Annotated in this window: 101 protein-coding genes and 1 riboswitch (1 of these 102 cut by a window edge); of the genes, 72 read left to right on the forward strand and 29 right to left on the reverse strand. The window is 26.5% G+C overall.

Annotated elements, in window-relative coordinates; all coding sequences use genetic code 11:
* The first annotated feature begins 12 nt into the window (after nucleotides 1-12).
* From AACH12_RS06585 to udk, 5 genes are read left to right on the forward strand one after another with little or no spacing between them, the layout of a single operon-like run.
* Nucleotides 13-1,683 carry a ribonuclease J gene (locus AACH12_RS06585; RefSeq protein ID WP_338537263.1) on the forward strand — a complete coding sequence of 557 codons (1,671 nt, stop codon included), beginning with the start codon at nucleotides 13-15 and terminating at the stop codon, nucleotides 1,681-1,683.
* 21 nt (nucleotides 1,684-1,704) lie between these two features.
* A complete protein-coding gene (gene mltG, locus AACH12_RS06590) occupies nucleotides 1,705-2,724 on the forward strand; it encodes an endolytic transglycosylase MltG (RefSeq protein ID WP_338537264.1) in 1,020 nt (339 codons plus the stop codon).
* A complete protein-coding gene (locus AACH12_RS06595) occupies nucleotides 2,721-3,395 on the forward strand; it encodes an O-methyltransferase (protein WP_338537265.1) in 675 nt (224 codons plus the stop codon). Before mltG ends, AACH12_RS06595 begins: the two co-directional genes overlap by 4 nt.
* Nucleotides 3,388-4,629 carry a peptidase U32 family protein gene (locus AACH12_RS06600; RefSeq protein WP_338537266.1) on the forward strand — a complete coding sequence of 414 codons (1,242 nt, stop codon included), beginning with the start codon at nucleotides 3,388-3,390 and terminating at the stop codon, nucleotides 4,627-4,629. The genes AACH12_RS06595 and AACH12_RS06600 overlap by 8 nt, the downstream gene beginning before the upstream one ends.
* Nucleotides 4,619-5,251: a uridine kinase gene (gene udk / locus AACH12_RS06605; protein ID WP_338537267.1), complete on the forward strand. Its 633-nt coding sequence runs from the start codon at nucleotides 4,619-4,621 to the stop codon at nucleotides 5,249-5,251. Before AACH12_RS06600 ends, udk begins: the two co-directional genes overlap by 11 nt.
* A gap of 50 nt (nucleotides 5,252-5,301) precedes the next feature.
* On the opposite strand, the gene AACH12_RS06610 is transcribed toward udk, so the two are convergent.
* Nucleotides 5,302-6,471, reverse strand: a complete 1,170-nt coding sequence (locus AACH12_RS06610; RefSeq protein WP_338537268.1) for a hypothetical protein — start codon at nucleotides 6,469-6,471, stop codon at nucleotides 5,302-5,304.
* A gap of 149 nt (nucleotides 6,472-6,620) precedes the next feature.
* On the opposite strand from AACH12_RS06610, the gene aroE reads away from it, so the two are divergent.
* From aroE to carB, 37 genes are all read left to right on the forward strand, one after another.
* Nucleotides 6,621-7,466 (forward strand): shikimate dehydrogenase, encoded by an 846-nt coding sequence (aroE, locus tag AACH12_RS06615; RefSeq protein ID WP_338537269.1) that lies wholly within the window; start codon nucleotides 6,621-6,623, stop codon nucleotides 7,464-7,466.
* Nucleotides 7,456-7,538: riboswitch (cyclic di-GMP riboswitch) on the forward strand. Its footprint overlaps the gene before it by 11 nt.
* Nucleotides 7,539-7,679: 141 nt before the next feature.
* The gene (locus tag AACH12_RS06620) at nucleotides 7,680-9,377 is read left to right on the forward strand and encodes a GspE/PulE family protein (RefSeq protein WP_338537270.1); all 1,698 of its coding nucleotides are present in this window, start codon (nucleotides 7,680-7,682) and stop codon (nucleotides 9,375-9,377) included.
* 10 nt (nucleotides 9,378-9,387) lie between these two features.
* Complete coding sequence (locus AACH12_RS06625) at nucleotides 9,388-10,440, forward strand: type IV pilus twitching motility protein PilT (RefSeq protein ID WP_338537271.1); 1,053 nt, start codon at nucleotides 9,388-9,390, stop codon at nucleotides 10,438-10,440.
* Between the two features lie 31 nt (nucleotides 10,441-10,471).
* Nucleotides 10,472-11,686, forward strand: a complete 1,215-nt coding sequence (locus AACH12_RS06630; RefSeq protein ID WP_338537272.1) for a type II secretion system F family protein — start codon at nucleotides 10,472-10,474, stop codon at nucleotides 11,684-11,686.
* Between the two features lie 92 nt (nucleotides 11,687-11,778).
* Complete coding sequence (locus AACH12_RS06635; protein WP_338537273.1) at nucleotides 11,779-12,213, forward strand: type II secretion system protein; 435 nt, start codon at nucleotides 11,779-11,781, stop codon at nucleotides 12,211-12,213.
* Between the two features lie 18 nt (nucleotides 12,214-12,231).
* Nucleotides 12,232-12,702, forward strand: coding sequence for a prepilin-type N-terminal cleavage/methylation domain-containing protein (locus AACH12_RS06640; RefSeq protein ID WP_338537274.1), 471 nt, complete (start codon nucleotides 12,232-12,234; stop codon nucleotides 12,700-12,702).
* Nucleotides 12,703-12,709: 7 nt separating this feature from the next.
* A complete protein-coding gene (locus AACH12_RS06645; RefSeq protein ID WP_338537275.1) occupies nucleotides 12,710-13,450 on the forward strand; it encodes a prepilin peptidase in 741 nt (246 codons plus the stop codon).
* Nucleotides 13,451-13,457: 7 nt separating this feature from the next.
* On the forward strand, nucleotides 13,458-13,949 hold the full coding sequence (locus AACH12_RS06650; protein ID WP_338537276.1) for a prepilin-type N-terminal cleavage/methylation domain-containing protein: 492 nt from the start codon (nucleotides 13,458-13,460) through the stop codon (nucleotides 13,947-13,949).
* A gap of 1 nt (nucleotide 13,950) precedes the next feature.
* Nucleotides 13,951-15,177, forward strand: a complete 1,227-nt coding sequence (pilM, locus tag AACH12_RS06655; protein WP_338537277.1) for a pilus assembly protein PilM — start codon at nucleotides 13,951-13,953, stop codon at nucleotides 15,175-15,177.
* Complete coding sequence (locus tag AACH12_RS06660; protein WP_338537278.1) at nucleotides 15,178-15,843, forward strand: PilN domain-containing protein; 666 nt, start codon at nucleotides 15,178-15,180, stop codon at nucleotides 15,841-15,843. It abuts the gene before it with no gap.
* Nucleotides 15,827-17,143 (forward strand): hypothetical protein, encoded by a 1,317-nt coding sequence (locus AACH12_RS06665; RefSeq protein ID WP_338537279.1) that lies wholly within the window; start codon nucleotides 15,827-15,829, stop codon nucleotides 17,141-17,143. The genes AACH12_RS06660 and AACH12_RS06665 overlap by 17 nt, the downstream gene beginning before the upstream one ends.
* A gap of 8 nt (nucleotides 17,144-17,151) precedes the next feature.
* On the forward strand, nucleotides 17,152-17,985 hold the full coding sequence (locus AACH12_RS06670; RefSeq protein ID WP_338537280.1) for a prepilin-type N-terminal cleavage/methylation domain-containing protein: 834 nt from the start codon (nucleotides 17,152-17,154) through the stop codon (nucleotides 17,983-17,985).
* 13 nt (nucleotides 17,986-17,998) lie between these two features.
* On the forward strand, nucleotides 17,999-20,518 hold the full coding sequence (locus AACH12_RS06675) for a hypothetical protein (RefSeq protein WP_338537281.1): 2,520 nt from the start codon (nucleotides 17,999-18,001) through the stop codon (nucleotides 20,516-20,518).
* A 29-nt stretch (nucleotides 20,519-20,547) separates the two neighbouring features.
* Nucleotides 20,548-20,817: a late competence development ComFB family protein gene (locus tag AACH12_RS06680; protein WP_338537282.1), complete on the forward strand. Its 270-nt coding sequence runs from the start codon at nucleotides 20,548-20,550 to the stop codon at nucleotides 20,815-20,817.
* A complete protein-coding gene (locus AACH12_RS06685; RefSeq protein WP_338537283.1) occupies nucleotides 20,818-21,339 on the forward strand; it encodes a shikimate kinase in 522 nt (173 codons plus the stop codon).
* A gap of 40 nt (nucleotides 21,340-21,379) precedes the next feature.
* Complete coding sequence (aroQ, locus tag AACH12_RS06690; RefSeq protein ID WP_338537284.1) at nucleotides 21,380-21,832, forward strand: type II 3-dehydroquinate dehydratase; 453 nt, start codon at nucleotides 21,380-21,382, stop codon at nucleotides 21,830-21,832.
* 2 nt (nucleotides 21,833-21,834) lie between these two features.
* The gene (gene efp, locus AACH12_RS06695) at nucleotides 21,835-22,392 is read left to right on the forward strand and encodes an elongation factor P (protein WP_338537285.1); all 558 of its coding nucleotides are present in this window, start codon (nucleotides 21,835-21,837) and stop codon (nucleotides 22,390-22,392) included.
* Between the two features lie 24 nt (nucleotides 22,393-22,416).
* A complete protein-coding gene (locus tag AACH12_RS06700; RefSeq protein ID WP_338537286.1) occupies nucleotides 22,417-22,845 on the forward strand; it encodes a CD1247 N-terminal domain-containing protein in 429 nt (142 codons plus the stop codon).
* 111 nt (nucleotides 22,846-22,956) lie between these two features.
* A complete protein-coding gene (locus tag AACH12_RS06705; protein ID WP_338537287.1) occupies nucleotides 22,957-23,352 on the forward strand; it encodes an Asp23/Gls24 family envelope stress response protein in 396 nt (131 codons plus the stop codon).
* A gap of 11 nt (nucleotides 23,353-23,363) precedes the next feature.
* Nucleotides 23,364-23,762, forward strand: coding sequence for a transcription antitermination factor NusB (gene nusB, locus AACH12_RS06710; RefSeq protein WP_338537288.1), 399 nt, complete (start codon nucleotides 23,364-23,366; stop codon nucleotides 23,760-23,762).
* 12 nt (nucleotides 23,763-23,774) lie between these two features.
* Nucleotides 23,775-24,992: an exodeoxyribonuclease VII large subunit gene (gene xseA, locus AACH12_RS06715; RefSeq protein ID WP_338537289.1), complete on the forward strand. Its 1,218-nt coding sequence runs from the start codon at nucleotides 23,775-23,777 to the stop codon at nucleotides 24,990-24,992.
* The gene (locus AACH12_RS06720; RefSeq protein WP_338537290.1) at nucleotides 24,982-25,218 is read left to right on the forward strand and encodes an exodeoxyribonuclease VII small subunit; all 237 of its coding nucleotides are present in this window, start codon (nucleotides 24,982-24,984) and stop codon (nucleotides 25,216-25,218) included. Before xseA ends, AACH12_RS06720 begins: the two co-directional genes overlap by 11 nt.
* A complete protein-coding gene (locus AACH12_RS06725; protein WP_338537291.1) occupies nucleotides 25,211-26,107 on the forward strand; it encodes a polyprenyl synthetase family protein in 897 nt (298 codons plus the stop codon). The genes AACH12_RS06720 and AACH12_RS06725 overlap by 8 nt, the downstream gene beginning before the upstream one ends.
* 8 nt (nucleotides 26,108-26,115) lie before the next feature.
* A complete protein-coding gene (locus AACH12_RS06730) occupies nucleotides 26,116-26,559 on the forward strand; it encodes a divergent PAP2 family protein (RefSeq protein ID WP_338537292.1) in 444 nt (147 codons plus the stop codon).
* Between the two features lie 556 nt (nucleotides 26,560-27,115).
* Nucleotides 27,116-27,673, forward strand: coding sequence for a hypothetical protein (locus AACH12_RS06735; protein WP_338537293.1), 558 nt, complete (start codon nucleotides 27,116-27,118; stop codon nucleotides 27,671-27,673).
* A 29-nt stretch (nucleotides 27,674-27,702) separates the two neighbouring features.
* Nucleotides 27,703-29,577, forward strand: coding sequence for a 1-deoxy-D-xylulose-5-phosphate synthase (dxs, locus tag AACH12_RS06740; protein WP_338537294.1), 1,875 nt, complete (start codon nucleotides 27,703-27,705; stop codon nucleotides 29,575-29,577).
* A complete protein-coding gene (locus tag AACH12_RS06745; RefSeq protein WP_338537295.1) occupies nucleotides 29,564-30,382 on the forward strand; it encodes a TlyA family RNA methyltransferase in 819 nt (272 codons plus the stop codon). The genes dxs and AACH12_RS06745 overlap by 14 nt, the downstream gene beginning before the upstream one ends.
* A 107-nt stretch (nucleotides 30,383-30,489) precedes the next feature.
* Nucleotides 30,490-30,942 carry an arginine repressor gene (locus tag AACH12_RS06750; protein WP_338537296.1) on the forward strand — a complete coding sequence of 151 codons (453 nt, stop codon included), beginning with the start codon at nucleotides 30,490-30,492 and terminating at the stop codon, nucleotides 30,940-30,942.
* A gap of 4 nt (nucleotides 30,943-30,946) precedes the next feature.
* Nucleotides 30,947-32,620 (forward strand): DNA repair protein RecN, encoded by a 1,674-nt coding sequence (gene recN, locus AACH12_RS06755; protein WP_338537297.1) that lies wholly within the window; start codon nucleotides 30,947-30,949, stop codon nucleotides 32,618-32,620.
* Between the two features lie 11 nt (nucleotides 32,621-32,631).
* Nucleotides 32,632-33,459: a sporulation transcription factor Spo0A gene (gene spo0A, locus AACH12_RS06760; RefSeq protein WP_338537298.1), complete on the forward strand. Its 828-nt coding sequence runs from the start codon at nucleotides 32,632-32,634 to the stop codon at nucleotides 33,457-33,459.
* Nucleotides 33,460-34,001: 542 nt separating this feature from the next.
* Complete coding sequence (locus AACH12_RS06765) at nucleotides 34,002-34,742, forward strand: GGDEF domain-containing protein (RefSeq protein WP_338537299.1); 741 nt, start codon at nucleotides 34,002-34,004, stop codon at nucleotides 34,740-34,742.
* Between the two features lie 95 nt (nucleotides 34,743-34,837).
* A complete protein-coding gene (locus tag AACH12_RS06770) occupies nucleotides 34,838-35,725 on the forward strand; it encodes a tyrosine recombinase (RefSeq protein WP_338537300.1) in 888 nt (295 codons plus the stop codon).
* A 67-nt stretch (nucleotides 35,726-35,792) separates the two neighbouring features.
* A complete protein-coding gene (locus tag AACH12_RS06775) occupies nucleotides 35,793-36,965 on the forward strand; it encodes a phosphopentomutase (protein ID WP_338537301.1) in 1,173 nt (390 codons plus the stop codon).
* A gap of 36 nt (nucleotides 36,966-37,001) precedes the next feature.
* A complete protein-coding gene (locus AACH12_RS06780) occupies nucleotides 37,002-37,826 on the forward strand; it encodes a purine-nucleoside phosphorylase (protein ID WP_338537302.1) in 825 nt (274 codons plus the stop codon).
* Nucleotides 37,827-37,850: 24 nt separating this feature from the next.
* Nucleotides 37,851-39,176 (forward strand): pyrimidine-nucleoside phosphorylase, encoded by a 1,326-nt coding sequence (locus AACH12_RS06785; RefSeq protein WP_338537303.1) that lies wholly within the window; start codon nucleotides 37,851-37,853, stop codon nucleotides 39,174-39,176.
* A gap of 406 nt (nucleotides 39,177-39,582) precedes the next feature.
* A complete protein-coding gene (locus AACH12_RS06790; protein WP_338537304.1) occupies nucleotides 39,583-40,665 on the forward strand; it encodes a carbamoyl phosphate synthase small subunit in 1,083 nt (360 codons plus the stop codon).
* Nucleotides 40,666-43,866 carry a carbamoyl-phosphate synthase (glutamine-hydrolyzing) large subunit gene (gene carB, locus AACH12_RS06795; protein ID WP_338537305.1) on the forward strand — a complete coding sequence of 1,067 codons (3,201 nt, stop codon included), beginning with the start codon at nucleotides 40,666-40,668 and terminating at the stop codon, nucleotides 43,864-43,866.
* A 79-nt stretch (nucleotides 43,867-43,945) separates the two neighbouring features.
* On the opposite strand, the gene lexA is transcribed toward carB, so the two are convergent.
* The gene (gene lexA, locus AACH12_RS06800) at nucleotides 43,946-44,566 is read right to left on the reverse strand and encodes a transcriptional repressor LexA (RefSeq protein ID WP_338537306.1); all 621 of its coding nucleotides are present in this window, start codon (nucleotides 44,564-44,566) and stop codon (nucleotides 43,946-43,948) included.
* 170 nt (nucleotides 44,567-44,736) lie between these two features.
* Between lexA and yneA the strand changes: the two genes are divergently transcribed.
* A complete protein-coding gene (gene yneA / locus AACH12_RS06805; RefSeq protein WP_338537307.1) occupies nucleotides 44,737-45,093 on the forward strand; it encodes a cell division suppressor protein YneA in 357 nt (118 codons plus the stop codon).
* Nucleotides 45,094-45,221: 128 nt separating this feature from the next.
* Here yneA and AACH12_RS06810 read toward each other — a convergent pair whose 3' ends face one another.
* Nucleotides 45,222-47,087: an MORN repeat-containing protein gene (locus tag AACH12_RS06810; protein ID WP_338537308.1), complete on the reverse strand. Its 1,866-nt coding sequence runs from the start codon at nucleotides 47,085-47,087 to the stop codon at nucleotides 45,222-45,224.
* A 276-nt stretch (nucleotides 47,088-47,363) separates the two neighbouring features.
* Between AACH12_RS06810 and AACH12_RS06815 the strand changes: the two genes are divergently transcribed.
* The 27 genes from AACH12_RS06815 to AACH12_RS06945 all read left to right on the forward strand — a co-directional run bounded on the left by AACH12_RS06815 (nucleotide 47,364) and on the right by AACH12_RS06945 (nucleotide 87,663).
* On the forward strand, nucleotides 47,364-50,102 hold the full coding sequence (locus AACH12_RS06815) for a methyl-accepting chemotaxis protein (protein WP_338537309.1): 2,739 nt from the start codon (nucleotides 47,364-47,366) through the stop codon (nucleotides 50,100-50,102).
* 3 nt (nucleotides 50,103-50,105) lie between these two features.
* Nucleotides 50,106-50,825, forward strand: coding sequence for a hypothetical protein (locus AACH12_RS06820; protein WP_338537310.1), 720 nt, complete (start codon nucleotides 50,106-50,108; stop codon nucleotides 50,823-50,825).
* Between the two features lie 11 nt (nucleotides 50,826-50,836).
* The gene (locus AACH12_RS06825; RefSeq protein ID WP_338537311.1) at nucleotides 50,837-51,223 is read left to right on the forward strand and encodes a DUF4280 domain-containing protein; all 387 of its coding nucleotides are present in this window, start codon (nucleotides 50,837-50,839) and stop codon (nucleotides 51,221-51,223) included.
* Between the two features lie 17 nt (nucleotides 51,224-51,240).
* On the forward strand, nucleotides 51,241-53,553 hold the full coding sequence (locus AACH12_RS06830; protein ID WP_338537312.1) for a hypothetical protein: 2,313 nt from the start codon (nucleotides 51,241-51,243) through the stop codon (nucleotides 53,551-53,553).
* Between the two features lie 26 nt (nucleotides 53,554-53,579).
* Nucleotides 53,580-54,032 (forward strand): hypothetical protein, encoded by a 453-nt coding sequence (locus tag AACH12_RS06835; RefSeq protein WP_338537313.1) that lies wholly within the window; start codon nucleotides 53,580-53,582, stop codon nucleotides 54,030-54,032.
* Nucleotides 54,033-54,052: 20 nt separating this feature from the next.
* Nucleotides 54,053-55,804 carry a TolC family protein gene (locus tag AACH12_RS06840; protein ID WP_338537314.1) on the forward strand — a complete coding sequence of 584 codons (1,752 nt, stop codon included), beginning with the start codon at nucleotides 54,053-54,055 and terminating at the stop codon, nucleotides 55,802-55,804.
* 42 nt (nucleotides 55,805-55,846) lie between these two features.
* Nucleotides 55,847-59,239, forward strand: coding sequence for a ligand-binding sensor domain-containing protein (locus tag AACH12_RS06845; RefSeq protein WP_338537315.1), 3,393 nt, complete (start codon nucleotides 55,847-55,849; stop codon nucleotides 59,237-59,239).
* Nucleotides 59,240-59,370: 131 nt separating this feature from the next.
* On the forward strand, nucleotides 59,371-61,536 hold the full coding sequence (locus AACH12_RS06850; RefSeq protein ID WP_338537316.1) for an ATP-binding protein: 2,166 nt from the start codon (nucleotides 59,371-59,373) through the stop codon (nucleotides 61,534-61,536).
* 36 nt (nucleotides 61,537-61,572) lie between these two features.
* Complete coding sequence (locus tag AACH12_RS06855; RefSeq protein ID WP_338537317.1) at nucleotides 61,573-62,148, forward strand: Pvc16 family protein; 576 nt, start codon at nucleotides 61,573-61,575, stop codon at nucleotides 62,146-62,148.
* Nucleotides 62,145-62,918 carry a hypothetical protein gene (locus AACH12_RS06860; protein ID WP_338534694.1) on the forward strand — a complete coding sequence of 258 codons (774 nt, stop codon included), beginning with the start codon at nucleotides 62,145-62,147 and terminating at the stop codon, nucleotides 62,916-62,918. The genes AACH12_RS06855 and AACH12_RS06860 overlap by 4 nt, the downstream gene beginning before the upstream one ends.
* A 52-nt stretch (nucleotides 62,919-62,970) precedes the next feature.
* The gene (locus tag AACH12_RS06865) at nucleotides 62,971-64,695 is read left to right on the forward strand and encodes a phage tail sheath family protein (protein WP_338534695.1); all 1,725 of its coding nucleotides are present in this window, start codon (nucleotides 62,971-62,973) and stop codon (nucleotides 64,693-64,695) included.
* A gap of 16 nt (nucleotides 64,696-64,711) precedes the next feature.
* Nucleotides 64,712-65,140, forward strand: coding sequence for a phage tail protein (locus AACH12_RS06870; RefSeq protein ID WP_338534696.1), 429 nt, complete (start codon nucleotides 64,712-64,714; stop codon nucleotides 65,138-65,140).
* 99 nt (nucleotides 65,141-65,239) lie between these two features.
* Entirely contained in the window at nucleotides 65,240-65,617 is a 378-nt protein-coding gene (locus tag AACH12_RS06875; RefSeq protein WP_338534697.1) for a phage tail assembly protein, read from the forward strand.
* Nucleotides 65,611-65,799: a DUF6760 family protein gene (locus tag AACH12_RS06880; protein ID WP_338537353.1), complete on the forward strand. Its 189-nt coding sequence runs from the start codon at nucleotides 65,611-65,613 to the stop codon at nucleotides 65,797-65,799. Before AACH12_RS06875 ends, AACH12_RS06880 begins: the two co-directional genes overlap by 7 nt.
* Before the next feature lie 34 nt (nucleotides 65,800-65,833).
* Nucleotides 65,834-66,292: a phage tail protein gene (locus tag AACH12_RS06885; RefSeq protein WP_338534698.1), complete on the forward strand. Its 459-nt coding sequence runs from the start codon at nucleotides 65,834-65,836 to the stop codon at nucleotides 66,290-66,292.
* A gap of 20 nt (nucleotides 66,293-66,312) precedes the next feature.
* A complete protein-coding gene (locus AACH12_RS06890) occupies nucleotides 66,313-71,892 on the forward strand; it encodes an RNA polymerase beta'' subunit family protein (RefSeq protein ID WP_338534699.1) in 5,580 nt (1,859 codons plus the stop codon).
* Complete coding sequence (locus AACH12_RS06895) at nucleotides 71,893-72,558, forward strand: CIS tube protein (protein ID WP_338534700.1); 666 nt, start codon at nucleotides 71,893-71,895, stop codon at nucleotides 72,556-72,558.
* Nucleotides 72,559-72,562: 4 nt separating this feature from the next.
* Nucleotides 72,563-73,663: a phage late control D family protein gene (locus AACH12_RS06900; protein ID WP_338534701.1), complete on the forward strand. Its 1,101-nt coding sequence runs from the start codon at nucleotides 72,563-72,565 to the stop codon at nucleotides 73,661-73,663.
* Nucleotides 73,660-74,388 carry a phage baseplate assembly protein V gene (locus AACH12_RS06905; RefSeq protein WP_338534702.1) on the forward strand — a complete coding sequence of 243 codons (729 nt, stop codon included), beginning with the start codon at nucleotides 73,660-73,662 and terminating at the stop codon, nucleotides 74,386-74,388. The genes AACH12_RS06900 and AACH12_RS06905 overlap by 4 nt, the downstream gene beginning before the upstream one ends.
* A 17-nt stretch (nucleotides 74,389-74,405) precedes the next feature.
* The gene (locus tag AACH12_RS06910; protein WP_338534703.1) at nucleotides 74,406-74,813 is read left to right on the forward strand and encodes a GPW/gp25 family protein; all 408 of its coding nucleotides are present in this window, start codon (nucleotides 74,406-74,408) and stop codon (nucleotides 74,811-74,813) included.
* 9 nt (nucleotides 74,814-74,822) lie between these two features.
* Complete coding sequence (locus tag AACH12_RS06915) at nucleotides 74,823-77,672, forward strand: hypothetical protein (RefSeq protein WP_338534704.1); 2,850 nt, start codon at nucleotides 74,823-74,825, stop codon at nucleotides 77,670-77,672.
* A gap of 21 nt (nucleotides 77,673-77,693) precedes the next feature.
* A complete protein-coding gene (locus AACH12_RS06920) occupies nucleotides 77,694-79,757 on the forward strand; it encodes a baseplate J/gp47 family protein (RefSeq protein WP_338534705.1) in 2,064 nt (687 codons plus the stop codon).
* Between the two features lie 42 nt (nucleotides 79,758-79,799).
* A complete protein-coding gene (locus AACH12_RS06925) occupies nucleotides 79,800-81,470 on the forward strand; it encodes a hypothetical protein (RefSeq protein ID WP_338534706.1) in 1,671 nt (556 codons plus the stop codon).
* 37 nt (nucleotides 81,471-81,507) lie between these two features.
* On the forward strand, nucleotides 81,508-83,370 hold the full coding sequence (locus AACH12_RS06930; protein WP_338534707.1) for a hypothetical protein: 1,863 nt from the start codon (nucleotides 81,508-81,510) through the stop codon (nucleotides 83,368-83,370).
* Nucleotides 83,371-83,411: 41 nt separating this feature from the next.
* Nucleotides 83,412-84,551: an ABC transporter substrate-binding protein gene (locus AACH12_RS06935; protein ID WP_338534708.1), complete on the forward strand. Its 1,140-nt coding sequence runs from the start codon at nucleotides 83,412-83,414 to the stop codon at nucleotides 84,549-84,551.
* Between the two features lie 28 nt (nucleotides 84,552-84,579).
* Nucleotides 84,580-86,955, forward strand: coding sequence for an MFS transporter (locus AACH12_RS06940; RefSeq protein ID WP_338534709.1), 2,376 nt, complete (start codon nucleotides 84,580-84,582; stop codon nucleotides 86,953-86,955).
* Between the two features lie 24 nt (nucleotides 86,956-86,979).
* Nucleotides 86,980-87,663, forward strand: coding sequence for an N-acetyltransferase (locus AACH12_RS06945; protein WP_338534710.1), 684 nt, complete (start codon nucleotides 86,980-86,982; stop codon nucleotides 87,661-87,663).
* Between the two features lie 165 nt (nucleotides 87,664-87,828).
* Here AACH12_RS06945 and AACH12_RS06950 read toward each other — a convergent pair whose 3' ends face one another.
* The 18 genes from AACH12_RS06950 to argB all read right to left on the reverse strand — a co-directional run bounded on the left by AACH12_RS06950 (nucleotide 87,829) and on the right by argB (nucleotide 103,685).
* A complete protein-coding gene (locus tag AACH12_RS06950) occupies nucleotides 87,829-88,959 on the reverse strand; it encodes a tyrosine-type recombinase/integrase (RefSeq protein ID WP_338534711.1) in 1,131 nt (376 codons plus the stop codon).
* A 269-nt stretch (nucleotides 88,960-89,228) separates the two neighbouring features.
* Complete coding sequence (locus tag AACH12_RS06955; RefSeq protein ID WP_338534712.1) at nucleotides 89,229-90,005, reverse strand: CheR family methyltransferase; 777 nt, start codon at nucleotides 90,003-90,005, stop codon at nucleotides 89,229-89,231.
* A gap of 144 nt (nucleotides 90,006-90,149) precedes the next feature.
* Nucleotides 90,150-91,199 carry a 30S ribosomal protein S1 gene (rpsA, locus tag AACH12_RS06960; protein WP_338534713.1) on the reverse strand — a complete coding sequence of 350 codons (1,050 nt, stop codon included), beginning with the start codon at nucleotides 91,197-91,199 and terminating at the stop codon, nucleotides 90,150-90,152.
* A gap of 4 nt (nucleotides 91,200-91,203) precedes the next feature.
* The gene (gene ispH / locus AACH12_RS06965) at nucleotides 91,204-92,055 is read right to left on the reverse strand and encodes a 4-hydroxy-3-methylbut-2-enyl diphosphate reductase (protein ID WP_338534714.1); all 852 of its coding nucleotides are present in this window, start codon (nucleotides 92,053-92,055) and stop codon (nucleotides 91,204-91,206) included.
* A 10-nt stretch (nucleotides 92,056-92,065) separates the two neighbouring features.
* The gene (locus tag AACH12_RS06970) at nucleotides 92,066-92,653 is read right to left on the reverse strand and encodes a lysophospholipid acyltransferase family protein (RefSeq protein WP_338534715.1); all 588 of its coding nucleotides are present in this window, start codon (nucleotides 92,651-92,653) and stop codon (nucleotides 92,066-92,068) included.
* A 23-nt stretch (nucleotides 92,654-92,676) separates the two neighbouring features.
* The gene (cmk, locus tag AACH12_RS06975) at nucleotides 92,677-93,327 is read right to left on the reverse strand and encodes a (d)CMP kinase (protein ID WP_338534716.1); all 651 of its coding nucleotides are present in this window, start codon (nucleotides 93,325-93,327) and stop codon (nucleotides 92,677-92,679) included.
* Nucleotides 93,328-93,647: 320 nt separating this feature from the next.
* Nucleotides 93,648-94,511 carry a MurR/RpiR family transcriptional regulator gene (locus AACH12_RS06980; protein WP_338534717.1) on the reverse strand — a complete coding sequence of 288 codons (864 nt, stop codon included), beginning with the start codon at nucleotides 94,509-94,511 and terminating at the stop codon, nucleotides 93,648-93,650.
* 22 nt (nucleotides 94,512-94,533) lie between these two features.
* Entirely contained in the window at nucleotides 94,534-95,064 is a 531-nt protein-coding gene (locus tag AACH12_RS06985; RefSeq protein WP_338534718.1) for a 2-oxoacid:acceptor oxidoreductase family protein, read from the reverse strand.
* A 2-nt stretch (nucleotides 95,065-95,066) separates the two neighbouring features.
* The gene (locus tag AACH12_RS06990) at nucleotides 95,067-95,888 is read right to left on the reverse strand and encodes a 2-oxoacid:ferredoxin oxidoreductase subunit beta (RefSeq protein WP_338534719.1); all 822 of its coding nucleotides are present in this window, start codon (nucleotides 95,886-95,888) and stop codon (nucleotides 95,067-95,069) included.
* On the reverse strand, nucleotides 95,881-97,023 hold the full coding sequence (locus AACH12_RS06995; protein ID WP_338534720.1) for a 2-oxoacid:acceptor oxidoreductase subunit alpha: 1,143 nt from the start codon (nucleotides 97,021-97,023) through the stop codon (nucleotides 95,881-95,883). Before AACH12_RS06995 ends, AACH12_RS06990 begins: the two co-directional genes overlap by 8 nt.
* A complete protein-coding gene (locus tag AACH12_RS07000) occupies nucleotides 97,016-97,231 on the reverse strand; it encodes a 4Fe-4S binding protein (RefSeq protein WP_338534721.1) in 216 nt (71 codons plus the stop codon). Before AACH12_RS07000 ends, AACH12_RS06995 begins: the two co-directional genes overlap by 8 nt.
* A gap of 378 nt (nucleotides 97,232-97,609) precedes the next feature.
* Entirely contained in the window at nucleotides 97,610-98,068 is a 459-nt protein-coding gene (locus tag AACH12_RS07005) for a hypothetical protein (RefSeq protein ID WP_338534722.1), read from the reverse strand.
* A gap of 10 nt (nucleotides 98,069-98,078) precedes the next feature.
* On the reverse strand, nucleotides 98,079-98,798 hold the full coding sequence (locus AACH12_RS07010) for a pseudouridine synthase (RefSeq protein ID WP_338534723.1): 720 nt from the start codon (nucleotides 98,796-98,798) through the stop codon (nucleotides 98,079-98,081).
* Nucleotides 98,799-98,822: 24 nt separating this feature from the next.
* On the reverse strand, nucleotides 98,823-99,383 hold the full coding sequence (scpB, locus tag AACH12_RS07015) for an SMC-Scp complex subunit ScpB (protein ID WP_338534724.1): 561 nt from the start codon (nucleotides 99,381-99,383) through the stop codon (nucleotides 98,823-98,825).
* A gap of 14 nt (nucleotides 99,384-99,397) precedes the next feature.
* Complete coding sequence (locus AACH12_RS07020) at nucleotides 99,398-100,147, reverse strand: segregation and condensation protein A (RefSeq protein ID WP_338534725.1); 750 nt, start codon at nucleotides 100,145-100,147, stop codon at nucleotides 99,398-99,400.
* Between the two features lie 32 nt (nucleotides 100,148-100,179).
* Nucleotides 100,180-101,424: a tRNA nucleotidyltransferase/poly(A) polymerase family protein gene (locus AACH12_RS07025; RefSeq protein WP_338534726.1), complete on the reverse strand. Its 1,245-nt coding sequence runs from the start codon at nucleotides 101,422-101,424 to the stop codon at nucleotides 100,180-100,182.
* A 198-nt stretch (nucleotides 101,425-101,622) separates the two neighbouring features.
* Nucleotides 101,623-102,816 (reverse strand): acetylornithine/succinylornithine family transaminase, encoded by a 1,194-nt coding sequence (locus AACH12_RS07030; protein ID WP_338534727.1) that lies wholly within the window; start codon nucleotides 102,814-102,816, stop codon nucleotides 101,623-101,625.
* Nucleotides 102,817-102,827: 11 nt separating this feature from the next.
* On the reverse strand, nucleotides 102,828-103,685 hold the full coding sequence (argB, locus tag AACH12_RS07035; protein WP_338534728.1) for an acetylglutamate kinase: 858 nt from the start codon (nucleotides 103,683-103,685) through the stop codon (nucleotides 102,828-102,830).
* Between the two features lie 283 nt (nucleotides 103,686-103,968).
* Between argB and argC the strand changes: the two genes are divergently transcribed.
* Together argC and argJ are read left to right on the forward strand one after the other, a co-directional pair.
* A complete protein-coding gene (argC, locus tag AACH12_RS07040) occupies nucleotides 103,969-105,015 on the forward strand; it encodes an N-acetyl-gamma-glutamyl-phosphate reductase (RefSeq protein WP_338534729.1) in 1,047 nt (348 codons plus the stop codon).
* 13 nt (nucleotides 105,016-105,028) lie between these two features.
* Nucleotides 105,029-106,240: a bifunctional glutamate N-acetyltransferase/amino-acid acetyltransferase ArgJ gene (argJ, locus tag AACH12_RS07045; protein WP_338534730.1), complete on the forward strand. Its 1,212-nt coding sequence runs from the start codon at nucleotides 105,029-105,031 to the stop codon at nucleotides 106,238-106,240.
* 261 nt (nucleotides 106,241-106,501) lie between these two features.
* Here argJ and AACH12_RS07050 read toward each other — a convergent pair whose 3' ends face one another.
* The 8 genes from AACH12_RS07050 to mutS all read right to left on the reverse strand — a co-directional run.
* Nucleotides 106,502-107,737 (reverse strand): EAL domain-containing protein, encoded by a 1,236-nt coding sequence (locus AACH12_RS07050; RefSeq protein ID WP_338534731.1) that lies wholly within the window; start codon nucleotides 107,735-107,737, stop codon nucleotides 106,502-106,504.
* 38 nt (nucleotides 107,738-107,775) lie between these two features.
* A complete protein-coding gene (locus tag AACH12_RS07055) occupies nucleotides 107,776-108,459 on the reverse strand; it encodes a DUF2225 domain-containing protein (RefSeq protein ID WP_338534732.1) in 684 nt (227 codons plus the stop codon).
* A gap of 13 nt (nucleotides 108,460-108,472) precedes the next feature.
* Entirely contained in the window at nucleotides 108,473-108,910 is a 438-nt protein-coding gene (locus tag AACH12_RS07060; RefSeq protein ID WP_338534733.1) for an NUDIX hydrolase, read from the reverse strand.
* A 57-nt stretch (nucleotides 108,911-108,967) separates the two neighbouring features.
* The gene (locus tag AACH12_RS07065) at nucleotides 108,968-110,257 is read right to left on the reverse strand and encodes a methionine gamma-lyase family protein (protein ID WP_422388888.1); all 1,290 of its coding nucleotides are present in this window, start codon (nucleotides 110,255-110,257) and stop codon (nucleotides 108,968-108,970) included.
* 79 nt (nucleotides 110,258-110,336) lie between these two features.
* The gene (gene hfq, locus AACH12_RS07070; RefSeq protein WP_338534734.1) at nucleotides 110,337-110,573 is read right to left on the reverse strand and encodes an RNA chaperone Hfq; all 237 of its coding nucleotides are present in this window, start codon (nucleotides 110,571-110,573) and stop codon (nucleotides 110,337-110,339) included.
* A gap of 72 nt (nucleotides 110,574-110,645) precedes the next feature.
* The gene (miaA, locus tag AACH12_RS07075) at nucleotides 110,646-111,587 is read right to left on the reverse strand and encodes a tRNA (adenosine(37)-N6)-dimethylallyltransferase MiaA (RefSeq protein WP_338534735.1); all 942 of its coding nucleotides are present in this window, start codon (nucleotides 111,585-111,587) and stop codon (nucleotides 110,646-110,648) included.
* A 1-nt stretch (nucleotide 111,588) separates the two neighbouring features.
* On the reverse strand, nucleotides 111,589-113,550 hold the full coding sequence (gene mutL, locus AACH12_RS07080) for a DNA mismatch repair endonuclease MutL (protein ID WP_338534736.1): 1,962 nt from the start codon (nucleotides 113,548-113,550) through the stop codon (nucleotides 111,589-111,591).
* 4 nt (nucleotides 113,551-113,554) lie between these two features.
* Nucleotides 113,555-115,343: the 3' portion of a DNA mismatch repair protein MutS gene (gene mutS / locus AACH12_RS07085; protein ID WP_338534737.1), read on the reverse strand. It continues 887 nt past the right edge of the window; only the last 1,789 of its 2,676 coding nucleotides appear in the window; the start codon falls outside the window, past its right edge — the gene reads right to left on this strand; the stop codon is at nucleotides 113,555-113,557.

Consider the following 115,343-nt stretch of genomic DNA (forward strand, 5'->3'; position numbering starts at 1 on the left):
AAGAGGTGTAAAATGGGAAAAAAAATTAGTCACAAATTAAAGATAATCCCTTTAGGTGGATTAAATGAAATTGGAAAGAATATGACAGCATTTGAATATAACAATGAAATTCTTATTATTGATTGTGGTTTGTCATTTCCAAGCGAAGAAATGCTTGGAATTGATGTTGTTATACAAGATATAACTTATCTAAAGAAAAATGAAGAAAAGGTTAAAGGAATTGTATTTACACATGGTCATGAGGACCATATAGGTTCAGTGCCATATTTCCTAAAAGAAATTAATGTTCCACTTTATGGAACAAAGCTAACACTTGGCTTAATTAATGTAAAAATTAAAGATAAGAAAAATTTAGGAAAAGTTGAAATGATAGTTAAAGAACCTGGACAAGCATTTAAAGTTGGATGTTTTGGAGTTGAATTTATTAGAGTAAGTCATAGTATTCCTGATGCAGTATCGGTAGTTTTAACTACTCCTTTTGGTAAGATAGTATACACTGGAGACTTTAAAATTGATTATACTCCAATTGATGGACAAGCAATTGATTTGGGTAGATTTGCGGAGCTTGGAAACGAAGGCGTTACACTACTTATGGCAGAGAGTACTAATGTTGAAAGAGAAGGTTATACAATGAGCGAAAGCACTGTTGGTATAACATTTGATAATATATTTAGGGCATCAACTACTCGAATCATTGTTGCCTCGTTTGCATCAAATATTCATAGAGTTCAGCAAATTGTAAATGCTGCACAAATGAATGATAGAAAAGTCTGTTTTTCTGGAAGAAGTATGGTTAATGTTTCCGAAGTTGCAAAGGAACTTGGTTATTTAAAAATAAATGAGGATACTTTAATTGATATAAAAGATTTAGACAGGTATCCTGATAATGAAATTGTACTTGTTACTACTGGAACACAAGGTGAACCAATGGCAGCTCTTTCTAGAATGGCAAAAGGAGAGCATAGAAACGTTCAAATTAGAGAAGGTGATCTTGTAATCTTTTCCTCTTCACCAATTCCGGGCAATGAAAAAAGTATAAAAAATGTTATTAATTTGCTTTATCAAAAAGGTGCCGAAGTTATATATGAAGCTCTTGCAGATGTTCATGTTTCAGGCCATGCTTGTAAAGAAGAACTTAAACTTATACATGCTCTTGTAAAACCGAAATATTTTATTCCTATTCATGGCGAATATAGCCATCTTAAAACTCATAGTGAACTTGCTCATCAAATGGGAATACCGAATGAAAATATTTTTGTTCTTTCAAATGGTAACACTCTTGAAATAACACAAAACGGAGCAAAAATGGGTAAAAATGTACCAAGTGGAAAGCTTTTAATTGATGGTTTAGGTATTGGTGATGTTGGCAATATTGTACTTCGTGATAGAAAAATTTTATCTGAAGATGGTCTTATGGTAGTAGTTGTTAGTGTAAATAAATCAACAAATACCATTGTTTCGGGTCCTGATATTATTTCTAGAGGCTTTGTTTACGTAAGAGAATCAGAAGAACTTATGCTAGGGGCGAAAAAAGTAGTAAAAGAATCATTAACAAATTGTTTAGATAATAATATTAAAGATTGGGCATCACTCAAAAGTGCTATTAGAAATTCTTTAAGAGAATTTTTATATAGAACTACTAAGAGAAGTCCTATGATTCTTCCTGTTATAATGGAGGTTTAGTATTAATTTGTCGGAGGTGCTATGAAAAATATTAAATTTATAATTTTAGTATTAGTATTAAGTGTATCCCTATTAGGGTGTAATCCGCTTGACTCATTTAATAAAGCAGTTGATTCAAATGATAGTAAAACTCTTATAGTAATAGTTTCAAAAGGCGCAAGTACAAATAAAATTGCAAATATATTAAAAGAAAGGGATTTAATACAAAATGTTACTTCTTTTAAATTGCTTTCAAAAAAATTAAATGCAGACGGAAAAATGCAGGCTGGTAAGTATAAATTATCAAGAAGTATGGATTCTTCTGAGATTATTGAAAAAATGGTAAACGGTGATGTTTTTATAGAAACCGTTAGATTTACAATACCTGAAGGTTTTAACAATAAACAAATAATTCAGGAATTGGTTAAAGATAATCTTATTGATGAAGAAAGATTTATTGATGTATTAAAGAACTATGATTTTAAGTATAAGTTTTTAGAAGGCATAAATAGAAAATATATGTTAGAAGGATTTTTATTTCCTGATACTTATGAAGTGAAAGTAGGTGCATCAGAAGTAGAAATTATTAATATAATGCTTTCAAAATTTGATAAAGTTTTTAAAAAAGAATACTATAAGCAAATTGAAAAAAGAAATATGAGTGTTAATCAAATTGTTACATTAGCTTCTATTATTGAAAGAGAGGCTAAGTTAAATGAAGAAAAGAAAGAGATTTCTGGTATATTTTATAATCGTCTTAAAAAAGGAATGAAACTTCAGTCTTGCGCAACTATTCAATATGCGCTTGGAGAGGTAAAACCTGTATTATATGATAAAGATTTAGAAATCGACTCTCCCTTTAATACTTATAAAAATGTTGGTCTACCACCTTCTCCAATTGCTTCTGCGGGAGTTGATTCCATTGAAGCTGCGATTTATCCTTTGGATACAAAAAATTTATACTTTAATACGTCAAATTTAGGTGATGGATCACATTATTTTTCAAAAACATATAAAGAGCATTTAAAAAATATAAAGAAATCGAAGGTGAACAGTAATTGAGTTTAATTAAAAGCGAAATTGTAAATCCTGTTATTGAAGAATATGTTAGAAGTTTAATACCTAAAAGAAATGATTATTATGAAAATTTACATGTTTTCGCAAAAGAGAATGGTGTCCCAATAGTGCAGCCTGAAGTTGCTACTTTTTTAGAAGTGATAATTAAATCTTCGAATATTAAAAAAGTTCTTGAGATTGGAACAGCTATTGGCTACTCAACGTCTTTAATAGCCGATGCAATTGATGATTCTCATGGTAAAGTTGTTTCAATTGAAGTAAACGAAGAAACATATAAATTGGCAAAGAACAATATAGAAAATCAAGATTTTAATTGCCCTATTGAATTGAAATTTGGTGATGCTAGAGATGTTTTAAGTAAAATAGATGATAAATTCGATATGATATTTATTGATGCAGCTAAAGGACATTATAAACATTTTTTTGATTTATGTTATGATAAGCTAAAAAATAAGGGAATTGTTATATCTGATAATGTTCTTTATAAAGGAATGATAGCATCGGATAAATATGTTATAAGAAGAAAAAAAACAATTGTAAAAAGGATGAGGAATTATCTTGAATATATAACATCACAAAAGAACCTTAAAACAACTATTATGCCCTTTGGTGATGGTGTAGCAGTGACTTATAAAATGGAGGACGAAAATGAATAAAGTAGAACTTTTAGCTCCTGCTGGAGATTTACAGAAGCTAAAATTTGCATTAACATATGGTGCTGATGCTGTTTATATTGGCGGTCAAATTTTTGGTTTAAGATCAAGTGCTAAGAATTTTACTTTTGATGAGATGAGTCAAGGAATTGCGTTTGCGCATAATCTTGATAAAAAAGTTTATTTGGTACTTAATATTATTCCCCATAATGATGATTTTAAATTACTCGATGAATATCTAAATGAAATAAAAAAACTTGATATTGATGCATTAATTTTATCTGATCCCGGCACTCTTATGTATGTAAAAGAGTATTTACCGGAGAAAGAGATACATTTAAGTACTCAGGCTAACAACACTAATTATTTAAGTGCTAAGTTTTGGCATAATCAAGGTATAAAAAGAGTTATAATTGCTAGAGAACTTTCTTTTAATGAGATAAAAGAGATTAGAGATAATACACCTGATTCTTTAGAAATTGAAGCCTTTGTTCACGGGGCAATGTGTATTTCATATTCTGGTAGGTGTTTACTTAGTAACTACATGACTGGACGTGATGCAAATAAAGGTGAATGCGCACAAGCTTGTAGATGGAAATATAAACTTGTTGAAGAAAAGAGACCTGATGAATATTATCCAGTAGTTGAAGACGAAAGTGGAACATTCTTCTTTAATTCAAAAGATTTATGTATGATTGAACATATACCTGATTTAATCGAATCTGGTCTTTCAAGTCTAAAAATAGAAGGAAGAATGAAGAGTCTTTATTATGTTGCTAATATTATTAGAGTATATAGAGAAGCTATTGATAAATATTATAAAAGTAAAGAAAAATTTAAATATGACCAAAATTGGCTAGATGAAATAAAAAAAGCATCACATAGAAAATTTACTACAGGTTTTTACTTAAAAAAGCCTGATGAAAATGATCAACTTTATTCAAGTAGTTCTTATATAAGAGAATATGATTTTTGTGGTATAGTAAAAGATTATGACGTAAATAGTAAATACGCATTAGTCGAGCAAAGAAACAGAATGTTTATTGGGGATAAAATTGAAATAATAGGACCAAATTATTTTTATCACGAGCAATTAATTACAGAAATGTACGACAAAAATGATAAGCCTATAGAAGTTGCACCTCATGCACAAGAAATAATTAAAATTAAGATAGATGTTCCAGTGAATGAATTTTATATTTTAAGAAAGGAAAAGGTGGAAAACGTTGGAAAATAGGCCGATATTAATAGGAATTTGCGGCGGTACAGGTTCTGGTAAAACTACAGTTGCTAAATCAATATTCAAATCTTTACCTGAAAAAAATATTGCAATTATTGAACAAGATGCATATTATAGGGATCAAAGTTATTTAGAACTTGAAGAAAGAGTGAAAACTAACTACGATCATCCTCTTGCTTTTGACACGGATTTACTTATTGAACAATTAACTGATTTACTAAAGGGAAAAGAAATAGAAAAACCTAATTATAATTTTTCTACTCATACTAGAGAGACTGTAACTACAAATGTAAAACCGAAAGATATAATTATACTCGAAGGTATTATGATATTAGAAGATCAAAGACTAAGAGATTTGATGGATATTAAAATTTTTGTAGATACAGATGCTGATGTTAGAGTTATAAGGCGTATAACAAGAGATATCAAAGAGAGAGGAAGAACTCTTGAATCGGTAATAGGTCAGTATCTTAACACTGTAAAGCCGGCACACGAACTATTTATTGAGCCAACAAAAAAATTTGCAGATATAATTATACCAGAGGGTGGATATAATAAAGTTGCAATAGATATATTAACAGCTAAAGTTAAAAATGTAATTTCAGAAAAATATAAGTAATTAATAGAAAAGCTCTAATGTATAAAGGTTTGTATTAAAACTTTTAGATATTAGAGCTCTTTAGTTTCATAGCTTTTTAGTGTAAGAAATAAGCTTTTAAATCCCTTCCACCAGTTAGGATCCTCAGCATAGATACTATTTAGCCAAAGAAAAGGGTCGACCCCGTAAGGCCTAGTTTTTAACCTAGAATTTATGGTCTGACATGCTATTTTAGTAGAATCTTCAATATCTGTATTATACCTTTCCCAGCTAATGAAAACGTTGTAAGGATTATTTGCAATCCTTTTAGCATATTTATTTGTTTTTGGAACAAAACCTTGTTCTTGACCAGTTAAAGCAAACAAAAGGTATGGATTTATATTATAATCTTTTGATATATTAATAATTGTTGAAAAGTAAGGTTCATTTATTAGGTATGAATTTCTTTTTACTAAATATTTCTTTAGTGATGATTCATTGATTATTTGATATTTAAGAAAATTTGGTATTCCAGGTTTAATCTTAGAATATATAATATTTGATGAATCGACCACTTCTTTTTCATAAGTTTCTTTACTTATATTAAAAATAGAATTCAATTCTAAAAATGATATATCATATTTATTTGGATGCTTACTTATACTAGAAAAAATAAATATTGAAGCAAATAAAAATATAATTAAAAGCGTCGGTACTGATAGTTTATTGAATCTAATTTTGTTTATAATATAAAGTAGATTGAAATGGAAATTAAATTTTTTATTGAAATATTCATCATTTGTTTCATTGGTGATTCTATGAATATTACTATGTATATTTATATCAGAAGTATCACTAAAAATTTTCTCATTTTGTGAAGTTTGACTTATAAGTATTTTCTTAATTAATTCACTTGTAGGTACAATATTTGTACTTTTATTAAACCACTTAAGTATCATATTGATTTTTCTTTCTACTGGCAACTCTATATGTAAAAGATAGTTAAAAATAATGTATTGAGTGATTTCGTTATTCTTGTAGATAAATTCATTTAGAATGCTGTTTTTAATCTTATTCCTAAAAGAATAATCAATTCCAAATAAATTGTTATTTATTATTTTATTTAATTCGGTAGATAAAAGATTAATTTTATCATCTTTAGATGCAAAACTATATTGATATTCAATATTTTTCTTGATTTGACTAATTATAGTTTTAGATAAAATAACATTTTTCTTCAGTTCAATTAAAGCTTCATTCATTTTATCCTCCAATTTACTTTACTATTAACATTATATATGAAAATTAGAGAATTTAAAATATAATGAACATTAAAAATAAAAAATTACACATATAAATGTCTTGATTGAACTAGGTAAAATATGTTAATATATTATGAGGTGTTTTTTTTATGGATTCAAAAACGGAAATGATTTCACTACTTGGTCATCCAGTGTCACATAGTTTCTCGCCAATTATTCATAATAAAATTTTGGCTGAATACAGTATTAATGCTTTTTACAATGCACTTGATATATTACCATCTGATTTGAACGTAGCAATTATGGGTTTGAAAGCTTGCAATATTAAAGGAATGAATGTAACTATACCTCATAAGGAAAAAATCGTTAAATTATTAGATTGTGTTTCTGAGGAAGCAAGTAAAATTGGCTCAGTGAATACTATAGTGAATGAATCGGGTAAGCTTAAAGGATATAACACTGATTATATAGGTTTTATAAATTCTCTTATTATTAATAATATTGAATATAAAAAGAAAAAAGTTGCTCTTCTTGGTTACGGAGGAGCGGCAACTGCTATATTATATGCTTTAAACGAAAACTTATGTGATTGCCATATATTTGTTAGAAATATTGAAAAGACAAAATCTAAAATTGATCAATTAAAATATGAGTTGTTTACTGGTGTAAATATTAAGCCTTTAGAAGAATTCGATTTAACAGCATATTCTTATGATATTGTAATTAATTCTACTCCATTAGGTATGGGAGAGTTGATTGATATATCTCCAGTTTCATTAAAAAATGCTAATGTAAATTGTCAAGTTGTCGATATTATATATAATCCAAGTGAGACAAAATTTTTAAAAGAGGCTAAAAAATACAATTTGAAATATATTAATGGAATCGATATGCTAATAGAACAAGCGCTTGAATCTTTTTTTATGTGGACAGGTATTAGAGCAGATAGAAATGTTGTTATATTGGAATTAAAAAAATTAAATATTTTATTTTAGATCAAGTGATGTATTATTTTAAATGGACGCCTATATAATACTGATGAAGTGGCGTAACCGACTAATCGTAATTGATTAGTTTTTTTTGTTTTATTTTAATTAATTAATACATATAATATTTTGGTTAAACCTTATAGAAATGAAAATGCGGATTTTAAATATATTAAAATATATTTTAATTTAGCTTTATTATTAAATGAGAGTGGTGAAAGCATGGCTTTAAATAAAATTGCACATATTAGACTAGGCGATTTATTAGTTAAGGATGGGAAAATAACTTCCGAACAATTACAAGTAGCACTTCAGGTGCAAAAGGAAAAAAAATCTAAACTTGGTAATGTCCTTATAGAATTAAAATATGTAACTAATAATGATATTCTTGAAGTTCTTGAACTTCAACTTGGAATACCAAGGTTGGATTTAGAAAGATATATTGTGGACCCAGAAGTTCCTAAAATACTATCAGAGGATTTTGCAAGGAAAAATTTAGTTCTTCCAATTAAAACTGATGGTAATATACTTACAGTTGTTATGGCGGATCCGTTAAATATAATATTGATTAATGATATTGAAATTATAACAGGTTATAGGGTGGACCAAAAGGTCGCTCTTGATTCAGAAATTACAAATGCAATTGATAAGTACTTTAGTAAAAATAAAGCAGAAAAAGCAGTTGAAGAGTTTACTAAAGATTTAGAACTTGGGGATAATAATAGTATTGATAAAGAGATATTAAGGGAAGTAAATAAAGCTCCTGTTGTTAGATTAGTTAATACAATTATTCTTCAGGCAGCACAGCAAAATGCGAGTGATATTCATATTGAACCAGAGGAAGACTATTTGCGAATTAGGTTTAGGGTTGATGGTGATTTATCAGAAATTATGAGGCCGTCAAATCAGACGCATGGTGCTATTATAACTCGTATAAAAATAATGGCTAAGATGAATATTGCTGAAAGAAGAAAAGCTCAAGACGGAAGGATAGAAATGGTTGTAAATAACAGGGACTTAGATTTAAGAGTTTCTTCTATACCAACTATTTATGGAGAAAAAATTGTAATCAGAATTTTAGATAGAAGCACTTTTTTGCGTGATAAAACAGAACTGGGCTTACTAGAAAAGTCTTTTAAAAACTTTAATACATTATTAAAAAATAAAAATGGAATTATTTTAGTTACAGGTCCGACGGGTTCAGGTAAATCTACAACACTTTATTCAATGTTAAGTGAATTAAACAATGACTCGAAAAATATTCTTACTATTGAAGATCCTGTTGAGTACAGAATGAAAGGTATTATTCAATCTCAAGTTAATGCAAAAGCAGGTTTTGATTTTTCAAATGGTTTAAGATCTTTTTTAAGACAAGATCCAGATATTATTATGGTTGGTGAAATTAGAGATCATGATACCGCAGAAATTGCTATGAGAGCTGCCATAACAGGCCATTTGGTTATTAGTACTCTTCATACTAATAGTGCAGTTTCAACAATTTTTAGATTGATAAATATGGGTATAGAACCTTACCTTGTTGCATCTTCTATAAAAGGAATCATAGCACAACTATTAGTTAAAAAAACTTGCGAAGAATGTAAATTGCCTTACATCCCAGATGAAATTGAAAAAAAAGCATTGGGGATTAGGGATGATGAAAATATAGAATTATATAAAGGTATGGGTTGCAGTAAGTGCGGTGGAACTGGATTCAAAGGAAGAATTGCTATTTATGAAATAGTTATGATAGACCAGTATGCGAGGAAACTAATTATTAAAGGTGCTTCAATAGATGATTTGGAAGATTATGTTAGAAAAAGTGGCAATGATAGTATTCAAGATAATTGTAGACAACTAGTTCTTAATGGCGTTACGACTTTTGGAGAATTTATGAAAATTACTCATTCGTTTGAGGAATAAGGGTGGATATATGGATATTAAAGATTTATTAGGAGTTGCTTTGGAGTATAAGGCATCGGATATACATTTTACTGTTGGAATTCCTCCTGTATTTAGAATAGATGGAAAATTAATTAGACTAAAGGATATTGGTCGAATTATGCCTGACGACACAAAACAAATAGCTGATCAGTTATTCGATGATTATACTAGGAAGGTCTTTGAAGAAAATGGGGAAGTCGATTTTTCACATTCAATTATTGGAATAGGAAGATTTAGAGTTAATATATTTAAGCAAAGAGGGAGTATTAGTTTAGCTCTAAGAGCAGTTCCTCTTGAAGTTCCTACTACTGAAGATCTTAAACTCCCTGATATTATAAATAAATTAGCTGATAATAGAAGAGGATTGGTTTTAGTTACAGGACCAACAGGATCTGGTAAATCAACTACACTCGCTGCTATGCTAAATCATATTAATCAAACAAGAGGTGAACACATTCTAACACTTGAAGACCCTATTGAATATTTGCATAGACATGGGAAAAGTATTGTAAATCAAAGAGAAATACATCATGATTCAAAATCATATGCAAACGCTTTAAGAGCAGCTTTAAGACAAGATCCGGATGTTATTTTAATAGGTGAGATGAGAGACCTTGAAACTATTTCAATTGCAGTTACTGCAGCTGAAACAGGTCACTTAGTTTTTTCTTCACTTCATACAATTGGTGCGGTAAGTACGATTGACAGAATAATCGATGTTTTTCCACCAAACCAACAGCAACAGATTAAAGTTCAACTTGCTTCTGTTCTTCAAGGAGTTGTATCACAGCAACTTATAAAACGTTTAGATGAAAAAGGTAGGGTTGCAGCTATTGAAGTAATGATTGCAAATGCAGCTGTAAGAAATCATATTCGTGAAGGAAAAGCACATATGATAATGAATAGTATACAAACAGGAAGAAAAGATGGGATGATTTCTATGGATACTTATCTTTCAGAGTTATATAAAAAGAAGCAAATTTCTTACGATGAAGCACTTTCTCATAGCATTGATAAAGATATGCTAATGAGGTTAATATAGAAAAAAGTTATACAAATAAGCGGGTGATTTGTTGTCAAAATATCATTATTCAGGAAAAACTAAACAAGGTCAAAATGTTAAGGGAACAATGGATGCTGAGTCAAGTAGCGAGGTTGTTGTAGCTCTTAAAAGACAAGGTATATTTCCACTTAAAGTTGAGAAAAATATTACTGCAAAACGTGATATTTCAATAAAATTGTTTAAGAAAAAAATAAAAGTAAAAGATGTAGCTATATTTTGTAGACAGTTTCATACAATAGTTAGTTCAGGAATTTCTTTAATAGAATGCCTTGATATATTGAGAAAGCAAACTGAAAATAATCAATTTAAAGAAATTATCTCCGATATGTACGAGGATGTGCAAAAAGGAGTTTCCCTTTCTAAAGCGATGCAGTCCTTTAAAAATACTTTTCCTGATATTTTAATAAATATGGTACATTCAGGAGAAATATCTGGTCAACTTGATACAATAATGAAGAGAATGGCAGAGCATTTTGAAAAGGAAAATAAAATTAATAATAAAATTAAAGGAGCGATGGTTTATCCTATTATCCTAATTGTTATTTCTTTTATAGTTTCAGGTGTCTTACTAGTATTTGTACTGCCAGGCTTTATTGGTATGTTTGCAAGTTTTAATGTTGAACTTCCACTTCCTACAAGAATGCTTCTGGCTTTTGGTGAAATTATAAAAAAATATTGGTATATTATTTTAGGAGCTATTATAGGACTAATATTTTTCTTTAAAAGATTTATTGGAACTTATGAAGGAAGACTTAAATTTGATAAATTCAAACTTCATTTACCTGTTATAGGAAAAGTTAATAAAAAAATTGCAACTTCAAGGTTTGCAAGAACACTTTCAACAATGTTATTAAGTGGTATATCTATAATAGATGCACTGGAAATTGTTATTAAAGTTATGGGAAATGCTTCAGTTTCTGAGAAGATAACTGAATCACTTGAAGGTATAAAAAAAGGTGAGGGTGTTGCCCTACCGCTTAGTAAAACCAATATTTTCCCGCCTATGATGATATCAATGATTGAAATAGGTGAAGAAACAGGCTCTTTAGATGAACTACTTGAAATGAGCGCTGAGTTTTATGATGAAGAAGTTGAAATTGCAATTGAAGGTATGATTCAAATGATTAATCCAGTTATATTACTTTTTATGGCTGCTGTAGTTGGAACGATTGTAATGGCGATTGCACTTCCAATGTTTGATATGTACAATCATTTACAAATGTAAAAACTGTAAATTATATGGTTTTTATGGTATAATTAGTCTTTAAAAGGCTTTGCTTTTTAAAATAAATATTAAAAATATAAAGGAGAGGGATTATGTTAAAATTTTTCGGAAAGAGATTAAGAAACAAAAAAGGATTTACTTTGGTTGAATTACTTGTAGTTATTGCAGTACTAGGTATTATAGCAGGAATTGCTATACCAAAAATGACAGGTGTTACTACTATGTTTAAGGATAAGGCGGATGTTGCTACAGCTGAGAATATACTTAGACAAGCAGAAGTTATGGTTCAATCGGGTAATCTTACTGATACAGCAACAACTACTGAGAGACTAATGACTACAGGTGATGGTAGTGAATTTGGAGAAGCAATAACATCGACTCCTCAAAGTATTGCGGGTACTTTTATTATTACAGTTGTTGACAATGCAACTGCAGGATACGATATCGTTGTTTATAAATCTACTGATGGAACGATTGCAAAGGGTACTGAATTAGCTAAAAAAGAAGGAGTTACTGTAATTGACTAATATTTAGGAAGTGTTAGAGTGAATAAAAAACAAATTAATAAGAAAAAAGGATTCACTCTAATTGAACTTCTTTTAGTTCTTTTGGTTATGGCAGTGCTCTTTGGCATTGCCATACCTAAAATGATGGGTCTTACGGATATTTTTAGGTTAAAAACAGATAGAGAATCAGCTAGAAATATTGTTAGTAAAGTGAATACATTAGTTGAACTAGGAATTTACGATTTGTCAGAAATGACTGCTAATAAAACTAGTCTTGACTATATTACTCCAGGAAAAACTCCTAATGATTCAAGTGGTGAAAAGTTTTATCTAGGAGAAGAAAATTCTTTGTTTTTATCAAAGAGATATAAGGGTGATTCTTTTAATATTTCTCTTATAAGAGAAGGCACTAGTCCAAATTTTACTTATTTTATTGAAGTGAAATATAAGGATCCACTGCATACAGAAGTGCTTATAGAAAAGCAGAAGTTAGCAAATCCAGTAAAGTAGGTATAGTATGGAATATTTAATTATTTTTTTATTTGGTATATCATTTGGAAGTTTTTTTAATGTTTGTATTTATAGAATTCCAAAAAAAATATCAATTATAAAACCAAATAGTCATTGTTTTAACTGTAAAAAAGAACTTAGATTTAAAGATATGATTCCTGTAGTTGGTTATTTTTTAAATAAAGGAAAATGTAACTACTGCGGGGCTAAATACTCGATTAGATATTCATTAGTTGAATTACTTTCGGGCCTATTATTCGTCTTAGCTTTTATTAAATTTGCTTATACTTTAGAATTTTTCTTTGCTGTGACTATTATTTCCCTATTACTTATTATTACTTTTATTGATTTTGATCATATGGAAATACCTGATTCACTAAATATCATTATTTTTATAGTTGCAATAATTCATAATCTTATATATAAAGAATTTTCACCAATAGAACTTATTATTGCATTTTTAATTGGTGGTGGAATATTCTTAATTATAGCTTTAATTGGACCAATGGGTGGAGGAGATATTAAACTGATGGCTGCTCTTTCTATATTCTTTGGACCAATTTACATTGTACTACTAATGATACTTTCTTTTATAGTAGGTGGAATTATCAGTATTTTACTACTTATTACAAAAAAGAAAAACAGAAAAGATTACATACCTTTTGGACCTTTCATTGCTTTTTCAGCAATGTTACTTATTTTATATGGCCCAAAATTATTACAATATTACTTAAACATAATTGGTTAGGAGTAAAATGTTTTCTAAATTAATTAAAAAGAAGTTAAAAAAATTTAATATAAATACTTGTGGATACACTTTAATAGAATTAGTTATTGTAATTGCTTTAATTGGACTCGTAGCTGCTCCTATGATGATGTCTTTTACAACAGGATACAAACTTTTTCAAACTGAAAATAGTTCAAATGATAAAATTTCTGAACTTAGATCCTTTGTAAGTGAGTTTGATAGTATTATTAGAAAAGCTGATAGAAAAGATATTTTCGTAGTAGGAAATATAGTGACTATTAAAAACAATAAGTATTATTTGGAAAACGGAGATTTTATTCAAGAAAATACATTAAATAATGAAAAAAGAGTAATGACAACTTCTATTAAGAGTTTTAAAATTGATAACCAAGTGATTGATGAAAATGGGAATCTAGTTTCAGCAGATATTAGTATTTCTATAGATGATAAAGATAAAGATTTTGTTATAAATACATCTTTTTATATAAGGGGTGATTAATTTGGCTAAAGATATAATATGTTTAGATATTGGAACTAATCAAACAAAGATAATATATGGTAATTTAAAAAATAATTCAATTGAGATTAAGTCATATTCAATATATAAAAATTCTGAAAAATATATAAATCTTGATGGAAGTTTAAATATAAACGAAGTTGTACCTAAACTACTGAATCAATTAAAAAAAATGAAAATTAAAAATAAAAATCTAGCTTTAAATCTTCCAAATAATAAAGCTATAGTTAGAACTAGGGAACTTCCTAAAGTTAAAATAAAGGAATTAACTGAAATTGTTAAATTTGAAGCTGAACAGTTTTTGCCATATAATATTGATGAATTTATGGTTGATTATAAAGTTATTTCTGATTCTGATGAAGATGAATCTTTAATAAACGTGCTTATTATTGCTCTACCTAAAGAAATTGTAAACAACCATTTAGAGGTAGTTGAAAAGTCTAAAAACAAAATTTTTCTTTTTTCTCCTTATACGGATTCTATTTATAAATATGCAAAGCAAAATCTTGTATCAGAAAATAAAAATATTTTAATTGCTGATATTGGTGAAACTAACTTAAAAATGAATGTATTTCAAAGCGAAAAATATTTTGCAAGTATTAATGCAGACGTAGGAATAAAAGATCTTGTAGAAAACTTTTCGAATAATAACAATGTACCACTAGAAAAAGCCAGGGACATTTTATTTGGAAGGATTGAATTTGATATAGAAGAGATAAAGACTAATAATGATTTACCTATAGATAGAGATTCTAATGAACCAACTAATAAGATGGCTTCATTATCTGAAGCTTTAAAAAGAGTAAAGGGAGAAAATGCGGAAGAAAAAAATGAAGAAATAGTAAATAAAAATAAGATTGATTTTAGTAAACTTGAAGTTATTAGAAAACAATTTGAAAATATGGGAAGTATTAATGAAGTTTCAACTGAAAAAATCGAAAAGAAGTTTTCAATTAACGAGGTATACTACGATATTTATAAGGAAATAAATAGAATGGTTGATTTTTATAGGACGAGACGCTTTGGAACTTCTATAGATGAAATTATTTTATGTGGTGGTGGAGCAAATTTAGTTAATTTAAAAGGTTACTTGTATGAAAATTTTATGATTGATGTTAAAACAGTAGCAGAAGCTAGAATAAATAATACTAATATTAATAATTCTGATTTCAATTTACTTGTATCATCAATAGGGGCAGGGTTGGTATAGATGAATATTAATTTAAATAAAAACAAAAATTCTACTAGTAATATTTCTAATAATGATTATTTATCAAAAACTATTAATCTTTTGCCACATACTTATATTAAGAAAAAAAAGAATAACAGATACTACTTTGTGGTTGGTATATGCGTTTTAGCATTTACGCTTTTTTCAATTAATTACTTAAATCAATTGATTAAAATAACCAACTGGTATGACAAGGAGATTTATAGTACAAAAGCATCTGATAATTACTCAGGTTTAATAGAGAAAATAAATAACTTATCTGAAGAAAAAAAATCTCAAGATTTATTATTTGTACTTAAAAAACGAATTGATGCAAAAGTGAAACTTGTAACAGAAATTGAAAATACAAATAAGTCTATTGTTTACATTATTAATATAGTTGAAAAGGAAATACCAAAAAGTGTTATCTTTAAAAATATGAATGTAAATTCAACGAAAGACATTACTATTAGTGCTATTGCAGATACTAATGAACAAATTGCTGAATTTATATATAATTTGAAAAAATTAAACTATTTTGATGATGTTTTTGTTGATTCTATTAGTGACATTGCATATGTAGAAAGCGATGGAAAAAAAACAAGGAAACTAAGTTTCAATATTATTTGCAGTTATGGAGGTGAATCTATTGAAGCTAACAAATAGGGAAAAAATGTTACTAATTGTACTTGTGCTTGCTATTGTTGGATTTGGAATTTATAGATTCCTACTTACACCAATAGTTGACAAATATCATTCTACAAAAGATATTTATGAAAAAAAGATAGTTGAACTTCGTTCAATAGAGAGCAACATCATGAGAAAATCTGATATGGAAACGCTTATTTCTAATTTTAAAAATAAAGTTAGTGTTTTAGAAGAAGCTCTTCCACCTGTGATTCATCAAGAAGAAATCGTTGTTTATTTGGATAAGTTAGTTAATGATAATGATCTTTTAGTATCTACGATTTCTTTTGATAATGGAACAACAGATTTTAAAAAGACAAATGACGAAGAACCAATTGATAGTATTTTAAATGAGTATTCTAAATTTGTTGAATCGACGAATATTAATTCTAATATGAATAAATACAAAAACAAAACATACGATGAAAAAGTTAAAAGAGATTACAACGAATTTTCTGTAAATATAAGCATTGGCGGAAAATACGAAGATGTCAAATCTTTTTTACAAACAATTGAAAAAAATAATAAAAAAATTGTTATAGCAAATATTTCTTTAGTTAAAGATACGGAAGATGAAGCATCAGTATCAGGAAGTATTGAACTTTCATTCCCTTATTTTTATGATAATGAAATTTTAAAAGCAATAAATTGGCCTTATAATGGAGACTATGGAAACGATAATCCTTTTAAGTATAAGGTATATAAAGGAGCAACTCTAGGAAGTACAACTACTAATAATTCAAGCACTTCATTGATTACAGACATAGTAAATAATGCAAATACAGGTGCGAATTCTAATAATGCAGATACTACGACTGGAAGTTCATCTAATACTCCTTCATCTTATTACAGTAATTCGGATTTCTTTATAGATTTAAAACCAAGTTCTTCTGATTCTCCAACGCTTTCAATTGGGAAATCACCGCTTAGATACACTGCTTTGTTTGCAGACAACACTGGCACTGAAAATATTTATTTGAAACTAAAACAGGAAAATGGTAAATATTATTATCAATATGGAACATCACTTCAATCATACCCCTCTGGTGATGGATATGATTTACTTGAACCTTATAATATAAAAGATAAAGAGGTTGTAATTGAAATATCATCTCAACCGAGATTGCCTTTGAATGATAATTCAAGTGCACTTCTAGTTATTACAAATGAAACGGATTTAAAAATTTCTGCACATGTTTACAGCGATGATTTATTAAAACCTAGGATTCAAATTTATAGCAATCTTGGTGAATATAAGTTATACTCTCATAATCAGTAGGTGATAAATTGAAAAACAAAAAAGGATATTCTTTACTAGAACTTATTATAGCAATGGGGCTACTAGCATTATTAGTTGGCCCATTTTTATCAGTATTTATTGATTCATTAAATGTAAATAAAATGTCGGATAATACTGTAAAAGCTGATTATTTAGCGCAAAAATATATGGAAGATTTTAAAGAAAGTTCTCTTCCTAGCAATCCAATCACTCATTATACTGAAGATAAATATGATATTAGTGTAACTTACGAGCATAAGAACAGCGATTTAAAAGATGAAAATACAACTACAATAAATACTTTTGATAATTCAATACTTGAGACTGCAAATGATAGTTTTAATTATTTTGATGATAATGGTATTTTAAGAATTAATAATAATATTCTAACTCCAATAGCTAGTGGAACTGTGGACAATAATACTTATGTATTAACTTTAAATGATAGTAATGCATCGAATATATCGGAAATATTTACCTATAATTCAAATGCATCTATCGTAAATGTAAATGCAGGTGAATATACTATTACAAATAATAAATTTGTGCTTGAATTTGACCCGAATGAAAGTTTTGATTCGTTAAATTTGCCAACGAAGATCAATCTTCATATTGTAAATAATTCAAAATTCAATATTTTTGTTTATTCATATGATGATAATTATAGTTTAATGGATTTTACTTTTGAAAACAATTCTCCATCTACAGATATAAATTTTGTTGATAGCTTAACTAAAACACCAGTAGTGAATACTAATAATGATAATTTTTACCAAGTAATCATAGAAGTTTCTAAAAATAACTTTGTATATTCTAGATTAATTTCAGGCGTTAAAAAGTAAAAGAGGTGTTATTTTGAATAAAATTTTGAATGCTTTATCAAATAAAATAAATAATAATTATGGATCATCTTTGGTTTTTGTTATGATAATGATTTTTTTATTAATAATTTTAGGAACTGCAATGGTAGGTGCTACAGTTTTAAATTTTAAAGTTAGCAATTTATCACAAAGTTCAAATAAAGCCTTCTATGTCAATGATGGTGCAATTGAAGAATCTTTAGTTGAAATTAATGAAATGTGTCATGAGGCGGAAATAAAAGCTAGTGATCATATAAATGATATTGATTCTCCTAGTTCTTATACTAAAGAAGGTAAATGGCAAAATTTTCTTAACAAGATTGAAATTGATAAAATTAATGGAACTTTAAATGAAGAAGAAGCGAATTATGAACTTCAAAAAGCATATGACAGAGAATTTGAAAAAGAATATTACTTATCTCTTTTACATTATACTGGTAATAATGGATTTAATGATAATGATATTTTTTCAAAAGATTACATTTTACTTGATAATAGCAATAATTATGTTGATAAGAGTACTTTAGAGTTAAGAACAGATATTGATCTTCAAGATAATTATAGGACGTCAATTGAGAATGTTGCATTTAAGCCAGAAGACGTTGATCAATTTTCAACTGCTAGTCTTTCTAATATTACTTTGTCAACGGCTTATGATTTGGTTAATGGATTAACTTTAGATATAGTAACAGATGGAACTTATAATATTTATAGAAAATCATTAGAGATCAATATTAAAATAATTAAACCTCAATATAGCTATGTTATTTCAAATACAATTAAGAGTAAAGGTATAAAAGATAATACACTTTTACATAATAACCTTTCAGCATATGGAAATATTGTTGTGGTTGGTGGAAAAGTAACGACAGATACAGATGTGTACTCATACGGTACCTATAAGGAGACTAATGAATATAGATATGATGACTTAGGTGGATTATTAGTAGGACTCGATGAAAACGATACTAGTAAACTCGACTTAACTCCAAAGGGAATTTCAACTTCAGATATTATTAGTGCTAGTCTCAGTGGTAGTGGTGATATTGAAATTGGCGGTGATTTAAAAGTTAGATCTTCTATAAGACTTATGAAAAATAGTGCTAAAATAGATGTTAATGGTGATACTTATTCTAATTATTTATCAATTGATAAAACGGGGAATTCGGTAATAGCAAATTTTAAGAAAAATTTATATTTGATGGAGGATTTAAGAATTGAAGGCGATGATGCTTCAATTGATATAGGAAATAAAAACGATAATGCTACAGGTACATTATGGACAATTCTAGATGGAAATCCAAGTAATTCTTCTGAAAGGGACGATCTATCTGGTAGTCTTATAATTGCTACAAAATCTGCCAATACTTCTATTAGAGCTAATCATGTAATGATAGCTGGGATTGCATATCTCAATTATTATAGAGAGGAAAATTCTTCTAAATATTACTATCAAACAGGAGAATCGCTTATAACAAATAATAATTTAGATTACTATAACAATATTTTGCCAGGAGAATATGCTACTGCAAAATACGTTAACTACCAAGGACAAATTCTAGTAGAACCAATTGATGGAAGTGGAAACATAATTAAGAGTAGTGAGTTTAAAGCAAATCATTTTATTGAATATGCTAATGCGCCTACTAATTCACACACTATATCATCACGGGATAGAAATATTTTGGATTTAGAATCTGTAGATGCTACTACTAATGAAAGTGCTGCTACTACATATAGTTCTAATTATTCTCAAGGTGTTATTATGACTAAAGGTCAAGTTATAAGCCCTAAAAGATCAATGATTCCTTCGTCTTTTAACATTGCAAGAGGTTCAAAGTGTATTGAGATAGATTCTAAAATTAATATTTTAGGTGATAGAAATTATGAAACTCATTCTAATCAAAATAATAGAATTGATGATTTTTTAAAACTTAATGGAACTGTGGATATTCAAAAATCACTTGACCCAAATAATTTTATCTTTATTAACAGTGATCCTACAAAAGATATATATATCAATGTTCCGCAATCAATTATTTCTAATATAAATGATAATAATGCAGTAATAATAGCTGCTGATTCAAAATATAATGATATTAAAGGATTTATAGCAACTAAAGGTAGTGTATATATTTATTCAAGTGCAGGCAATACAATGAAATTTAATGGTCCGATTATTTCTAATAAGAATATTATAGTTTTTGGATCTGGAGAGAAGAAGTTTTTTAATAAACCTTCAAATTCTGAAGATTTATATGACTCATCACTAATTAATATTATTTCTAAAAACAATGAAGTTTATAGTGCAACTTATAGTGATATAGGTAAAGAGTTAATTACAAATAAATCTGATGGAAATACAACGAGAAGTATTGACGGAAATTTATCTATGAGTGTTTTTCCTAATGATATACCGGTTGCTAAGCAAAATAATTCAAGTGTTTTATTAGGAATAACAAAGACAAGTAAGATAAAATCATATATAATAAAGTCATGGCATGAAGTAAAATAGTTGTATTTAATTCAAAGGAGCTGCTTAATATGAAACTTGTAAATTATATGGAAGTATCAGTAGAGCATTTTTTACCAAACTTATTACTAGCTTTTCCGAATATTTGTAAATGCGAACTCTGTTTATTAGATATAAAAGCGATTGCATTAAATAATCTTAAACCACATTATGTTGTTACTGAAAAAGGTGAACTTTATACAAAACTTGATGAAATGAAAGTTCAATTTGAAACTGATATTCTTAAAGCATTAATTGAAGCAATTTCTGTAGTTTCAAAACATCCAAGGCATAAAGTATAAATGAAAGTATTTAATAATATATATTTAATTGGAATGATGGGTTCAGGTAAATCATCCATATCAAAGCTGCTTTCTCATGAAATTAATTTTAAAGTAAGAGAAATGGATGAAATGATTGAAGAAAAATTTGGAAAAACTATTAATGACATATTTAATGAATTTGGAGAAAGTGAATTTAGAATTGTTGAATCTTTAGTATTAAATTCATTAAATCAAGAAAAAATGTGTATAATTTCTACTGGTGGTGGAGTTATTTTAGAAAATGATTTTAATAAAATCAAGAAAAGTAATGCAGTTATTTATTTAAAATATAGTCCTAAATATTTATTTCTTAACCTTAATAAATCTATTTCTAATAGGCCTTTATTAGATGAAGAAAATCTGTTAAATAAAATTAATGATTTATATAAAAAGAGGAACTTATTATACAAAAGAGCATCAAATATTGTCATTGATTGTGATGGGAAAAATTTAGAAGATATAAAAATTGAAATACTTAATATTATTACTGTTCAAAAATAGTGAATTATGTTATTATATTACTGATATAGGAAGTGATTTTATGAGTAGAGTTCTAATTATTAATGGACCAAACCTAAATCTACTAGGAATTAGGAAAAAAGAGCATTATGGATCAGAAACTTTAGAAGATATTAATTTATTTATTAAGGAATACTTTGATAATACTGGTATTCTTTTTGATTTTTTTCAATCAAATTCTGAAGGTGAAATAATTGACAAAATTCATAAGTCCTTGGATACCAAAATAGATTATATTGTTATTAACCCTGGTGCTCTTACTCATTATAGTTATTCTATTAGAGATGCTATAGAAGCTGTAAGAATTCCAACGGTGGAAGTGCATTTATCAAATATTCATGCAAGAGAAAATTTTAGAGGCAAGTCAGTTATAGCACCAGTTTGTATAGGCCAAATATCTGGATTAAGAAAATTTGGTTATATATATGCAATAAATGCTTTAAAAGAAAAAAAAGATATTAATGGAGGTAAATAATAATGATTTCAGCAGGTGATTTTCGTAAAGGTGTAACATTTGAGATGAATGGTCATCCTTTTGTAGTAGTTGATTTCCAACATGTTAAGCCTGGTAAAGGGGCGGCATTTGTTAGAACTAAATATAAAAACCTTATCACAGGAGCTATAAGAGAAGAAGCTTTTAATCCTTCTGATAAATTTCCAAAGGCTCATATAGAAACTTTTGATATGCAGTATTTATATTCAGATGGTGAACTTTATTACTTTATGGATAATACAACTTATGAACAAATTCCTCTTCCTTACGAACAAGTTGAAGATGCGATTAAATTTATTAAAGAAAATGATACAGCAAAAGTTAAATTTTATAAGGGTAAATGCTTTTTAGTTGAAGCACCTACTTTTGTAATACTTGAAATAAAAGAAACTGAACCTGGTGTCAAAGGTGACACAGCGTCAAATGTTACAAAAAAAGCAACTCTTGAAACAGGAGCTGTAGTTAATGTTCCATTATTTGTCAATGAAGGTGACAAAGTAAAAATCGATACTCGAACAAGTGATTACTTGTCTAGAGCATAAAAATTAAAAATAGGAGGTATTTGAATGAGTTATTTATACGAAAAGGTATCATATTTAAAAGGACTAGCTGATGGAATGAACATCAAAGAAGATACAAACGAAGGTAAATTAATGATTAATATGATTGAGGTAATCGAAGAATTAGCATTAGCTGTTGAAGATGTTCAAGAAGATATTGAATACATTGATGAAACAATTGACCTAATTGATGAAGATTTAACTGAAATCGAAGATGCTATTTACGAAGACGAATTTTATGATGAATTTGAATGCCCAGAGTGTGGAGAGAAAATTTTTGTAAAAGAAGAAATGTTTGATGATGAATGTGAAGTTGAAGTTGAATGTCCAAGTTGCAAAGAAAAATTTATCGTTTACAATTTCGAATGTGATGAAGATGAATATGATTTAGAAGATTTTGAAGAAACTGAAGAAACAGACGAAGAAGAAAAGTAGCAAAAAAAAATGCCCGATTCTTAGAATCGGGCTATTTATTTGCTAATTTAATATAAAATTTGGTATAATATTTATAGTAATGTAGTTTATGTTTTATTAGGAGGAATTGTTATGGCTGAAAATACAAATATTGATTCTTTAGAATATGGAAATGTAAATATATCAGATGACGTAATTGGTATAATTACTTCTATTGCAGCATCAGAAATTAAAGGTGTAAGTGGTTTATATGGTGGTTTTACAGATAATTTAGGAGAAAAACTAGGTATAAAAAACCTTAAAAAAGGAATAAAAATTGATATTCAAGATGAAAAAGTGAATGTATTATTAAATATTGTAGTTGATTATGGTATAAAAATACCTGATATTTCATGGAAAATTCAGGAGAATGTTAAAAATGCGATTGAATCTATGACTGGTTTACTTGTTAACGAAGTAAATATACATGTACATGGTATAAACATCAGCAAAAAAACTGTTAAGGACACTTTGGAAGAAGAACTGTAATTGGAGGAAAAATGAGTAGAAAGTTAGCAAGAGAGTATGCTATGAATTCGTTGTTTCAAATGGAAATTAAGAATGAGTTTGAGTATGAATTAATTGAAAAATATATTAATAATGTTACAAATCAAAACAAAGAAAAATTGTATATTAAAAACGTTGTAAACTTCTTCTTAATCAATAAGGTAGATATTGATAAGACGATTACAGAAAATCTAAAAGATTGGGATATTGAAAGACTTCCTAAGGTAGATTTATCAATTCTTAGACTTGCGATAACAGAACTTTTTTATGCAGATGATATTCCAAATAAAGTCGCAATAAATGAAGCAATTGAATTATCAAAAAAATTTGGTGATGAAGAATCTTCAAATTTTGTGAATGGTGTTCTAGGATCTATTATTAAAACTATATAAAGTGGTGAACTTATGAAGATACGTGCACTTTCTGTAACGGAACTTAATAAATATATAAAAAGAACATTAGATATTGATCCTATACTTAGTTCACTTACTGTAATTGGTGAGGTTTCAAATTACAAATTACACAGTAGTGGCCATACCTACTTTACTTTGAAAGATGAAGACTCAAAAATCAATTGTGTTTTGTTTTCTCGTGACGCCTCACATAATACTTTGAATTTAGAAAATGGCCAAAGTGTTAAAGTCAAAGGCTATATTTCTGTATATCCAAGAGACGGAAAATATCAATTATATGTAAAAGAAATAGAAAGTAATGGAATTGGGACTTTATATGAAAAATTTGAGTTTCTTAAAAACGAACTTAAAAAAAGAGGTTATTTTGATAGTTCCCTTAAAAAAGAAATTCCTGAGTTTCCTAAAAAAATTGCTGTTATTACGTCTCCTACGGGTTCTGCAATTAGGGACATAATTAATGTAATAAAAAGACGAACTAAAAGAAGTGATATTTTAGTTATACCAGTACGTGTTCAGGGAAAAGAATCATCTGTCGAAATTGTAAATGCAATTAAAACTGCAAATAGTTTAAGTGATATTGACTTAATTATCTTGGCACGTGGTGGCGGTTCTATTGAGGAGTTATGGTCTTTTAATGAAGAAAATGTGGCTGTTGAAATATTTAAGTCGTCTATTCCAGTAATTTCAGGAGTAGGGCATGAAACTGACTTTACAATAGCTGATTTAGTATCTGATCTTAGAGCGCCAACACCTTCTGCAGCAGCAGAACTTGCTGTGAAAAATGAGATTATGCTTATAGATGAATTACATTCCTTATATTTATCTATTAAGAATCAAATTAAAAGAAATTTATATTCCAAAAGATCAGAAATTAAGTATTATAGTAAAGAGCAATTACTTAAAAATGTTTCTGAGAAAATAAATATTGCCTCATTAGAAATTGATAGTTATTACGACAAGGTCAAACTTATTAACACTTTTAAGTTAAATGATTATAGAAATACGCTCAATAGTGCTATTGCTCTTATGAACGCATTAAATCCATTAGAGTTACTTGGAAAAGGTTATGTTATTACCGAAAAAAATAATTTGCTTATTAATTCAGTAAAGATGCTTAAAAATAAAGATACTATATGTATTAAATATATCGATGGAATAGCTAATTGTGAAGTTAGAAAAATCGAAGAAGGTGAAAACTATGGCAAGTAAAAAAAATAATTTTGAAGACAATTTAGAAACTCTAAAGACAATTGTACATAAACTTGAAAATAATGAGCCGTCTTTAGACGAATCGTTAAAACTATTTGAAGATGGAATTAAAGTATACAGAAAATGTTTAAATACACTTGAAAAAGCGGAGAATAAAGTTAAAATATTAATTGAAGAGAATGATGCTTTAGTTGAGAAAAATTTTGATGGTGAGCAAAATGATTAATGATGAAAAATTTGTTAAATTAAAAACAATTATTGAAAAAGAATTACTAAATGTTTTTCCTTCAAACTTAGATTCATATCAACAGTTGATAACAGATGCAATGAAATACAGTTTGATTTCAGGTGGAAAAAGAATAAGGCCAATTTTAGCAATCGCAGTTTTTGAGCTTTTTTCAGTGGTAGACGATTTATCCGTAAAATTCCTTTCATCTATTGAGATGATTCATACTTATTCTTTGATACATGATGACCTTCCTTCAATGGATAACGACTTATTAAGGCGAGGAAAGCCTACATTACATATTGAATATGGTGAGGATGTTGCAGTTCTAGCAGGTGATGCTCTTCTTAATTTAGCATTTGAAAATATGATTAAAATTGCAATTGATTCAAATGGAAACAATAGTTATAAGTATTTAAAAGCGATGAATGTAATTGCATCATCTTCTGGCTATAGAGGAATGATATTAGGGCAAATTGCAGATATTAAATCTGAAGGTATAAAAATTGATAAAGAAACTCTTGACTACATTAATTTAAATAAAACTGGTCAATTAATAAAAGCTTCTATGTTAAGCGGTGCTATTATTGGAAATGCTTCGGATGAAGATTTAAAACGCGTGAAAAAAATTGCGCTAAATATTGGAAAAGCTTTTCAAATTGTAGATGATATACTTGACATTGAGGGTAGCGAAGAAAAATTAGGTAAAACTACCGGCAGCGACGAGGTAAATGGTAAAGTTACGTATCCAAGTCTAATTGGAATAGAGAATTCAAAGAAAGAAGTTGAAAAGTTGTCTATGAATTCAATAAAAATACTCAGAGAAATAAATGCTGATACTGTCTTTTTGGAAAAACTAATACTTTTTTTGATAAATAGAGAAAAATAGGTGATAGAATGAATTTTTTTGAAGGAATAATAATAAATCCGGCTTTTCAGGTCGCGTTCTGTGCTTGGTTAATTGCACAAATATTAAAAGTTTTTACAAATTTGTATAAGTATAAAAAACTAGATTTGTATAGATTAATTGGTTCTGGTGGAATGCCTAGTAGCCATTCGTCATTTGTAATGGGTCTTTCTACTGCGGTAGGACTTATAGATGGATGGGATTCGTCGATTTATGCAATTTCACTAGTATTTGCACTAATTGTTATGTATGATGCTTCTGGAGTTAGAAGGTCAGTTGGTAAGCAAGCAATTATTATTAATCATATTATTACAGATTTTTATAAAACGCACCAAATAAAAGAAGAAAAATTAAAAGAACTTGTAGGTCACACCCCGTTTGAAGTTTTTGCAGGTGCAATATTAGGCATCATTTTTGCAAATTTAATGATTTAATTTAGTGGCACAGTATTCTAGTCAATAACTATAATTTTGAAGGCGTGGCTAAAAATTCGCCAAAGGGCACATCGATGAAGCTCCTGGTTGCTGCTTTTGACGCCCAGTTGAGGGCAGTTTCTGGGAGAAAGGGAAAGGGGGCGATCCGCAATGGCATGCGGGCGATGACCCTCTTTTCCGTGGAGACTCACTACTTTTACTGTGAGATTACACCTGCATTGTGGTGAAAGCTACTTGTAGTGTAGCCTGCCTTGAGTGGAACTGGTAGAAGAATCAATAAAAGGTTCGAAACCTTTTCTGCAAAAGAGGCTAAGAGTTATAAGATTTGCCGAGGAAAACTCCTAGACTGATGTATGTTGGGGATTGCAGTACGGTCTAAGTGGCGATTCAGTTATATATTAGGTGACTATATATATATCGATTTAAAGGGGAACCACTGATTTGGCGACAAACCAGTATTGATATGGGAAATCCTACTGAACCTAAGCCGTAAGATTAACTCAACATACAGCCACTTTATATATTATATTTAATCCGAATATAAGGATGTAACAATATGAAGAAAATAAAAATTAATAAATGGATAATAAGAGTTACTTTGTTAACTTTTGTATTGGCTATACTAATGAGTATAGTTTCAGAAAATTTACTTAGAAACTTAAACATTTTTTTTGCAAGTGTAATTTTAATTGTTATTATTGGAATTGGTGTGTTGTTTGATACAATTGGAATTGCAGTCACGGCGGCGGACTTAAAACCATTTAACTCTATGGCTGCTAAAAAAATAATGAGTGCGAAATTTTCCTTAAAATTATTAAATAATGCGAGTCAAGTTTCTAATTTTTGCAATGATGTTATTGGAGATATATCAGGTATTGTTAGTGGATCTGCTGTAGCAATTATAGTACTAAAAATTTTGTATTATAGTAAGTCTTCAAATGAAATAATTTACTCTATTTTATTAAGTGGTTTTGTAGCAGCACTAACTGTTGGCGGAAAAGCATTTGGCAAAGAAATGGCTATAACCAATTCTAAAGAAATAGTAGGATTCGTTGGAAAAATACTATATCTTATATACAAGAAAACTGGATTCGAAATATATAAAAAAGATTAACATAATCATATTATGTTAAAGAGGTGCTTATGTATAAAATATTAGATAAAGTAAATTCACCTATAGATTTAAAAAAATTAAATGAAGCTGAGATTTTACGATTATCTGTAGAAATTAGAGAATTTCTTCTTGATACGGTTTCAAAAACAGGCGGACACTTAGCCTCTAACCTTGGAGTGGTAGAACTTACTATTGCACTTCATTTATCATTTGATTCTCCAAGTGATAGACTTATATGGGACGTTGGTCATCAAAGTTATATTCACAAAATTTTAACTGGGAGAAAAAGCGAATTCTGTTCTTTAAGAAAATTAAATGGTATGAGTGGATTCCTAAAAATAAATGATAATGAACATGATATTTTTGGTGCAGGTCATAGTTCCACATCAATTTCAGCAGCATATGGTGTTGCTTGTGCAAGAACAATAAAAAATGAAAAATTCAATGTCGTAGCAATAATAGGAGATGGCGCTTTAACTGGTGGAATGGCATTTGAAGCTCTTAATAATATTGGACATACTAACGAAAATGTGATTATCGTACTAAACGATAATGAAATGTCAATAAGCGAAAACATTGGTGGTGTTTCTAAATATTTATCGAAACTTAGAACAAACAAAAAATATTTTATTGTCAAAAATAAAGCGCATAGTATCTTAGATAAGGCAAATGGCTTTGGCACAAAACTAACAAATGGAATTAAAACTATAAAAGGAAGTATAAAATATTTATTTGTACCTGGTATTTTCTTTGAAGACCTTGGTATAACATATATTGGTCCAATAGATGGGCATAACATGAAGGAACTTAGCGATTCTTTTGCAAGAGCAAAAAATGTAGAGGGACCAGTACTAGTTCATGTTATTACAAAAAAAGGAAAAGGGTATTTGCCAGCAGAAAATTCTCCTGATCTTTATCACGGTGTAGGAACTTTTGACAGAAATAAAGGAATAGTGAAAAAGAATAGTATTACTTTTTCTACTGTATTAGGGGAATCGTTAGTAAATTGTGCAAGACTAAATGAAAAAGTTCTTGCATTAACTGCAGCTATGCCTACAGGAACAGGATTAACAAATTTTAAGAATACATTTCCAAAGAGATATATTGACGTAGGTATAGCAGAACAACATGCTGTTACAGCATCAGCAGGTCTTGCAATAGAAGGCTTAATTCCGGTATTTGCTGTCTATTCAACATTTTTACAACGTGCTTATGATCAAATTGTACATGATGTTTGTCTTCAAAATTTAAAAGTGATTTTCGCAATTGACCGTTCTGGTGTTGTTGGTGCTGATGGAGAGACACATAATGGTATTTTTGATATTGCATATTTATCGCACATTCCAAATATAACAATTCTTGTTCCTAGGGATGGTGATAATCTTTCTTTAATGCTTGATTATGCAGTTAATGTACATGAAGGTCCAATAGCAATTAGATATCCGAGATCAACTACAACTTTCAATAAAAATATTGATAGCTTGAATTTACAACCTAGAATTCTTAGACAAGGAAGTGATGGGGTTATTTTTGCTATTGGTAATATGATAGAAGTTGCATGTTTAGCTTCTAAGAAACTTCAAGAAGAGAATATATTTATTAGGGTTGTTGAAATGCCAAGAATAAAACCACTTGATGAGAAACTTGTTCTTGAATATACTAGTAATATTGATAATGTATTTACTATTGAAGATCATGTCGTTAAATCTGGATTTGGTGATATTATTTTAGATACGCTAGTAAAAAATAATGTTAAGTTTTCAAATTTTAATAAATTTGGATATCCAGATAAATTTATTGAACATGGATCAATTGAAGAGATTCATAAAATATATGGATTGACAGAAGACTATGTATATAATTATATTTATAAGGTAATTAGGAGAAAAGATGGCGAAAATTAGATTAGATGTTTTATTAGTTGATAAAGGTTACTTTGAATCTAGAGAAAAAGCTAAACGGGCTATTATGTCAGGAATAATATATATTGAAAATATGAAATTTGATAAAGCAGGAACATTAGTTAAAGAAGATTCTATTATTGATATAAGAGGCAGAAAACTTCCATATGTATCACGCGGGGGACTAAAAATCGAAAAAGCAATTAATGATTTTGGCTTATCAATTAATGATAAAGTTTGTATGGATATTGGTGCTTCAACAGGTGGCTTTACTGATTGTATGCTTCAAAATGGGGCTAGAAAAGTTTTTTCCGTAGATGTAGGATATGGACAACTTGATTGGAAATTAAGAAATGATAGTAGAGTAGTAAATATGGAAAGAACAAACATTCGCTATGTTACTAATGATACCTTAGGCGAAAAACTAGATTTTGTTAGTATTGATGTTTCTTTTATTTCTTTAAAACTTGTTCTTCCTGTTGCACGTAAGTTACTTAAAGAATCTGGTGATATAATTTTTTTAATAAAGCCTCAATTTGAAGCAGGAAGAGAAAAAGTGAAAAAAAATGGTGTGGTAAGAGATATTAAAGTTCATAAAGATGTGCTTTTAAAGGTATTAACTATTTCTAATGAACTGGGTTTTAATCTTAAAAACCTTACTTATTCTCCAATAAAAGGTCCTAAAGGTAATATAGAATTTCTTGCATTTTGCTCACTTAAAGATGATTGTATAGCCTATGATTTAAAACTACTAATAGATAGTGTTACGAGTGAGGCACATGAACTTTTAAAAAACAAGACTAATTAAGAGATATATAATTAATAAAGGTTTTATTAAATTTATATTGAATTACTAATTATTAGATGCAATGTTCATAGTAAATCATAAAATAGATTGTTAACATGGAGGTAATTATGAAATATTCAAGACACTCTGTAATATTAGAATTGATTAAGGAAAACGCAATAGAAACTCAAGAGGAATTAGCAAATCTTCTGAAAGCAAAAGGCTACAATGTCACTCAAGCTACAGTTTCAAGAGATATTAAAGAATTAAGACTTATTAAAGTACTTACTAAAACGGGTTCTTATAAGTATGCAACAATTAATCAAAAAGAAGAAGTTGTATCTGATCGATCTTTAAAATTATTTAAAGACTCTGTACTTGAAATTGATACGGCTGGAAATTTTATAGTTATAAAAACTTTAGTAGGAGCTGCTAATGCTGCTGCTGTTGCTATTGATGGATTAGATGTTGAAAAAGTTGTTGGAACAATAGCTGGAGATGATACAATTTTTATGCTATGCAAAACAGATGAGGATGCAGAGAAAACAATGGAATTTTTTAAAAATTTAATAAATAGGTGAAGACATGATATTTGATCTCAGTATTAAGAATTTTATTTTAATAGATGAAGTAAATTTAGAATTTAAAAATAAGTTTAATATTATTACGGGAGAAACGGGCGCAGGTAAGTCTATCGTTTTTAAAGCTATTGATATAGTGCTTGGAGCAAAAGCGAATAAAGATTTACTAAAAGATAAAGAAAAAAGTTCATATATTCAAATTTCTTTTGATATAACTAATAGAGAAAATTTAAGAAATGAATTAGAAGCTCTTGGTTATTCTATCGATGACGATACAATTGTTTTTTCAAGAGAAATAAAACCAAGTGGTAAAACGATTTCTAGAATTAATTCTTTAGTAACATCGATATCTGTGATTAAATCATTAAGAAATAAGTTAATTGAAATTACAAGTCAAAATGAACAACAGAATTTGCTTAAAAAAAATAACCATATTGTTTTTTTAGATAAATTTATAAATGAAAACATAAGTTCAATTCTTTTAGATGTTGAAGCAACATATGGAGAAATTTTGGAAAAAAGAAAGGCTTTATTAACATTGTCCCTTTCTAATGAAGAAATACAGAGAAATTTAGATGTATGCTTATTTCAGTTAAATGATATAGAGGAAGTTGATTTTAAAGAAAATGAAGAAAATATATTGGAAGAAAAATATAATTATATAAAAAACTTTGAAATTATTACAAATACAATTGAAGACACGAAAGACAAATTGTTTTCAGAAAATGGTGTTATATCGTTGGTTGATTCAGTTAAAAACTCTTTGGTGAAAATAACCAACTACGACACTAAAATTTCGAGCTTTAATGAGCAAATTGCTAATATATATTTCACACTAGAATCACTAAAATCTGACATTAGAAATTACAGTGATAATTTGACTTATGATAAAGAAGAACTCTTTAATATTGAAAATAGACTTGATCAAATTAATAAAATAAAACGCAAATATGGAAAAACATTTGAGGATATATTTTTATTTAAACAAAATCTAATTAGCCAAATTCAAAATTACCAAACTATTAACGATAGACGTAAAACTATTAATAGAGAGTTAGATGAAAAAAAAGAAATTTATAATGTGCTTGCTACAAAACTTTCAAATCTAAGAAAAAAGGGTGCAATTGAGTTTATTAAAAACATTTCTGATGAGCTTTTATCTTTAAATATGAAAAACGTTGTTTTTGATATAAATTTTAAAGTAAAAGACGAAATATCTAAAAACGGTATTGATGATATAGAATTTTTTATTTCTACTAATCTTGGACAAGCTTTAACTGGGTTATCAAAGATAGTATCTGGCGGTGAATTATCTAGAATTATGTTGGCGATAAAAACTATTACAAATGATGAAAGTGATGTGCTTACCTTAATCTTTGATGAGATAGATTCTGGTATTAGTGGGAAAACTGCAGCTGTCGTTGGTAGTAAGATTAATGCGATTTCGAAACGTTTTCAAGTGATAAGTGTAACGCATTTACCACAAATCGCAGTTTTTGCCAACAACCATATATACATTGAGAAAAACGAAGAAGAAAATTCCACTTCTGCTAGTGTTAGGTTATTAGAAGATAAGGAAAAAATTAATGAAATTGCTAGAATGTTAAGCGGCGAGAATGTTACTAGAAATTCAATTATAAATGCAAAGGAACTACTTCAAAATGCTAGAGAAAAGTAAATGGAGGTAATATGAAAAAAAAATCAACGGTTTTAGTAGTAGATGACAATATTAATTTTGCTAATCTTTTATCTGAACATATTAATGAGCAAGAAGAATTAGAAGTTGTTTCAACTGCTAAAAATGGACTTATTGCTATAGAAAAATTAAGAGAATTTGAACCAGATTTATTAGTACTTGATATAATTATGCCGTATATGGATGGATTAAGTGTTTTAGAAGAAATGAACAAGCTAAATTTGAAAAAAAATCCTAAAATAATTGTTCTTTCAGCTGTAGGACAAGATGAAATTACAAGAAATGCTCTAAAATTAGGTGCAGATTTTTATATTATTAAACCTTTTGATTTTTCGGTTTTCTTAACGAGGGTAAAACAATTGCTTGTTAAAATCGATTCCGAAACTGAAATTATTGAAGACGACGAACATGTTTTTTCTAGCAAAATTAAAAAAGAAGAGAACCTAGATATAGTGATTGGTGAATTACTTGATAACATTGGAGTTCCAGCTCATATTAAAGGATACCATTATATTAGAGATGCTATAAAATTAATGAATACAGATTTTAACAATACAGGTAAAATAACAACTTTTATATACCCTTCATTAGCTGAAAAATACAATACAACTAGCACAAGAGTTGAAAGAGCAATAAGAAATGCTATTGAAATCACAATTGCCAATGGTGAAAAAAAACTAATTAATAAACTTTTTTCAAAACCACTTGCAAGAAGAAATGGAAAAGTTTCTAATGGTGAATTTATAACAATTGTAGCAGATAAAATAAGAATTGGTAAAAAAATTAAACCCAAACAAAAAGCAGAAAAAAAGAAAAAATAATATAAAGTGAAAGCGAGAAATATATTTACCTACTACAAAATATAATTATGTTAGATTTACCGACACTAATAAATATGATTTGAGTGATTTTAATGATAAATGTTATGTTCATAATTACATTGGCACTATTAAATGCCTTCTTTTTTTTATATGCCATTAAAATTACCAACGGTATATATGCTTTTAATAAAAGGAAAGATATGTTCTTCTTTTTGATTTTACTCACTTTATTCATAGTGTTTAGAAAAGTTAATTTAACAAATACTATTTTAGTTTATTTCTTAATTTTTCTTTCGTTTTTTCTAATCTATAGAACTGAAAAGTGGAGAATATCATTAAGTGTGTTATTAGTGTTTCTCTTTTACATAAAAAGTGCTATTTTTATTTCTTTTATACATATGGTGCTAAAAAATACTTACTTCAATATTATTAATATTGGTGCTAGTAAAAGCATTTCTATTTCTTTTTTTGTTTTAATAATATTTCTTATAAGATCTCTTTTGTTTAATATTCTTTATAGAAGAAATATTAACTACTACAAAATGAATAAAATTTTAATGTTTAAAACTATTTTTGTAAATATTGTTGTATATATAATAAGTTTTTTTATTTATTTTAATGGGTATGTTTTTTTAACAAAAAACTGGTTATTTTTAAGCCAGATTAAAAACATTGCTTCATTTACACTTCTTTATGTTTTCCTATATGAAATTGGTTTTTATTATTTACTATTTTTCTCTAATAAGTATGTGCTTGAAAAGATTAAATTTAATTCTGTACTTAAAGATTCTACTGAAGACAGTTTAACAGGCGTACTTGCAAGAAAAGCTGGGATAACTTTTCTAAAGAAAAAAGTTAAGTACTCTATTAAGTTTAATAAACCTTTGACCATATGTTTTGTTGATATAAATAATCTTAAATACGTAAATGATCATTATGGACATAATGAAGGAGATATTTTAATTGAAACAGTAGCAAATTTAATTAATAGTACTTTAAGAAATGGGGATGCTGTTGCAAGATTAGGCGGGGATGAATTTCTTGTTATTTTTGATAATTGTGATTTAATGAAGGCAAAATTAATCTGGTCTAGAACAGAAAGTGAGTTTGATTCACTTAATAATAATTCTAATTTTGAATTTATTATTAGTGTAAGTAAAGGGTTTTGTGAATATAATGAAAAAAAGCATATATCTATTAAGTCTTTTATAGAAAAGGCTGATCAGGAAATGTACAAAAATAAAAGAATGACAAAATTAAAAATGAAATTTGATAGAAAATAGAACTAAGCTATTTGTCCTATTTTTAAAGAAAAAAATCTTTATTTTTTTTAAATTTAGAGATATAATGTTATATATAGAATATTAAAGGGGTAAATATGAATAATATTGATGTAAATTATTATATTAATTATTTAAAGAATGATAGAAAATTGTCTGAAAGTACTGTAAAATCATATTCAAGAGATTTACGACTGTTCACGCAATATTGTAGTGATAATATTAAAAAGGATATACTTAGTATATCAAAGTCTGATATTATTATTTACACTATATATTTGGAGAATATTAGAAAATCAAATTCCACTATTTTAAGGAATCTAGCATCACTTCGAAATTTTTACTCATATTTATTACTAAATAATAAGATATCTGAAAGTCCTGCAAATGATATTACAATTAAAAAAAGTCAAGCAAAAGCACCAGAGATATTGTCTTTACAAGAAGTGGATACATTATTTAAACAGCCTAATGTTGAAACTAATATTGGTTCACGTGATAAAGCGATGCTTGAACTAATTTATGCTACTGGTATTAAAGTTACTGAACTAACTTCACTTAACATTGATGATATAAATTTTGATTATGGTTATTTGAGATGCAAAGGAAAAAAAACAGAAGATCGTATAATTCCTGTTGGTTCTGTTGCTATAGGTTCACTTAAAGAATATATTCTAAAACATAGAAATACGCTTATAAAAAAAGATGATGAAGCGATGTTTTTAAATTATTCAGGTTCTAGAATTAGTAGACAAGGCTTTTGGAAAATTTTAAGGAAGCATTCGTCAAGTGCAAATTTAAATAAAAATGTAACACCATTTACATTAAGACATTCTTTTGCTGTGCATTTAATTCAAAATGGAGCTGATCTTAAATCTGTTCAAGAATTATTAGGTCATCAAGATGTTTCTACTACACAAATGTACCTCAAATTAAATAAAAATAGCTTAAGAGAAATCTACGATAAAACGCATCCTAGGGCCTAAGTGGCTCTTTTATGTTTTATAATAATATATAGAGAGAATGGGAAAATAATTAAAAGGAGTTGATGTAATGATTAACAGAGTTGTGATTTTTATTATGGATAGTGTTGGTATTGGTGCATTACCTGATTCAGAGAAATTTGGTGATATTGGTGTAAACACTTTTGGAAATATTATAAAAAAATTTCCAGATATTAATATTAAAAATCTAAAAAAGCTTGGACTTGGTAATATTGATGAATTTGATGTAATTGAAAAAGAAGAAAAGCCAATTGGATCATTTGGTAGATCTATGGAAGTTTCAAATGGTAAAGATACAACAACAGGCCACTGGGAGATTTCGGGGCTGAGAATTGATGAACCTTTTCAAACTTACCCTAATGGTTTTCCTAGTGAAGTTATTGAAGAATTTGAAAATAAAACTGGAAGAAAAATTTTATGTAATAAACCTGCGTCTGGAACTGTAATTCTTGAAGAACTTGGTGAAGAACATATGAAGACAGGCAAGCCAATTGTTTACACTTCAGCAGATAGTGTTTTTCAAATTGCAGCTCACGAAGAGATTATTCCACTTGAAGAACTTTATAAAATGTGTGAAATTGCACGTGAAATATTAAGGGGAAAAAATCAAGTTGCAAGAGTAATAGCAAGACCTTTTATTGGAAAAGTTGGTGCATTTGAAAGAACGCCGAATAGACATGATTATTCACTTGATCCTTTTGGAAAAACTGTACTAGATATTGCAAAAGAAGCAGGATATGATGTTCAGGCTGTCGGTAAAATTGTAGATATATTTAATGGACATGGAATAACAGAAAGCGTTCATACCGTGAGTAATATGGACGGAATTGATAAAACTATTGAATATTTAAATACTGATTCAAAAGGAATCATATTTTCAAATTTAGTTGATTTTGATGCGAAATATGGGCATAGAAGAAATGTAAAAGGCTACAAGGAAGCAATTGAGGCGTTAGATGAAAGAATACCAGAGATATTATCTGCCTTAAAAGATAATGATATGATTATTTTTACAGCTGATCATGGAAATGATCCTACTTATAAGGGAACTGATCATACTAGAGAACATATACCTCTATTAATTTACGGTAAAAATATTAAGGCTGGTGTAAATATAGGTACAAGAAAAACATTTGCAGATATTGCTGCTACAATTTCTGATGTTTTAAATATAGATAAAACTCCTTATGGAGAAAGTTTTAAGTCACTTATAGTTGAATAATATAAATATAAGGTAAAAAAAATTACGGAGGAAACAATGAAAAATTTATTAGATAAAATACAAGAAGCAAAGTCATACATTGAATCAAAAATTAACTTTGCTCCTGAAGTAGGTTTAGTATTAGGGTCGGGACTTGGTGTATTAGCTGAGGAAATTGAAAATAAAATTATAATTAAGTATGAAGATATACCGTATTTTCCAGTATCAACTGTTGTAGGTCATGCTGGTCAATTTGTTTGTGGAGATCTTGAAGGAAGAAAAGTCATTGCAATGCAAGGCAGATTTCATTTTTATGAAGGTTATTCAATGGAAGAAATTACATTTCCAATTAGAATAATGAAGAAAATTGGAGTTAAAAATTTACTTTTAACTAATGCAGCTGGTGGAGTTAATGAAGCTTATGTACCGGGTGATTTAATGATTATTACGGATCACATTAATATGAGTGGGGTTAATCCTCTTCTTGGAAAAAATTATGATGAACTTGGACCACGTTTCCCAGATTGTTCTGAAATATACAATAAAGAAATAAACAATAAAATATTTGAGATTGCTAAAAAATTAGATATTAGATTGCAAAAGGGTGTATATCAAATGAATTCTGGACCAACTTATGAAACTCCTGCAGAAGTAAGATTTGCTAGAATAATTGGCGCGGATGCTGTTGGTATGTCAACTGTTACTGAAGCGGTAGTAGCTAGACATTCAGATATTAAAGTAACTGGCATTTCATGTATTACAAATATGGCTGCTGGAATTTTAGATCAACCTCTTCATCACGGCGAAGTTGTTGAAACAGCAAATATGGTAAAGAAAACTTTTATTAATTTAGTTAAAAATATTATTCCAATTTTAAAATAAATATAAAGATTTGGGGGAAAAGTTATGAGAATGTATGACATAATTGCTAAAAAAAGAGATGGTATTGAGTTAACTACTGAGGAAATTCAGTTTTTTATATCTGGTTATACTGATGGATCTATTCCTGATTATCAAGCATCAGCTTTATTAATGGCAATATTTTTACAAAAAATGAATACGAGAGAAACAGTTGATTTAACATATGCAATGATGAATTCTGGAGATACAATTGATCTTTCTAATATTAATGGAATAAAAGTTGATAAACATTCAACTGGTGGTGTTGGTGATACAACTACATTAATTCTTGGACCACTTGTTGCATCGTGTGGAGTCCCTGTAGCTAAAATGAGTGGACGTGGACTTGGTCATACTGGTGGTACACTAGATAAGTTAGAATCAATTGATGGATTTCATATTGAACTTACAACAGAAGAATTTATTGAAAATGTAAATACTCATAAAATTGCCGTTGTTGGTCAAACAAGCAATATAGCACCTGCAGATAAAAAGCTATACGCTCTTCGTGATGTTACTGCAACAGTTGATAATATAAGTTTAATTGCTGCAAGTGTTATGAGTAAGAAACTTGCTGCAGGAAGTGATGCTATTGTACTAGACGTAAAATGTGGAAGTGGAGCTTTCGTAAAAGATATTAATGGTGCTGTGGAACTTAGCACGGCTATGGTTAATATCGGTAATGGCATGAAGAGAAATACTATTGCAATTATAACAGATATGGAACAACCACTTGGCTACGCGGTAGGAAATGCTCTTGAAGTAAAAGAAGCAATAGATACTCTTAATAATATTGGACCAAAAGATCTTACTGATTTAGTTGTAACTTTAGCTAGTAATATGGTATATCTAGGAGAAGGTGCTTCGTCTGTAGAAGAAGCTAAAAAACTAGTTTTAGAAAATCTATCAAATGGAAAAGCTCTAACTAAATTCAAAGAATTTATTGAGTGTCAAGGTGGAAATGTTGAAGTAATTGATGATATTTCAAAACTACCTGATGCTAAAATAATTGTTCAAATAAAATCTCCTGAAGATGGATACGTAAAATCAATAAAGTCTGATGATATTGGTATTGCAGCAATGGTACTTGGTGCTGGAAGAGAGACAAAAGATGATATACTTGATTTAGGCGCTGGAATTATGCTTAAAAAGAAAGTTGGAGATAAAGTAACTAAAGGCGACGTTATTGCAGTTTTATATGCAAATAAAGAAGAAAAAATAGAAGATTCTAAAAGAAGATTACTAAATGCTTATACTTTTACAAGTGAATTCGTTGAGAGTAGAAAACTTATTTTAGGACTAGTTAAAGATGATAAAGTTGAATTATTTTAATTAATTATAATGATGCATAAGTAATACTTTTATTAGTTAGAAAAAAGTAGTAAACTTTTAAAAAAAGTATGTGGAATTTAAAATCTGCATACTTTTTTTCATTCTTTATCTTGCATAATTATAAATTTGTGATACAATACATATTAGTATATTTAGATGAATAAATCATACAGAGATATGATTTCATTGATATTAAAAGGCGTGCGCTTTGTGCAGGTGTATATTTTAATTATTAATCAATCGATGGGGTTATTCATATATTATATGTTTGCGCTATTTTTTTTAGTTGGTCATGCATAAATATACATATAGATACATGCCTTTTATTTTATTTGCCCAAAATAGATTAGAAAGTATATAACTATACATAATTATGCAAAAACAAGAATTAATATAAGGGGGATTTATGAAAGGTTATTTAATTTTAGAAGACGGAACGACTTTCGAGGGAAAGTTACATGGAGAAATAAAAAGAACTTTTGGTGAAGTCGTTTTCAATACAAGTATGACAGGTTATCAAGAAATTTTGACTGATCCTTCTTATTATGGACAAATTGCAGTATTAACTTACCCACTAATAGGAAATTATGGAATTGATAATAGTGTTAATCAATCAAAGTCTATAAAAGTTAGGGGGCTTGTTGTAAGTGAATTCAATAATTATGTTGATGAAAGTGATAGTAATTCTTACTCATTAAACGAATTTTTACTTAATAATCATATTACTTGTATTAGTGATATAGATACAAGACATTTAACTAAAATTATTAGAGAAAAGGGTGTAATAAATGGCCTTATTATTTCGAGTCTTAGTAGTATGCCAACATTAATTAAAGATATTAAGGAATATGAAAATATTAAACCAGTATATAAAATAAGCACAAAAAATATTTATAAGTTAAAGCCAAAAGGCCAGTCATTAAAAAGGGTTGGTGTTCTTGATTTTGGTATTAAAAAAAATATTTTAGATTCATTATTAGCTCGAGGCATTGAATTAATAATTTTTCCAGCTGACACAGATTTTGAGACAATTAATTCTTATAAAATTGATGGTGTATTTCTATCAAATGGACCAGGAGACCCAAAAGAACTTATAAATATTATAGAAACTGTTAAGAAAATTATAGATCATTATCCTACTTTTGGTATATGTCTTGGTCATCAACTAATAGCATTAGCACTTGAATGTAATACTAAAAAAATGAAATTTGGACATAGAGGCGCCAATCAACCAGTAAAAGATATCTTTAATAATAGGGTCTATATAACAGCACAAAATCATGGTTATGTAGTTGAAGAAAATACCATAGATTTAGATAAAATTACAATTACTCATATAAATGTAAACGATAATACTGTAGAAGGAATAAGTCATAAATTCAAACCAGTATTTAGTGTTCAATATCATCCTGAAGCTTCACCTGGTCCAAAAGACTCAGACTATTTGTTTGATTCATTTTTAAAATTACTACTTAAGAAGGAGGCATAAATGGATAAAATAAAAAAAGTACTAATAATTGGTTCCGGTGCTATTGTAATTGGTCAAGGCGCTGAGTTTGATTACTCAGGTACTCAAGCATGTAGAGTCTTCAAAGAAAATAAAATCGAAACTATTTTAATTAATAATAATCCAGCTACAATAATGACAGATAAAGAAATAGCAGATAAAGTATATATGGAGCCAATAACTTTAGAATTTTTAGTTAAAATAATTGAAAAAGAAAAACCTGATTCTATAATGATTAGCGTAGGAGGACAGACTGCCTTAAATGTTGGTATTGAACTTGAAGAAAATGGCCTTTTAGATAAATATCATATTAAAGTATTAGGTACTCAAATTGAAGATATTAAAAACTCGGAATCAAGAGATTTATTTTATAATAAAATGATTGAAATTGATCAACCCGTCTTAAAATCTTCTTTAGTGAAAAGTTTAGATGAGGCAAAAAATATAGCAGAGTTAGTAGGTTATCCATTAATAATAAGACCAGCATACACATTAGGTGGAAATGGTGGTGGAATTGCAGAAAATGAAGAAGATCTTGAAAGGATTGTTACTTCAGGACTTAACTTAAGCGTTACAAGTGAATTACTAATAGAGAAATCTATTAAAGGATGGAAAGAAATTGAATATGAAATGATGAGAGATAAAAATGGAAATATAGTAACTGTATGTAACATGGAAAATATTGATCCAGTGGGTATTCATACTGGAGATAGTATTGTAGTAGCACCATCGCAAACACTTTCTGATATTCAGTATCAAAATTTAAGAAATGCAAGTATAGAAATTATTAATAGTTTAAATATAGTTGGAGGTTGTAATGTTCAATTTGCTTACAATCAGATAAAAAAAGAGTATGTAGTTATTGAGGTTAATTCAAGAGTAAGTAGATCTTCTGCACTAGCTTCTAAAGCTACTGGGTATCCAATTGCAAAGATTACAGCAATGATTTCTTTGGGCTATACTTTAGATGAGATTGTAAATGATGTAACAAAAAAAACAAAGGCTTCATTTGAGCCTTCTCTTGATTATATTACAGTTAAAATTCCAAAACTTCCCTTTGATAAATTTAGAAATTCTAAAAATGAGCTTGGAACATCAATGATGGCAACAGGTGAAGTTATGGGAATTGGAAGGAATTTTGAGAGTGCACTATTAAAATCTATTAGATCTTTGGAAATGGAATATTTTTCTTTATATAATGAAGAATTTACACGATATACCTTAAGTGAATTATTGGATAAAATAAAATTTGTTGATGATATTAGAATATTTTATTTGGCAGAATTGATTAGAAGAGAAGTAAGTATTGACTTATTAGAAAGAATAACAAAAATAGATAAATTTTTTCTAAGTAAAATAAAAAATATTGTACTATTAGAAAAAAGCATTTTCAATAGAGATTATAAAACTATTACAAAAAAGGAAATTGAAAATTTAAAGAAAAATGGATTTTCAGATAAGGGCATTGCAAATCTAACTCTTTTTTCTACTGAATTATTAATTAGAGAATATAGAAAAAAATTAAATGTTTTTCCTTCTTATAAAATGGTAGATACATGTGGCGGTGAATTTGATGCAATAAGTCCATACTACTATTCATCGTATAATGTATATGATGAAATAAAGGTTAGTAGCAGAAAAAAAATAATTGTTATAGGTTCAGGTCCAATTAGAATAGGTCAAGGCATTGAATTTGATTATTCAACAGTTCATGCAATACTTGCTCTTAAAAAAAGAAATATTGAAACAATAATTGTAAACAATAATCCTGAAACTGTAAGCACCGATTTCAATTTATCTGATAAATTATATTTTGAACCAATAACCTTTGAAGACGTTATGAATATAATTGATAAAGAAAAACCATATGGAGTAATACTTCAATTTGGTGGACAAACATCAATTAAGCTAGCTAAAAAATTTGAGGAAAATGGAGTAAATATATTAGGGTCAAGATATGATGCTCTGCATAAAGCAGAAGAAAGAAGTGAATTTATAAAAATCCTTGAAAATGAATCAATACTATATCCTAAAGGTTTTGGAGTGGATAATAATAATTTAAGTGAAAATGTAAAAAATGAGCTATCTTATCCTGTATTAGTTAGGCCAAGCTATGTACTTGGTGGACTTGGAATGAAAATAATATATGACTACAATAATTTATCATCTTACATCAATAATGCATTTAATAATAATCCAAACAATACTATATTAATTGATGAATATGTTGATGGAATCGAAATAGAAGTTGATGGAATAAGCGATGGAGAGGATATATTTTTACCAGGTATAATGGAACATATTGATCGAAGTGGTATTCATTCAGGAGATAGTGCTCTTGTTTTTCCGCCAATAAATTTAAGTAAAATAGTATTGGATGAATTATTTGTTATAAGTAAAAAAATTGTTACTGCAATTGGTATTGTGGGCTTATTTAATATACAGTATGTATTATCAAATAATAAAATTTATATTATTGAGGTAAATCCAAGGTCCTCAAGGACAATTCCTTTTATTAGTAAAGCAAGTGGTATAAATTTAGTAGAAAGCTCAATTGATATTATTTTGGGAAATAAAAAAATTAAAGAATTAGATTTAGAGTCTAAAGAACATAATAATGGATATTATATAAAAAGTCCTGTGTTTTCAACTTATAAAATAAAAAATGAAGATACCATTTTAGGTCCTGAGATGAAATCAACAGGAGAAACAATCAGTATTGATAAAACTTTTTATGGAGCATTTTATAAGTCTATGATTAAAATTGGGATAGAAGGAGAAAATATAAAAAAAATATTTTTTTCAGGTGGCAAAAATAAAACTGAAGAAATTGATGTAATAATAGGGGATTTAATAGAAAATAATGTCAATATATATGTAAGTGAAGAGGATTATATTTATTATAAAAATAAATATAATCAAAAGTGTGATTTGATACATGAAGTAACTTTTAGTGAAACAATTGTGAAAATAAAAAATAAGGAATTTGATTTTGTAGTAAGTCTTTCTTCGTTTAATGAAAAATATAATTCGTATTTCAAAAAAATTAGAAGAGGAGCGATTGAAAACGGTCTTCCATGTATTACGAGTACTGATTCTATAAAACATCTAGCAATTATGTTATCTAAGAATATTAAAAAGAAAAATTTACAAGTATATAATATTAATATGAAAGAATTGTAAAATAACAAAAAAGTAAGGCGTTAGACCTTACTTTTTTTACATATATTCATATGTAGTCAGCATAATCTTATTATGTTGACTACATTCTTCTAAACACACCTTTTACAATCCCAAGAACAGAAACGTCTTTAGAAATAATTGGGCTAAGTGCAGAATTTTCAGGTTGCAACCTAATATGATCAGATTCTTTATAGAAAGTCTTGACAGTAGCTGAGTCATCAATAAGAGCCACAACAGTATCACCATTTTTAGCTTGATTTTGCTTTTTTACTATTACATAATCTCTGTCAAATATGCCTGCTTCAATCATGCTGTCACCTTGAACACGTAACATAAAAAATGTTCCTGAGTTAACCATGTCGCTTGGAACAGGAAATTGTTCTTCTATGTTTTCAACTGCTAAGATGGGAACACCTGCAGTTACATTTCCAACAAGAGGAATATATGCCGTATTAGTGTTAATTAGTGATGTATCACTTAATGTGTCTTCAAGAATTTCGATTGCTCTTGGTTTAGTAGAATCTCTTCTTATGTAACCTTTTTCTTCAATTTTTTTTAGATGTCCATGGACAGTTGAAGTAGATTTTAGTCCTACAGCAAGGCAAATCTCTCTAACAGAAGGTGGATAGCCTTTCTTTGCTACTTCTGCTCTTATATAGTTTAAAATTAGAACTTGTTTTTTTGATAAATCAGAATACAAATTAAACACCTCAATATTTTTTAGTCTCGTAACCGTTCAATATACAGTAGTATATCATATTAAAAAAAAATAATCAAACAAACGTTCTGTTTTTTCTTTACAAAGAACAGACGTTCGGTTATAATATAACTAACAGAACATTTGTTCTAAAAATAGGGAAGGTGATTTAATTGATTAAAAATTCTAATTTACATACTAACTATATAAGAAAACCTCACAGAAAAAGAAAAATTAGAATAACTAACAAAAAAAGGTTTACATTTTTTATGATTCTAATTTTTACTATTATTATTTCTCTAGGTTATACTTTGAATATTGCAGAAGGAGCAAGCAAAACAGAATATACTGCCGTAACAGTTTCATACGGTGATACTCTATGGTCTATTGCAAAAGAATATAATGAAGAACATTTAGATTCAAAAGAAGATGTACGAACAATTGTTTACGTTATTCTAAATGAAAATAATATTGATGCAAATAAAATATATCCAGGTCAGATTATTTATATTCCATTAACTTTTAAATAACTTTACTAATTACCTTTGCTAGCTACATTAATAAAGACAATAAGGTATCTGATAAAAATATTGTGTTATGATTAAAAAAACAATCTAAAATCTATGAAGATTTTAGATTGTTTTTTATATATAATTTTCTACTTATAAAATTGTATACTTTCTATATGTGTTTCTTTTGCAGTAAATATTATTTTTAAATTATAGTTAGTTAATATATATATATAGTCGCTATATTCAATGTTATTAATATTATATATATTTATTTTGCTTGGTTCACCGATTAAGCTTTTTACTATCGAAGCTGACATAGTTGTATTGATATTGTCAACTGTAATACTATTAGTTATAATAACCTTATTTACACTCATTATGTGGTTTTTGTTGTATTTAAAATTTATAACCATTCCTAAATCAGTATAGATAAAAGTAATTTCAGAACTATTTTTTATAATGTTCGAGTCAGGTGAGCCAATAGAATTTAAAATTTCTTTATCACTTTTTCCTAAAAATTCTTGAATCACAAGGTCATTATTCTTAAAATATCCAATAAATATAGGGTTATTGGCAAGATATAAAGTTCCTAAACCATTATAAGCACCATTTTTGAAAGTTCCACTGTATATTGTTTCACTGTTATCAAATTTAATTCCTTGGCCACTATATAAACCGTCTTTAAAGTTACCACTATAAATGATATTATCTTTTTTATAAAGCACACCAAAATCATTATATAATCCTTTTTTAAATCCACCTTCATATATTAAAAGACCATCCTTGTTATATAAGCTTCCAACTCCGTTAAAACTATTATTTATAAAAGCTCCTGTATAGACGATTGGATTTTCCGGAGAATTTGCAAATAAAGTGCCTTCTCCATAAAACTTGCCTTTTTTAAATACGCCACTATATTCTACATAATTATTATCACTATTATAATATAATACGCCATCACCATCATAAAGATTGTTTTCAAAATTTCCTTCATATTTAATATTCCCGTTTGAAAAATATTCCTTTCCTTTATCGAAATATTTACCATTTTTAAATTCGCCTTCATATATAATTTTGTTTTTTGAATACAAAATTCCATGACCTACATATTGTCCATTTAAAAACTCACCTTCATAAAGAATGTCACCATTAGACTTATATAAACTACCCATACCAGCGTATTTTCCACTTTCAAATCCACCTTCATATTTTAGAGCAGAGTTTTCAAAGTATTCCTTTCCATTTCCTAAATACTCATTATTTTTAAATGAGCCTGAATATTTTATATTACCATTTTCATACAATAAAGTACCATCACCTGAATACTTACCATTCACGTAATTACCTTTATAAATCAAATTTCCAAAATTATCATAGCTTTTTCCATTTCCATTATATTCACCGTTTGCAAAATATCCTTCGTATTGAACATCCTCATTATTATAATATTTAATGCCATAACCATCATAACTCCCACTTTTAAAATCACCTTCATATTTTTTGTGGTTTAAATTATCAAAGAAAATACCTTTTCCATTGTAGAGTCCATTAGAGAATTCACCTATATATTTTTTATTAGAATTATCATAAAATGCAGTACCACTAGCATCGGGTAAACCATTACTTATTTTTCCAGAATAAATTAAATTTTTGTCAATTTTATTATTATAAATTTTTGCATTTCCTGTGTAAGTGATCTCACTAGTGCTATAAAATTTTTTATAAAGAATAGTATTGTTGGAAAGATATTTATATCCTAAAAAAATAGCAATAATTAGCAGTAAAATTAATATAATAATTGCTCGCTTTGAAATGTAATATCTACCAATTGAAAAGTAGTTCTTTAGAGAAACTTCTTTTTTACTTATATTACCAACTAGTTTTGTTACGAGTTTTCTAGACGATTTAAAAGGAGCTCTTGTTATTTTTCTTTTAGTAACAGAAAACTTTCTTCTAATAGGTCTGATCACAATATTTAATAATATTTGAAATTGAGCAATAAATTTTTTCATAATAACTCCTTATATAATGAAGCTTTATCATATCTTTTTTATACACAATATTTATGTAAAAAAAACATATTTTCATAAAATAATATTTATAGAGTAAAAAATTGTTTTAAATTAAAATAAATAGATATATATATTATATATATTTATTTTATATTTTCACAACAATTATTTTGTAAATAGGTTTAGTTAATTAGAATTTTCAACCTTGTGATAACACCTGTATACACCTTTTAAATAATTAAGTTGTTTGAATAAAAATGAAAAGGAGTATTAATTATGAAAAAACATGCAGTGTTTTTTACGTTTTTATTATTTATTATAGGTATTTTAGCTTATGTAATAATATCAAATTCTTACGTATTTAATGAACCTGTTAGTACGTTTACATATGGCAATATTAATATTGAGGATAGTGATAAATTCAATTATAAAGAGTTGTATATTGATTCAGATAATAACTATGGTTTATTAACGTTAAATATAACAACTTTGAAAAAATTGGATTTTTTAGGTATTTTTAAGTCTAGTAAAAACTCTTTATATTTAGACTCTTCAAATTACTATATTGTAAAGCTGAGCAAAAATAAAGTTGAAAATCTAATTCATCTTTCTTATGAAAATAAAAATCTTAGTAGTTTAGTTGTAGGGAAAAATGGAGATATCTATGCACATTTTGTTGAATATGGAAAATTTGATTCATGGATAAAGAAAGAAAAAATTATACATTTTGATAATTATGGCAAACAAAAAGAAATAGTTTTTAGCAAAAATTATAGTGAAGAAGATGCTCCTTATTTAACGGGTCAAATAAAAAATTTGTCTTTGGTTGAAGATAAGTTGGTTTTTTATTTAGATAATAAAATTAATTTAACGAAATATGTATACTATAAGCACTCACTAAAAGAAAAATTTTCTATTAATTTAGAAGAAATTAATGGAAACGTGATACAAATATATAGCGATTTAATTGGAAATACATTCTTCTATAATTCAAACAGTCAAATTTATTTAATTGATAGCTCTTTGAATTTGAAACTAGTAAATAGCTTTTTAAAAGAAAAACTAATTATTAATAATATTTTTAAGTTTAATAAGGATTTATTAATATCTTTAACTGATAGGAACAATAATTCCCTTATAAAAAAACTTACAATAAATGGTACACAAGATTATCTTATAAATAACACAAATTTTAATAATAATGTTTTAAATAGCAAATATAATTTGTCAGAAAGAATTGTATTTTTTAGAATTGTATTCTATTTAATTTTTCTATTCTTTATTTTACTTGTAATTTACACATGTAAATATTTCTATAAATATATATTGCAAGAAAAATTATCAATTTCCTTAAAAATGACATTAATTATTATACCAGTTATTTTTATTATTATGTTTGTTTTTGTTTTTTATAGTGTAATAGGTGAGTTCAAAAAATACAGTGATGACATAAAAAATGGTAAATATATTCAATTTAATACATTGATTGATAATCAAATAAAATTGATTGAAGATAAAAAAGGTGATAAATATTTAGTAGACTTTATCAAGAACATAAAAATATACAAGGAAATTGACAAAGAAAAATACAAAGCGTTTTATTCATTATTAACTAAAGAAGGTTATATTGGTCTTAGAGTAAATAATGCAAGTAGTAATTTAGAGGATTTGGCTAGTATAACTAAAGATATTCGAGGGATATATGTAGTAGTTGATATTGTTAAATATAATGAAGTTTACAAAATATTAGATACTGAAAATAATTTTATGATGTTTCAAAAAAGAATTTTAGGGAATAATTCATCATTTAAAAAGGCAAAAAATGGAGAAATAATCAATGCAATTGGTTCAAATGATAATTATATCTTTACTATGAAACCAATTTTTGATCAAAGTGGTAAGGTAATAGCAATTATTCAAGTAGGAATGAAATATGCAGGATATAGATCAAATGTAGACGGAACTTTTACAACAAATTCCCTTAAGCAAATATTGATAGTAACATTATTACTAGTTTTTATAATAGTGTTTGTTTTGAATATATCTCTGAGAAAACTGATTCTACTTACAAAAAGTGTTAAAGAAATATCTAATGACAACTTCAATGTATTAATAGATGTTACTACAAATGATGAAGTGGGTGATCTTTCAAAGGTATTTAAAACCCTTATGGCAAATTTAAATAATTATATCAATGATATGAAAGAACTAAATGCAGTTTACTATAAATTTGTTCCTAAGGAAACGATCGCTTTGATAGGTGAAAAAGATATAAAAGATGTGTGTTTAGGAGATAATAGTAAAAAAAACGTAGGTGTTTTATTTGTGACTATAAACAATTTTAGAAGTAGCATATCAAATTTTAGTGAAGAAGAAATTATTAGTTTTATAAATAAGCATTCGTCAAAGATAGGACCAATCATTAGAAAAAATGGCGGAATTATTGAAAGTTATACTGATAATGGATTGATAGCAATTTTTCCAAATCACATAGATGATGGAATTCAAACAAGTATTGAAATTTCGCGGGAATTTAACAGACTTACTGAAGCTGATAATTCATTCAATAATGTAAGTATGTTTTTAACTAAAGGTGAAGTATTGTTTGGAATTATAGGAGAACAACTCAGAATACAAAGTACATTTATTTCTGAAAATATTGAAAAAAATAGGAATTTAATGAGTGCTTCAACTTCAATGGATATTTCTTTTATGATAACAAAGGATGTATATAAAAGCTCAGAATTAATAAAAACGTTATCAAATATTAGATATTTAGGTGATTTAAAAGGAATTAATCAAGTTTATGATGTATTTGAATCTGATAAGAATTCAACTAAAACATTGAAAGCGTACTATAATAACGACTTTAGAAAAGCATTAGAATTTTTTAATGCTAAAGAATATCTAAAAGCAAGAAGCTTGTTTGTATCGATATTAGAGAAAAATATTAATGACGGAGTAGCAAGATACTTTTTTTATGAGTCAGATATAAGATATAGAGAAAATAGGTGATGCATGTTTAGACAAATTAAAAGAAAAAAATATACTGGTAGTAATGTAAAAATTTCAAATATACCTAAAAGATTTCAAAAAAGTATGTTTTACAAGACAAAACATTTGAATCCATCTGATTTAAATGAAAACACATACTCAAATTTACAAAATTTGCTTGGAAACAAAGAAACTATAAAATTACTAGAAGAATTAGGTAATCTTGAATTTGTTGAAAATTCAGATAATTCTTTTTTGCTTAAAGAATTAAAACGTGAAAATAAAACTAAAGAAGCGAGAAATAACGAAAAAGATCTTGGGTTTATTCTTAAAGATAGAAAAAACTCATATGTTAAAAAAGGAAAAAGAAATAAATTTATACCTGGAAATAACTATTTAAATAAACCTTTAACTTCAGGATCTGATTGGCACCATAGAATAGATGGTTTTGTAGCATTTGTAAATATAATGAAAGGTTATGATAAAACAAAAGATGAAAAAGAAATCGAAACAAAAGAATATGATATGTTGCTAAATAATGTTGAAAAAAATAAAAGAGATGTTGTTGAAATGATTTTTAAAATGGTGAGTAATTTACCTGATTTCAATGACGATGATGAAGTTTTAAATAGATATTTTAAAGTAATAAAATTTATAATTGCTTCTGGTATAGATATTGATAATTTAATTAAATTAAGAGGGAACTATAAGAATCAAAAAACTAGTATGATTAATGACGTATAGGAGGAATTATTATGGGTTTTTTAGTTGTAGCTGGAGCGCAATTACAATGTTCATTTGGAGCAGCCCCATCTAATTTGACAGTATTACCACTGAACAAGGTATTAGCAGGTGCTCCTGCTGCAAATATTATGGATAATAAACCAATGGTGAACATTTTACCATTTGGAACTTGTATGTCACTAGCTAATCCTATGGTTGCTGCAGCAACTGCTGCGGCAATGGGGGTACTAACTCCACAACCATGCATTCCAAATGTTGCTGCTCCGTGGGTGCCGGGCTCAATGACAGTATTAATTGGCAATCAACCTGCATTAAACAACAATAGCAAAGCAATGTGTATGTGGGGAGGAGTAATTCAAATTTTAAATCCAGGTCAAACAAAAGTAATGATACCATAGAGAGGTTGGTGAGTAATTTGGGTATTTTTGGTTTTGGAAAAAAAAGCAGTGAAAAAACTACACCTGAAAATGATAATACGCTTATAAAACAGGAAGAAACATCTACTTCAAATAGTGAAGTTCTATCAAATCAAGAAGAGCCAAAGGAACCTGTAGTCGTAGATGAGTATGCTGAAACAAAGAGTCTTATGTCAGAAGATCAAGAAAATGCATTTAACGAAAGAGATGATAAAAAAAGTATTAGTAAAACTGTATCGAAAATGAAAGATGATGACAAAAAAAATTATTTTTTCTTAGAGTTAACAGACCATAAAGCTATGCTTAATCCACTTACTGAAAAAATTTTAATAGCTTCTAAAAATGAAGCAGCTAAAAAATCAGTCGATATTGGAAGAGATATTTTAGGGGTAAGTGATAGATCGTTTTCAAGTATTAGACCAGATACTCTTGGATATAAGATTAGAGTTTTTATTATTGAAAGATCTAGAACTTGGGCTCAAAAGATTGTTGAAGATGAATATACAGCTAAAAAAGCTGAAATTGAAACTGAAAATGTAGATGTCTCCGAAAAACTAAAAGACTTAGAATTAAAAAAAATGCAATTAAAAGCGAGTCTATATGAGAGTGTTAAAGCAGATTTTATGACAAAAATAGCAAAAGAGACTTTAGCAATAGCAGATGAAAGTTTTGACAAATTTGGTGCTGATTTAAAAACAACTGCAAACGATGAAGTTATTTCAACATTTAAAAGCACTTATAAATCAATCTTTAACTCTAAAGCAATGAAGAAAAAACCAATAGATGAAAGAATGAGTTTTGCAAAAGAAACTTCTGTAGAAACATTAGATAAAAAAGTAAATGATATTGCATCAAGTGTTATTTCAAAAAATAGTAAATTAATAAATAAATATTCTTTAGATTCAGCTACTAGTAAAAGAGATTCCATACTAAGTGCGGTTACTGGAGGAGCCACAAAAATACCAGATATAAAAAAAATGGATCAAACCGATCTATCTGCTGCACAATATCTTTATAGTGATACAGATGAAGGAACAGATATATCTGATAAAGAAAATAGTCTTAAAGAAAGTGTGATGACTGACGCAATAGTTGCACCTAATATGAATAAAAGCTTAATTTTGCTCGAAACTGGTTTAATGAAAGCTGTACCAAAAGAAGGAGACTCAGTAAAAGTTAAATCACAAATTGACATTCCAGTTTTTAGCGGTGTTACAATAGGAATTGGTGTTTCTGGTGAAGCTGAAAGAGAAGAAGATAGATACGTAAAAGCAAAATTATCCATGAATTTACACGCTAGTGGATCAATTGGAATTGGTAAAGTTTCAGGAGAAATTGGTGGACTTGTAGAGACTCATGCTAAAAAAGCGGAAGATGCTTCTTTACTAATTTCATACGTTTTGTATAGAAGAGCAAGAGAATCAAGTACAATGCCAAGTAATTTAACTGATGCTATTTGGGGCTTGGGTGGTAAAACAGGTGAAGGTAGTTTTAATGAAGCAGAAGCTTTTGGAGCATCAGCTGAAAAATATTTATTTAAAGAAAACGAAGAAAATTCAGTTAAATATGGAAAATTTGTTGGATTAAGTGCTGAAATAGGTGATGAGGATGTTTTAGGTGGAAAAGTAAGTGCTAAAGCAATTCAAGGAAGTAGTTATAATAAAGAAACATTAGAAAAAGAAGATCGATTAGGTAAAATGGAAGCCTATAAGCGATTTGGGCAGAAATCAAAAGGTGAAAATTTTAAAACTATTGTTTTTGAAGCAGGAATTTCTGGTGGAGGATTTTCTGGTAGTGGTAAAATAACAATTCCCTTTGATAGTGAAAATAATTACAAAGCAGTACAGTTAGAATTAACGGGTGGATGTAGTATGCCAATTGGAACACTAACGGATTTAGCAATAGATAAATTGCTAGAAGCAATCGATATAATGCTAGATAATGGGACTATTTTTGTTGTTAAAGGCGGTAAAATTGCTAATAAAAATGATTCTCAAGTAGAAAATGATAATGTAGATTCAGATTATGAGATAAATGTAAAACAAATCAAATCAAATGCTAAATCTTCTGCTTCAGTTGCTATGAAAGAAATAAATGAATCAAATGACGTATTATCTGGTGAAAAAGGGTATGAACTCACATTAAGTTATGATAAACCTAAAGGTAAAAAAGGTGAATTATCAATAGGTTTAAATGCAACTGCCGGTCTAAATGTTAATCTAGGTTTAGTGAAACTTGGAATAGAAAGATCTACTAACATTTTCACTTTAAATTTTGCAAATGAAGAAGTAGATGCAACACCTTCGGTATAAAATAAACTAGATTAGAAGGAGAAAATATGAAGGAAATAAGTTTTGTTTGTAAAGATAATTTTATTTTAGATTCGAAAATTGAAAGAATTGAAATTGACAAAAACATTGTTTTGAAAATTACTATAGAACCTAAGAATATAAATAGAATAATAGAAAGAGAATATTTTAATCTATTTAAAGATTCTATACTAGAACCCGCATTTACAACATTTAATAGTAAAAATGAAATTGAAATTACAACTATGCTTGATCCGGATCTTAAAGAGTTACTAGAAATGGCTATTGATGATATAAATGAAAATACTATCTTAGATTACTTAGTGGATAAAAATAAAAATCAAAAAAATGATATATTTCTTAATTCAGAATCTTGGTATATTTTAGACGTTAAACAAGAAGAAATTTTGCCAGATTTTTTAAAAGAAAAAGGAAGTATTAAAACTGGATTTAACACCAAATGGCTAGAAGAATTGAACTAATCTGATTGGGAGTGAAATGGATGTACTCATATATAAAGAAAATATCCATAATTTTATTAGTTTCATTAGTATTTAATTCTATATTTCCTAAAGTATCTTACGCAAATCAACTTTTTAAACTAAGTGATGCAATAAAAATAGGAATTAATAATTCCAAATTACTTAAAAACAATGATATGAGTATTTTTGAAAAAAAAATTGCAATAAAAGAAGCTAGAAAAGCTGTTTCAGATGAGAACAAAAAAAATAGAAGACTTTTCGAAAAAAAACCGATTTATAATAAAGATTTTGCAAGAAAAACAAAAATCAATAAATCAAAATATGAATATAATTTGGCAAAGCAGACAAAAAAATTCAATATTAACGTTGTTAGCTACAAAATAAGAGAATTGTATTTCTTAGCATATACTTATCAAGAATATAAAAGTATAAGTCTTGAAACGCTTAACGAAAATAGAGATAGATTAAATATTGTAAAAAAACTGTTTTTAAAGGGAAAAGTATCAAAAGAAGAAGTTAACTACTCAAAAGAAAAATATGAAGATAGTAAAAAATCATTTGATAAAAATGTAATTGAATTTAATAAAGCTGTAAATAAATTGTCATCTTATATTGAGATGGAACTAAACTCAGATAAAATTATTTTAGAATATTCAACTAGTGAAAATTATATTGATGATAAATATTTAGTTACTTTTATTCAAAAAAGTTTTGAAAATGACTTTAGCATTTATGCAATTGGTGAAGATATAAAAATTAAACTTGAGGAAATTAATGTTTCCAATAAACTTTATAATAGTGATTTTTCTAGTTCAAGAATGAGTAGTATAAATGGACTATTAAATGGTGGAATAAATAATATAGATTCTTTAGATCTTGCTAAATCATATGAAAACTTGCTTAACTCACTTATATCAAGATGGGGAGATAGTTGGAAACCATATTATGAGATAAGTTTAGTGTTTTTTACAATTAAAATTCCAAAATTGTTTAGAAGTGGTGAATTTGATGGTGTAAGATATTTAGAAGATGCGAGATACTCACTTATGTTAAAAATAATGCAAGCTAAACAGTTGTTTTCTAAAGAGGAGACTATAAAAAAAGCAAAAGTAGAATATATGTCAGATTTATTTGAAAAAATTAATGCTACAGATTATAATTACTATTTATTAAGTAATAAAATTTTAAAACTTAATAAGGATTATAAAATTGATCTATATAAGTATTCACAAGGTTTAATTTCACAAAATAAATTAGCAGATTTAAAAGAAGAAATTAATTCATTAAATATGGATAAACTTAATACACTATTTAAGCTAAATGAATTTAATATTGAAATGGATAAAAACACAAATGGATTCTTGAGCTTCTTAACCAAGAGTACTGAATTCAAAAAAGCAAAAAAATTACCATTACCATACAAATTACCTTCTACTATTAGCATAGAAAATAATTTACAAACAAGTTCTTTAAATGTGAAACCAATTACTTGGAGGCTTAAAGAAATCGTTAAAGGATTTATGAATGAACTAACATTTGAATTAGATGAAAAATCTGAAATAAATTACTTTGTAATTCAGACTGTTGATGGTTTAAATATTTCAGAAAAAACTGATATTAAAAAAGGATTTAAACATTTAAATATTACTTTAAGTGATACAGAAGATTTCATTGTAATTTTCTATAAAGATGATCAAATTGTGTCAGAAGGACTATTGCAAGGATATGGAAGTAAGGGAGAAGTTGAACTACTAATAAAAACATCAAATTGAAGTCAAATTCAATTAAGTGGATAACATTATGGAGTGATAAATTTGAATATAAAATATAAAATTTCATTACTAATATATATATTGTTTTCTATTTCATTAGTTAATTCATATGCGCTTACTCCACCGAAAGTTAATACACTTGAAGATAAATATTTGATTATTGGTGAGTACATCATTTACTTAGATCAATTAAATCAAGATATTTACGATGCTGCATTTCTAACAATAAAGGATAATCAAAACATTTATTATAAGTCTGAATTTGCTAATGGTGAGTGGTTCAAAATTGATGAAGGAAATTCTCTTTCAGATATTGTAATATCATCAAATACAAATAGTATATCTTCAAAGTATATAGATAATAATTTTAAATTTTCTGTACAAATTGATAAAAGTGGAAATGTAATAAAGTTTAATGAAGGAAATTTTATCTCAATTGATAAAAAAATATTAGATTTAGAAAACAATGTAAAAAATAAAGAGTTGAACTTAGCAAAACTTAAAGATGGTAAGGGTGCAGATGGAATAATCCCAGAAATAAATGATCTTAAAAATGAAATTAATTTGTTAAAAGCAAGTATAAATGAAGCAGATTTAAATAAAATAAAATTAGATAAACTTAAAGAAAAAATAGCAGTTGCTAAGGCAAATAATGACTACAGCATGTTAGAAGAACTTTTAAATGACGCGAATATTGAGGATGAGGATTTACTAAAAGAAAAAATAAATAAAAACACAAACGATTTACTAACGCTTAATAAATTGAAGAAAAGTTTTGAAAAAAACGGATTAGCGAAGTTAACTACTTCTATAAATTTAGAAATAGAATCAAAAAAAGAAGTGCTGACTAGCGACCTTACAAAGATGATTGTATTGCTTTCAAAGAAACTTGAAAACAAACTCTTGTCAAAAAAAAATAGAGCTTTAATTAATGATGAGATTATGTCTTCTAAAATAACTTTAGAAAAAGTAACTGAAAACAAGGTAGATGATCTATATTTTGATATTGCAATTTATGATAAAGATACGTTAATTGATGCTATAACAAAAACGTTTAGCGCGTTAATTGAGAACCTTCAAAAAAATGTTTTATCTTTAAAAGATGCAAATAGAATAAACAAATCCTTGTTAGAATTAAATGAAAATGTTTCTAAAATGTATGAGGAAGTTCCTATAACAAGAAACTTAGAAGATCTGAAAAAGAGTAAAAACGCTTTAAAAGAGATTGCTATAAAATTAAAAAATGTGTTAGTTGAAGAACTAAGCAATAAAAAATTAGATAGTGAAACTGTTGCTTACATTAAAAATAATTTAGAAAAAATTGATATTATTATATTTAAAGTTGATGTGAATGAAACTGAACTTAAAAAAGTAGATTTAACAAATTTAAATAAATTACTTTTATCTAATATTATAACAAAGACGAGTATAAATAATGATATTAAATTAAAAAAAACGAATTTGCCACTACTTGAAAAAAGTTTTTTACTGAAACGAAAAGCATCATTAAATAATATTTTAGATGAATTAAGTAATGTTAAAACTATTGATTTAAATTTTAAAACTCCATCTAACAATAGAGTAATTTTAATTAAAGATATTACAAGTATAAAAAAAATATTGTCAGAAGTATCCGAAAGTGAAAACTTAATTAAAACTGATGTGAATTTTTTAGATGAACATTTGATTTTGTTAGAAAAAATTCTTACTGAAATAAAAAAAGATAAATCAAATGAAAACATCTTTGATTTATCAGAAATGAATAAGCAAATATTAACTGAATCTGTTGATGAAATATTTGATTCATTAACAACAAAACTAAAAAATCCTGATGTATCAATAGAAGAGGCTCAAATTATTAACAGAAATTTGTCGCTATTAGATTCTAATGTTGTTGAATTGTATTCAAAAAATAATAATTTAGTTGATTCTAATTTGAAAGGTAAAAATAATAAAATTTTAGATGATATTATTTTGCAATTAAAAGCGTTAATAGAAGATAATGTCAAAAATGGCGAATTGTATAATGAAGAAATTAATATAGAAAACAAAACTATAGTTGAACTAGATAATATTTCTTATATGATAAACTCAGATAAAATTAATACTAAAAAACTTGATCTACTTTGCTTAGAGAAGTTAATAATGCTTGATGTAATAGCTAAAACAAAAAACTTAGTAAATAATGAGTTAAATGATTCCAATATAAATGTATTAGAAACAGAAAAAATTTATGAAAAAGTTAAGTTAATTGATGAAATTTCAGATCAACTTAATGCACTATTAATTCCTAAAATCGATCTCAATATTTTAACTAAAAAGAAAGAAATACTAAATAAAACTATTAGTTATATTGCTGAACTTTTAAAAGGCGAACTAAATAATAGTGTTTTGCCGAAAAAAACAGTTGTTTCGTTAAGTGATACATTAGAATTAGTAAATAATATTTTATATGAACTTAGTAGTGATAAGAATGCCGAAAAACAATCTAATTTAGTTAAAGTAAAAGAAAATATCGTAAGAGTCTCCAATGATATCGAAAATTCGATTTTAAGTATAGATTTGACTAATAAAAATATTAATTTTGTTGACTTGTCTAAAGAAAAATTTAATGAGTTAAATAGTTTTATTAATCTAGATAAAAAAGTTGTTAATAGTAAATCGTCTGAAAAAATTTTAAAATCGAATTATGAATTTGCTTTAAATGAATTACAAGTTCAAAGAGATTCGCTTGAACTTGTAGTATTAAATTTTAATAACGAAATTAATTCAAACACTTCAATTATAAATTCTACTCAAAATCAAATAAGTAAAATTTTAGACCAAATAGTTAATAATATTAAGAATGAAAAAGATATTAATAATTCTAATGTTGACCTATCACAAAGTGTAAATAACTTTAAAAATACAGTTATTCTAAGGATGAAATTATTAGAAAATTCGAATAACTTAAAACAAACTATTAGCAATTTAATAGAAGATGTTAACAAAATAAACAAACAAAATTTAGAAAATGAAAATAAAGATTTTTACAAATTATTGTTAAATATGAATACTGCCGTCAATAAAAACTATAACATATACTTAAATGATTTAATCTTCAAAAGAAATTTATTATTAAGAGAATATAAATCTGATAAAAAAATTAATATTGACTATAATATCTCAATATTAACAGAAGAAATAAAAAAACTTGATCTAGAAATAAGTAAAATTTCCAATTATGAATTTTTAAGAAATCCTTATATTTTAAACAAAAATGTGTTTTTAGCAGAATCAAAATCATATTTAGATATAATTAATGATTTACAAAACAAGAAAGTTATCAATATTAATTTCAAAAGTGCTAATAAAGAAGAATATAAAACTCTTGTTGATTCAATGAATGAATTAACGCAGTACTTATTTTTATTAAAGGATAGTCTAGATAAATGAATTTCTTGGATTCAGGGGAGTTTTTACTCCCACTGAATCCAAGAAAACATAATCCAGGGCCTTTTTAGAGTTCTTTATCTCCCGCTTTTTTAAGAAGTGGGGGTATTAGAACTCTAAGGCATCGGATAAATATGGAGAATAATATGAATAACGACTTTAATTTAAAAGACGAATACATGGGTGAATTATATAAATTACTTGATTTATATTTGCTGAAATATTTTTTGAAAGAAGAGATATATAAAACAAAAGGAATTAATAAATACAAGGGTCTTGCAATCACACCTGATGATGTAAAAATAGCGTTGAATTTAAACGTTATAGATACAAATACATCTGATGTAATAAGCACAACATTAAAAATCAAAGCTCAGCTTGAAAATATTAGGACTTTATTTAGTAATAAAAAAACCAATTCAAAACTTGATGAAATCTGTAATCTGTTTAACTTAGATTATTTTGAAAAAATGATGATTTTATTTGGAATATCTTCACTAATTGATCAAAAGTATCATAAAATATATGGTTATTTAAATGATAATATGACAAAAAAAACAGCTACAATTGGTTTGTTTTTTAGTGTACTTGAGGTAGATGATATAAATAAGGTTAAAATAATAAGAAAACTAAGAGGAAATAATAATTTCACAAAATTCATTTTAGATTATAATTTTGGGAAAATTGATATTCCTCTTTATGATAAAGAAATTAAAATTACTTCAAGAATTGAGAATTATATTTTTAATGTAAATGAAATTGATTACAGTATAAAACATTCTTCAGAAATATTTTACTTTAATGATGATATTGATATATATATTGGAGATAAAGTAGTTATTGAAGAAACTTTAAAAAGTATAAGTAATTACTACTATAGCAATAATTCAATTACTAAACCTTTATATATTAAAATAACAGGCATTTTAGGTAGCGGTAGAAAGCATTTGGCAAAGTATATTTCACAAAAATTAGAAAGGAATTTATTGATAGTCGATTTTTTAGGATTTAATCAAAATGAGGATTTTTATGAAATAATAAATTCAATAATAAGAGAAGCGGTTTTAAAAGAAGCTATAATTGCCATAGAAAATTATAATCTAATATCAGAAAAAAAGTATATGAAAAATATAAGTGTGGATAAATTTTTTTCTAATTTAGAGTTGTTTTCAGAACCTATATTTTTAATCACTTCTTCTATCAACGATATAAAGAATAAGAGAATGGAAAACACAATAGTAAATGTCAATTTAGATTACCCAAATTCAGAAAATAAAATTTTGCTTTGGAAGTATTATTCTTCAAAATTTAAAGTCAATAATGTTAATGCTCAAGAATTATCAAATAAATTCAATATTACTCCATTACAAATCAAAAATACAATTATTGAATTTAGAAATAAGAGTATTATACAAGAAAATAAAAACATTTCAATATATGACGCTACATACAGGCAAATTGAAAATATGTTAGTTGATTTAGCAGTAAAAATTAAATGTTTTTATACATGGAAGGATATAGTATTGCCTAATGATACAATTGAAATTCTAACAGATGTTTGTAATCAAGTAAAATTCAAGAATAAAGTTCTTAAAGAATGGGGATTTGGTGATAAAATTCCCTATGGTAAAGGTGTGTCATTAATATGTTCAGGACCACCAGGAACTGGTAAAACAATGTCTGCACAAGTTATAGCAAGTGAACTTAACTTGGAATTATATAAAATTGATTTATCTAAAATAATTAGTAAATATATAGGTGAAACTGAGAAGAATTTAAATAAATTATTTGATGAAGCTAAAAATAGTAGCTCAATATTATTTTTCGATGAATCTGATGCAATTTTTGGTAAAAGAACAAGCGTAAAAGATTCGAAAGATAGATATTCAAATATAGAAGTCTCTTATTTGCTTCAAAAAATTGAAGAGTATGAAGGCATTACAATACTTGCCACAAATTATTTGAAAAATATTGATAAAGCATTTTTAAGAAGAATCAATTATATTATTTCATTTCCATTTCCAGATGAAAAAGCAAGAAAACAAATATGGAAAAAGACATTCCCTGATAAATCAAAAAAAAGTGATGATATTGATTTTGAATTTTTAGCAAATACATTTGAAATTTCAGGAGGAAATATTAAAAATATTGTTTTAAATAGTGCATATTTAGCTGCTGCAGAAAATTCAAGTATATCTATGAAACATATAATAAGATCTACAAAATACGAACTTCAAAAAATCGATAAGCTGCTTCTTAAAGAAGATTTAAAAGAGTACTCGTATTTATTAGATAAATGAATTTATTAAATATATATATGACTAGAGGTGATGTAAATGAGTTACACAGCTATTGCAGATGTGAGCCAAAGTTTAACGAAATTATTTAGAAATACACTTTCTCCTGAACCAATTAAAAAAAAGGAAAATATAGGTCTCTGTTCACCTGCTGAAAAAGGTGATTTTCAACTTTCATTATATTTATACAATATCGAAGAAAGTGGAGAATTTAGACAAAATATTATGATAGAAATGAATGATGGTTCTCAAAAGTATCCACCAAAAGTATTTTACTTATATTATTTGCTTACTGCATATTCTACAGCTGATATAAAATCTAAAGCACTTGATGAACATAAAATACTTGGAAAAGCAATTCAGATACTCCATGACAATCAAATACTATCTGGATCAATGCTTGAAGGACAGTTAAGAAATACTGATCAAGAAATAAGAATTGAAACAAAAAATTTATCTTATGATGAAATGATGAGAATATGGCATTTCAACGATATACCATATTCCTTATCTGTGGCTTATAAAGTTGGACCTATTTATATTGAATCTACTAAGTTTAAAAAACCTCCTAGAGTTATTAAAAGTAGTATAAAAATCTTAAGGAGTGATAAATGATGGTAAACAACGATATAAATATTGTTAAAAACGTTGATTTTGTTTTGAAATTGATTGATGACTATGATTTAAGTAAACCAAAAGGAAAATTAGTGTTTGTTTTAAATGATAGAGTTGTAATTCCAATTGTTAAAAATTCTGGTACTTATATATTCGTTAATTTAGAATTAAATAGTCAAGTAAATATACTATATATTAAATCTGATTACTATTTTAGTAGAGAGATAATTATAAGTTTGAATTTTAATGCATTATTTGATATGAGTGTGCTTAAATTGAAACCAAAATATATTTATCCATACTTTAAAAAAGGAACTATAATAAAATTTACAACATTTAATAAACACAAGGAAACAGTTGCATCGAGTATATGTTCGTATATTGATGACAAGAATAATTATGATGCAAGAATTATTGACAATGTTAATGGAAAATTTCTTATTAAGGGAGCGTATGAAGAATATTTGTTCGGAAATAAATATATTACCCAAAAAGAAAAATTGATTGAATCTAATGTTATTTCTTTGTATGAAAAGGGTATATATATCATTAGTACGGCTGATTCAAAGTTATTAGATATTGGAGACAAATTGTATAATGCTACATTTACTACTACAGATGAAAATGGAAATGGAGTTGTATATTTTAATAATTTTATTAAAAATAAAATTAATATTAATATAGTTTTAAAATCATTTGATTTAATTAAGGAGGTGAGTATGCAAATAGAAGAAAACAAAATTTATAATTTAGGTTCATTATACTTTTAGAAAGGAGGGAGAGGTTTCGTAATATACATAAATTTATGAAGCCGAAAATAATATGCCAGAATATTTATCGCCAGGAGTTTACATTGAAGAATTTGAAAGTGGTGGAGTGCCTGTAGCTGGGGTTTCAACAAGTACAGCTGGTTTTTTAGGATTAGCACAAAGAGGAGAAGCTGAAGGATTACCAGAATTAGTTACTAGTTTTGCTGACTTTCAAAGAAAATTTGGTGGATATTTGCCAGAGAATCAATTTGGAGAATATAGATTCTTATCTTACTCTGTAGAACATTTTTTTATAAATGGTGGAAGCAGATGTTATGTAATGCGTGCTACGCCTGATGACGCAAAATCTTCAGTGAATGAAGTATATGATTTCATTAAATTTAATGCTAAAAATCAAGGGTCATGGGGAGACAGAATTAGAATATTAATTGTACCAAGTAGTAAAGCTAAAACTCAAATTTTTGAAGATTTTGAAAACGGACAATATAAGCTTAAAAGTTCAATTGGTTTTAATGAAGGAGACATTGTAGAATTTATTGACGGTGAAGTAAAACAAATTAATAAAGTTATAATGGTACAAGATAATCTTGTCACTTTTGAGAAGCCATTTGAAGGAGAAGTAATTGATAGTGAAATTCTGCCTACTAAATTGCTTTATACAAAAGAAATTAATATTCAGATATCATATGGTGATGAAGTAGAGAACTATGAAAAAGCCTCTTTAAATATTTCAAAGTCAAATTTTATTGAAAAACTATTAAAGAAATCAAATTTAATTGAAGTTAAAGTAGATAGTGATTTCATAAAAGACACAGTTACACCGTTTTTGAAATTTGCAGGTGAAAAACCTGATAGAGAAAAAGTTTGGATTGATTTAACAGATGGTAGCGATGGAAGTCTTGATAAATTAAGCCCTGCTAATTTTATAGGATCAGATAATGGCCCTGGTAAAAGAAGTGGTATAAAATCGTTTATTGATAATGATGATGTATCTATCATGTTAGTCCCCGGAGTTACAGATCCATCAGTTCAATTAGATTTAATAGCACATTGTGAAAATAAGGCAAATCGATTTGCAATAATTGATATTCCTAAAGAAATTAAGAAAGTAAATGATTTAAAACAATGGAGAAATATGTTTGATTCAAGTTATGCTGCTGCATATCATCCGTGGGTAAAAGTATTTGACCCTGTGGATAAAACAAATATTTTTATTCCTCCTTCAGGTTCTGTTGCTGGTATATATTCGAGAAGCGATAATACTAGAGGTGTACATAAAGCCCCTGCAAATGAGGTTGTAAGATCATGTACTTCATTAGATTGTCAGTATTCTAAAGGCGAACAGGATATATTAAACCCTATTGGAATTAATCTTATTAGAGCTTTTACAGGACAAGGTATTAGAATTTGGGGAGCAAGAACCTTGAGTTCTAATGCACAATGGAGATATATAAACGTTAGAAGATTATTTATTTTTATAGAGGAATCTGTAAAAAGAAGTACTGATTGGGTTGTATTTGAACCTAATGATGCAGAATTATGGGCAAGGGTTAAAAGAAGTCTTGATAACTTCTTAACTGGAGTTTGGAGAGATGGTGCACTTGTAGGCAGTAGTCCATCAGATGCCTTCTTTGTAAAAATTGATAATACAACAATGACACAAGATGATATAGATAATGGAAAATTAATCTGTATTATTGGAGTATCGCCTGTCAAACCAGCAGAATTTGTTATATTTAGATTTACTCAATTTACTGCTGAAGCTAGTGGTGAATAAAAAAGGAGGGAAATAAATGGCTGAAAGAAAAGATCCAATAAGAAATTTTAGATTTAAAGTTTCAGTAGGTGGAGCGGAAGCAGGATTTAATGAAGTAAGTGGATTTGATATTTCAATTGATGTCATAGAGTATAGAGAGGGTGACGATAAAACAACACCAAATAAATTATCAGGTTTATCTAAGTATTCTAATATTACACTTAAACATGGTGTTACAGATTCTATGGATTTATATAACTGGATTAAAGATTGCGTCGAAGGTAAAATCGAAAAGAAAGTTATAACTGTTGTTGCACTTGGTGAAGATGCAACTGCACTAGCTACATGGGAAATCGTAGAAGCATGGCCTGTTAAGTATACTGCGCCTGATTTTAATGGTACCGGTTCAGAAGTTGCAATTGAGTCTATGGAAATTGCACATGAAGGATTAAAAAGAACAGCATAGTTTATAAAAACATTAGCTTGAACTTAAATTTTAATATTTTTAATTTACTTCAAGCTAATGTTTATTTTAATAAAGATTAATAATAAAAGGAGATATATTATGGCATTTCAAACAATTTTCGAATTTACTTTACCAAGAGGATATATAGATAAAAAAGGTAATTTACACAAAATTGGTAAAATGAGATTAGCAACCGCTTCGGATGAAATAGCACCACTTAGAGATCCTCGTGTTGTACAAAATCCAAACTATCTTACTATTATTCTTCTATCGAAAGTCATAACTGAATTAGGTGATTTAGAAAATATAGACACTTCAGTTATTGAAAATCTATTTACTGCAGATCTTGGATATTTACAAGAATTATATAATAGAATAAATCAATATGCAGATGCAAGTATTGATTTTAAGTGTCCTCATTGTGAAAAAGATATTGAGGTTGATATGAATTTTTTGGGGGAGAACATAAACTGGTAAAATATCCTGAAAAAAAACTTTATGAAGAAATGTCTTTTATTTCTTATTACTATCATTGGTCATATGAAGAGGTTATGAATCTTGAACATAAGGAAAGGAAAAAATGGTGTAGTGAAATATCAAAGATTAACCGTAAAGTAAATGGAGATGAAAGCAAAAAAAATATTTTCGATGTTTTTTGATTTTACTAGTAGTATGTAAAAATTGAGGTGTGTTATGGCAGGAAAAGAAGATAATTTGTATGGTAAAGATACTAGTAAAAGAAAAGTTGGGTTAAATTTTAATTTTGGATTAGAAATTGATGGAATGGTTGAAATTAGTTTTATGAAGGTAAGTGGAATATCTTCTGAAGTTGAATTTCTAACCTATAATGAAGGTGGTGTTAACGACTACGAACATCATATTCCTACAAAAGTAAAATATTCAAATATTGTTCTAGAAAAAGGCGTTACAAAATCTGATGTGTTATTTAAGTGGTTCAAAAGAATTCAAGCTGGCATAATAGAAAAAAAGAATTTTTCTGTAATACTATGGAACAATGAATTTAAAGTTATTAAAAGATGGAATTTTATTGAAGGCTATCCAGTTAAATGGTCATTATCAAACTTTGAAGCTCTTGGAAATGGAGTGTCAATTGAAAGTATTGAATTTACACATAATGGATTCAATACATAACAGCTTAAAGGGGAATTTTTATGATAAAATTTATTCAAAAAATAGATGAATCTAAATTTGAATTGAATATTACAGCAAAAAAAATTTCTAAGATATCTATTATAGATATTTCTGTACCTTTTATAGCTAAGTCATTTAATGGATACGTTATTCTAGATTATTTAGTGAACAATAATAGTGAAGAAGAAGGTGTTATTACAAATTCAATTGATCAAACTACGAATATATATAATAATACCTTAATACAAAATATGTACTATGAAGAAAAATTTGATATTCTAAAATTCAAAAAAAAAAATAAAAATATAAAGTTAAATAACTTTGAATATACAGATGAAAATTTTTTTTATAATTTTTTAAATAGAACTTTATTTAATGACACTTTATGTAGATATACTTTAAATAACAATTTGTTAAATAAAGTTATGTTGAATGACATTTATAATGATAATGAATTTAGAAGTAATAATATAATAAGTAGTGAAATATCAAATGAAACCAGAGCTTTTTTAAATAATAATCATAGTGAAATTAATAGCAAAACAGATAAGACAAATATTGATAAAATTAATAATATTAAATTATATTTTGAAAATTATAAAACATATAAAAAACTAGCTAAAAAAATATCTATGTATAATTATATAAAAAAAGAAACTCTTAAAAGGTCAAATAGAGAACAATATGATAGTAATAAATATATTGAAAATATAAGTAGTGATCTTTTTGAAAATAAAAATTTCGATAATTTTGTAAGCAAAAATTCTAAACTTAATATTGATAATAATCTAAATAGTTATCATAAAAAGTTTTCAATCTCTTCAAATATAAAAACTGAACTATCAAAAAAAAATAATTATTTGCACAAAGCAAAATTTAATTCAATAAACAAAATTTCTAATAATATTTTAACAATTAATAGTAAAAAATATAACGATACATTGTATTTAAAATCAGTAATGAATAACAAAGTTTTAGATAATAAAGTTTTGAGTGATAATACAATTTTACAGAAAAAAATCACAAGTAATAGGTTCGAAAGTCATAGTGAAACAAGAAATAATATAATAAAGAATAATGCTAAAAAATTTGTGAATATTGATGAATCAGTACATAGTAATAACAATTTATTAACAGGCGATTATAGTAAAAAAAATAATGAATTCTCTGAAAGCAATTTAAATGAATTTAACAATAATTATAGTATAAGAAAAAGTTTATTAATTACTAACGAAGATGACTTGATCAGTTTTAATAATAATGATATTAAAACTATTAATAGCATGCAAAATGAAAGCAAAAATATATTTAATTCAAATACGAGTTCAAATAATTTTAAGTCATACATTAAGCTAAATGAAGATGTAATTACTGAAAACTCAAATGTGTTTAATGCCAAAATGAGTTCAAATAATTTTAAGTCATACATTAAACTAAATGAAGATGTAATTACTGAAAACTCAAATGTGTTTAATGCCAAAATGAGTTCAAATAATTTTAAGTCTTACATTAAGCCAAATGAAGATGTAATTACTGAAAACTCAAATGTGTTTAATTCAAATACGAGTTCAAATAATTTTAAGTCATACATTAAGCTAAATGAAGATGTAATTACTGAAAACTCAAATGTGTTTAATGCCAAAATGAGTTCAAATAATTTTAAGTCATACATTAAACTAAATGAAGATGTAATTACTGAAAACTCAAATGTGTTTAATGCTAAAATAAGGTCAAATAATTTTACAAGTGATAGTAAGTCAAAAGACTTTATATTGAATGAAAGAAATTTATATGAAATAAAACATAAATTTAATTATTTCGATGAAATAAACTTTAATGAATCAAATTATAAATATGACAAATTGAAGTTTGCATATGTGACTACAATAAAATCGTTTATTTCTTCTAAAAATAACAGTAATGTTTTAGAAGAAGAAAATAAAAATGAAAATATTAATACTAATACGAACTTGTTTACTAATAATAATAGATTGAGCTATCTTGCAATTAAAATTAATAACAATAATGATTACAAAAATGACAAGTATAATCGCTCACATATGATTAATTTGATCTCTACTAATGTAAGCTCTAATAATAATATAGTTTACAAAATTAATGAAAATGATAATAAATATAAAAATAATTTATCTTATTCAAGTTTGTACTTTCGAAAAAACATTAAAAAAAATAGTCAATATAATACTCCCGATTATAATAGTATTTTAACAAATATTATTATAAATAATTCAAGCAATTTAAATAATACACCTAATTACCATTTGAAAAAAACTTCAAAACAAATGCATAATTTGAAATTTGTTAGTACTAATAATTTGTTTTTGGAAAAAATCAGTAACAAGAATCCAACTGTCAACACTGAAAATACTAATATAAATAATTTAAGCAGCAATATAAAACACAATACTATTAATAATTTTGTGAATATATTGCCTAGAAATTATAATATTAAAAATAGTAAAAATTATGCATTAGACGACCACGCCATCAATATTGAGAATAAATTATCTGCATATACTCATAATTTAGAATTTCTTATTAAAAGAACAAAATTTTATGATGCTAATAAATCACCCATTATAAAAAATGATTTTTTTTCTAATGCTAATAGTAATAAAAATATAATAACAAGCTTAAATAGAAATGATTTAAAAGTTAATAAAAATATCAATTTATATCCAAGTAACTATCTGTTGATGGAAAAATCATTTAACAACTTATCAAATTTTGAAATTGCTGATTTTTTTGAGAATAAAAATCACACTGAGAATACTGAAAATAAATTTGAAATTAAAAAAGATATAAAACTTTTATTAAGTAGCATCAGTTTTAAAAATTCAGAGTTTACGAACAATAACTATAGGCAGTTGAATAATAATACTCTAATTAAAGAAAACACGAGTAGTAAACTATATAATAATTCAATTCTTAATAAATTTTATATGAATAATAATTTAGAGTTATTAGGTTCATTCTGGTACAAAAATATAATCAATAATTATTTAGAAAATTATATTTATTCAAAAATTAACAGCAATAATAATGCTGTTGAAAATAGTAGTTCAGATATAATAACTAATTTATTTCATAAAATCACAAAATTGAATAATCAAATTAATTTTGAAGACAATGAATATATTTCAAATTCTTCGACTATATATGATGTATTTAACTTAAGAAAAAATTCTATAAATAAAACAAAAATGGCTAATATTGATAAAATAATAAACAAAAAAGAAGTAAAATATGATTTGTTTAATAATTTTTCTAAAAATAATTTTATTACTGAAATACAAAATCCTAGTAGAAACAATAAATTGAATTTTAGTGATATGTATTTTAACTATTTATTAAAGAAATCCAATTATAAAAAAAAGAATTACATTTCAATTAATTCCAATAATTTATTTGAAGATTTAGAACTAAAGTACTATTTTGATAATGATACAGTTTACAAGAAAACAGAAAATGTAAAAAATTTAGAGTTGCTTGATGAAATATTTAATGTGGCCATTTTAGTTAATAAAAATCCAATTTACGATAATATGCCTACTGATGATACAGTATATAATGATCTAACAAAAAATAGTGCAAGCAAGAAAAATCTATTATCAAATACTTTAACTTACAGTACCTTTTTAATAAATGATGTGAGGAAATATGGAATTAAAAGTCATAACTGGTTTTTGCAACAAAGTAAATTTATAAATAATAATAATGAGGTAACAACTACTAATTTTAAGAATTTAGATTTATTAAAAGAACATGATAAATATAAAGAAGTACAACATATACATGATTATGGAGTTGAAAGTTATAACTTAATATTAAATAACTTTATTAATAGTACTCTTTTAATGAGTAACAAAATTAATATTTTGAGTAAATCAATATCTAGTAAGAAAAATAATTTATTTGAATTAATGACAGACTCGACATATAATAATATTTTTTCAAATAATACTAATGTTAGTAGCCTAAATAAGGATAATAAAATTGCACTAAATCTATCTCAAGAAAGTTATAACGAATATAGTATTAGAAAATCAAATCTCAATACGGAAGCAAAAATTGAGACGTTGAATTTTTTGAATCAAAAGAAATTTTTAATTAATAGAAATGATATAGTAACTAATAATTTTAACAATTTAGATTTATTGAAAGAAACTGATAAATTTAAAGAAGTTCAACATTTACACGAATATGGTGTTGAAAGTTATAATTTATTATTAAATGACTATAAATTAAATAAATTTACTAATAGTAATTCATTAATGTGTGGCAAGATTAATATTCTGGATGAATTGAAATTCACTACAAAAAATAATTTGTTTGATTTAATGTCAGATTCAACATACAATAGTAATTTTTTAAATAGTACTAATACTAGTAGAGTTAACAAGGTTAATAATATCGCATTAAATCTAGCTCTAGAAAATTTTAATGAGTATAATATTAGAAAATCATATTTCAGTACAGATTCTAAAATATCTTTATTAAATTTTTTGCAACAAAGTAAATTTTTAAATAGTAATCATGAGATATCAACTAATAGTAATAACTCATCATATGCGAACATGTATTTTAATAATAATGATGTAAATAACAATTACATTTCAAAAGAACTAATTGATTATATTGATAAATCTAATATATTGGAATACAAAAGAAAGTTAGAAAATTTAAAAATTAATAAAACTAAATTAATTAATTACAAAGTATCCAATAGCTTATTGCAATTTAGACCATTGGAAACATCTCATAATAGTAACTTGATGAAAATAAAAAATAAGTTTGATTTAATTATGCTAAATAGTGATGAGTATAATATTAGTAATAAGTATAAATATAAATATAGTAATAAATATAAAAATAGTAAATCAGAACATATATATTCTAAAGATAAGGGTGAAATTATTAATATAAATAATGCTATTAAAACTGAGAATAATATTAACATAAAAAGTAATAATAAATATAATTTGCACAATAATAATAATAATGAAAGTAAAAGTATAATAGAAAATGAAATTGCTAATGGTATTTTCATGAATAATAAATATATCGAAAGAATTATTAGCAAGAATAAACTTATACAAAACAGAAATGATAACTTTAATATATTTTCAAAATCTAATTATAGTAATCTAACTAACAAAAAATTAGAATTACTCTCTATATTAAAACTAAATAATGTAGAGACTAGTACTATGGTAACTAATGTTAAATCGAATTTAAGTGATTTAAATTCACATTTACAATTTAATTATTCAAATATCACAAATCTTGATAATCATAACGATTATGATATCGTTTATGAAGATAAAAATTATAAAAATTCATTAGATAATAATACAATTATTTATAAGAGTAAGGAAATAGATAATACAAATATGCAATCAAAATTAGAGAAGACTATGGTTGAAATAGAAGAAATTAAAAAAGCATTGGAAGATAAAGATTTTAAAGAAAAAAATAAAAGAATAGAGAAAGTAGATTTAAATAAATTGTCAGATGATCTTTTGAGACAATTTAACACTAAGTTAAAAAGAGAAAGACAAAGAAAAGGAATGATATAATTGGCTAAAAAAAATAAAAACAATAAAGCAAAAATATTAGTTCTTGATAAAAACAAAAAAGTAACAAAAACGTTGAGCGTATTATATAATCCAAACAAGTACACAATATCAAAAAGTAATAGATTTAACACAGAAAAAATAAATAATGAAGATGATCCTATTTTACAATATGCAAGTGGTGATGCGACAAAACTCTCAATGGAGTTATTCTTTGATACTTGGCATTTAAAAGATACAAAATCTAAAAAAATCGAAGATGTTAGAATTCATACAGAAGAAATAAGAAGATTACTATATATCGATTCTGATTTACACAAACCTCCATTATGTAAAGTTGTTTGGGGTAGCTTAGTTTTTACTGGGTATTTAACAGATCTTACAGAAGTATATACTATGTTTTCAAGTAGCGGAGTTCCAGTTAGAGCGAATTTGACGGTGGCGTTCTTGGGTCATAAAACTTTAAAAGAACAATTACAAAGAGCTTCTAAACAATCGGCTGATAGAACTAAAGAAAGAATTTTACAAGAAGGAGATCAACTTTGGAATCTCTCTTATGAAGAATATGATGACCAATCTAGTTGGAGAAGCATTGCAAAAGCAAATAGTATAGATAATCCGAGGAAATTAAAAACTGGGAAAAGAATAATTATACCTTCATTGGAGTGAGCATATGACTGCATTTAAAATTGATAAAACAAAATATGATTTTATGAAATTATTGAAAAAATATGGTGATATGGGTGCTCCTGCTTTTAAAGTATTAATTGACGGAACTGATATTGTTTTAAAAGAATATATGGCTATAACAAAAATAACGGTTGAAACAAACATTGATAAAGCTGATTTTGTCCAGTTTATTGTTTCTAATGCTTATGAAGTTGATAAATCATCATTTAAATGGACGGATAAATATTTTCTGCCTGGAAAAAAGGTAGAAATCAAACTAGGATATGTAGATAAATTTGAAACTGTATTTATAGGTGTAATTACATCTGCAACTTTCTCAATTGGTGAAAATTCAACCCCGAATATAATTGTTGGATGTATGGATAAATCTTTTTTAATGATGAAAGGCAAAAAATATAAACTCTGGACTAAAATGAGTTACTCAGAAGTAGTAAGTAAAATTGCTGGAAACTATAAATTGACTGCGAATGTAGATAAAACTGAATTGAAATATGAGACAATAATTCAAAATTTCCAAACTGATTACGAGTTTATTATGGGTTTATCTAAAAGAAGCATAAGAGAATTTTTTGTTAGTGGGGATTATTTATATTTTATTGATAAATATAGTAGTAGTGCGTCAATAATAACTTTAGGAATAGGAACTGATTTAGTTGAATTTGAATATACTATGGATATTGGTGAACAATTAACGTCTGTTGAAGTCAATGGTTATAATAATAATAAAGAAGTTTTAAAATACGTTGCTAAAGACATAAAAAAAATAGGTAGTGGAAAAAACACGGGAATTTCTTTATTAAAAAAAATAGATAGTGGAAATGCTTCATATATATTATCGGATTATGTAACTACAAAAAAAGAAGCTGAAACATTTGCAAAAAGCATTTTATATAATCAATCAATGAAATTCATATCATCTCATGCTAAATTACTTGGAATACCAGAATTAAGAGCTGGGCGCTATATTAAGGTTGAAGGTATGTGGAATGCAAAAGAAGTTTTATTTTATATAAAATCTTGTACTCATGAGTTCGATTATGATGGATATGTTACTTTGCTTGATATGGAGGGTAATTCAATATGAATTTTGAAGGATTAGATTTAAATTACAAAATTGAAAACAAAAATAGGTTTTATGGAGTAACTATTGGTGAGGTTACAAATAATCAAGATCCTACTAAACTTGGAAGAGTAAAAATTAAAATTCATGATAAATTTGGAGATTTAGAAACTGATTGGGCAAGAATAACTAGTTCATATACTGGAAAAGATAGAGGGCTTTTGATATTACCTGAAGTTGGAGATGAAGTTTTAGTAGTATTTAGAGATGGTGATATGAGAGAACCTTATGTTATTGGAAGTTTATGGAATCAAAAAGAGCTTCCGCCTGAAAAAAATGAAAATGGAAAAAATAATATTAAAATATTGAAAACAAGAAAAGGGCATACAATTACAATTGATGATGATGATAAAGCAGGATTCATTGAAATTAAAACAGAAAATGGGACAAGTGTTTTACTTGATAATAAAGATAAAGGGAAAATTAAAATTTTCGATAAAGGGAAAAAAGCGACTGCTGAATTTGATGGTAATTCAGGAGATGTTAAAATAAGTGGCAATAATAAACTTACAATCGATTCAAAATCTTCTAAAATTATTGTAGATGGTACAAAAAATGAAATAACGATTACTTCATCAGCTAAAATTGGAGTGAAAGCAGCACAAATCGAATTAAAGGCAAGTGGTACATTAGATATTAAATCTGGTGGAATTGTTAATATCAAAGGTACATTAGTTAAAATTAACTAATAAAGGTTGGTGAATTAATGGATAGTTCTTTTTTAGGTACTGGTTGGAAATTTCCTATAGAAGTTGACTCCACGACAGGTAGAATAAAATCTTCTTCATTTGAAGAGGATATAAGAGAATCAATATTTATAATTTTAGGCACAAGAAAAGGTGAAAGGATAATGCGTCCAGAGTTTGGATCAAATATTAATAAATATATATTTGATATTCCAGATACGACAACTATTACATTAATTACTCAGGAAATAAAAGACTCATTACAAGAATGGGAGCCTAGAATAACAGATGTTGAGGTAAATATAAAAACAGACGAGATCGAAAATGAAAAACTATTGATTGATATTAGATATAAAGTAAGAAGAACTAATAATTTATTTAACCTAGTGTATCCTTTTTATATAAGTGAAGGTACAAAACTCGAATAAGGTGATAATATGAAATACCCAAAATTTTATAATATATCAAAAAATGAAATAAAAAGTACTTTAAAAAAGAGAGTTATCTCTTATACGCCTGAATGGAAATTGAATTTTGAAACACCTGATCCTGGTGCAATACTGACCAACATATTTTTAAATCAAACCATTGAAACAATTGATTTATTAAATGCAAGTGTAAAAAATTATTACTATTCTTTTTTGAACTTTATAAATCCATCTGCTCTTTTTGCGATTCCTTCTAAGGTGAAAGTTGTATTTGAATCAAGTGTTGGAGTTAATAAAATGGTAGTAATTCCAAAAGGTACATCTTTAGAAAGTTCTTCATCCTTAGGAGCTGCTAGTTTTTTTACAAGCGAAGAATTGTGTATTTATCCAATAACAATATCTAACGTATATTTTCTAAATACCAAATTAAATACAATTGTAAAATCAAAAATAGAAAATTACTATTTTTCTGGTAGTAGCCTTAACTTAAATGAAAATATATTATTCTTCAAGAGCACTATATTTAATGACTTAATAAACGAAGCAAGCTTTAAACTAATATTAAATGATAAACAATTTTCTGAACAATTAGTAGAATATTTGCTATCAAATAGTGTTTCTTTTGAATTTCTAACTAACACTAAATGGATGGAATTTTCTAGTGTTAAGTTTACTGGTACATATTTTGAGTTAAAGAAAGACAAGGACTATTTAATTGATAAAAATGAAAGTTCGAATTTCAGAATTAAGATAAATAAAATAGATAAAGTCTTAAGTGAATTCTCGATAAAGAATCCATTAATTAATTTAATTACTTATAATTTTTCAAATAGTATTAGTAGTTTTGCTACAAATACTGTGAGTAAAATAAATGATAATGAAAATATTAAACCATTCGAGGAAAACTTTCAAAGATTTGATGAGTTTTTAATAGTTTCAAATTCTGTATTAAGTAAAAATGGATCAATTATTAATATTGACTTTGATTTAGAATTCAACGATTTCATTATAAATACTGATGAAAGTAAGATTGACTGGAAAATTGTAATGAAAAAATCTGAATTTGAAAAACTTAAAATACCTTTAATTACTATATTTGAAGTAGATTGGCTTTATTTTAACGGAACGTCTTGGAAAGAACTAGAAATAGATAAAAATTATAAAAAGATATTTAACGCAAATTTAAATTTAACACATATAAATTTTGATTTTATATGCCCAATTGACCTAAAAGCAAATTATGAAGATGATATAGAAGTTTATGCTATAAAAATAAAAATCAAAAAAATTGAAAACGAATTTAAAACTTACGGCATTTATAAAAGTCCTATAATTAAAAACATTCATCTGGCTTTTAATTATACAAAAGATGTAAAATTCAATAATATTTTTGAGTATAACAGACTAGAGTACTTAGAACATTTTGCAAATGTTTATTCGAATTCTAAAGAAATAACAATTTTTAAAAATGAATTCACTGAAAACAATAGTATTTATTTAGAAATAGATAAAACAATTGAAATTGGTACTTTGAATTTATTGATAGTATTTAAAAAAAGCAATTATTCTATAAATTCAAAAAAAATTAAAATTGTTTCTAAAAATTTTAATGTACAAAACAAAAATTCGAATAGTATAGAATTTTTAGATGGAACTTTTAATTTATCAGGAACTGGAATAATAAAATTATTTATTAAAGAGAAAATAATTCCAACTAAATTATTTAATATAGAAGCATCTTGGATTGAAATTACAACAGATAATTTAGACTTTGATAATATTAAAGGAATTTATTTTAATTCTGTTGAGGCAAATCAGCTTAGCTATGAAAATAATATAATACTAGATACACTTTTAGAACAATCTGAATATTTTATAGACTATGAAAATATTGTTGATATAGAAGTTTTAGTAGAAAATAAAAAATGGAAACGTACCAATACCTTTTTAGATAAAAATTCTGATGATTGTGTTTATTGTTTTGATCCAATTTCAAAACAATTAACATTTGGAAACGGTTTTTTAGGAAAAAAAGCTCCATATGGAGAATATGGTTTAATAAAATTAAATATTTCTATAACCAATGGTACAGGGGGAATAATTAAACCTTTTGAAATAACATCACCAACATTTCCAATTGCATATATAAATAAAGTTTTTAATCCTATAAGTTCTTATGGTGGAACTGATATAGAAGATGAAAGTGAATTGATTACAAGAACCGCTCAAGATATAAAAAGTAAAAATAGGGTACTTAGTATAAGAGATTATGAACATTTTTTAATAACAAGTTTTGATGAACTAAAGGATGTTAAATGCTTAATAAATAGAGATAGAAATTTAAAAAAGGTGTTAGGGAATTTTACTTTTGCTTTGATATCTAAAAGTCCTTATAAGTACAAAATAAGCGATACATTAAAAAACGAGATATTATCAAGTTTATACAATGTTTTGCCTGCAACTATCAATAAGGAGAATATTGATTTAATAGACACAGATATTTTAGAAATTAAATATAGTTTAATAGTATATTGTGATAATGAAAATATATCAACAGATTCAATAAAAAATGCTATTAACGAATATCTAAATATTGATATTGGAAATTTTAATAAAGGTTGGAAAATAAACGAATTACCAAAAATTGATGGTTTATTACTATTCTTAAATGAAAAATTTATAAATGTTTATATAAATATTTTTAAGGAAGAATTTGTTTTGATAAAAAACAATTATACTATTGAACTTAATAGAAAAAAACTAGAAAGTAATTATATGTTTATTATAAAACACGGTAAACACAATATAATGAAATCTAATGAAAAAGTAAAGAATAATAGTTCATTTAATAGCATATGATTAATTTAAAAGAGGTATATTATGATACATTTAGAAAATTTAGATAGCAAAAATTTTTATAAAATTTTAGAAGAAGCAAGAAATCATATTCATAAATATAATAATGAATGGACTGATGAAAATTATCATGATCCTGGAATTACTATAATAGAATTATTGTCTTGGATTACGGAAATGCAGCGCTATTATTTAAATAATGTTACAAAAATTTCTGAAAATAAATTACTTTCATTATTAAGTGTAAAAAACAATAAAAAATTTATTTCATATGGTTCAGTTGAAATTACTCCAATTCAACAATCATTATTTATTCCAAAAGGTCTAAAACTAGTAGCTGAAGATAAAATTTTTGAGACAAGTAAAAGTTTTTTTGCAATAAAAAATAATATTACAGATATTTTTCACTATAATTTTAAAAATAAAACATATATTGATTTATCAGAATATTTAACTAAATTCGAATTGGGCTATAAACCATTAGGCAAAAAAATTACTAAGAAAAATGAATTCATAATAAAATTTCATGATGAATTACCAGTCGATAAGACTCTAAATATTAGCTTTGTGATAAAAGAAGATTATAAAATAAGATTGGATAATTGTGCTTCTAATAAATTTGGCATTAAGTATAAATTTATTGCAAAAGAAAATTATAAAAATGATTATGAGTCTGTTTCTAATGTTGAAATAATAGAAGATACAACTTTAGGATTCAAAAAAAGTGGAATTATTTCATTTAAAATTAATAAAAGCGATAAAAAAAAATATAAAGAATTAGTCATTGAAGTATTAGAGAATTATGAGTTCTTACCTTTGATAATTTATCAGATTCAACTTAATAAGGTAGAAGCAATAAATAAGAATACTATAATTAAAGACTTTTATTCAAAAAAAGGATACTTAGAAATTAACGATTACATTTTTAAAATAGGTATTAAATTTTTTCAAATTTTGGATAGTACCGGTTGGTTAGACGCACCAGAAGAGGATTTTATTATTAAAAATTTAGATGATCACTTTTTAATTAACCATATTCAAAATAAAGATTTCAGAATAATACTTTATGATGAAATGTATATAACTACATCTAAAATAGGCAAATCAACAGCACTTCCATATCAAAAAATTAGGGTAAATTTAAAAAATATAATAAATTCAGAATTAATTATTTCGTGTCCAAAACTTAAGAATAAAAGTTGTTATTGGGAAGATTACAAATATGTTGATACACTTCTTGAATCATCAAATAGAGACAAAGTTTTTACTCTCGATTATGAAGAAAATGAATTAATTTTTGGTAACAATGAATATGGAATAATTCCAGAAGAAAATGGAATAGATATTATGGCTACTAATATGGTTAAATCAAATTTCGAAAAAGGCAATGTAAAAGCTAATAAAATACTTTCAACGTCAAATAAGAGTTTTAATGAGCTAATAAAAATCAAAAACTCAAATGATTTTGTTGGTGGATTAGCGTTAGGTAACTATGATAATTTAAAAATTGATTTTTTAAAAGAATATATAAATATTGATATTGCAATAACATTAGATGATTATGAGAAAACAATTATGAGATATCCTGAAACTAGAATTTTGTATTGTAAAGCAGAAAATAGTTATAAGGGTTCAAACACGTTAAGTTTGACTGTTGTACCTTATACTGGGGCTAAATTTCCCAAAATATCTGTTAACCTTATTAATGAACTTAAAATTTATTTAGAAGATTTTAGTATAGTTAATACAAATGTTGAGATTATTGATTCACCTTATATTGAAGTAAAATTTAGTATAAGTATTTTATTAAACAATCAAAATTCTTTTGATAAAACAAAACTTTACGAAGCAATATATAATTTGTTTAATCCAATTCAAAATTATAATGTTAACACATCGTATAAACTTGGGTATTTACCAACAATATATGATGTACTTCAACTCACCAAACAATTTGAAGGTATTTCACTAGTAAAAAATATTAATATACTTCCAATTGGAAAAGGTGTTGAAAAATCTTTAGAATATAATGCTATACCAAGTAATAGTGTTATATTTTGTAAAACTATTAATATATATGTTGAGTAAATGAATATGGAAGTATAAATTTTTAAAAAGTGAGGTGAAAATATGTATAATAGTAATTATTTTTCTCTGAATAAAAAAGAGGACTTTTTAAAATGTAAACTTGTAAACGTTAGTATCGCAGATAATGAAGAATTGTCTTTAAGTTGGAATTATAATATTAATTTGATTAAAGAAATTAACTTATATTTACCTAATGAAATCAAATATGTAAAAGTGGATTTTTCTGGTTTAATCTATATTTTGGATAGTATAAATAATCTATATTTATATGATGATAGTTTTAAGCGCTATGAATTATTAATATCATCAAATCACATAGATAAATATGAATTAATTAAAATTATTAGCCTTAAAAATAGATTGTATATAGCTTCTTCAGATCAGAATAAAATAGAAAATATAATTGAATATTCACTCTCAAGCAGAAGGATTGTATCTATAAAGAAATCGAATAAAAAAGATATCATAAATTTAGAATTAAAAGAAAGTGAGCTGTGTGACTTTATATTAGAAACCGCTAAAACAGAAAATAACGATAGTATAAAAATAAAAATTATAAATTTATCAGATGTAAAAACTATTATTACTAATGAATCTTATAGCTATATTGATGTGGATAATTTAGGTAATATTTATACTTTTAATACACATAATAGTGTTTTTAAGGTTTTTAACATTTGCAAATTCTATACGGGTGTAAGTGAAATAGTGAATGGAAATTGTTATTTGCCGATTCTTGACTCTAAGGTAGAAAATAATCTTTGGCACAGAATAAGATTATATGCGGATATAACAGAAAATACACAGATGACAATTGAATATAAAAGTTTTGATACATTAAAATTAAAAGACGTTAATGTTGAAAATTTGAAATTCTGTGAATTAAGTAATTTTAAAATTAAAGAAATTGAGAATCAAATTGAATTAACCAAATTTAATAGTGGTGATGATTTTCTATTTGATAAAGCCTATGGTAGATATTTATTAGTAAAAATAAATTTTAATGGAAATAAAAGTCAATCACCAAAATTATCAAAAATAAGAGTATATATGAAAAGGGATACATATATCAAATATTTACCAGAAATTTACCAGTCCAATGAACAAAGAGATTTCTTAGAGAGGTTTTTAAGTATTTTTGAATCAATAAATTTAGAAATAGAGGAAAAAATTGATTTGATTTCAAGAAATTTTGATTACAAATATAATTCAGACGAAATGTTAAAATGGATTTCAAGTTGGATTGGAATCGAAATAGATAATAGTTGGAATGGAGATTCAATAAGAGATTTATTTAAAATGCTACCTAGTCTCTATAAAAAAAGAGGAACAAAGTTTTATATAGAAACTATTCTTAAAATATTTTTAAATTGTAAGATAATTATTGTAGAAAACGCAAGACTATATTCAAATTTAAGCAATCTAAGAAGTACAGAAACAAAATATGAACGACCTTTTGGATTAAATAGGTACTCGTTTACCATTTTATGTTACCGACCTACAAAACTGACGAAAATTGAAAAAAACTACATTAAAAAGTTTTTAGATGGAATAACACCACCCTACATGGAATATAATTTTATTGAACTGAAAAACACTTTATTTTTAGATAAACATTCGTATCTTGGGATCAATACTATGATTGTTGATACATTAGATTCAAGACTTAATAATCAGCGAATACTTTCATTTACAACAATAGACAAGGACTAATTAAGTGTATTTCGCAAACATAAAATGGAGGCAAATCATGGATAAATTTTCTTTAGAACAATTAATAAAAAGTAATTATTTTTATGGTAAATTATTAACGGTAAATGATTTTGAAATTGAACAGGAATATATAAATTCCAAAATAAACCTTATTAATAAATATGTATTTGGCGAGGGAATAATTAAAGGCTTAAATGTTGTTATGATAGATGACCAGACTCTATCTATTGAACCTGGTATTGCTATAGATTCTTTTGGTAAAACAATTGTTGTTTCTAAACCAATTACAGAAAAATTATCATTAATTGAGGGTTTTGAACAAATAGAAAACACTACAGAAATGTTTTTGACTCTTGAATACAATGAAGAATTATCAGAGAAGATTCAAGTTATAACAAATAATGAAGAAGATTTTTCAAAAGAAAATTATAATAAAAAAGAAGAAACGTATAAATTAATTTTAAAATCGGAAGGTATTAATGAAATAAAAAGACTTGAAGCAACAAATGACTATACAACTCAATTGCTATTTAAAAATAACAATGTAGAACTCTTTTTAGCTATTTCAAATAACTTGAATAGAGCAACACTAATGAATGCAAAATTAATTACTTATGCAAAAGATAGTAATTTAGAAATTAACATCGACTTAAATATGAATGTTTGTGATGGAAATGGTAATTTTGTTCAAAATGAAAATAATAGCTATAAATATACAAGTCAAATTAAAAACAAATGGTATGTTGAAGAATTTAATTCAAGTGTATTTTCAATCGAAACTGATGATTTTTTTGTGAAAATTGACGAAAATACAACAATAAAGATTAATGAAAACGTTTACGCAATTGAAAATAAAGATATTAAGCTAGATTATAATAATGTTAATTATAATGAGAGAGTTATTTCCAAGCATTTATCAGAGAGTGTAACTACAAATAAAATTAATCCATTATACTTAGCAAAATTAAATATTATAAAAATTGACAATACTTTTATTTTAAAGTCTGTTATATCAAATCCTTATAAGCAAATGATATACACAAATAAATTATTAAAAAAATTGATTGAAAATGCTAATAATGATTCAGTCATTGAAAAAGTCTTTAGTGAAGTTGAAACAATTAACGAATTTGAAAATCCGTCCGTTAAATCAAAATTAGATTCTGTTAATAAAGCAATTAATTTTAAGTTTAAAATACCAAAATTCTCAAATTTAACAAATAATATTACAACTGGTGAAATTGAGTTTAAAATAGGTGAAAATTTTAAGTTTGGAAGGAATTTTTTATCGAGTGAAATAGATCATAAATTAGGCGCGTTACCTGTGTTTATAAAGCTTGGAATTGTTATGAGCAATAAAAAACTTATTGATAATGATTATTCTGATGCGATTTATTATGGTTCATCAGAAGTATTCTACAAAACTGAAGTTGAAGCAGATATAAACAATTACCAACTCGGTTCAGTAACGTATCCAAAAAAAGGTACTTTTAAAATTGGTCTTAGAGTAAATGCTGGTAAAAAGAATCAAATTATAAAAGTAAGATGGTGGGCATATAAAGAAAATTCTGAAATAGCTTCTAAGAATATGTTAAAAGTTAAAATTATTCCTGATAGTGTTAATCTAAAGATAAATGAAAAATTCAAATTTAATGTTCAAGTAAAAGGAGACCCATACAATAATGTAATATGGGAAGTCGAGGAAGGTCACGGAATTATTGATGAATTTGGTAAATATACTGCGCCAAACAAGACAGGTATATACGTCGTAAAAGCAATTAGTTCTATAGATAATCAATTTATATCTAGTGCGATAATAAAAGTAGTAGAAGCTAGTAAATTAGTTAAATCTAAGAATAAAATAGAAAAAATTAAATTAGAGTTAAAATCAAAAAAATAATATATTTTTCATTAAATTGTAACATGTAAAGGAGTTTTACTATGAATTACATGTATAGAAAAATTTTCAGCATTATTTCAATTTTTTTACTTATATTTTCAAATACAGTAAATTTTGCTGAACAAAATTTACAAGTACCAAAAGAAAAATTTAAAATAGCATACTTAGAAAATGATCCATATTTCAATTATACAGGTACTTTTTACGGGATAATTAGAGGGCTTTATAAAGATGGGATCGTAAATACAATCGATGATATACCGTATTCTGAGGGAGATGATGATTCAAGTGAAATTTGGAATTATCTATCTAATCCTAAAATTAGTGATTATCTTGACTTTAATAAAGATGCTTTTTACCAATTATATAATATGAATGAAAAAGCACAGGAAGAATTAATTGATACTCTTAATAATACTAGTAAATACGATTTAGTAATTGTTCTTGGTACAAGAGCAGGCAAATTTGCATCAGCTAATATCAATGGAACTCCTATTATGGTTTTTTCAACTAGTAATGCCATTGGTGCTGGAATTACAGCTTCGAGTGAAGATTCAGGAAAAGATAATATTTGGGCTCATGTTGATACAAAAAGGTATCTGCGCCAATTAAATGTTTTTTATGATCTATTTAAATTTAAAACCTTAGGTATTGTTTTCGAAAATACAGAATCCGGTAGAGTACAAGCATCTTATGATTTAGTTAAAGAATTTGCAAAAAGTAATAATGTTAAACTAATTGAAAAACATGTTAGTGAACCTATAAATCCAGAGGATCAACTTAGATATGACCAAGAACTAAAAAAAGCATATAAAGAAATTGCTAATGAAGTTGATGCATTTTATCTTACTACAGGTGCTAGAGATACAAATGTTTTATATGATTACCTTGAAGAATTTTATAATAATAAAATACCTGTTTTTTCACAAGTAGGGTCAAGAGAAGTAAAAAAAGGTGCATTAATGTCAGTATATAGATTTAACTATGATGAAATTGGGTATTTCGGTGCAGATAGAATTCTAAAAGTTCTTGGCGGAGAATTACCAAGAAAACTTGGTCAAGAATTTGGTGAAACACCTAGTATTAGTATTAATATTGAAGTTGCAAAGAAAATAGACTATAAACCAAGTTTAGAATTACTTCTTATAATAGATACATTTTATAAAACAATTATTAAATAATAAAACTAATTTAAGATAGGGGTATTCTATGGATAAAAAAATGAAAGAAAAATTATTAGTAGCTTCCTTATTGCTTATAATAACTATTATGTCTGTAACTAGTTTTATAAATATAAATTCTTTTCAGAAAAATCTTATTGAATCTGAGGTTGCAAGTGTAGTTGTAAAAGGAAATGAATTTATAAGCAAATTGCAATATGCCCTAAAATACGGCAAGGAAATAAATAATTTTTATGGAATGAATTCTTTAATAAAAGATTGGAAAGATCATTATGAAGAAGTTGATAATGCATCTATTTTGCTTATGGATGGAGAAATCAAGTACGCCTATAATAAAATTGATAATTACGATTCAAAAAATATTATTAGTAGCATTCCATTTAATGAAGGTGAAAAATATAAAATTATTAATGAAAGTGGTAAAATTGAAATTTTATTGCCTATTTATGATAGTACAAATACTCAAATAGCAGCTTATAAAATAGCATTAAATAATAAAATTATTAATAGCAAACTTTCATATTATACAAATAAGTTGATAAAAATAGCAATTATTTTAATTATTTTTGCATTCATTATACTTGGTATTTTTAGCATAAAAGGTAGCTATGTTAAAAATGGACAAATTAGTAAAAATCGAATATTAATAATTATTTTATCAGTTGTAGGATTAATACAAATTTTATACAGCGTATATAGCTATAATATGTTTTCTAGCGCTTACGTTGATTTATCAAAAAATATAGGTATTTCTACTATTAATTCAATAGATAGAGATATTACAAAAATTATTAATAATGGTGTAACTTATTCTCAAATAGGAGAATACGAAGATTATTTAAATAATATTGCTGAATTAATACCTCAAATCGAAAGTATTAACTTAACTCAATTAACAGCAGAAGAGGATGATTTTAAATATCGATTTAATGAAAAAGATTTAAAAGTTGAAAAATTTACAATCGTTGATTCAGAAAATAAATGTGCTCTAATAAATATAAAAATTGATAAGGCATATATAAAATCGGCACTAAGAATAATACTTTTAGATAGTATTACCATATTTGCAACATCGTTTTTCTTTATGGTTGAGATTGTACTTTTCTTAATTCTATATATTATGAATGCTAATAAAAAATATATGAGAAATCATGAAAAAAGTTCATCTTTTGCTACAACGTCATATACTGGTGGAAACTTAAGAATTTTATCGTATATTGTATATACTGCTTGTTATATGCCAGTAAGTTTTGTACCTTTAGTTATGAAAGAATTGTATACTTCTATGAGTGGCGGTGGAACATCTGATTTTCTTATGGGTTTACCAATTTCAATCGTATTTTTTACAGGTGCGTTATTTACAGTTGTTGGTGGTAAATTGATAGATAATATTGGTTGGAAAAAAGTTATGTATATAGGTACAGGGATACTTATTGTTAGCACCATTGCATCAGGAATTTCAAATAACGTCTTCTTATTTATTCTCTCAAGAGGATTTTATGGAGTAGGATATGCATTAATATATATTTCTATGAGAAGTTTTTCTGCATCATTTAAAGATGAAACATCTAAAAAGAATGGTTTTGCTTCTATAACAGCAGGAGTTTATGCTGGTGTTAATACAGGCGCTGTTTTTGGAGCGATTCTAATGGAGAAAATTGGTTATAGAAGTGTGTTCTTAATTTCATCTGTTATTATGGGGATTGCTGTATTAATTATTAGATTCTACTTTTGGGAATCAGCTGAAGATAAAGAATCTCATAAACATATAAATAGAGGTAAATCTATAAATACAAGTGAAAAAGAAAAGCTTGGAATCCTAAAATTTTTATCAAATCCATCTATAATAGGATTTTTCTTATTAATTACTGTACCGATGGCTATGACAGTAATATTTTTAGATTATTTCTACCCAGTTTATGCATCTGAGTTTAAAATAGGAACAGGTACAATTGGTAGAGCTTACTTAATAAATGGAATATTTGTAGCTTATATATCACCAATACTATTAAAATATATGGGAAATAAACTTAGTAAATTGAAGTCAGTTGTATTTTCCATGCTATTGGTTTCCGCCTCATTTATAGTATTTGCCATGCTTAATTCACCTTTAGGTATGTTACTAGCCTCAGCAATATTAGGATTAGGTGAAGGTGTAGGACTTGCTTCACAAACTGAGTATTATTTGAACTTAAAAGCTACCACTTATATTGGTAAAGGCGAAGCCTTAGGTTACTATTCTAACATTAGAAAAATTAGTCAAACTTTTGGACCTCAAATTTTTGCCATTCTTCTTATTTTTGGTTATAACGTTGGTATAGGAATACTTGGAATAATTACTCTAGTATTTGTTACATTATTTGTTATTCAAACATTCTATAATAAAAGAAAGGAGTTGGTTTAAATAATTGTTAAAGAGGAAGTCTGGATGACGGGAGATGCAATTAATGCGGACACACATAAAAAATATGAATATAAAATTATAAAATTAAATTACAAATGGCTAGATAAAATTCTTTGTCTTCAAGATTTAATATATGATAATATGCAAAACAAAGATATATATGAGAAAATTACAGAATTTGAATTAATTGATGCATTTTCTGGAAATGGACTTTGTCTTGGCACAATAATAGAGAAACAATTAGTAGCTTTTCGAATTCTTTCTTATGGCGACAGTGAAACAATTGAACTTGCAAAAGATTGTAATATAAAAGAAATACATCAGGTAGCTTTTATAGAAGCTACAATAGTTAAAAAAAATTTTCGTGGTAATAGCTTACAAAAAATAATGATGAAGTTAACGATGGATTATTTAAAAAAAAGAAGAAAATTTAAATATGCACTATCTACAGTTTCGCCAAAAAATATAGCTTCAATTAAATCTTTATTAGCAAATGGATTTAAACTGATAAAACTTTCTAAAATGTATAAAGGTAAACTTAGGTATGTTTGTTCATATGACTTTACTAATAAAGTTTCAAATAAAGAACAAACTACAACTTTAAAATTTGACGATTATGAAAATATCCATAATCTTCTTTTAGATGGTTTTTATGGAGAACGTGTAATAATAGATGAAAACTCTTTTTATATTGAATTTTCAAAGTGAAGATAATAAGTAAAAGCACTTTGGTTTTCGTAATTGTTTTATGTAAACCACCTTGCTTATTGAAATAAAATAAAATAATTTAATTAATTATGTAGCTATAAAATTTAACTAAAATTAATCGCCTTATGGATACTAGGCCATAAAGTATAATTTTAGTTAAATTTTTTATTCATTAAATTCATCTTCAAGTTCATAGTTCTTAACAATTTCTCTTTTAATATTTTTCTTATGCGCTGCATATAACTGAGTAGTTGTAACGTTATCATGATCTAGCAAACTTTGTACATCATATATTGAAAACCCATATTCAATAAGAGATGATGCAGCAGTGGCCCTTAATTTATGAGGGCTATATCCTTTATTTCTTGTTGTACCAAGAGGTATAGAAGTATATTTTTTAACCATAGCCCTAATTGCTTTAGTAGTCATTCTAGTTCCTTGAAGTGAAATAAAAAGAGCATCAGTTTTATCCTCAGATTTTTCTATAAAATTGATTCTTTCATTATTTATATAATTTTTAATTGCACTTTCAACACTTTTATTAATAGGCATATTAACTTCTTTACCTCTTTTTCTATAAATTTTATATTCACCACGTCCAAAATTAAAGGATGAGATATTAAGTGATTGAAGTTCACTAAGCCTTAATCCATATGTGGTAAATAGTATCAAAATAGCCTTGTCTCGAATTTTAGTCTTTTTCCAGTACTGAAGTTCTTTATCGGTTAATCCACTCCCTGTTTCTACGCTGTCAAGCATAAGGGCTACCTCATCTATTTCGAGCTTTTTTATAGCATCAGGCTGTGGCTTAGGAAGTTTAATGGGATTAAAACCTTCAGTTATATTATTAGAAATTATTTCTTCTCTGTAGAGAAATTTAAAGAGTACACTTAATGAACTACGCTTACGTGAAAGAGATCTATTGTGATTCTCCATAACGTATTTACTATTTTTGGTTTCTATAATATATCTAGAGCAGTAATCACCTAAAAAGCGATTTATATCTCTAGCTTTAAGTCTATTTAATTCTTCTGCTTTAATTTCCTTAATAGATTCTTCTATAACTAAATCAGTGGTCGATATTAAATATGTTAAAAAGAATTGAACATCTCTTAAATATGCAAGTCTGGTATTAATGGCAACAGCACTTTTTAAAAAAATAAAAAAATCAACTAAGAAGTAGGGCATAGACTTTTCAATTTCAATGCAACTTTCAATTACCATGTTTTCACTTTTTACAATATTATCTGGTTTAGATGATTTATTATGAACATTTAGAATTTTTTTTTGTCTCATAGAAACTCCTTAAATTTTATTTTTTTATTAGCTTAATTACATTATAACGAAGTAGGTAGAAAAAGGCTAGAATAAAGTAATATAAATATCTATATAAAAAAACATATAAAAATTAGTCAAGAAAATTAGTCAACATACTTCAAAATTTAAATTCTTGAACTATTCCCTAAATATACATTTAAAGAACAGTTGAATTTGTTTTTTAAGAAGCTTGTTACAAGCTTCTTAAAGATATATCTTAAAATTTTCAATATAATTACTAGCATCTTCTATTTTAAAACCTTTTGATAAAAGAAAGTTTTTTTTGCTTTAAAGTTAAATCTTTGTGGAAGAATTATTTGCTCAGTGCTACCAACAAATAAAACGCCATTTGGAATTAATGCATCGTTAAATTTTTTATACATAAGATCTTTTGCATCTTCAGTAAAATAAATCATTACGTTTCTACATGTAATTAAATCGCATTTATCTGGATATTTATCTTTGAGTAAATTCATATTTCTAAATTCAACGCATTTTTTTATATCTTCACTAACTTTATATGAATTTCCAACTTTAGTAAAATATTTTTTAACTATATCTTTTGGAACTCCTGCGATACTTTTTTCATTGTAAATACCAACTTTAGCCTTATTTATTGCTTCTTTATCAATATCAGCAGCAATAATTTTAATTTTGTTAAGTGGTAATATAGTGCTTAGTGCCATAACTATAGTATATGGTTCTTCACCAGTAGAACAAGCTGCTGACCAAATTTTTATAGAGCTCTTCCCTTTTAATAACTCTGGAAAAACTTCATTAACTAGTATACTCCATTGATTTGGATTACGATAAAATTCAGAAACATTAATTGTTAAATAATTTATAAATTCATCAAAAACTTCTTTATTTGTGTTAATTTCTTTAAAATACTCTTCAAATGAATGTACTTTATGTCTTTTAATTAATGATTCAATTCTTCTTTTCATCTGTCGTTCTTTATATAAAGATAAATCTAGCCCTGTTTTTTTTAGTATTTGTTGTTTAAATTTTTCATATCCTTCCATATAAGTCCTCCAATTTAATTATTAGTACCATTATATCATTTTTATAAATTTAAATATATAGTATTTTTACCTCAAACTTTTAGTATTAAACAAAAAAATAAAAAAAGACTTGTATAAACAAGTCTTTTTGAATAATTCTATTGATTATAATGTCGCTTTAATAGAAAGCTTAACTTTTTTGTTTTCTATATCAGCTTCTAAAATTTTAACACTAACTTCTTGAGCAATTGATAACTCATCAGAAGGTTTTTCAACTCTTTTGTTTGAAATTTGTGAAACGTGTACAAGTCCTTCAATACCTGGCTCAAGTTCAACAAAAGCACCGAAATCAGTAAGTGAAACTACTTTTCCAGCAAATACATTTTCAGTGTCATATTTAGATTCAAATAATGACCAAGGATCTGGAGTAAGTTTTTTAATACTTAAAGAAATCTTTTGAGTATTTTTATCTGCAGAAATTACAAGAGCATTAACTTTATCTCCAATTTTTAATACATCAGCAGGATTTACAACTCTTCCCCATGACAATTCTGAAATATGAATAAGAGCATCTACTCCGCCTATATCTACAAAAGCACCAAATTTGGTAATTCTTTTAACTTCGCCTTCAATAGCCTCGTTAACAGCAATTTTACCCCAAACTGCTTCCATTTTTTTATTGTACTCAACTTGAGCAAGTACCTTATGAGAAAATACAACTCTTTTTCTTCTTTTGTTGAACTCAATAATTTTAACGTTGAATGTTTTGTTTGTATATTCTTCTAAATTTCTAACAAATTTAACATCTAATTGTGAAGCTGGAATAAATCCTCTAACTTCACCAAAGTAAGTAATAACTCCACCTTTAACTGCATTAGAAGTTGTTACTTCAATTTCTTTTTCTTCAGCATATAGTCCTTCTAAAATATCCCAATCTTTTAATTGGCTTACTTTTTTCATAGATAAAAGTACGTTTCCATCTCCATCATCTACTTTAATAACAAAAACATCAATTTCTTGATCTTCTTTAAATGTATCTAAAATTGAAACGTTTGGATCATTGCTAACTTCAGATTTTGGAATAATTCCATCAGATTTATAACCAATGTTAACAACTATTTCTCCTTCCGAAATTTGTACGATTTTTCCTGATACTACTTCTCCCTTTCTAGGAATTTGAAAAGAATCCTCGTATTGTTGTAACATCTGTTCCATAGTATTATTTTCCACTATTAGTTCCCTCGCCTTCGTTTTCTATTTTATCAATTACTTGATTTATCACCCAATCTGGTGTCGATGCACCAGCAGTTATACCTATCTTATCATACTTTTTGATATTGGTCACCATAATTTCATCAGCAATTTCGATATGCAGTGAATTATTACAATTTTTTTTGCAAATTTGGTATAACTTTTTTGTATTAGAGCTATTTTTACCTCCAATAACAATCATAAAATCTACTCTTTTAGACAATTCATTAGCTGAATTTTGCCTTTTTGTTGTAGCAGAGCAAATAGTATTGTGAATAATTAAGTTCTTGACATTATTTGCGATTTTCTCAACCGCTTTATTAAATAACTCTAAAGTAATTGTTGTTTGAGCAACAACAATTGACTTTTGAGAATTATTAGCATTAATTATACTATTATCATCAACGATAATAGCAGTATTTTCACACCATCCATTAATACCAATTACTTCTGGATGATTTTTATTTCCCACTATAAAGACTTGATACCCATCTTTATAGTATTTATAAACAATTTTATGAATTTTTTTTACAAATGGACAAGTTGCATCAATTAAATTAATATCTAAAAGTTTAACTTTATCATATATATCTTTTTTCACACCATGAGATCTAATGATCAAGGTACCGCCAATTGCATCCTCAATATTATCAGTTGTGTTAACTCCAAAACTATTAAGATATTCTAATGCTTGAGCATTATGAATCAATTGACCATAAGTATATACATTTTTTTCTTTTTTTGCAATTTCAATAGTCTTAGTAACTGCGCTTTTAACACCATAACAAAAACCAGACTCTAATGCAATCTCAATTTTCATTTTTACCTCTTTATTTTTTAATTGTAATTGACTTATATATATCATTTACAATATCTTGTGTCAATCTTTGATACTCATCATTTTCGATTTTTTTTCCGTAAAACTCACTGTAGTAAATAGGTTCATGGATAATAATTTTAATTTTAGAAAAAACTTTATATGTTGAATCTACAGTAATCGGTAGTATAGGTATTCTTGACTTTATTGCAATCATAGCAACACCAGGTTTTGCGAGTAAAGGTTTATTTGTTTTATTTCTAGTTCCCTCAGCAAAAATTAGAATTGCTTTACCTTTTTTTAATAATTTAAAGGAAGTTTTTATAGCCGATATATCATTTCCATCTCTATCAACTGGAAAACCACCAACTGCTCTAAAAAACAATCCAAATGGTTTAAATTTAAACAATTCTTTTTTAGCCATAAAGTGTATATTTTCTTTAATCGAAATACCAATAACTAAAGGATCAGACAAATTTATGTGATTCGAACAAATAATGTAACCAATATTACTTGGTATATTTTCATAACCTTCTATGTCAATTCTATAAAATATATTAAAAAATACTTTAATAGCCGTCTTTACGATAAATTTAAACATAAACCACCTTAGTTAAAACTAAATTAATTATTTATAATAGAAAGTAGTTTTAAAACTACTTCGTCAATATTCATAGTGCTAGTATCTATTTCAATTGCATCACTTGCTTTCGCTAGTGGGGATTCTTTTCTATTTATATCAGCTAAATCTCTTTGACTAATTTCTTTGTATATATTATCAAAATCAACTTCAATTTTTTTTTCTATCATTTCTTTATATCTACGATTTGCTCTTTCTTTAATAGAAGCATTTAAGAAAAATTTGAACTGAGCATCTTTAAGTACAACCGTACCTATGTCTCTACCATCCATAATAACACTATTATTATTAGCAATATTCGTTTGCAATTTTACTAAATGTTCTCTAACTTCTTTAATTGAAGCAACTTTTGAAACGAAATTACTTACATTAGGCATTCTAATCTCTTTTGACACATTAATCCCATCTAAAAAAATTATGTCTTTATCAAATAATATTTTAGTATTTTTCATCATGTCGACTATATCATTAATATTTTCTATTTTAATATTTTTATTTAAAATTTTATAAGCTATAGCTCTATACATAGCTCCAGTATCTAAATACATAATATTAAGTTTTTTTGCAATAATTTTTGCAATTGTACTTTTCCCAGAACCAGCTGGACCATCCACTGCAATTTTGTATATATTCATATTACCACCAGTAATGAATTTTTATTAACCTTATATATTATATACTAAATAAATAAAAATTACAAATGATTTTGTAATTTTTATTGCTTAAAAGCAAAATTTATTATTTAATATTAGTATTTTATCAAAAATATTTTATATTAAAAGAATCTAACCTTAATAAATGAATTTCTAAGATTCAGAGGGAGTTTTTACTCCCACTGAATCTTAGAAAACATAATCCAGGGCCTTTTTAGAGTTCTTTATCCCCACTTTTTTAAGAAGTGGGGGTATTAGAACTCTAAGGCATCGGATAAAATGATTAAGGTTAGATTTCATTATTAAATATTTGGATTATATATTTTATACTCATTCCAAAGATTCTCAAGATCATTGAAATTCTTTTCTACAGAATCTTTATTTTCTATACTTAAAGAAATTATTAATGCGTTAATTAAGCTCATTGGTGCTACAAGAGAATCAATAAAAGTGTTCATATTATATTTTGCTATAAGGCAATCATCAACAAGTTGGTATAGAGGCGAAAGTTCACTATCAGTTAATCCTACAAGTTTCGCTTTTCTACTTTTAGCAAAATTAACAATTTCAAAAGTTTGTTTAGCATACCTAGGAAATGAAATTGCAATTAATAAGTCGTCTTCACCTATCTTAAATAAATAATCAAAAACATCTTGTACACCTATTGAAATAATATTAACATCTTCTCTTATAAAATTAAGATAAAATCCTAAGTAATTTGCTAAAACTGATGAACTCCTCATCCCTAAAATATAAACACGTTTTGCCGAATGAATAGAATCACCAATTTTTTTTATTAAATCTTCATCAAGCATATCAATTGTTTTTTTTATATTATTTATATCATATGACATAATTTTTTTAATATAATTTTCACTTGGATCATTTTCTTTGGACAATTCAAACCTTTGAACTGTTGTAAGCTTAGTTTTTATGGACTCCTGTAAACCCTTTTGGAGTTTTGGATATCCATCATATCCAAGTGCGTTTGCAAAACGTACCACTGTAGATTCACTTACTCCTACAATATCACCTAAAACTGATGCAGTCATAAAAGCAACCTTATTATAATTTTCTAAAATATATTCAGCAATTCTTTTTTGACCTTTACTAAGTCTAATGTAATTTTCTTCTATTCTTATTAATAGATCATTTTTTTTATGCATATAATACTCCTTAAATTAAGATTTAAGCAAGTTTAAAACCTTCATATAAAGCACTTTTATTTAAATCTTCTGTACCTTTTGGAACTCTTGAAAGAATTGCTTTTTCAATACTTTCTCTTGAAACAACATCAGTAAGTGCAACAATAGCTCCAAGAGCAACAATATTTGAAACAATTGCTTTTCCGATAACTTCTTTAGCTATTTTAATAATAGGTGCTTTAACAATTTTCGCGGCTTTAATACCTTCTGGCAAGTTTACTGATTCATCTACTAATAGTATACCATCTTCTACAATTGTTTTTGCATATTTATCAGCAGCAACTTGAGTAAGAGCTAATACAAAATTTGCATGTTGTACTTTTGGGAAATTAATAATGTTTTTACTAATAAGCACTTCTGCCTTACTAGCACCACCTCTGGCTTCTGGTCCATAACTTTGAGATTGTATTGCATTTTTACCATCTAATATTGCAGCTTCTGCTAAAATTATACCAGCTAGTATAAGACCTTGACCACCAGAACCTGTTAATCTTAATTCAGTTTGATCTGACATTTTTAGTCCTCCTTATAAAATCTATCTATAATTTTTTCGTATTCTTCAGTATATTCTGCTTCAATTACATTCTTGAATTCACCCATTAAATGTTTTCCCTTTGTTTTTTCAAGTGGTAATTTTTCTGCTACTTTGTTATCAATAAATGAATCTTTTAAGAATTTCATCATATCAACTGCAGTACCTTTTTTATTTTTTCTACCATAATAAGTAGGACAAATGCTTACCGCTTCAACCAGTGAGAAACCTTTATGATCAAGTGCTTTTTCTATAAGTTTAGTTAATTGATTTGCATGATATGCAGTACTTCTTGCTGTATAAGTCGCACCAGCAGCGCCAGCTAAATTTACAATATCAAATGGTTTGTCAATATTTCCATGAGGAGCTGTTGTACCAAATTCATTTGTTGGTGTTGTAGGTGAATATTGACCGCCCGTCATACCATAAATATTATTATTAAATACAATTGTAGTGATATCAATATTACGTCTACATGCGTGTATTAAATGATTTCCTCCAATTGCAGAAGCATCTCCATCACCTGTAATTACAATAACTTTAAGTTTTGGATTAGCAAGTTTTATTCCTGTTGCAAAAGCAAGTGCTCTACCATGTGTTGTATGAAGTGTATTGAAGTCCATATAACCTGGAGCTCTTGATGAACAACCAATTCCAGAAACTATACAAACATCATCTTTATTGTAGCCTTTAGCATCAATTGCTTTTGTAATTTGATTCATAATTATTCCATGTCCGCATCCAGGACACCAAATATGAGGAAGTTTATCTAATCTATAAAACTTACTTACTAATTCACTATTCATGACTTAGTACCTCCTTAATTTCTTCTACTATTTCAATTGGAGCATATATTTCTCCATTTGCTCTACCAATATGAGACACTTTACTATTTGATTTAACAACTCTTTCAACTTCTAAAACTAGTTGTCCCATATTCATTTCACATACAAAAACATGACTAGCTTTTTTAGCAAGTTCAAGAGTTCTTTTAGCAGGATAAGGCCATATAGTAATTGGTCTAAAAAGGCCAGCCTTAATTCCTTGTTTTCTAAGTCTGTTTACTGCAGCGATTGAAGTTCTTGCAGTAGATCCATATGAAACTAAAAGAATATCAGCATCTTCAGTCATATATTCTTCGTATTTCAAGATATCATCTAAGTTATCATTTACTTTGTTAAGTAATCTATTTAACATAAAATCCGCATTATCAGTACTATTACTAGGAAATCCAGTTTCATCGTGGAACAATCCTGTTATATGATATCTATGTCCTGTTCCGAAATCAGCCATTCTTGGAACAATGTCTCCTTCACGAACTCCATACGCTTTGTATTCTTCTCCATCTACTGGCTTTAGTCTATCGTAAATTTCAATTTCCTCTTTTGTAGGAATTTCAATTTTTTCTCTCATATGTCCAATTACTTCATCAGTAAGGATTATTACAGGCATTCTATATTTTTCAGCTAAATTAAAAGCTCTTACAGTTTCATCAAATGTTTCTCTTACCGAACTTGGACATAAGGCAATTACAGGATGATCTCCATGTGTTCCCCACATTGCTTGCATAATATCACCTTGAGCTGGTGATGTTGGTAGTCCTGTACTTGGTCCACCTCTCATAACATTTACTACTACTAACGGTATTTCAGCAATAGAAGCGTATCCTAAATTTTCTTGTTTTAGCGAGAATCCAGGTCCACTTGTTGCAGTCATAGATTTAAAACCAGCAATTGATCCGCCAATGGCTGCCGCTATACCACCAATTTCATCTTCCATTTGAATAAATCTTCCATTAATCTTAGGAAGTTCAGTTGCAGAAATTTCTGCTAATTCTGTTGATGGTGTAATTGGATAACCGGCAAAAAATTTCATACCTGCAGCTAATGCCCCCATAACTAAAGCTTCATTTCCTTGCATTAATTTAATATTTTTACTCATTATCTACACCTCCAAGATAGATTGCTAAATCAGGACACCTAAGTTCACATTGTCCACATTTAATACAATTCTCTCTGTCTTGCATTTCAACTTTACCTTCACTGTCAAATCCAAGTACTTGTTTTGGACAAAATGCAACACATATGCCACAACCCTTGCACCAAGATTTATTAATTTTAACTTCAATATTTTCTCTGGAACTACTCATTTGTAAGCCTCCCTTAACAATTCTTCAATTAATGATACCATATCTAAATAATAATGCAAGTAAAATTGCATTATTATTTAGATATGCGAAAAAATGACGGATAACTTTCAAAACGTATAATAGACTTTAAGTATTACTGTATACATTTAAGAAAATTGATGCAAATATTCTTTCATTTATTATTGATATATACACAAAAATACATAAGCATTTTCAATACTTTTTTACAAGCCTTCTAATAGCCACTTTACAAAATAATTAATTTTAGACAAAAAAATTATTTGCATCAAAATGATAAAAAAAAAACGAAAAATTCAATTTTTTTCAAAATTTAAATTTTTCGTTTTTTTTTTATTTTTTCTACCATATTGTATCCAATTAATTTTTTTCTTTACTTTTACATGCCGTATCAAAAAAATTTGGAAGATTGGCAAAATAAATTACAGAATTTTTATCTAGATTAATATTAAATTTTTTCATAATTTTATTTTTACTGTTTTCTTTGTACAATCCTGTATTTATTAAGAATCCCTCATATTCTCTAGGAAGTTCAATAAATGCCCTTTTATAACTTTTTTTATCAATTAAATTTAGTATTGCTTTAATTAATCCATCGCCAAAATGCATACCTCTAAAATCATTTTTTATAAATAAAATATTAATAAAAGCTTCATCGTTATTTGTTATAAATGAGGATATTCCATAAACATTATCTTTTTCAACTAAAATCATTGTGTTTTCAGTGGTAATATCATCTGTTCTTGACATTAAAATTATACCAAATTCATTCACAATATTATTGATATCTTCTAATTCAGTTTTTCTTATTGTTATCATAAACAATCTCCTATAATGATTTTAAGTATTTAACTTCTTGTTTTGTCAAATATCTAAATTCTCCAATTTTAAGTTGACCAATTTTCATCTCACCAATACTAGCTCTATTTAATTCAATAACCGAATGGCCAACAGATTCTATCATCTTTCTAACCTGTCTATTTTTGCCCTCAGAAATCGTTATTTTAATCGTTGTAGTTTTTGCTGTAGTATTTGTAATTTCAATTACAGCGGGTTTTGTAACATAACCACCAATATTTACACCAGTTCTAAGATTATTTAGTTCAAATTTTGAAATTTTTCCTCTTACTAAAACTTCATACGTTTTTGTAACATGGTTTTTAGGGTGAGTAATCTTATTCGTCAGTTCACCATCATTTGTTAAAATTAATAATCCTGTTGTATGATAATCAAGTCTTCCAATGGGATAAATTCTCTCACTTATTTTGTTTTTTAGTAGATCAGTTACAATCGGTCTATTAAATTGATCATTAAGTGAAGTAACATATCCTTTTGGTTTATTAATAATAATGTAAACTTTATTTTCTTCTAATTTTATTATTTTATTTTTATAAGTAACTTTATCTAAAGTCATATCAACTTTAAAGCCTAATTCTTTTACTACTACGCCATTTACTGTTACATAGCCTTTAGTAATAAACTCTTCAGATTTTCTTCTTGATGCAACGCCGCACATTGCCATGTATTTTTGAAGTCTTATTTTCTCCATATTCCCCTACTTTATCTATTTATTTTATTCATTTTCACTATCATAAATATTACTAAAAATTTTACTATCGTTTTCAAATTCAGAAATATTTGGTAAATCTTTTAATGTTTGAAATCCAAAGGATTTTAAAAACATATTTGTTGTAGCAAAAATATTTGGTTTGCCTATCTTATCAAGTTTACCTTTTACTTCAATTAAATTCCTTTCAATTAAATTAGAAATTGCTTTATCAGATTTTACTCCTCTAATGTAATCTATCTCACCTTTAGTTATGGGCTGTCTGTATGCAACAATTGATAGAACCTCAATAGTAGATGGGGAAAGTCCTTTATTTTTTGATGTATTACACATAATTTCAATATATTTTGAATTGTTTGGTGTTGTAGAAAATTGGTACATACTATTGGCTTCAACTATTTGAATACCGCTTCCTCTCATTTTATACTCTACTGACAATTCATTAATTGATTCTTTTATTTTTTTAACATCTTCGTTTATTATAGATGCCAATTTTTTTGCGCTTATTGGATCTCCCCAAACAAATAATAACGATTCGATTATTCCTTTTATTTCTCTGCTACTCAATATGTCACCTCGTTCTAATCAGTAATTGATATTATTAAAATTTCTTCAAAAATTTTATCTTGAAAAACTTTTATACGGTTTAATTTTAATAATTCTAATAATGCTAAAAAAGTCACAATAATTTCTTCCTTTGTTTTATGAATTGAAAAAAGACTATCAAAAGAAATTCTCTTATTTAACTTGATTTTTTCTTTAATTAAATTAAGTTTTTCGTCAACTGTAAATTTATCTTTTTTAAGTTTTTCAAAAAACACTTTTCTTTTTTTATCTATTTCAGGCAAATTTAATATTAATTTTTTCATTGCATTTAAAAGAACTTCTTTATCCAAATCTTTATTTATTTCTTCAAGTGATTTATTTACAATAAACTTATTTAAATCCTCTTGATTTTTATAAAATGTATTTCCATATGCTAATTCTCTATCTTTAAAATAACTTGAAGCTTGTTTAAATTTAATATAATCAAGCAATTTTTCAACTAAATCGTTTCTAGGATCAACGTTGTCGAAAATATCACTAAAATCATCAATTGAACGTGAAGGCAATAACATTTTAGATTTTATTTCCAATAAAGTTGATGCCATAACAAGAAATTCACTGGTTTTATCCATGTTAAAGATATTTATTTCTGAAATATATTCCATATATTGATTTGTGATAATGCTAATTGGAATATTATGAATATCAATTTTATTAACTTTTATTAAATGTACCAATAAATCCATTGGGCCTTCAAAATTTTCTAGTTTTACACTGTATTCCATATTTCACCTTTCTATTAAATTTAAGATTTAGTTTACAAGAATTTATTTAGATCAAGGAGATTTTTATCCTTAATGTCACTTTTGTATATAGCTTCATTTATTTCTATTAATAGATTTTTTATTTGATGTTTATCTATCTCTATCCCAAATTTATTTTTTATTAAATCTTTGCTTGAAAAAAAATCAAGTTTACTGGCTTTTTTCTCTATATTTTGTGTTAAATCAATAAATTCTTTAGAAATAACTGCATTAAAAAAAATTTTTTTATCGTCATCAAAACGAGTGTAAACAAGAAAAAACTTATACTCATTTTCAGGGTCAATAAGTAAATTTATAAGATTATTGATTGATTTAATAAATTCTTTTTCTTTTGATTTTAAGAAATCGTAAACTTCTAATTTATTATTAGTAGTAAAATAGTAAAACAATTTAACTATAAATTTCTTATCAACACTAATATTATTAGCCTTTGCATAAGATATTGCTTCTATAAATTTTCCTTCTATGTTTTTAAATTTATTTTTATATAACCCAAATATTATACCACATAAATCAAATTTTATGTAATAATCGACTATTTTTTTAAAATTTTTCTCATTTAAATCCTTTTTTATTTCATTAATAAAACGATTATATGAAGTGTTTTGAAATGTTTTCTTATCTAATGTAGCATTTGTAAGTTGCTTTAAAGTTGTTTTCTCAAATTTGAATTCAAATCTTGAAAGGTATCTAATTGCCCTAAATATTCTTGTCGGATCTTGCGTGAAGGTATTACTATGTATAGCTCTAAGTTTACAATTTTTTATATCACTTAAGGATAAATTATGAGAAATAAGTTCACCAAAAATAATTTTTTTATTTAAAGAGTCAACAAGGAGTTTATAATATACTGAATTAATAGTGAAATCTCGTCTTATCAAATCTTCAGCTATACTATCAATAAAAATATTTGGTATGTCTCCATTTTTAGGATAAACTTCTCTTCTTGAACTTACAATATCAATTACAATAGATTGAAAAATAACAGAAATTGTATGAAAATGATCATTCTTAATAACTTTAAATTTCAACTTAGAAGTAAATAATTTCATTAGCTTTTCAGTATATTCAAGTACATCTGCTTCTACAACTAAATCAATATCCTTAGATTTAATTCCAAGCAAACTATCTCTAACAAATCCACCAACAACATAAATATTCACATTATTAATATAAAACAAATTAACTATATCGTAAATCACTTTATTCGTTTCTTTAGACAAATATGTAAAATTCATAATATTATGTATGATAAAATTTACAAATCAATATTTTTTAGAATAAATTACAGTAAAAAACATTTTATCATAACACTCCTTTTGTATATTATAACACACAATAAATGAAATTCTTAAGTCTTAAATTTTAAAAAAAGCTGACCTTATTATTGCAAAGTCAGCTTACTGTATGCGTTTAAAATAAAAGTATATAATTTTCTATTCATTTGATTTTGATATTTGAAAAAAAATATTATCTAATATTATTTTAAATTCATCTAGTGCTTCTTTATTTAGATTTAAGGGTGGTAAAATTCTTACTACATTATTACCTGCTCCAATTAATAATAATTTATTTTTAAATGCAATTTCAACTATATCATTATTTAATACATTTTCAATTATAAAACCCATTAATAACCCTTGTCCTTTTACTTTAACTGATAAATTATATTTAAGCGCAATTTGAAGTATGATTTCTTTTAAATCTTCACTAATCTTTTTTACATTTTTTAAAAATGTTTTTTTTGAAACTTGATCAATTATATTATTAGAAACACCACAAATAAAAGGATTACCACCAAAAGTAGAGCCATGATCACCATAGTCTAAAATATCGGCTTTTTTATTAACTAGTGTTGCACCAATTGGAAGTCCACCACCTAATCCTTTAGCTAAACAAAGTACATCTGGATAAACTTTATTTTTTTCAAATGCAAAAAAATTTCCCGTTCTCGATACTCCGCATTGTACTTCATCAAAAATTAGTAAACTATTATATTTTAAACACAGTTCCTTAGTTTTTAAAATATAATTTTTATCAACTAGATTGAGTCCACCCTCACCTTGGATTGGCTCAATAATAACTGCACTTATCTTATCATTAAATATATCTTCTAGCATTTTTATATTATTAAGTTCTATCTCTATGACTCCAGATAATAACTCATCGAACGGCACTCTATACCTATTTTGACCTGTAACAGAAAGAGCTCCGAGTGTTCTTCCGTGAAAAGAGTTTTTCATATAAATGATATTTTCTTTATTGTTTAATTTACCAAATTTTTTTGCAATTTTAAGCGCTGTTTCAACAGCTTCCGTACCACTATTTGAAAAAAAAACACTTTCCATATTTGAAAGGCTTGTTAATTTTTCCGCTAGCTTTATTTGTTCCTTGTTCCAATAGAGATTAGATATATGAATTACTTTATTTGAATGCTCTTTTATTGAATCTAAAATTAATGGATTTGAATGTCCTAATATATTTACAGCTACACCACTTACAAAATCAAGGTATTTATTGTCGAATTCATCATAAAGATATGCTCCATCTCCTTTAACAAAGCATACATTTTTTCTTTTATATGTTTTCATAATTTTACTATTTTTTTCATAAATTTTTTCTTTAGTCATATATCTTCCTCCTATATATATATCATAGTTCCAATACCACCATATGATAAAACTTCAATTAAAAGTGAGTCTTTAACATTACCATTAATAATATGTGCTGTTTTTCTAGTTGAACTAACTGATTTATAACAGCACTCTAGCTTGGGATACATACCACCATTTAGTTTATTATCATTCAAAATTTTTTCTACTTCATCTAAATTAAGTTTAGAAACAAACGAATCTTTGTCATTTATATTTTTATAATAACCATCTACATCTGTCAGTAGAATCAATTTTTCGCTTTTTAATTCACTTGCAATGCTTCCTGCTACTTGATCAGCATTTATATTAAATGTTTCTCCATTTTTATTAAATCCAATTGGTGAAATTATCGGAATAATCCTTTCTTTAAGAAGAAGTCTAATTAGATTAAGGTTTAATCCATCAATTTCACCTACCATCCCAATATCTATGTCATTTATTAAGCTCTTTTTTGAGCAACTTATCATTCCACCATCTTTTCCATTTAATCCTACTGAAGTTACACCAATATTATTTAATTTTAAAGTAATGTCTTTATTGATTTTGCCACTTAATATCATTTCTATTTCACTGATATGGTTTTCACTTGTTATTCTGTATCCATTTATAAATTCAGATTTAATGCCAACTTTAAGTAATCTTTTAGATATTTCTTTACCACCTCCATGTACCAGTACAATATTAATTCCAATTGAATATAAAGTTTTAATATTACTGCAAATACTCGTAAATATTTTTTCATCACTAATTTGTGTTCCGCCGATTTTGATAACAAAAATTTTATTTTTAAATTGATTGATGAAATTAAGAGCCTCAATTACATTATCAGAAAAAAATTTATTCATATCACACCTCTTTTTAATTTTCTACTTGCATAATTATTAATATTAATGTATATTATTCATAATTATACATGGTTTTAATAATAAATCAATAAAAAATATAATTTTTTTTAGCAATTTACTATTATGAATTTTAATAAAAATAGCAATAATTTATAATATATACAGCATTTTAGCCATGTGAACGAAATTCTTAATGAGTTATTCAAGAAATACACAAAATTATATACAGTGATAAATCATTAATACGAGTGTATAAATATACTGATATTGAATGGAGGTTTTTATGAAAAATATCGTAATTATAGGAGCAACTGGCTATGCAGGCCAGCAATTAGTATCAATACTACTAAAACATAAACACATTAGAATAAGTATGATAATTTCAAATTCACATGTAGGTAAGCTTTTTAGTGATGTAATTGGTAAATTCCGCGGTGCAACTGATTTGAGATGTAGTTCTCTAGATGATTTGTATAAGAAAATTAATGATATTGATTTAGTATTCTTAGCGCTTCCTCACGGTAAATCTAATAAGATCATTAATAAATTAATACAAATAAATAAGAAAATTAAAATTATTGATTTAGGTGCAGATTTTAGGTTAGAAAAAAATTCTGATTTTCTTAAATGGTATAATTTCACACATGAAAATACTAATTTGATAAAGAAATTCAAATACTGTATTCCAGAACTTCACAGAGATAGATTAAGAAATTCAAATTATATTGCTAACCCTGGATGCTATCCAACTTCAATTCTTTTAGCAATTGCGCCTGTAATTTCTAATAAAAATATTTTAATAGATAAAGTAATATGTAATTCACTTTCAGGCGTTAGCGGTTCAGGCAGAAACCCATCATATAGTAATTCATTTTGCGAAATTAATGGATCAGCTAAAGCATATTCAATTGGTGAACATAGGCATCTATCTGAAATAGACCAGCAATTAAAAATTATGAGTAAAAATATTAAAACTATACAGTTTACACCACACTTAATACCCATTAATAGGGGGATTATTTCGACTATAACAATAACACTAAAAAATGAATTAGATATTGATTCAAATTTAAAAGAATTATTTAGAGAATTTTACAGTGATGATTCCTTTATTAAAATATCACAAAACGAACCTTCACTAAACGAAGTATGCAATACCAATAATTGCATACTATACCCATATTATGATAAGCGAACTAACAATATTGTTATAATCTCGATAATTGATAATTTAATCAAAGGTGCTGCTGGTCAAGCAGTTCAAAACATGAATATTTTAATGAATTATAAGGAAAATACAGGATTAAAATTTCCCGTAATTTTCCCATAAATTGGAGGTAATTATGAATATTATTAAAGATACATTAATCAAAGTAAAAGGATTTGAATTTTCTGCAATGCATTCTGGTGTAAAAAGAAAAAGACGTGATATTTGCTTAGTCAAATGTGCAAAAGGAAGCATAAGTGCAGGAACATTAACTACAAATATATCAAGAGCAGCACCAGTGGAATTTACAGCTAAATCTTTGAAGAAAAAAAACGTAAGTGCTATACTTGTAAATAGCGGAAATGCTAATGCTTGTACGGGAATAAAGGGAATAGAAAATTGTAAAGAAATAATTAAAAAAGTATCTGAATTAATTAATTGTGAAAAAGAAGAAGTCATTATATCTTCTACAGGAATAATTGGAAAACAACTTGAGATGAATAAAATTCTACCATCTCTACCTATTTTAAAAAAAAATTTATCGGAAAAAAATATTGATTTACTTCCAGAAAGTATAATGACAACTGATACGTTTGAAAAAAAATCTTCTATAAGATTTGAAAGCGAAAATCTAAACTTTAATATAAGTGGTTTTTCTAAAGGCTCTGGTATGATACATCCCAATATGGCAACAATGCTAGCTTTTGTTTTTACTGATGTAAACATTGATAAAAATCTTCTAACTAAAGCGACTAAAGAAATTGTAGAAGACACTTTTAATATGATTTCGGTTGATGGAGATACTAGTACAAATGATATGTTTTTAGTAACATCCTCTTGTAAATCAAAGAATAATAAAATTACTAGTGAAAATGAAGAATATTCTATTTTTAAAGAATCACTTTTTATGATTGCTAAAGATTTATCTATAATGATTGCTAGAGATGGAGAAGGAGCAAGTAAACTATTGATATCTAATATAATAGGCGCTTCGTCAAAAGAAAATGCAAAATTACTTGCAAAATCAATAATTTCCTCAAATCTTGTGAAAGCTGCATTTTTTGGAAATGATGCAAATTGGGGCAGAATTATTTGTGCAATGGGATATAGTGGAGCGAAATTTAGTCCCTCAAATATTAATCTAAATTTGTCTAGTAAAAAGGGAAATATTGAATTAATGAAAAAAGGTATTCCGATTGATTTTTTAGAAGATAAAGCACTTAATATATTAACAGAAAGCGAAATTGAAATAAATGTTGAACTTAAAGAAGGTCAATATAACGCAACTGCATGGGGATGTGATTTGACATATGACTATGTAAAAATTAATGGTGAATATAGAACATAGTTATTTGCATGATAATTAAAATCAAATTAGCAATTTACTAATTAAAAAGTTTCTATTACTTAAACAAATAAGAAATAGAAACTTTTTTTTATACGACTCCTTAGAGTTCTAATACCCCCCACTTTTTAAAAAAGTGAGTGATAAAGAACTCTAAAAAGGTCCTGGATTATGTTTTCTAAGATTCAGTGTGAGTAAAAACTTCCCCTGAATCTTAGAAATTCATTTATGCTTAATTAATTAGAAATTAAAATTACTTATAAATTATTTATATAAATAATTTATAAGTGTATTATAGTTTATATTTAAACATAATATATAGTTAGAATCTCCTAATTCAACATATGTAGAACTACCTATACAAATATTGTTAGTAAGTAAGGATTTATATGGTTTTGTGACCCATATATCTAAAAATGAACTTTCAAGCATTGTAAAAATTTCTTTAGAAGAAAAATCGCTTCCTATATTGTACACATTAAAAATCGGAGAACTTTTAACATTAAATTTATCATAATTTATGATTGTATCATTCACTTGGTAGCCATCTTTATTTAGTATCCAAATATTTTCAATAAAATTATATTTCAAAAAAATTTCTGATGTTTTCAAATTAATTTTATCAAATTTCGAACCACCTAATACAGAAGCAAATTCTTTTGTAAAATTTATTATTTTTGTGTTTATAATTCTTGAATTCTCAATTTCTACTTCTTTTTCAGTATAATGAGACAAAATCATTGAATGAAAATCTTTAATTAATAAATCTAAATGAATTTCTTCAACTGAAAGAGGTTTAGAAACATAGAAACCTTGCATAAATTGAATATTATTATCAATTGTCTCAACTACATCCTCAACAGTTTCTACTCCCATTGCAACAAGAAGAATACCAAGGTTTTCACTTATATATTTAATGAATTTTAGTAAATTTTTCCTATAATTATCATTAGAAACATTTCTTAGATTAAATATATTAATTTTTATTATATCAGGTGAAATATATAGAATTTTATCTAAATTTAAAAATCCAGATCCAATATTATCAAGACAAATATAGAATTTCCTTTTCCTAAAATACTTTGCAAACTTAATTGCAGATATTATGCTTTCTTCATTAGTTGGATTTATATCGAAAACAATATTACTGTATGGAACTTTAAACTCATCCGCAATTGTAGAAATATAATCAGTTTCCATGCAAAATTCATACATATATTCACTTATGTTAATAAAAAGAAGTAAACTTTTTTGTCTATTAACAATCTCTGAAAATTTTTTGAGTGCTTTATAAATTAAAAGTTTTTCTAATTCATCTAATAGTCCATGCTTTTTAGCTTCTTTAAATATAGTTGAAGCTGGTATATATTCTCCGTCTTTACTTATACCGCGGCTGAGTGCTTCAATACCAGCAGCATAATCCTCGTTTGGAGATATTACTAGTTGAAATAATATTTCTATTTTTTTATCTTTTATTAGCGACACAATATCGGTATTCATTTTACACCTACTTTCTAAAAGGATCTGCTATTTTAGTACTATTTATTTTTACTTTTTGTAAATTGAGATTTTGCTTCAGACCATTGATCACGAGTAAGTTTTTCAATATTAGGATAATCTTTAATATGAGCGCTTTGAAGTGTCAGCTGAAACCATTTGATCGAGTCAGTAAATTTTTCAAGACGTCTATTAATTTCACCTAATAAATATAAAATATTTACTTCATTTTGTGGATCTTCTTCTAAATATTCATTTGAGTATGATTTTTCAAAAAAATCAGCTGCAAATTTTAGGTAATCGTGTTCTTTTTCATCGTTAATGGATCTATAAAACCATGCAAATTTCAGGCAAAGTTTACCTTTTTCGCTATCTAGTGCATGAGTAATATTATAATTAAGTAGTATTAATTTATGTACTTCTATTGTGTCTTCAAATGTTCTTTCACCAGAATAATTTTTTCCCTTCCATTTTGAAGTTATTTTAGAAAGAATCAATGATTTTTGAGCGACAGTTAACTTTCCAAAATTTTTCTCAGTCGAGGAATATCCACAGTGAGGACAAACAAATGCTGAGTAAAACATTGGATTGATATCTTTATAATGGACACAAAAATCTGCATCTCTTTTTTCTGTTTTAACAAAAGCAGATTTAACTCTTTTGCTTGTAAATTTTTTACTACATACTGGACATGTATATTCTTTATCATATAATGCTTTATTCATAATTTCACCTATATTATTTTCTTATTGCTAAATTTATATTATCCCAATTCCAAGACTGAATTTCTTCAAGTATTTGTGGAAACACTTTATAATTTTTAAATTCTTCTTTTCGAATCCATCTATAATCAGAATGTTCGTGAGAAAGAATAACTTTTTCAGAAGTAGAATTACATAAATATGTTATGCCTTGTATATGAGTGTTAGACTTTTTAATTACTGTCCAAGAACCAAGTGGAAATAGAACCTTTACGCTAAGTATAGTTTCTTCTTTTATTTCACGCTCAAGTGCTTTTTCAATGTTTTCTCCAAATTCCAAACGTCCACCTGGAAATTCCCAAATTTCATTATTAGATTTTAAAGTTTTTCGCAGTATAAGAAATTTACCATTAAAGTATACCAATCCTTTTACTGAAACAAAAAAAATCTGACCTTCTTTTACATTTCCACTCATATTTCACCTATCCTTTATTACAATTATAACACAGTATTTTAATAGTTTTTAAAATAATTATATTGTAATTAAATTCTTATTAACTAATGCATTTAAACTTTTTAGAACACCAAATTTTGAATGTTCATACGTTAAACCGCCTTGAAAGTAAACAATGTATGGTTCTTTAATTGGTGCGTCTGCACTAAGTTCTATTGAAGAGCCTTGAACAAAAGCGCCCGCGGCCATAATAACCTCACTATTATATCCAGGCATATCCCAAGGGATTGGTGTTACAAAGGAATCAACTGGTGAAGCTTCTTGAATTCCTTTACAAAATTCAATCACTCTACTAGAATCCTCTAAAACAATAGACTGAATTATATCACTTCTATTATCATCAGGCATTGGAGAAACTTTAAAACCTAAATCATTATATACTTTAGAACACAAGACTGCTCCTTTAAGTGCACCGCTAACTACAGTTGGTGCCATAAATAATCCCTGAAAAATACTTCTAGATTGACCAAACATTAATCCACACTCTTTTCCTATTCCAGGAGATGTTAGTTTAAATGAAATTAACTCAATTAGATCTTTTTTTCCAACTATATAACCACCAGAAAGTGCAAGCCCACCGCCAGGATTTTTTATTAAAGAACCTGCCATTATATCTACACCTACATCTGTTGGTTCTTTGTAATCAAGAAATTCCCCGTAGCAATTATCTACCATAACAATTACATCATTTTTAATATTTCTTATATGAATTATTATTGATTTGATTTCATCAATAGTTAGAGCTTTTCTAAAGCTATATCCACTTGACCTTTGAATATAGATCATTTTAGTTGAATTATCAATTTGGTTTAATATATTTTTTTTATCAAAAAAACCATTATCAGTTAATTTAACTTCTTTATACTTAATACCATATTCAATTAAAGAGCCTTGTCCTTTTTTATTTGAAATTCCAATCACGTCTTCTAAAGTATCGTATGGCTTACCTGTTATAGAAAGCATAGTATCACCTGGTCTAAGTATTCCTGTTAAGGCTAAAGTTAAAGCATGCGTTCCATTAACAATTAAAGGTCTAACTATTGCATCTTCAGTATTAAAAATATCAGAAAAAACTCTTTCTAAGGTTTCCCTACCAATATCATCATAGCCATAGCCTGTATTCCAATTAAAGTGTTTATCACTTAATCTATTTTTTTGAAAAGCTTTTAGCACTTTTAACTGATTATATTCAGCAATAGTGTTTATTTTTTCAAAGTTCTTTTTTATACTTTCTTCAGCTGAATTTATTAGTTCGATTACTTTTAAATCAATACCCATTTCTTCATACATTGTATCTATTAATTTCATGTTACTACTCCTAAACTTATATACATATACTTTTTAAGTTAGTAAAATATAAAAACGCCTGTAAACAGACGTTTAAATTTTATACATTTTGTACGCTTTGGACAAAATTAACTTCTTTAGTAGGTATAATTGTTGAAATTGCATGTTTATAAATCATTTGTTGTTTACCTTCACTATTTAAAACTATTGTATAACTATCAAATCCTTTAACAAGACCTTTAATTTGATATCCGCTAACTAAAAAAACAGTTATTGGTGTTTTGTCTTTTCTTACTTGATTTAGAAAAATATCTTGTAAATTAAGAACGTTCTTCATTTAATCATCCCCCCTTCTCATTATTAATTGAATCATATGCCTAATCTATATTATTCGTCATCATATGTCTATTTATTTACTGACATTATGAAATGTTCGAATATATTGTAAAATGGAATTACTTGCATTTTCTATTGATTTAAGTTCATCTAAATCAAACCATTTAAGAAATTTATACCTTTTAAACCAAGTGATTTGTCTTTTTGCATATCTTCTTGAATTTTGTTTGATCATGGAAGTAAGCGTTTCATAATCAATTTTATCATCAAGGTACATTAACACTTCTTTATATCCTATACCCTGCATTGAACGATTTAATTCAGAAAGTCCTATGTTTTTTAGAAATTTAACTTCATCAATAAGGCCACTATTAAGCATAATATCAACTCTTTTATTAATTCTTGCATAAAGTTTCTTTCTATTTCTTGTTAAGCCTAAAAGAATAATATTATAATCACTTGAAAGTTTATTGAGATCAGAAAAATCAGTTCCTTTACTGCCATTTACTTTAATAATTTCAAGTGATCGAATAACTTTTTTTACATTATTAAAATGAATTTTTTCAGCAGCCGATGGATCTTTACTTTTAAGCATTTCATATAAGTAAAGTTTTCCATGTTCTTTTAAAAGTAATTCTAACTCCGCTCTATATTCTTTATCTTCTGTAACACTTGCAAAATCCATATCGTAAATTAGTGAGTTTGCATAAAGTCCAGTTCCGCCAACAATTATCGGTACTTTTCCTCTACTCATTATATCATTAATATAGGTTTTTGCCATAATAGAATAATCTGAAACTGAAAATTCTTTTTTAGGATCTATTTCATCGATTAAGTAATGTTTAATATCTTTTATTTCTTCTTGGCTTGGTTTAGCAGTTCCTATATTCATATATTTATAAAGTTGCATAGAATCGCACGAAATAATTTCCCCGTTTAATTCTTTTGCAATTTTAATTGATAATTCAGTTTTGCCTACAGCTGTTGGACCTACTATTATAATTAAATCTTTCATTTTATATCCTCTTAAATTTCTTCATAATTTCATTTTTAGTAATCGCTATTATTATTGGTCTACCATGTGGACATGTATATGGATCATCAAGTTTTTTTAGCCTAGAAAGCAAGGAATCTACTTCAATATCCATAATTAAATCATTCGCTTTTATAGCATTCTTACATGACGATTGAATAATTGAAGCGGTTTTTAAATCATAAACATTGCTAAAGTTTTTATCAATTTTACTTAAAATTTCTAGCACAAAATCTTTTGTAACAGGACTATTAAACGCTATAGGAAGTTCTCTTATAATAATAGAATTCTCTCCAAATGATTCAATATAAACTCCAAGGTTTTTAAAACTCTCTATATTATTGATTGCTTTAGAGTAATCAATGTAATTTAGTGCTATAATAATTGGATCAAGTAAAATCTGTGAATTCAATTTTTTGTTTTTAAATTGAAGAAGATATTCTTCGTAGAGCACTTTTTCATGAGCAGCATGTTGATCTATCATATACATTTTACTATTCTTTTCGAAAATAAGGTATGTTGAAAAAATACTTCCAATAAATACTAGGTTATCGTAAAGTTCACTAGTATTTGAAATAATTTTTTTTTCATGAGTATAATCTTTTGAGTAATTATCTTCAATAACAAAATCGTCTAGTGAAATAACTTTTGAAGGATTTACTTCTTTAGATAAAGCACTATTATTATAGGAAAACGGTTTATGAGTAGAAGTATTTTTAGAAATAGAATTTGTAAAAGAGATATTCTCTTTGAATTCACTATTATTTTTATTTTCAGTAGCTTTATTTTTCTTTACATCTACTACATTTTCATTGATATTTGATTTATAATTATTTAATTGATGTTTTTGAGCTGTTTTTATTTCACTTTCTAAATTAATATTATTCTTTTTATTTGTTATATTCCTATCTTCAAATTGGATTTTATCTGTTTTGAGTTCTATTTCTGGGATTAAATCATTTTCAAGTAAGGCTTTTCTAACTGTTTTATATATTTCTTGTTTAATAAGGCCATCATCATTAAATTTAATTTCTGTTTTTGATGGATGAATGTTTACATCAATTTCAGATGGATTTATTTCAATAAATATAAAACATAGTGGATGTCTACCACTTGGAATCATTGTTTTATATGAAATCCTAAGAGCCTCAGAAATTTCTTTAGATTTTATATATCTTCCATTTACAAAAACTATCTGCATTTTTCTATTTGCTTTAGTTAATTTAACATTTGAGATATAGCCGCTTATTTTTAAACTATTTGTATCAGAATAAATTTCAATCATATTCTTTGAAATTTCTCTTGAATATATAGAAAAAATTGATTCAATTAATGAATTTTCTTTTTTAGTAATAAACATATTTTTTTTATCAACGATGTATTTAAAATCAATGTTTTTATTTGAAAGTGCAAGTTTATTAACTATATCGCTAATAGCTGCTGTTTCACTCGAACTTGATTTCATGAATTTCTCTCTAGCTGGTGTATTAAAAAACAAATCCATTACGCTAATTGTAGTTCCTCTATTAAAACCAACATTTGTCTTATCTACAACTTTATTAGCAGAAAGAGTTAATTTAGTACCAATTTTGTCTTCAGAATTTCTTGTTACTAATACAATATTAGAAACAGAACCAATACTGGCAAGAGCTTCACCTCTAAAACCTAAACTGTTTGTTTTATAAATGTCCTCAGCTTTTCTAATTTTACTTGTTGCATGTCTTTCAAATGCAATTAGTATATCATCTTTATTTATTCCATCACCATTATCTGTGACTCTAATTAAGCTCTTACCGCCATTTACAATTTCTACAGTTATTGAAGTTGAATTAGCATCTATTGCATTTTCAATAAGTTCTTTGACTACAGAAAGAGGTCTTTCAACAACTTCACCAGCAGCTATTTTATTGGCTGTTTCTCTGTCTAATTTTATTATTCTATTCAAGTTATCACCTATCTCCACTTGCTTTTTTTACAAGTTCAAATAATTTATTCATAGATTCCATTGGTGTAAGGTTGTTTATATTAATTAAATTAAGTTCATCTAAAATTTCTTTTCCAATAAGAGTATCATCATTTTCTAAAAAAGTCAGCTGATTTTTGGAAGGATTATCATTTTCTTTAGATAAGCCAGTATAATCTTTAGTTATACATGATGTGTCATTTAAAATATTATTTATATTTTTATTTATATCATTTTTTTCAAGCTTTTCTAAAATTTCACTTGCTTTATTTAGAACTTCTTTCGGAAGACCTGCAAGTTTAGCGACCTTTATTCCATAACTATGATTAGCACTGCCTTCAACTATTTTTCTTAAAAAAACAATTTCATCATCTATCTCGTTTACTGAAATTCTATAGTTTTTAACGCCGTAAAACTTACCTTCAAGTTCTGTTAGTTCATGATAATGAGTGGCAAACATTGTTTTAGGAGTATTTTCTTTCTTTTCAGAAATATATTCAACTACTGCCCATGCAATACTTAAACCATCATAAGTACTTGTTCCTCTTCCAATTTCATCAAGAATAATAAGAGAATCTTTTGTAGCGTTATTTAATATATTTGCAAGTTCACTCATTTCAACCATAAAAGTACTTTGGCCTTGGCCTAAATCATCTGATGCTCCAACCCTTGTAAATATTCTATCAACTATTCCTATTTCAGCTTTAGTGGCAGGAACAAAGCATCCAATTTGAGCCATTAATGTTATAAGGGCAACTTGTCTTAAATAAGTTGACTTACCAGCCATATTTGGACCAGTTATTATATAGATTTTATTTTCATTATTATCAAGTCTTGTATCATTTGGTATAAATTCTTCGCTATTTACAAGTTTCTCAATAACAGGATGTCTACCAGAGATGATTTCAACATTTTTACTTGTATTTACAATTGGTTTTACATAATTACTTGAATAACTTACTTCTGCAAAACTACAAAGTACATCAAGATAAGCAATAGATTTAGCGCTATTTAGGAATCTATTAATGTTATTTAATAATTCTTTTCTAATTTCATTAAAAATTTTATACTCAATTTCAACTATTTTTTCTTTTGCGCCTAAAACTTTAACTTCTATTTCTTTTAGTTCTTCAGTAATATATCTCTCTGAATTAGCAAGCGTTTGCTTTCTAATGTATGATGTTGGTACTAAAGAAGAATTAGCTCTTGTAACGTCTATATAATATCCAAAAACTTTATTAAAACCAATTTTAAGTGTTTTAATGCCTGTTTTTTCTTTTTCTCTTTTTTCAATATCAATAATCCATTTGCTTCCATTATCAATAGCTTCTCTAAGCTCTTTTATTTCCTCATTATAATCTGATTTTATTAATCCACCTTCTTTAATAGTAATAGGTGGTTCTTCTTTGATGGATCTTTCTATTAGACTAAACATATCCTCTAAGGCATCAATATTAAGATTAATACTAGATAATTCAGAATTTTTAAAGTCTCTTAAAAGATTTTTAATAATAGGAAGTACACTTATTGATTTTTTTAGTGAAAGTAAATCTCTAGCATTTGCATTTCCAAATACAAGCTTTGAAGAAAGTCTTTCTAAGTCATACATTTCACCTAGCAAATTTCTAAGCTCATCTCTTAAAAAAAGATCATTTACTAATATTTCTACGCTAGAAAGTCTTGAATTTATTTTATTGACTGAAAGAAGAGGTTCTTCGAGTAAAGTTAATAATTCTCTTCTACCCATAGATGTTTTAGTTTTATCTAAAACCCAA

The sequence above is a fragment of the Helicovermis profundi genome, assembly GCF_033097505.1.
GTDB lineage: Bacteria > Bacillota > Clostridia > Peptostreptococcales > Acidaminobacteraceae > Helicovermis > Helicovermis profundi.

Excerpts from the sequence above, each read along its gene's own strand:
- AACH12_RS06725 (WP_338537291.1), top strand. The coding sequence starts at position 25,211 with ATGATTAATGATGAAAAATTTGTTAAATTAAAAACAATTATTGAAAAA.
- xseA (WP_338537289.1), top strand. The coding sequence starts at position 23,775 with ATGAAGATACGTGCACTTTCTGTAACGGAACTTAATAAATATATAAAA.
- AACH12_RS06915 (WP_338534704.1), top strand. The coding sequence starts at position 74,823 with ATGAAATACCCAAAATTTTATAATATATCAAAAAATGAAATAAAAAGT.
- mltG (WP_338537264.1), top strand. The coding sequence starts at position 1,705 with ATGAAAAATATTAAATTTATAATTTTAGTATTAGTATTAAGTGTATCC.
- AACH12_RS06780 (WP_338537302.1), top strand. The coding sequence starts at position 37,002 with ATGAAAAATTTATTAGATAAAATACAAGAAGCAAAGTCATACATTGAA.
- AACH12_RS06645 (WP_338537275.1), top strand. The coding sequence starts at position 12,710 with ATGGAATATTTAATTATTTTTTTATTTGGTATATCATTTGGAAGTTTT.
- AACH12_RS06765 (WP_338537299.1), top strand. The coding sequence starts at position 34,002 with ATGAATAAAATTTTAATGTTTAAAACTATTTTTGTAAATATTGTTGTA.
- AACH12_RS06685 (WP_338537283.1), top strand. The coding sequence starts at position 20,818 with ATGAAAGTATTTAATAATATATATTTAATTGGAATGATGGGTTCAGGT.
- AACH12_RS06770 (WP_338537300.1), top strand. The coding sequence starts at position 34,838 with ATGAATAATATTGATGTAAATTATTATATTAATTATTTAAAGAATGAT.
- AACH12_RS06920 (WP_338534705.1), top strand. The coding sequence starts at position 77,694 with ATGATACATTTAGAAAATTTAGATAGCAAAAATTTTTATAAAATTTTA.
- AACH12_RS06875 (WP_338534697.1), top strand. The coding sequence starts at position 65,240 with ATGGCATTTCAAACAATTTTCGAATTTACTTTACCAAGAGGATATATA.
- AACH12_RS06890 (WP_338534699.1), top strand. The coding sequence starts at position 66,313 with ATGATAAAATTTATTCAAAAAATAGATGAATCTAAATTTGAATTGAAT.
- AACH12_RS06835 (WP_338537313.1), top strand. The coding sequence starts at position 53,580 with ATGAAGGAAATAAGTTTTGTTTGTAAAGATAATTTTATTTTAGATTCG.
- AACH12_RS06945 (WP_338534710.1), top strand. The coding sequence starts at position 86,980 with ATGACGGGAGATGCAATTAATGCGGACACACATAAAAAATATGAATAT.
- AACH12_RS07010 (WP_338534723.1), bottom strand. The coding sequence starts at position 98,798 with ATGGAGAAAATAAGACTTCAAAAATACATGGCAATGTGCGGCGTTGCA.
- AACH12_RS06650 (WP_338537276.1), top strand. The coding sequence starts at position 13,458 with ATGTTTTCTAAATTAATTAAAAAGAAGTTAAAAAAATTTAATATAAAT.
- AACH12_RS06730 (WP_338537292.1), top strand. The coding sequence starts at position 26,116 with ATGAATTTTTTTGAAGGAATAATAATAAATCCGGCTTTTCAGGTCGCG.
- AACH12_RS07025 (WP_338534726.1), bottom strand. The coding sequence starts at position 101,424 with ATGAATTTTACATATTTGTCTAAAGAAACGAATAAAGTGATTTACGAT.
- AACH12_RS06870 (WP_338534696.1), top strand. The coding sequence starts at position 64,712 with ATGGCTGAAAGAAAAGATCCAATAAGAAATTTTAGATTTAAAGTTTCA.
- AACH12_RS07055 (WP_338534732.1), bottom strand. The coding sequence starts at position 108,459 with ATGAATAAAGCATTATATGATAAAGAATATACATGTCCAGTATGTAGT.
- AACH12_RS06600 (WP_338537266.1), top strand. The coding sequence starts at position 3,388 with ATGAATAAAGTAGAACTTTTAGCTCCTGCTGGAGATTTACAGAAGCTA.
- recN (WP_338537297.1), top strand. The coding sequence starts at position 30,947 with ATGATATTTGATCTCAGTATTAAGAATTTTATTTTAATAGATGAAGTA.
- AACH12_RS06680 (WP_338537282.1), top strand. The coding sequence starts at position 20,548 with ATGAAACTTGTAAATTATATGGAAGTATCAGTAGAGCATTTTTTACCA.
- AACH12_RS06820 (WP_338537310.1), top strand. The coding sequence starts at position 50,106 with ATGTTTAGACAAATTAAAAGAAAAAAATATACTGGTAGTAATGTAAAA.
- miaA (WP_338534735.1), bottom strand. The coding sequence starts at position 111,587 with ATGAAAGATTTAATTATAATAGTAGGTCCAACAGCTGTAGGCAAAACT.
- argJ (WP_338534730.1), top strand. The coding sequence starts at position 105,029 with ATGAATATTATTAAAGATACATTAATCAAAGTAAAAGGATTTGAATTT.
- AACH12_RS07030 (WP_338534727.1), bottom strand. The coding sequence starts at position 102,816 with ATGACTAAAGAAAAAATTTATGAAAAAAATAGTAAAATTATGAAAACA.
- AACH12_RS06950 (WP_338534711.1), bottom strand. The coding sequence starts at position 88,959 with ATGAGACAAAAAAAAATTCTAAATGTTCATAATAAATCATCTAAACCA.
- nusB (WP_338537288.1), top strand. The coding sequence starts at position 23,364 with ATGAGTAGAAAGTTAGCAAGAGAGTATGCTATGAATTCGTTGTTTCAA.
- AACH12_RS06700 (WP_338537286.1), top strand. The coding sequence starts at position 22,417 with ATGAGTTATTTATACGAAAAGGTATCATATTTAAAAGGACTAGCTGAT.
- AACH12_RS07060 (WP_338534733.1), bottom strand. The coding sequence starts at position 108,910 with ATGAGTGGAAATGTAAAAGAAGGTCAGATTTTTTTTGTTTCAGTAAAA.
- aroE (WP_338537269.1), top strand. The coding sequence starts at position 6,621 with ATGGATTCAAAAACGGAAATGATTTCACTACTTGGTCATCCAGTGTCA.
- ispH (WP_338534714.1), bottom strand. The coding sequence starts at position 92,055 with ATGAAAATTGAGATTGCATTAGAGTCTGGTTTTTGTTATGGTGTTAAA.
- AACH12_RS06750 (WP_338537296.1), top strand. The coding sequence starts at position 30,490 with ATGAAATATTCAAGACACTCTGTAATATTAGAATTGATTAAGGAAAAC.
- cmk (WP_338534716.1), bottom strand. The coding sequence starts at position 93,327 with ATGAATATATACAAAATTGCAGTGGATGGTCCAGCTGGTTCTGGGAAA.
- AACH12_RS06935 (WP_338534708.1), top strand. The coding sequence starts at position 83,412 with ATGAATTACATGTATAGAAAAATTTTCAGCATTATTTCAATTTTTTTA.
- AACH12_RS06585 (WP_338537263.1), top strand. The coding sequence starts at position 13 with ATGGGAAAAAAAATTAGTCACAAATTAAAGATAATCCCTTTAGGTGGA.
- AACH12_RS06735 (WP_338537293.1), top strand. The coding sequence starts at position 27,116 with ATGAAGAAAATAAAAATTAATAAATGGATAATAAGAGTTACTTTGTTA.
- aroQ (WP_338537284.1), top strand. The coding sequence starts at position 21,380 with ATGAGTAGAGTTCTAATTATTAATGGACCAAACCTAAATCTACTAGGA.
- AACH12_RS06970 (WP_338534715.1), bottom strand. The coding sequence starts at position 92,653 with ATGTTTAAATTTATCGTAAAGACGGCTATTAAAGTATTTTTTAATATA.
- AACH12_RS07000 (WP_338534721.1), bottom strand. The coding sequence starts at position 97,231 with ATGAGTAGTTCCAGAGAAAATATTGAAGTTAAAATTAATAAATCTTGG.
- hfq (WP_338534734.1), bottom strand. The coding sequence starts at position 110,573 with ATGAAGAACGTTCTTAATTTACAAGATATTTTTCTAAATCAAGTAAGA.
- AACH12_RS06660 (WP_338537278.1), top strand. The coding sequence starts at position 15,178 with ATGAATATTAATTTAAATAAAAACAAAAATTCTACTAGTAATATTTCT.
- AACH12_RS06910 (WP_338534703.1), top strand. The coding sequence starts at position 74,406 with ATGGATAGTTCTTTTTTAGGTACTGGTTGGAAATTTCCTATAGAAGTT.
- AACH12_RS07020 (WP_338534725.1), bottom strand. The coding sequence starts at position 100,147 with ATGGAATACAGTGTAAAACTAGAAAATTTTGAAGGCCCAATGGATTTA.
- AACH12_RS06900 (WP_338534701.1), top strand. The coding sequence starts at position 72,563 with ATGACTGCATTTAAAATTGATAAAACAAAATATGATTTTATGAAATTA.
- AACH12_RS06955 (WP_338534712.1), bottom strand. The coding sequence starts at position 90,005 with ATGGAAGGATATGAAAAATTTAAACAACAAATACTAAAAAAAACAGGG.
- AACH12_RS06610 (WP_338537268.1), bottom strand. The coding sequence starts at position 6,471 with ATGAATGAAGCTTTAATTGAACTGAAGAAAAATGTTATTTTATCTAAA.
- carB (WP_338537305.1), top strand. The coding sequence starts at position 40,666 with ATGGATAAAATAAAAAAAGTACTAATAATTGGTTCCGGTGCTATTGTA.
- AACH12_RS06635 (WP_338537273.1), top strand. The coding sequence starts at position 11,779 with ATGTTAAAATTTTTCGGAAAGAGATTAAGAAACAAAAAAGGATTTACT.
- AACH12_RS06825 (WP_338537311.1), top strand. The coding sequence starts at position 50,837 with ATGGGTTTTTTAGTTGTAGCTGGAGCGCAATTACAATGTTCATTTGGA.
- argB (WP_338534728.1), bottom strand. The coding sequence starts at position 103,685 with ATGAATAAATTTTTTTCTGATAATGTAATTGAGGCTCTTAATTTCATC.
- AACH12_RS06720 (WP_338537290.1), top strand. The coding sequence starts at position 24,982 with ATGGCAAGTAAAAAAAATAATTTTGAAGACAATTTAGAAACTCTAAAG.
- AACH12_RS06775 (WP_338537301.1), top strand. The coding sequence starts at position 35,793 with ATGATTAACAGAGTTGTGATTTTTATTATGGATAGTGTTGGTATTGGT.
- AACH12_RS06990 (WP_338534719.1), bottom strand. The coding sequence starts at position 95,888 with ATGAATAGTGAATTAGTAAGTAAGTTTTATAGATTAGATAAACTTCCT.
- AACH12_RS06995 (WP_338534720.1), bottom strand. The coding sequence starts at position 97,023 with ATGAGTAAAAATATTAAATTAATGCAAGGAAATGAAGCTTTAGTTATG.
- AACH12_RS06885 (WP_338534698.1), top strand. The coding sequence starts at position 65,834 with ATGGCAGGAAAAGAAGATAATTTGTATGGTAAAGATACTAGTAAAAGA.
- AACH12_RS06745 (WP_338537295.1), top strand. The coding sequence starts at position 29,564 with ATGGCGAAAATTAGATTAGATGTTTTATTAGTTGATAAAGGTTACTTT.
- AACH12_RS06865 (WP_338534695.1), top strand. The coding sequence starts at position 62,971 with ATGCCAGAATATTTATCGCCAGGAGTTTACATTGAAGAATTTGAAAGT.
- AACH12_RS07050 (WP_338534731.1), bottom strand. The coding sequence starts at position 107,737 with ATGAATACCGATATTGTGTCGCTAATAAAAGATAAAAAAATAGAAATA.
- dxs (WP_338537294.1), top strand. The coding sequence starts at position 27,703 with ATGTATAAAATATTAGATAAAGTAAATTCACCTATAGATTTAAAAAAA.
- AACH12_RS06905 (WP_338534702.1), top strand. The coding sequence starts at position 73,660 with ATGAATTTTGAAGGATTAGATTTAAATTACAAAATTGAAAACAAAAAT.
- AACH12_RS06985 (WP_338534718.1), bottom strand. The coding sequence starts at position 95,064 with ATGTCAGATCAAACTGAATTAAGATTAACAGGTTCTGGTGGTCAAGGT.
- AACH12_RS06855 (WP_338537317.1), top strand. The coding sequence starts at position 61,573 with ATGAGTTACACAGCTATTGCAGATGTGAGCCAAAGTTTAACGAAATTA.
- AACH12_RS06930 (WP_338534707.1), top strand. The coding sequence starts at position 81,508 with ATGGATAAATTTTCTTTAGAACAATTAATAAAAAGTAATTATTTTTAT.
- AACH12_RS06850 (WP_338537316.1), top strand. The coding sequence starts at position 59,371 with ATGGAGAATAATATGAATAACGACTTTAATTTAAAAGACGAATACATG.
- argC (WP_338534729.1), top strand. The coding sequence starts at position 103,969 with ATGAAAAATATCGTAATTATAGGAGCAACTGGCTATGCAGGCCAGCAA.
- AACH12_RS06790 (WP_338537304.1), top strand. The coding sequence starts at position 39,583 with ATGAAAGGTTATTTAATTTTAGAAGACGGAACGACTTTCGAGGGAAAG.
- AACH12_RS06625 (WP_338537271.1), top strand. The coding sequence starts at position 9,388 with ATGGATATTAAAGATTTATTAGGAGTTGCTTTGGAGTATAAGGCATCG.
- AACH12_RS06620 (WP_338537270.1), top strand. The coding sequence starts at position 7,680 with ATGGCTTTAAATAAAATTGCACATATTAGACTAGGCGATTTATTAGTT.
- AACH12_RS06705 (WP_338537287.1), top strand. The coding sequence starts at position 22,957 with ATGGCTGAAAATACAAATATTGATTCTTTAGAATATGGAAATGTAAAT.
- AACH12_RS06980 (WP_338534717.1), bottom strand. The coding sequence starts at position 94,511 with ATGCATAAAAAAAATGATCTATTAATAAGAATAGAAGAAAATTACATT.
- AACH12_RS07065 (WP_422388888.1), bottom strand. The coding sequence starts at position 110,257 with ATGAAATTAATAGATACAATGTATGAAGAAATGGGTATTGATTTAAAA.
- AACH12_RS07005 (WP_338534722.1), bottom strand. The coding sequence starts at position 98,068 with ATGATAACAATAAGAAAAACTGAATTAGAAGATATCAATAATATTGTG.
- AACH12_RS06940 (WP_338534709.1), top strand. The coding sequence starts at position 84,580 with ATGGATAAAAAAATGAAAGAAAAATTATTAGTAGCTTCCTTATTGCTT.
- AACH12_RS06860 (WP_338534694.1), top strand. The coding sequence starts at position 62,145 with ATGATGGTAAACAACGATATAAATATTGTTAAAAACGTTGATTTTGTT.
- AACH12_RS06840 (WP_338537314.1), top strand. The coding sequence starts at position 54,053 with ATGTACTCATATATAAAGAAAATATCCATAATTTTATTAGTTTCATTA.
- efp (WP_338537285.1), top strand. The coding sequence starts at position 21,835 with ATGATTTCAGCAGGTGATTTTCGTAAAGGTGTAACATTTGAGATGAAT.
- AACH12_RS06815 (WP_338537309.1), top strand. The coding sequence starts at position 47,364 with ATGAAAAAACATGCAGTGTTTTTTACGTTTTTATTATTTATTATAGGT.
- AACH12_RS06785 (WP_338537303.1), top strand. The coding sequence starts at position 37,851 with ATGAGAATGTATGACATAATTGCTAAAAAAAGAGATGGTATTGAGTTA.
- spo0A (WP_338537298.1), top strand. The coding sequence starts at position 32,632 with ATGAAAAAAAAATCAACGGTTTTAGTAGTAGATGACAATATTAATTTT.
- AACH12_RS06925 (WP_338534706.1), top strand. The coding sequence starts at position 79,800 with ATGTATAATAGTAATTATTTTTCTCTGAATAAAAAAGAGGACTTTTTA.
- rpsA (WP_338534713.1), bottom strand. The coding sequence starts at position 91,199 with ATGGAACAGATGTTACAACAATACGAGGATTCTTTTCAAATTCCTAGA.
- AACH12_RS06810 (WP_338537308.1), bottom strand. The coding sequence starts at position 47,087 with ATGAAAAAATTTATTGCTCAATTTCAAATATTATTAAATATTGTGATC.